Here is a 110,475-nt window from a genome sequence, read left to right on the forward strand (position 1 = left end):
GCCCAGGAACACGACGTAGAGCAGCGAGATGAACAGGTCGAGCTGGCCGATGGCGCGCAACAGCGCAAAGACGAAGCCGCCGGCCGCAGACCCCGCGATACCACCGATCAGCAGCACCGTGCCGAGCTTGAAGTCGAGCGTGCCGCGCTTGAGATGGGCGAGCGCACCGGAGAACGACGAGGCGATGACCTGGTTGGCGCCGGTGGCGACAGCGATGGCGGGCGGGATGTTGTAGAAGATCAAAAGCGGCGTGATCAGGAAGCCGCCGCCAACCCCGAACATGCCCGACAGGAAGCCGACCGCCGCACCCATCGCAAGGAGCACGAACACATTGACCGACATCTCAGCAATCGGGAGATAAATGCCCACCCGTCAGACTCTGCAAATCGAATTGTTGCCGACGCCCATCCCTGGGAGCTTGTTGGCTACCGGGTACTTGCGCCGACATTGCGGCGAAGTCAAACTTCACCGGGCACAAAACGAAAAATAACTCAATCAGTTAACCCGCCGGTAAAGGCGGGCCACCTGATATCAGCTATGGCTAATTATTTGCGTGCCAAGAGCGCCTCGACGAGGGGCTCGTCGACATTGCCGGTGGGCGCCAGCGCATTGTCCTTCTGGAACGCCATGATCGCGTCCTTGGTCTTCTGGCCCATCATGCCGTCGGGCTTGCCGGCCTCGTAGCCGTTCTTGTTAAGGATCGCCTGGATGTTCTGCACCGCCCGCTTCATGTCGATGTTGGCGGCCGGCGCATCCTGCCAGGCCGCTGGCACGTCGACCGAATTGGCGGCCGCATCGAGCGGCTTGGGCTGCCAGAGTACTGTCGTCTCCTCGGCGCGCTTGAGCTGCTCGGGCTTGAGTGCCTTGGCGATCTCGTCGCGCTTGGCGGCGGCATCCTTGTCGCCCTGCCTGGCGACGATGGCGAGCCACTTGTAGGACTCTTCGAGGTTCTGCTTCATGCCGACGCCCTTGGCGGCGAGGATGCCGAGATTGAACTGGCTGTCCTTGACGCCGAGCTCGGCAGCACTGGTGAACCAGCGGTTGGCCGAGTCGTTGTCGACGGTGCCGTCAGCGCCCATGGCAAACAGCACCGCCAGATTGTGCATGGCGCTGGCGTTGCCCTGGGCGGCGGCGAGCTGGTACCAGGTCTTGGCTTTGATGGCATCGCGTTCGACGCCGGTGCCCTTCTCATACATGTTGCCGATGCGGTACTGGGCCGGCGCAAAGCCGAGCTCGGCGGCCTTTTCGTACCACTGCGACGCTGCCTTCATGTCGGCATTGGCGCCGCGGGCCTCTGCATAACGCGAACCCATCTCGTAGAGCGCCTTGGCGTCGCCGGCGTTCGCCGCCTGGCGCAGTGCTTCGGGGCCGACGGCCTCAGGCATAAAGGCGGCAGGCGTAACGGACGGCTTGATTGTCTCGGTGGTGACAGGCTGCGCCGGGATCGACTGGGTGCTGGTCTTGTCGAGCGCTGCATCGGCGGGCAGCTGGTCCGTCGATGCTTCGGCGATCTGCTCGGGCTCGGAGACAGACGCGCTTGCCGTCTCGGGCTTGTCGACATTGCGGACCGGGGCAGCAGCCACTTCAACCGGCTTTGCCGGTGCAACGGTCGCCGTCTTGGCCGGCAGCGAGGTCGCGGGCGCCACCGTGACGCTCGCAGTCTGGATCGGGTCGCTGAGGAATGCCTTGCCGAGCTGCATGCCGGCCAGCGCCAGCATGACGGCGCCGACAGCCATCAGCACCGACTTGCGGCGCGACTTGATGAGGTCGCCGATGCGCAGCGCGCGCACCGGGCCCTTGAGGTCGGAGCTGCGCTTGGCCGCATCGGCCTCGGCGGCGGCAGCCTGGGCAGCGCGACGGGCAGCGGCAATGAAGTCGGACTTCGAGGCGTCGGGCTCGTTGGCGCGCACCGTCTCGCCACGTTCGTCGCGAACACGGCGCATGATGGCGTTGAGGTCGGGTGCGCCCGAGCCGGGTTCCAGCGGGCGGTTGGCGATCTTGGGATCGAGCGGCGTGTCGAGTGCCATGCCCGGCGCGGGCGCCTCGACGACGGGTTCGGCAACTTCCACAGCGGCCGGCTGCGGCTTGGCCTTCTTGCTGGTGAAGGCGCGGGCGAGACCACTCAGCATCGAGGTCCTGGCCGGCTTCTGCTCCTTCTTTTCAGCGCGCACGCCGTCGAGGGCAGCAACTGCCGCTGCCGCTTCAGCGGCGGCCTGGGCCGGGCTGCGCGCGGAGCGGTCATCGTCGGGCCGGTCACTGGCGCGGCGGCCGAAAGTGTGCGGAGCCTCGGGCAGCGGTGCCGGCGCTTCCGGTTCCAGCGACGGCGTTTCGCTGAGCGAAAGCTTCGGCGGCGGCGACAGCATGGTGGTCGACAGCAGCTCGGCGACGGAAGCAGGCGGCGCTTCGACAAGCGCCGGCGCTTCATGGGTTTCGATCGAGCCAAGCCGGTCGACGATCTTGAGCAGCGTGTCGTGGATCGCCTCGAAGGTCTTGCCGTTGCGCTCGTCGGAACGACGGGTCAGCGCTTCGAGCGCCTTGAGGTCCTGGGCAAGACCGGTGACCGCTGCGGTCTCGGCGGTCGAGCCGGAGAAGGAGCGCACCGCATCCTCGGCGGCCTTGCGGGCGGCCTCGACGAGGGCGTGATGATTGCCCGAAATCGAGCGCTCGATTTCTTCCAGGCGCGGGCGGATGTCCTCGAACTCGGGCAGCGGCGAGCCGGGTCGCGCCAGGTGGTTCGACAGTTCGCTTACCTGGGCTTCGAGGCCGCGGATCAGGTCGGGATCGATACTCGACACCTGTGCCGCCGAGATTTCGAGGCGGTTGGAGATGTCGTCGAGCCGGGCTTCGAGCCCGCGCATGGCGAATTCGTTCGCCGGGTCGGGGCGATTGCTTTCGAGACGCTGGGCAAAGGCGGTGAAGCGCGCGTCGATGGCTTCCATGATTCCGGAATGATCGGCGGCGGGCTGCGCCGCCTGGCGGTCGAGGCGCTCGCCCAGGTCTTCGAGGCGGCGTTCGAGATCGCGGAACAGCACATTGCCATGTTCGAAGGCGTCGCCCTGGCGGCGCTCGAACACGTCGGCCAGCGCGTCGAAGCGCTGCTCGATGCCCTGGAAGATCAGGCCGGCGTCGGGTGCGGCTGGCGTGCGTTCGATCTTGTCGGCGATCAGCGAGATCTGGCGTGTCAGGCGTTCGACGGCCTGCTCGGGGATATCGCTGCGCTGTGCGATGTCGTCGACCCGCTCGGAAAGCACATTGAGGCGGTCGATGATCTCGGCGGTCGGCTGCTCCGAGGTGATCTCTTCGATCTGGTGGGCAAGGGCAGCGATGCGCACCTCGATCCGCTCGAACGGCTCGGGGTTGAAGTGCGGCGTCTGGGCGGCAACCGTCGAGGCGACGATGGCGCGCGAGATTTCGTCGAGGCGCTCGTCGATGAGGCTGAACATCTCGTCGCCATGGCTGTCGCGCTGGCGCACGAACTGCTCGACGGCACCGGCAAGCGTGCGGACTTTGTCTTCGATCGACAGCAGCGACAGCGATTCGGGCAGGTTGTTGACGGCGTCGTTGATCTGTTCGAGGCGGCCGGCAAGCGCAGCAAGTGCCGGATCCTCGGGGCGTTGGCGGACATCGGCCGACATGCGGTCGGCGAACTCATCCCAGCGGCGATCGAAATCGTCCCAGCGGCGGTCGACCGACAGCACGGTCTCCTCGCGGGCCAGGTCGCCGAGCGAGCGGCGGACCTGTTCGAGCTCGAGGCGCAGCGTGTTGACGCTCTTGTCGTCGCTGCGTTCGGCGAGCGTGTGGATGGCGCCCGACAGGCGCTCCAGCTCGAGCCCGAGCTCGACGGCCTGGGAGCCGACGGCGCCCGACTGGCTGGCGCGGTCGATGTCCTTGCGCAGCAGGTCGAATTCGCGCTGCAGCCCGGTGCTCATCTGATGGCGCATCTCTTCGCGCAGCGCGCGAAGTTCCCCGGCGATCTTGCCGACGGCGGCGACGCCGTCCTCCTGGCCGCGGGCGCGGTCGATGTCGCGGGCGATCGCCTGGTAGGGGCGCTCATAAGGTGCGGTGCGGCCATATTCGCCGCGCGGCGTGTAGCCGGCTGGCGGCGCCTGGCGCGGTGGCGCGCGGTACGGATCGGCAGGTGCCGCGCGCTGCTCGTTGCGCTGGCGTTCAAGCCGAGCCTCAAGATTTTCGAGCGAGCGATTGAGCTCGTCGAGCGAGGCGAGCGGGCGGCGCTGCCTGCCGTCGTTGAGGGAATCGAGATAGGACCGCTTGCTGTTCATCGAAACGCCCGTTGGTCAGAGTGCTGGTGCCTGAACCAGAAGTCTCAAGCCTTGCCGGGACGGAGGCTGCGATCTGCCGTGGGATTTGGCTCCCTGGGCATTTCGCCGCCTTCCGAAACCGTGAACAATTCGGTACATGATGACCACGGGGGAAACCGACACGGCTACATTTCCCTCAACGTGGTAAACAAGCTCTTAACCAAGCTTAAGAAAGTGCGACGTTGTGTTCCCGCTTCGGCGGTCGGATCGGCCAGATTTCCCTTGCGTAGGGTAGGCCGCATCGTTATAGCATTTACGTAAACGTAAGACGTGTACAGATCGCCGTCTTTTGGTAGCATTTACATAGAAACCACGATCGGAAGCCTTGCCCCCTACGGCTTCCATCAGAGCACCGGCCGGCCCTGCCGCCATTGCTCGCAATTGGGGATAGCAGAGTAGATGATGAAACTCGTATCGGTCGCCGATGTTGCGGCCAATGAAAACAATCTCTCCGGCGAGGACTATGTCCGCATCGGCGAAATGGCCAAGAAGTATGGCGTGACGCTCAGGACGTTGCGCTTCTACGAAGACAAGGGTTTGCTCAACCCCAAGCGTGAGGGCGCGACGCGTCTTTACACCCGCCGCGACCGCGCCCGGCTGAAGCTGATCCTGCTCGGCAGGAAGGTCGGTTTCTCGCTGCGCGACGTCAAGCAGATGATCGACCTCTACGATCCGACTGGCACCAACGCCAAGCAGCTGCGCCTGACGCTCGACAAGTCGGACAAGCAGCTCGGACGCCTGCAGAAGCAGCGCCAGCTGCTCGACGAGGCGATCGGCGAACTGAACAACCACATGAACGTCGTCCGCCAGCTGCTGGCCGAGCGCACCGCCGTCCAGGCAAGCGCTGCCAGCTAAGCCAGCGACCAAGCGTTAACGAAACGACCCGGCGCGGGAGACTGCGCCGGGTCGTTTTGTGTTTATCTGTAGCGTTCTGGCCCTAGGCCGCTTCTTCGCCTTCGGCCTCGCTGCGCCAAACTCAACCCGGCCTGAGCAGCGAACCGGCAATCGGATAGACCCGGCTCGTCCCGATCATGTACGCCGTCGGCGCGCCCTCGCGGAACATGCCGCGATAGGCCCGGTCGAGCACGTTGAGCGAACCGGTGAAAGCGCCGAAGGCGGGCATGATGAGGCGCGCGCCGTCGCTGGCGAAGCAGCGCCGCCGCACCGAACGCCCGCGCTGGACGATGCGCGCGCACGGGTGCAGGTGGCCAGCGATCTCGCCCTCGGCATGGCCTTTCGACGGTTCGTGGCGGAACACCAGTCCTGCGACCGCAAGTTCCTCGACCGTTTCGCCCGGCAGGTCGTCGGGCGCGTCGGGGTCGTGGTTGCCGGCGATCCAGAACCAGCTCCGCCCCGCCATCATCGCCATCAGGCTGGCACGGAACGGCTCCGGCAGCCGTGCCGCACCCTCGCCGTCGTGAAAACTGTCGCCGAGGCTGACGATGGTGCGCGGCTGGTAATCGGCGACCACCTCGGCCAGCCGCTGAAGCGTTGCCGCCGTATCATAGGGCGGGATCAGCCGGCCGCGGCGGGCATGCGACGAGCCCTTTTCCAGATGCAGGTCGGAGACGACGAGCAGGTCGAGCTCGGGGAAATGCACGACTCCGCGCCAGTCGCAGGCAGCACGCACGCCAGCGACAGCGATGGTCTCGCAGCCAACCCTTGTCAGTTCGCGCGCGGCTATGTTCATGCGCTTCCCATCGCCTCTTCGATCAGGTCCGCCGCCTCGAGCAGCAGGGAGTCGTGCGCCTCGCCATTGACCGGCTCCTTGCCGATCTCGAGCATCACGGGCACCGCCAGCGGCGAAATCTGGTCGAGCATCTTATGAACGATTCGCCCGCGGATGCGCGAGAGCATCTCGGCCAGCCTCCTGACATCGAGCAGCCCGCTCGCGGCATCCGCCCGCGTCGCCTTGAGCAGGATGTGGTCTGGCTCATGGCTGCGCAAGACGTCGTAAATGAGGTCGGCGGAAACCGTCACCTGCCGGCCGCTCTTTTCCTGCCCCGGAAAACGCTTCTCGATCAGCCCTGCGATGACCGCGCAGTTGCGGAAGGTGCGCTTGAGCAGCCAGCTGTCGGCGAGCCAGGCCTCAAGATCGTCACCCAGCATGTCCTCGTCGAACAACTCGGCCAGCGAGGGCTTCTTCGCCTTGAACATGCGACCGAGATCTCCCAGCGCCCAGATCGCCAGCGAATAGTCGGTGGCAACGAAGCCGAGCGGCCTGGCTCCCATGCGCTCCAGCCGCCGGGTCAGCAACATGCCGAGTGTCTGGTGCGCCAGCCGGCCCTCGAAGGGATAGGCCACCATGTAGAAGCGCTCGCCGCGCGGAAAAGTCTCGACCAGAAGGTCTTCCTTGCGCGGCAGTACCGACTTCTCCTGCTGGATGCGCAGCCAGTCGGCGACCTGCTCGGGCAGCGCCTTCCAGCGCGCGGGGTCGGCAAGCATGCCGCGCACCTGGTCGGCGAGATAGGTCGACAGCGGAAACTTGCCGCCGGCATAGGACGGCACCAGCACGTTGCCGGTGCCGCCCGTCGAGACATAACACTCGTTCTCGCGGATGCCCTCGAAGCGCAGCACCTTGCCGGCGAACATGAACATCTCGCCGATCGACAGTGTTTCGACGAAATACTCCTCGATCTTGCCGAGCACCGGCCCGCCGCGCAGCGTCAGTGCCGCGGCGGTGCCCGCCCCCGCCTTGCCCTTGGCGCGGGTGTAGCGGACGTTCAGCATCGGCGCCTCGATGATGGTGCCGACATTCAGCCTGTATTGCTGGGCGATGCGCGGGTTGGACACCCGCCATTTGCCGTCCTTGGTCTTGCGGATGCGGGCGTAACGTTCGTAGCTGCGCAGGGCGTAGCCGCCGGTGGCGACGAAATCGACGACGCGGTCGAAGCTGTCGCGGTCGAGCCCGGCATAGGGGGCTGCCCCCGTCACCTCGGCATAAAGCTCGTCGGCATCAAAGGGTGCGCCGCAGGCGCAACCCAGCACATGCTGGGCCAGCACGTCGAGCGCACCGTCAATCAGCGGCGGCGTGTCCTGCGCGCCGAGATAGTTGGCCTCGAGCGCGGCCCGGCACTCCAGCACCTCGAAGCGGTTGGCGGGCACCAGGATCGCCCGGCTCGGCTCGTCCATCCGGTGGTTGGCGCGGCCGATGCGCTGCGCCAACCGGCTCGCGCCCTTGGGCGCCCCGACATGGACGACCAGGTCGACATCGCCCCAGTCGATGCCGAGGTCGAGCGTCGAGGTGGCGACGACAGCACGCAGCACGTTGTCGGCCATCGCCTTCTCGACCTTGCGGCGCTGGCCGACGTCGAGCGAACCGTGATGGAGCGCTATCGGCAGATTGTCGTCGTTGACCCGCCACAGCTCCTGGAACAGCAGCTCTGCCTGGCTGCGGGTGTTGACGAACAGCAGCGTCGTCCGGTGCCGGCGGATCGCGTCATAGACCTCGGGGATGGCATAACGCGCCGAATGCCCCGACCACGGCACGCGCTCCTCGGAATCGAGGATCGTGATCTCGGGCTTGGCCCCGCCTGACACGGTGATGAGGTCGGCCATGTTCTGTCTACCCTCCCCCCTGTGGGGGTCCGAAGGACGGGCGTGACCCGTGGCTCGCTCCGGCGCGTCGACGCGCAGCGTCGGGGTGGGGGTGTTTTCCGAGAGCGCTGATGGACCCCCACCGCGCTCCGCTTCGCGGATCGCCCCTCCCCACAAGGGGGAGGGTAAACTGTTCTGCCTCACCAGCCAGCGGCGCAACTCATCCGGCTCGGCCACCGTCGCCGACAGGCCAATTGCCTGGAGGTTCGGCACGAAGGCCCTGAGCCGCGCGAGCCCAAGCGACAGCAGGTGCCCGCGCTTGGAGGTCACCAGCGAATGCAGCTCGTCGAGCACGAGATAACGCAGCCCGTTGAAGAAGCGGTCGGCGTCGGGCGAGGCGATCAGCAGCGCCAGCTGTTCGGGCGTCGTCAGCAATATGTCGGGCGGCGACAGCTTCTGGCGCGTGCGCTTGTGCTGCGGCGTGTCGCCGGTGCGCGTCTCCATCGTGATCGGCAGGTTCATCTCGTCGACCGGCTTGCCGAGATTGCGTTCGATGTCGACGGCGAGCGCCTTGAGCGGCGAGATGTAAAGCGTGTGGACGCCGCGCTGCGGCTCGCCCGGGCGCTTCTTCGGCCGGACTGCCAGGTCGGTCAGCGCCGGCAGGAAACCGGCCAGCGTCTTGCCGGCACCGGTGGGCGCGATCAGCAGCACCGAATTGCCTTGCTGGGCGCTGGCGAGGAGATCGAGCTGGTGCGCACGCGGCGACCAGCCGCGCTCGGCGAACCATCGCACGAATGGCTCCGGCAGCATGGCAGCAGTCGAATTCGGCTCCAGTCGCGCTTGGCTCGTCACCCTCCATGCCTAGCGCGGGGCGAGGGTTCCGCCAAGTGAAATCTGGAACAAACAGGGATCAAGGATGAGTGGCAGGCTAGCCGGCCACGTTTCATTCCTTCCCACCCCTCTCTGGCCTGCCGGCCATCTCCCCCGCAAGGGGGGAGATCATTCGCGTCAGCGCCTCGCCAATTCCTGCAGTGTCGCGGGCGCGCACTGGCTGACAGCGCATTCCGTCCGGCAGGCCAGAGAGGGGTGGGAAGGATCGCGACGCAACAGGCTTGCATCGGAAGCACTGACGTATCAGATGGGATCCCAAACCTGAGAGCCCGCCCGCCCATGACCGACACCACCTCCCACGAAGCCCGCATCACTGAGTTGGAAAAACTCGTCCGCGATCTTCAGGCCCAGTTGGAAGCCTTGCAGCAACAGGTAGCCCCCGCTGCCAAGCCAGCCGAAAAGCCTCTGCGCTCGCGCGGCATGCTGGGCAGCCCGAGTAGCAGCAGGCGCTAGGCGCGCTCCGTCACCACGATCAGGCCTTCGACCGGCTCGCGGCGGTCCTGGCGGATGACGGCGCGCTCCAGCGATACCAGCCGCAATCCGGCGGCGGCGATCAGGCCATGCACATAGGCCTCCGAATGGGCGTAGCGGCGCGACTCCTGCAGCTCGAACACCCCGTCGCCCTGAAGACGCTCGACCGAAAAGGCAAAAAGCCCCCCCGGCGCCAGCATCTTCATCACGCTCGAAAACACAGAATCGAGCGCGCCGAGATACATGAACACGTCGGCGGCGGTGACGAGATCGGCCGTCTGCCCCTCAGGTTCCAGTTCTTGCAAATCGGCCTTGACCAGATTGTCGTACACGCCCTTGTCGCGCGCCTTGCGCAGCATCTCGGCCGAGATGTCATAGCCGTCGAGGCGCTTCGCCACCGGCCTGAGCTTGATGCCCATCAGGCCGGTGCCGCAGCCGAGATCGACGGCGTGCGCGAAGGCATTGCGTCCCGTCGCCGCGATCGCCGCCGTCAGCAGCTCCGGCACACGGTAATGCAGCGTTTCGACCAGCGCGTGGTCGAACTTTTCGGCATACTGGTCGAACAACATCTCGACGAAGGCGCTGGGCGGGCTGTCGGCGGCGGGTGCCGCCCCGATCAGCTGCAGCTTGAGCGCCGCACCCGGCCGGTCAGCCGGCTCGAGCTTCAGCGACATGCGCCATGCCTCGGCGGCGGCCTCCTTCTGGCCGGCGGCCTCCTGCATCTCGCCGAGCCGAAACCAGCCCATGGCCCAGTTAGGCGCAAGTTCCATCGCGCCGAGCATCAGCTCGGCCGCTGCGGCATGGTCGCCCGAGGCGAACAGCATTTCGGCATAGTCCGCCCGCCGGTCGGCGAGCAGGTCGTTGGAAGAGAGCTGCAGCGGCGTCAAGCGCGGTATCCATGACAAGGAGGGTGGCGCGCATTACTGCCAAACCGGGCTTCCACGCAAGCGGCAAATGCCTATCTTGAGAGGATGCGCGCAAGCGACCTCCTCCATTCCCGCCCCGAAGGGCTCTACTGCCCGCCCGGCGATTTCTACATCGACCCGGTGCGGTCGGTCGAACGCGCGCTGATCACGCATGGCCATTCCGACCACGCCCGCCCCGGCCACGCCAAGGTGCTGGCGACGCGCGAGACGCTCGACATCATGGCGATCCGCTGCGGCCCGGACTTCGCCGGCACAAGCCAGGCGATGCCGCTGGGCGAGAAAATCCGGCTCGGCGACGTCACCGTGTCGTTCCACCCCGCCGGCCATGTGCTCGGTTCAGCCCAGATTTCGGTCGAGCGCAACGGCATGCGCATCGTTGCCTCCGGCGACTACAAGCGCGCCAAGGACCCGACCTGTGCCGGCTTTGAGGTCGTGCCCTGCGACGTGTTCATCACGGAGGCCACCTTCGCCCTGCCCGTCTTCCGCCATCCCGACGCCTCCCAGGAGATCGGCAAGCTGCTGAAATCCAGCAGGCAGTTTCCCGAGCGTGCCCACCTCGTCGGCGCTTATGCGCTCGGCAAGGCGCAGCGCGTGATCAGGCTGTTGCGCGATCAGGGCTACGACAAGCCGATCTACATCCACGGCGCGCTCACCCGCCTCAGCGAATACTACCAGAGCCAGGGCGTCGACCTCGGCGATCTCCAGCCGGCGACAGTCGAGGACGGCGACAAGGCCGACTTTGCCGGTGCCATCATCGTCGCCCCCTCCTCCACCTTCGCCGACCGCTGGGCCCGCCGCTTCCCCGACCCGCTCGCCGCCTTCGCCTCCGGCTGGATGCGCATCCGCCAGCGCGCCAAGCAAGGCGGCGTCGAGCTGCCGCTCGTCATCTCCGACCATTCCGACTGGGACGAGCTGACCGCCACCATCACCGAAACCGGTGCTGGCGAAGTCTGGGTCACCCACGGCCGCGAGGAGGCGCTGGTACGCTGGTGCGAGCTCAACGGGATAGCAGCGCGGCCGTTGCACCTGGTGGGGTATGAGGATGAGGGGGATTGATGAGGTTTCTTGCCCTGCCCCCTCACCCGGCCTCCGCTCCGCTCGGCCACCCTCTCCCCGTCGGGGAGAGGGGTACCGCACTCGTCGCCGCGCACCTCTTCTCCCCCACGGGGAGAAGGTGGCCCGAAGGGCCGGATGAGGGGGATATGCCAAATACACCTACCCCTTCGCCACTAGCTGGGAGCCTGGCAACGTGGCCGCTTCCGCTGGTCTTACAGCGTCGCAGGACGAGCGCCGCCGGCGACGAGCCTGATCTCCCCCCTTGCGGGGGAGATGGCCGGCAGGCCAGAGGGGGGTGGGACGGAACTCGGCCTTCACGGGGAGCCCCCGCCCCATGAACCGCTTCGCCGAACTCCTCGACCGCCTTGTCCTGACCCCGTCGCGCAACGGCAAGCTGAAGCTCATCACCGACTACTTCCGCGCGGTCGAGGACCCCGACCGCGGGCTGGCCCTTGCCGCCCTTACCGGCGAACTCGACATCGCCTCGGTCAAGCCGGCAATGCTGCGCCAGCTCGTCTCGGAGCGCATGGACCCTATCCTGTTCGGCTATTCCTACGACTATGTCGGCGACCTTGCCGAGACGGTGTCGCTGGTCTGGCCGGAGGCGGCGGAAAGCCGGCCCAACCACGACATCACCCTCGCCGAGGTCGTCCAGAAACTCCAATCTGCCAGCCGCTCCGACGGGCCGGCCGTGCTCGCCCGCCTGCTCGACCAGGCCGAAACCTCCGCCCGCTTCGCCATCATCAAGCTCGTTACCGGCGGCCTGCGCATCGGCGTCTCCGCCCGCCTAGCCAAGCAGGCGCTGGCCGATCTCGGCTCCGTCGACGTCGCCGAGATCGAGGAGCTGTGGCATGGGCTCACGCCTCCCTACACCAGCCTGTTCGCATGGCTGGAAGGCAAGGTACCGAAACCCGAAAGGGCTGCCCGCGCCTTGTTCCGGCCGGTCATGCTGTCCAACCCCATCGGCGACGGCGACCTCGAAAAGCTCGCTCCGGCCGACTACGCCGCCGAGTGGAAATGGGACGGCATCCGCGTCCAGGCGGTGTCGGAGGGCGGCATCCGCCGCCTCTATTCGCGCACCGGCGACGATGTCTCCGGCGCCTTCCCCGACGTGGTGGCGGCGATGGATTTCGACGCGGCATTGGACGGCGAGCTGCTCGTCGGTGCGCCGCGCGAGGCGACGGGTACCTTCTCCGACCTGCAGCAGCGGCTCAACCGCAAGACCGTCTCAGCCAAGATGCAGGACCGCTATCCCGCCTTCGTGCGCTGCTATGATCTTTTGCAACTCAACGGCGAGGACCTGCGCGAGCTGCCCTTCACCGAGCGCCGCACGCGGCTCGAGAGTTTCATCGCCACGCTCGACCCCGACCGCTTCGACCTGTCGCCGCTGGTCGCCTTCGACAGCTGGGCACAGCTGGAAGCGATGCGGCGCGAACCGCCGCACCCGATCATCGAAGGCGTCATGCTGAAGCGGCTGGATTCGCCCTATCTCGCCGGTCGCCCGAAAGGCCCCTGGTTCAAGTGGAAGCGCGACCCGCACACGGTCGACGCCGTGCTGATGTATGCCCAGCGCGGCCATGGCAAGCGCTCGAGCTTCTACTCCGACTATACTTTTGGTGTATGGTCTGGTGCCAAGGGCGCCGAGGAGTTGGTGCCGGTGGGAAAGGCCTATTTCGGCTTCACCGACGAGGAGCTCAAGCAGATCGACAAGTTCGTGCGCGACAACACCGTCGAGCGTTTCGGGCCGGTGCGCTCGGTGCGCGCCGACAGGTCGAACGGCCTGGTGCTGGAAGTCGCCTTCGAAGGGCTGAACCGCTCGACCCGCCACAAATCAGGCGTCGCCATGCGCTTCCCCCGCATCTCACGCCTGCGCTGGGACAAGCCGCCCGCCGAAGCCGACCGCATCGAGACGCTGCAGGCCCTGCTCGACTGACAGCCGAAGCCATCGCTACTCCGTCACCGACACCCTGATCTCATAGATGTCGACGGCCTTGCCTTCCTTGGTCAGGTCCGAGTTGATGGCGATGGTGCCGGCGGCACCGGGCTGCTTGTCGGGCACGTCCATCTCGAACAGGTATTCGCCGCGCTGGTAGCCGACGAGGTAGCGCTTGCGGCCGCAGTCGCCGAGCTCGCCGAAATTGCAGTCGACGGCCATCTGCGTTTCCTTGCCGTCCTCGGCACGGGCGATGATGTCGAACACCGCATGCTTGCCGGCGATCTGCTCGAGCACGCCGCGGCCGACGTCGAAGACGATCGCCGAGCCGGTGTTGCCCGAACGGATGCGCAGGAAGCTGCCAGTGTCGTCCTTGGCGACCTCCGCCGAGGTGCCGCTCGGCGCGCTGACGTCGGTTGGGTCGGTCGGCGTGAACACGGTGATCCAGTTGCGTGACTGGTCGACCTCGCCCGGTCGCGCCGGCCCAGCGTCGGTCGGCGAAAAATCCTCGCTTTCGAGCTGCTTTGGCGGATTGTGCACCGAAGTGTCGATTTCCGCCGCCGACTTGAACTGGCCGGTCTGCACCGCCCACCAGGCGCCGATGCCGCCCATGGCAAGCAGCGTCACGGCAAAAAACATCGCCGCATAGGGCCGGCGCCGCTCGGCCCGCGCGCTGGCGCGATCGGCGGCGCGCCGCTCCGCGCGGCTGCGCTTCTCTGTGATCTCGACCGGCGGTCCGCCGGGCAACACGGCATCGGGCATGATGTCGGGCACGACGGGCGTAACACCCGCCGCCGGCGCACCGATCGAAACCGACGGCGCGCTGGTGGCACCATTGCCGTTGAGCGAGATTTCCGGCGCAGGGGCCGCACCTGCCTGCCCGAGCGAGACGGACGGGGCCGCCGGCATGAATTCCGATTCGATCTCGGTGATCTTTGCCTGCAGCGACTTGCGACGGCCGATCGCCGCCTCCACCGTCATCGCCGGATTGGCCTTGAGCGCGCGGTCGAGCGCGCCGAAGGCGGCGCGATAGACCTTTTCGCGAAACTCGCGATTCTCGGGATCGCCTTTTTCGAAAGCGTTCCGGATCGCTTTTTCGATCGAATCCAACCGATGTTCCTCGCAACGCGCCTGTGTTGCCAGATGGTTAGCGGCAGAAAAGGCATCAATCAACGGCACCGCTAGCGAAATGTCGGCCAAAAATGGGTGCAATGCCCGGCAAGGCCGGCAAAACAACCAGCGCCTCGCAGCGGATGTCCGCGACTAATGCCAGACCGGGGCCTCGGGGACTGGTGCCCGGACTCGTGCATTGTCGATCCCGCCCGATCTGCTATATGGAGTGACGTTTACGGAAACGTCAAAATCGAGAGCCGGGAGAGACGCGTGGCATTGCCTGACATCCTCAAGAAGAATTTGCGTGTTCCCGTCGTCGGCGCGCCCTTGTTCATCATCTCGCATCCGCCGCTGGTGCTGGCCCAGTGCAAGGCCGGCGTTGTCGGCTCGTTCCCGGCGCTCAACGCCCGCCCCGAGGCCCAGCTCGACGAATGGCTGGCTCAGGTGACCGAAGATCTCGCTGCCCATGACGCCGCCAATCCCGACCGCCCGGCGGCCCCCTTCGCCGTCAACCAGATCGTCCACAAGTCGAACAAGCGGCTCGAGCACGATCTGCGCCTGTGCGTGAAGTACAAGGTGCCGGTCGTCATCTCGTCGCTTGGTGCGGTCGAGGAGGTCAACCAGGCCGTCCATTCCTATGGCGGCATCGTTTTGCACGACATCATCCACGACCGCCACGCCCGCAAGGCGATCAAGATGGGCGCCGATGGCCTGATCGCTGTGGCGGCCGGCGCCGGCGGCCATGCCGGCACGCTGTCGCCCTTCGCCCTGATCCAGGAAATCCGCCAGTGGTTCGACGGCCCGCTGCTGTTGTCGGGCGCCATCGCCAATGGTGGTGCTGTGCTCGCGGCACAGGCCATGGGTGCCGACCTCGCCTATATCGGCTCGCCCTTCATCGCTACCGAGGAGGCGCGTGCCGGCGACGACTACAAGCAGATGATCGTCGAATCCAAGGCCGCCGACATCGTCTACTCCAACCTGTTCACCGGCATCCACGGCAACTACCTCAAGGGCTCGGTCCGCGCCGCCGGCATGGACCCCGACAACCTCGCCGTCTCCGATCCCAGCCAGATGGATTTCGAGGAAGCCGGCAAGTACAAGGCCTGGAAGGACATCTGGGGCTGCGGCCAGGGCATCGGCGCCGTCGACAAAGTCGTGCCAACAGCCGAACTGGTCGACCGCCTCGCCAGCGAATACGCCGCGGCCAAGGCGCGCATCGCCGGCTGAGCGGTATCGACTGCCTTCCGCAACGACAGGCGGCGACATGTTCGCCTCTTGTCAAAACCCTGCAAAGGCCGCTTGAAATCCGCGCGCAATGAAGTTATCACGCGCTCACTGCTCGCGCCCCTCGGGTCGCGAAGCCTGGAAGCCGCTTTAGCTCAGTTGGTAGAGCACATCATTCGTAATGATGGGGTCAGGTGTTCGAGTCACCTAAGCGGCACCAAGAATTCCCAATAAATTCAAGCACTTCCGGCATGTCGGCGAACGAAGCCGCCAAGAGCCGGCAACCTCACGGAACCAAGGCGGAACCAGCTTGGGCACGCCATAGGCAGGAACGACCGGCGTGCATGCCGGGTGAGCGCTCGGGTCATGCACCCAGCCGACGCTTCCCCGATTCACAACGAATGAATCATGAAAATGGCGCGAAAAGCGCAAGCAGGTGCTTTGGGAGCAAATGAAGAGGCTCCCCAATGGCGATCAACCTGTGGCCAAAGCGGTCACCCTTATGGAAGAACAGCCAGAACGACACTTCGCTAACATGGTGGAGCAAGTGCATCGGCCAATGCTCGGCCAAGGCCTCCACCTCGTCTGAATCACATGGGGTCGAAGCAATCCCACGCAACGACGTGTACCGGAGTATGGCCGCCCTCTTGAGTGCTGAGCTTGAAAGTCTATCTCAGAAGGACGTCAGCTTCCTCAGAAGGACGTCAGCTTCCTCAGAAGGACGTCCGGTTCCAGAATCAATATGATTCCAGCCTAAGCACCGGGATTGCGCGGGATTCTAGCGCTCTACGGACGCTACAAATTAACAGTTCCTTACTGGCACCCCTCTAATCGTGGCTTTTCTGCCACACGAGAAATGGATAGCGCAACGTGACGTGTACGTTTGGCACGTTGGTTGTTGAACCTCAGCGGCTCATGGGTAATGTCGGGGTCGAAGAGGGAGCGCGGTGCGCATCTTTTTCAAACGGGGATGGGGCAGGGAACGCTGTCCTTCAGCAAAAAATACCCAGACCCTCTTTTGAAACTTTTGACTGGAGGTCAGAAAATGAACATTAAGAGCCTTCTTCTCGGCTCCGCTGCGGCTCTGCTCGCAGTCTCCGGTGCTCGTGCGGCCGACGCTGTCGTCGTCGCTGAGCCGGAACCCATGGAATACGTCCGCATCTGCGACGTTTACGGCGCGGGCTTCTACTACATCCCCGGCACCGAGACCTGCCTCAAGATCGGCGGCCTCGTTCGTTACCAGATCGACTGGGCTGACGAAGATGAAGGTTGGCGCAAGACCGCCCTGTTCCGCCTGAAGTTCGATGCCCGTTCGGAAACCGAATACGGCACCTTCAAGCGCTACATCGAATTCCAGGGCTCGAACAACGGCGGCGACTATCCGTTCGTTGAGGACACCAGCACGTTCTCGGTTCGTTATGCCTACTTCGAACTCGGCGGCCTGATGATCGGCCGCAACGACACGCTGTTCGACGGCGACCTGTCGGGTGAGTTCGATGCCGGCGGCGGCGACTTCGTTCAGCAGATCCGCTACACCTTCGACGCCGGCAACGGCATCGCAGTGTCGGTCGGCCTCGAAGAAGAAGACAACAACTTCGACTACGTGCCGCTCGTGACCGGTAAGGTCTCGATCGCTCAGGGTTGGGGTTCTGTCGACCTGTTCGCTGCCTATGACGATCGCTTCTCGGAGTTCGCTCTGAAGGGTATCGCCAAGATCAAGGCAACCGACGCTCTGACCCTCGAGCTGCTCGCAGCTTACGAGTCGGGCGCCACCTGGTTCGGCCTGTCTGACTTCTACGCTGGCTACGAATGGTCGGTCGGCGGCTACCTGAAGTACCAGGTCAACGAGAAGCTGGCAGTCGGCTTCGGTGGTCAGTACTTCGCTGACAGCCACTTCGGCACGTTCAACCCGGATGGCACCGGCCTCGCTACCGTCGACGTCGGCAACGACGACTGGTCGATCGGTGCGGTCATCGACTACACGATCGTTGAGAACCTCAACGCCAAGCTGGCTGTCAACTACGACGACGGCGACAGCTTCACGGACGGCTCGTTCAACGGCTTCCTCCGTCTCGACGCTTCGTTCTAATCAGTCCTCAAGCTGATTTAGATGCGGCCCGCAGTCTTCGGATTGCGGGCCGTTTTCGTTTGATTTGATAGCTTGAGTAACTTACGGATTCGGCTAATCGTTCAGCGATCGAGCAGATCGGCGGTCCAATGGTTGAATTGCATAACTTTTCAGCGACGCGTGCCGCGCGCGGCGATTTCCCGCCAACTCGGATAATTGAGTCGAGTGAAGAGGCATCTCTATTCGCAGCAATCCGACTTCGTTCGGAACTCTACTTCGATTTGTCGGTGTTTCTGTTAGACACTGGCGCGCGGATTAGCGAAGCTGCGGCGCTACAGTGGCCTGCAATTGACAAACAGTCTGTAACTTTCGTCGAAAGCAAGTCGGCGCTTGGCCGGACGATACCGTTAACTGCAAGGGCAGCAACAATTTTGTCGCGTCGCCGCTTGAGCACTGGCGGACCTTTTTCATCCGTAAGCCTGGGCGATTATCGGACCGTCTGGAACAGCGCCAGGCAAGAAGCAGAGATAAGCGACCCCGGCTTATCGCCCATGTCACTACGCCACACATGCGCTGTCCGGTTGGTCAGAGGCGGGATAAACTTGCAAACCGTACAGACGTGGCTTGGCCTACGGTCTCTAGCGATGACCATGCGCTACGCGCAATATGCGGACACAGGCAGTCTCGAATCATGCGTGCAAGCGCTGGAGCGCACAAGATCGTCTCCGGAGGGCTAGGGGTCCAAATGTTGGTTAGCCCGTAGGCTCAAGCTGCGTGCATAATCTGTAGCAGCTTGAACGACCTCTTCCACCCGGTCCATCTTTAGAAGGTCAATCGGCAAGTAGCCGGCCAACGACTCACATGGTCGGCTGAGCCAGTACCAGGCCAACCGCGGATGGCCGATTATTTCCGTCACATGAGAAATCCCAGTTGCAGGACGCCCATCAACAAACTGAGCTAACGGGAAGACGTGCCTTCTGCCGCCGGCGAGAAGGGCTATCGCTTCGTTCCGACGCTGCCAACGATGAAGGGTCGACCGTGGTATCCCGAAATGTTCCTCCAGAAAGGTTGGACCTGCGGACGGTCCGACCCAATCGTGAAGAGTGACCGCCGCCGATAGATTGGCGGGTAGAACGGAATTAACAGCCAAGCCATTTTCCTCGGCAGCGGGCAATGCAAGAATGTCCTGCCGAGCTTCTCCTGCCAATTCCTCAATGAACTCGTTGAGTTTATCCGCAGCGACATCGAGAGAACTGCTAAGGGCAGCCTGTCGTTTCAACGACAACCCCACAAAAGAGGCAGCGGCTGCACCAGCCAGTTTAGCTGCGCTGACAAGCGCCGGGCGCTTCAAATCTGGATCGAGACGGACCAAAAGCTGCTCAACCTCTGCGGCCACCAGCCCGCTGAGGTCTTCCTTGGTGACCTGGTCGGTGCGCTTGACACTTGGGGCCAATGACGATTCTCCTATCTGAAAATACGAGACTTAGTCATCGGCTTAACTCATTTGGCGCGGAGCAACTAGGGCCTCATGGTATCAGGTGAAGGCGATCTGCGCGTACTGCTCCATACTCTAAAGGGCGATCTGTGGCCGAACAAAACTCACCAATACAACGCTACACTTGCCATCCAGGAAATAGACACCCTCGCCGGTCATAGCGGGCTTTTTGCGACGGCCATGGCTACCGATCAGATTGTGAGACTCTTGCGAGAGGGTGGCAATTCCTCGGCAACAATTAACCGCAAGATGTCCTTTTTGAGAACATTGGCGAAAGGGGCATTTGAGCGGTCTTTGGTCGATAGATTGCCGATAATAAGGCGGTTACCAGAATCAGTTGGAAACAAGAATACGTTATCCTCAAGTGAGATCGACGAGGTTCTTTCTACGCTGCAAGGAATAGACAGGCTCGCTTACCGCTTTTCTGCGTTCCTTGCCGACACTGGAGCCACGATTGGGGAGTCGATGGCATTGCGGTGGTCCGATATTACCCATCGCTATGTGACATTTTGGGCGGAGGGGCGGGCCCAACGCACCATTCCGCTCACGGCGCGTGCTTCAATAGCGCTTGCATTTGACCCGACACTGCCAAAGGGGCCTTTTTCAACTGTCAATTTGAAGCGCTACCGAAACGATTGGTATGCAGCGCAAACGCGTAGCGCGGTAGCCGTTACATTACCGCCGTCTGCTCTTCGCTATTCATGTGAAGCGCGTCTCGTTCAATCCGGCGTCGACATTAGGACGGTTCACGAGTGGCTTGGATATAGGACGCCTCGTAGCGCAGCGAGGCTCATAGGTGGCGTCCATCTACAGGATGCGAAGCGCGTACTGGAAGCTACAGCCGATCTGCCGGGGGAGCGGGACAACCAAACGAGACTACGTCAATCGCACAATTTTGCGATAGCGAAGCAATGAGCACTATTGCAGACTTAGACACCTAAGCGAATGCGTTCGCCAGTCTTGGAGTTGGAGAAATCTATGACCGAACTGTTGCCGAAGCCGACGGGTAATCTCATCGAACTCACCGCCGACATAGTGACGGCCTATGTCTCGAACAATCCGGTACCGGTTGCTGAATTGCCGGGATTGATTGCTCAGATCCACTCCAGCATCAGCAGGCTTCGGGCGCAACCCGAACCGAAGCAAGAGCTAACAGCTCGGATGCCCATCAAGAAGACAATCACCGCGGACTACATCATCAGCCTTGAAGACGGTAAGCAGTACCGGACCCTTAAGCGGCATCTCAGCAACTTCGGGCTGACACCAGACGAATATCGCGCAAAATGGTCACTGCCGGCCGACTATCCGATGGTAGCTCCCGCGTATTCTGCAAGACGATCAGATCTGGCGAAGAAACTCGGGCTTGGTCGCAGATCGGCCGCACAGCCTGCAGCGAGGCAAGTTAAGCGTGCACCTCGCACGGCAAAGGCGTAATCGACTCGAAAGCGCGCGCCCCCACTAGCCGTAGCCAGCGGAGGCAATGCGTCTGCCAAGAGTTCAGTTAGCAAAACACGGACAAGTAGCAACAGCTCCGGTAGCCGCAAACATCGTAAGGGCCTAAAGGTTCCCGGAGCACAAAAAGCCCCGCGACCTTGCGGTGGCGGGGCATTGGGTCGGCTTACAAGGACACGGTACTGAGAACTTAACCGCCAAGCCAATGTCACACGGCTTTGGTTAATCGCGAGTAAAACGTAGCGGCACCCACGACGATCAGGCGCGCATAAGGCACCAGTGCCCGATTGGGAGCTAAGGGAATCCTCTTGAGGCTTTCGCCGAAAGGCCTACCGCCTCTGGTTGGATGAGAAGCGGCAGGCCCGCTGCGGAGCGTGGTACCGAGGGGTTGCCGCACGCTCCAGGCATCACAATTCCGAAGCGGCCGAATGGTTCCAACATAGACAAAGGCCTGCCGCTTTGCCTCGGCAGGCCCTTATCCCTCAGACGTGGTTGAAAGGGTTCACCACGTTACCCGCCTCGAACCGGGTGTCCTAATAATTCGATAGATGGGTTTCGGTTCCCCGAGGCAGCAACGGGAATGTGTGCTCGCATAGCCTTGAGTAAATCTACGACGGTGACCGAGGGTGGTACCTAGCAGACGCTGCTTGTCATTGCCGACAGGACCGTGATCGAGGTCTGATACCACATAAAAAAGGCCTGCCTATGAGTCTGCCGGCAGGCCATTTAGTTACTGGGATTTGTAGCTGAAAGGGACGAAACAGCTACGGTTGTGCATATTCCAAACTCCGAGCCTCCACCGAGGTTCCATTACGGACGTCACATTGCAACAGCAGGCTCGCCCCAAGCTCATGTCGATGCTGCTGGACGCAATTTGCAGCAACTAGGGGACTGCCTTGAAATACGCTCCGGTACGGATAGGCTGGTTCATATGACCAGCCGCATAGACTTCGCCGACGAGCTCGAAGACGCAGCTAACCGGATCGCGGATATCAACCGTGCCGATCTGCAGATCATATTGCGACGGGCCGCACTCAGGTTGCGCAACACTGAGGGATTGACGCTTGATCCCGATGTTGCCGTGGCGATTACCGACCTCTCGACCTATCTGCAGATGAACAAGCAGGATTTGCTCCGCCGTGTCGTACGCGAATGGCTGGAAAAGGGCGCCTATCTGCCTGTGCCGATGCTTGAGGAAGACGGCGAAGTGGATGGGAGCGCCTGAACGCAAAAAAGGCCCCGCAGCCGAAGCTGGCGGGCGTCTGCTTCTTAACTGATAAGCAAGTGACATATCCAATCCGAACACGTGCCATCGAGCGAAAAATGTCGCCACGCATAGTTCCGTTGATCATATTGCTGATCATGCTTTCCATCCTGGTTTACAGGTTCTGGAAAGACATCACTTTCTATCGCAATAACGGTTGGGACTTCTCGAAGGAAAGCGGGATCAAGTCGTACCGCAACGACGTCGACGACGAACACAGCAACAGATCGAGACTATATTTCAGCCATCCATGCGCCATCGGCGTAACGGCCTTCATGATAGGCTTTCTGATGGTGTCCATGCTCGACCAGTAAACTGGCGGGCTGCGGTGGCGACGATCCATGACCGGATGCCGGTCGTCCTGACGCCCGCCAACGATGCCAAATTACCTGCGCCAAGAACAACGGAGTTCGCTCTTGTGGTCGACAAAAAGGCCCCGCCACCTTTCGGCAGCGGGGCGATGCGCGTCCTGGTTTGCACCCGCAATCCACAGGAACAGCCTGCGAACGCGCGGGGAACAAAATAGCACTTGCAATGTGTGATTGAATCACCCCATGCAGTAGGGGTGGCCGTAATTTCGTCCACAAAAAGCGACGGGCCAATGAGGTCTTCTACACCCCATTGACCCGATTTTTTAGTCAGCCTCAAGCAGTGGAGGCCGGATTTGCTAGCAGCCCGACGTAAGCCTTATTCGCGTTTGGCTGTCAAGTCACATCTCGCTTCTGCTGCTCATCGCTCAAAGGAGCACTTAGCATGACAGCAGACTACATCGACTGGCCCAGTCATTCGGGCACCTTTCGCTACTGGTTCCTCGAAAATCCTTCTGACGCAGTCAGCATCAAGAAGGAGCCGGGGAACTACATGTTTGCGAAACTGACGCCGAATGGTTGGCTCCCCGTCTACATCGGCATCGCAGACGATCTTTCAACACGCATCCCATGCCATGACCGATGGGACGACGCGGTTAAGGCCGGCGCAATCCGGGTTCTGGGTCACACCCAGAGCAATCCTGATCTGCGGCGGGCTGAAGAAATCGCGATGATCGCCTACTGGCAGCCAATTCTGAACACGCAGCATCGTCAAGCAGGATCATTGCTCGGCGGTTTGGGTTCATAGGATCCAGTTCAGACGTAGCGGTGGCGGGCATACGTGTGCCCGTCACCAACTTCTCTTTGGCCTGGGCATTTACGACTAGACGCAGCATGTGGCCTCCAACTGGCACTGTAGGGCGAAGGGTCTTGTGAAACGGTTACCGGAGCGACCTGTTCCCGAAATACTCAGAGCGCGCGGAAGCCGCCCGACAGCATGAAGGCCACAATGCCCGAGATGATGCCGCCGATGATCAGGCGGACGATCCATGTGAGCGTGCCGTTGAGCCCGTCGATCTTCTTGTCGAGGTCGGTAAAGCGCTGATCCATGTGCTTCCACTGCTCATCTTTGCGGGCCTCGGCGATCTCCCGCTGAGTTCGCCAGTGCTCCAGCGCCGTGACGCGCGCGCGCAGGTCGGCGTCGCTATTGTCCGTCGACGTCATGGCATCCTCCCGCATAGTTCTTCGCGCATCTTGAGTGCTGCCAGATGCCGGACTGCTTCGGCTTCGTTCATGGCGTCGTAGACCTCCTGCCGATAGCGGAGGTCAGGGCCAAGGCACATGCTGCCTCGTGCAGTGGTGCATGCGGCCGCGCCGGTCAGGACGACGATCAGCAGCATGATCTTGACGATGAGGTCGAGTAGCCGGCGCTTCATGGCCGTGTCCTCTTGGCGAGCTCGGCGCGCACCTGATCTGGGGACATGGCGCCGACGTCGGACTGCACCTCGTCGACGATGTCTCGGGCCTTCGCTTCTTCGGCCTCACGCTTCGCGCGTTCCTTCTTGGCAGTGTCCATGCCGCCTTTGATGTAGGCAACGAGGACCGCGACCACGCCGCCCATGATCGCCAGCAGCGTCGGATTGGAGATCAGGAAGCCAAGGATGGTCATGTCACTGATCTGCCGACTGATTGGGGATCTGGTACACGCCGCCGGCTACAAGCGCGCCGACGATCAGATCGCGGACGACCGCATCGAGACCAGGAATGTCGACCTCGAAGTGACGCAGGCCGATGAGCGCCCCGATGCCGAACAGTGCGACGAAGAATTTCGCGTACTTGCGCATAGTCAGTGTCCTTTGCGGGAGAACAGCGCGGCGAATGCCTTACCGATGAGTTGGAGGAAGAAGGCCAAGCCCTTGGCGGGTTCGGCGGGGGTGGTGACCACATCGGGCGTTTTCGGCTCGGAGGCCTTGGGAACGCTGGGTTTTGGGGTGGTGACTTCCGGGATCGTGGGACGAGGCTGCGGCGCTACGCCGAGATAGTTGGACGCCCGCAAGGCACCCTCGAATGTCTCTGCGTATCGGGCGATGTCGTCCGCCCGGTCAGTGCCGTTGACGATGCGCCGGGCGCCGACGTAGTCGCATTTCTCGCCGCTAATGTAGTCGGCGAGCTTCTTGCCCGTGAACATGCCCTTGGTCATGCCGTCGAAGATCGCGCGCAAGGCAATCGGCCAGGTCATCATCTGGCCCGGTGCGGTGGCGCCGAACTTGCGGTGGTTCTCTTCCCAGGTGACCTGCACCAGCCCCTCGCCCACCCAAGGGTAATAGCGCTTGGAGCGAAGGTACTTCTCGCCGCCCATTTCGCGGACAGGCTGCATGGTGTGCGCCGTCTCGTGGTAGTCAGTGGCCAGGATGTAGGCGAGATGCCGGAGCGGCGTTCCGCGGCGCTGAGCCTCGCCCAGCACCATCTCCGTGCCGCTGACCTGGCTTTGTGAAAGCGACGTTCCGAACACGCCAGACGAGCGCGAGCGCAAGGCCGCGTAGAACTTGCTACGGTCCATTTTGATATCCTCAGATGTGTGGAGTTTCAGGAAACCCGGCGAAACGGGTTGAACATGACCTTGATCATGTGCCGGCGACCGTCATTGGCGTGCCAGTGCCAACCGATCCAGATTTTCGCGAACCGATTGCCAGGCAGCATTTGGTCGCGACGGTAGGAGAAATATCGGCGCCCATTGGCAGCGAGCAGAACCACTAGCCGCGAGACTGTCTTGCCCTGGTCGAAGTCGACCACGCCGCTGTCAGAGACGATCAGAACGCCAGCCGCATCAAAGCCGAGCACATAAGCGTCGAAGCCATAGCCGGGGTTTCGCCAGAGCCACCAACACGCGGTCTTGAAGCGGCCCCAGATCGTCGACGGCTTGTCGACGAAACCGTAGATGTCGTCGTCATGGGTGTGGACGTAGGCGAAAACGCCAGGAAGCCGTTCAACGTTCGCGACTGCTGCCCATGCCGCCCAGATCGGCGCAGTCAGCATCACGAACAGATTGAAGGCGAGCGACAGCGGCGCCACCAGGAGATAGCGTGCATACATGGCCAGTTCCTTATGGGTGTGCGAAGAGGTTGTTGAAATGAGTTCGCTTGACGATGTATCCGTGAGCTATGACGCTCATGACGCTCGGCGACAGCCATTCGCTCTATAGTTTTGCCGGCGTGGCTGAGGCCAAGATCTATTGGCGCGGGCCAGTAACTATGCACCGCGCCGCCCGTGACGGCATTGCGTCCCTGCTACCGAAAAACTGCCGCCCTAAGGCTGGGGACGTGCTCATCCTCTCATTGGGAGAGATTGACAGCCGGGTTCATGTGCCACGGATTGCGCGACTGAACGCGCGCAGTTCGCTAGAAGAGGCGGAAGCGCTTCTAGGCAGGTTTGAAGTTGCCCTGAAGCACTTCAGGGCCAAATGCCCGGCCACTGTCGCCTTGGCGAGTCTCGTACCATTCAATCCAGCCTATCTGGAATACGACGGTTATGAGAACGCAGAGGCGTGCCGTGCTGACACGAAGGCCGTCAGGGACCGGATGAATGCCAGGATGGCCTCAATGGGCGTTCCCTTCGTGGATTTTCACGATGGCTATGCGAATGCCGATGGATCAATCCAGCCGCGCTTTTCGGACAATAATGTCCACATCGACCCTCGGCATTCCGAGCCGGTACTGGCCGCATTGAGGGAGACCTTCGGGCGAGAGTTCACCTCAAGGCAACCACCTTGGCCCCCGGACAGCTTGGCCGAGAAACCCTATCAATCACCCTGGAAACGGTTTCGAAGGGCGGTGCGGGCGAAGGTCAAGGCGTGGCTCGGCATCAAGCCGACGCCGGCCAGGACATCGCCGGTAACTCAGCGAGAAAATCCGCAACAGTAGGCTGCGGGCGAAGTCCTGCAGTCACCTTCTCAAGCTCGGCATAGGCATACGTCCAGACACTATCGCGCCAAGCAACAAACGCTGCCGCCTCGGCTGCCCATGCCGCATTGGTGCTTCCCACATAGGTCGTGATGGACACGGCGCTGTCGTAGCGTCGGTCCTGCGCCCGCGCATCGAGCAGCCTTTCAATAGCCGCTTTGTAATCAGCCAGGGTAGGCAAAGGCGCCGGATGGATTGTGATGACGTTCATTCGCCTTCCTCCGAGTCTTCGGCCTGAGCAGCGGGAACTATTGCCTCCTGCTCGGCAAACCAGGCTGCAGCGCCGATGCCATGTCCGTCAGGTTGGCTGAAATCAGCGGCCCAGAGTTCGCGCTGGCTGCGATCATCCGGGATGTCTGAGGCGTCGACGATCCGATACGGGACACCGGCGGGGACGTCTTTCCTGGCGATCTCCTCGATCGGTAGACCGATCTTCTCCGCCGGGGCTATTACGGCCACTCCGTCACCGGAGGGGAAAATAATTCGACGCATGAGCATTAATCCCCAAAGAAGCTGAGAAGAACCCAAGAAGAATCCGCAGCGGTTTGAATCCCACTGAAGGCGTTGGTAGTAAACCGAAAAGCAGAGGCAGTCGGATCAACGGTCGTATTTATCTCCATGGTGGCCCTGCCGTTGGTGTTTGGTCGGCACATACCACACGCGACATAGTTTACTGACGGCATTGAGGCCGCGAAATTGACGGTATAGTCGCCGGTTCCGTTGTCGGTGATCGAGGTCACGTTGTAGCTGTCTCGGATCGCGACGGTGCCTGTACCGTTGAAGTTCACCCAAGCTTTCGCAACGCCCTGATGACTGCCCATCGTTGCGACGGATGGAGCGCGAGCGGTATCAGTGCCGGTCAAGACCTCTGCGGCGGTAGCAAGCTCGACGAGGCCTGCAAAGGTGGTCGAGGCTCCGAGCGCAGCGAGGTTCGAAGGTGTCAGCGCGCGAGTGATGTCAGCCTTCGCTTGGGCCTCTGCATCTGTTGCGAGCTCGACCAATCCGGCAACTGTGGTCGAAGCTGCGGCCGGATAAGGGCGTTGCCGGACCACCGGGTGCGGCTTGGCCGAACACACCCTGAGGCGTCATGAACATGACGGACCCGTCTGCGGGATTGGTGATGGTCTTGCCCGCACCGAGCTGCTGCGCCTGTTCAGGGGTAAGGGCGCCGCTGTCCATGAGGCCATTGAGAGACTGCGCCTCGACCGAATTGCCCTCGAAGCGGAAGGGGCCACCGGTGGACTTTCCGACATGTTTGGTTTCGCCCGTGGCGGGATCGAACAGCGTGCCGTCGTCGAGCTTCTGCCACTGCTTTTGCGGCGTCCCCAGCTCCTTCTGGAGCTTCTGAAGCTGAAGCTGCCTGATCGGATCGGCCGATTGCATCTTCTGCTCGATCATCATGTTGACCATGCCGCGCTGCTGCTCGCTCAGCCACGGATCGGAAGCCGCCTGCATAAGCTGCTGCAGGGTCGGGCCGGCCTCGCCAGGTTGAAGCGGCGCATGGCCGGGCATGTCGCTATCAATGGCCGTGCCACGATAGGCCTCTGCCCCGCCAAGGGCCTGCGCAACTCGAGCCGTTGCCGGGGTCGGCTGTGCTTCTGGTGCTGCGGCCTTCTCAAGCGCACCGGTCACTTGAGGAAATGCCGAAGGCTTGGCCTCCTGCGGTGCGTAAGCCAACGGCTTAGGGGTCATCATCGCCGCCAGCACGCGCTGCGCGGCCGGCGACGTAGCCGCCGGTTTGGTTGCCGGCTGAGCCGCAGCGGCAGGCTTTGCCACCGGAGCGCTGTCAGGGGCGTTCATGCGCGCCCATGAGCCCTGCGAAAGGCCGATCTTGGCGTACTCTTCAGGCATCGGCGGCACAGTCTGAGGGGCGGTTGCCTCGGCAATGCCTGCGGTCGGATCGAGGGACGCCACCTGAACCGGTGCCGGTGATCCGGCAAACTGGGAAGCGAAAGAGTTTGCCAGCCCGATACGGCGCGCCGTCTCCCCGCCGGGCCTGTCGTAGCCAGCGAACTTCCAGGCATTGTTCATCAAGCGCTGGGCTTCTTCAGCGCTCTTGGCGCTCTGAAGCGACTGAATAAGGTTCGGGTCTTCCTGCAGCAGGAATTGCGCCTGCAATGCCGGGCTCGGCCGCGCACGGTCGCCGCCATTCGCCGCGGCGAAATCCTGCATTTTGGCCAGTCGATCAGCGCGCCAAGACATGATGCCGCCTGCAGTGCCAGCCTGCCCGCTTTCGCTCGGATCGCTCCACGTCCTGAACACATTGCCCGGCGAGAACCCGCTTTCGGCCTTGCCGGTCGCCGCAATGGCAGCAAGGGCGTAAGGGTTGTCGACGCCGCCCTTCTTCACGCTGTCCATGAACTCGGAATAGATCTGGTTTCCGTCCATATCAGGCGCTTCAGCACCGCTGACTGTCGAGCCGGCGCCCGGAGTGCCCGTCGTGTGTGGCGCGTCAGGGAACGTGCGGGCGCCAAGCAGTGGTGCCATGGCCGCCGCGGCCTGCTCGCGGCCAGCAGCCTCGCCCTTGTCCACATCCGCTATCATCATCCGATAGCCGAGGGCTTCACCAAGGGCGGTCAGGCCCTCGCCGATGTTCTGCGGTGCGCGTGAGCGGCCGGCCAACGCCTCAGCGACGGCGCGCTTCTTGGCGAGGCTCTGGGGCGTTTCCTTGGACGCATCGAAGATGAAGGACAGTGCCATGGATTATGCCCCCAGCATCAGCGCTTTGCCGTAATCGACGGCCTTGAACCCGCTCGGCGTCCTGATGACCGCTTCGGGGTGCTTCTTCTCGACGTCCTGAGCCATCAGGCCGAGTTGCATAGGGCCGCCCGCCTTGTATCGATAGGCATAGAGCGGCTGGCCGTCGCTGGTCTTGCCGATCTTCTTGATGTCGGTTTTCAGGCGCTTGTCGGAGAACTTGATCAGATTGGCGCCAAGGCCGAACAGACCGCCCAGGATGCTGTTCCGCTGAGCCATCTGCGTATTGTAGCCGTTCATGCGCTGATTGTAGTTTTCGTTGATGAGGCCGGCATTGTCAGTCGTCGGGATCGTCGCGCCGTTGAAGCCCTGTGCCTGCGGGCTCGCTATCTGCGAACCGGAGAGCAGTGCCGAAATCTCGTTGATCGGCTGGTCACGAACGGCCTTTGCCTCGGCAAACGCTTGCCCGCGGCCGGAAAGCAACAGCGAGTTGTAAGCGTCATTGGTGATCTGCCCCTGCTGCTGGATTGCGCGATCATAGGCTGCCGATCCGGGCATGATGCCCTGATTGGCCAGACGCGTTCGCAGGGCCTCGTCCTGCTGCGCAATCATCGGATCAAGGCGCTTCCGCCCGAGTTCCATCAGGCGCGCCTCGACCGCCTCATTCGAGCCGTCGAAGGGCTTGGCCATATAGTCGTTGAGGAATGACGACTGCTTGTTGGCCAAGGTGCCCAGGTTGAGCTGGGCCGCGTCGGTCTGGTCCTTGATCTTCTGCGCGGTTTCCGAAAGCGTGGTCGTGACGGTCGTTTTCGGGATCGTGTAGGTCTTGCCGGTATATGGATCGGTGATCTGCTCCTCACCTGTCTTGGTGTAGGTGATCTTCCCGTCGGGCGTGACCTGATTGGCGTTGTTCAGCCAGGAGTTGGCGATCGCGGTAGAGATGTTCGTGCCGGTCGACGCTGCCGAGGTTTCCTTCGGATCCGGAGGTGTTGGAGGCTTAGGCTTGCCCATGATGTTTCCTCGTGAACTTGCTGTTCCGCCAGGCATCGTCAGTCAGCGTGAAGACGTACCCGTCCTCGTTGCGGCCGCGCATGCGAGCGATGAAATGCGGGGTGAAGCCGAAGGCCTTGGCGATGCGGACCATGCGCTCGTTGGCGGCTGAAACCTGAAGGACGACCATCTGACAGCCGACTTCGTCGAACGGGTATGAGAACATCTTGTGTCTCACCTCGGCAGTGAGCCACCGCGGCGTCGTCGATGCGCTGGATATCTGCATCAGGCCTGGCCGGGGCTGCCAGTCATGGAAGACCATCCCCGCCACCAACTCGCCGGTTTCGTCGTCGACGACGCCTATTGCCTTGCAATTGCCGAAACCCGTTTCACATCCGGGGATCATGTCCGCGACGAACCGCGCGACCTGGTCGTCACAGCCGAACAGCATCCGCATGGTCAGACAACCACCGCGCCAACTTCATAGGTGATATCGATCGCCACTAGCTCTGCGTCCGGAGTCGGCGTCACGCCGCACGTCACCTGCACCTGCGGCGCCGCCACGAAACCAGCCCGACCGATTGAGCCCCAGCGGGTCGAAATGCGTTTTTCGGAGCTGCCATCCCACTTCATGACGTCCCACAGGCCACTGTCCCATTCGTCGAACAGGGTGTTGTCCGGGGTCGAAGCCGGAGCGGCTGGCAACGAGACCTGATAGTCGGTGGACATCGACAGCTTGGCGATGAAGGCGCGGGCCGCAAGGAAGACGGATCGGCCCATATGGATGATCTTGTTAGCCGCCGGCACCCTCAGATGCGCGCCAAGTGTTTCGTTCGGGTTGGTCGCACCGCGCATGACGTCCGACAGGCCGCTGATCTGGTAGATGTCGTCGATCAACTGCTTTCGCAGGGCGATAAGCTGGGTCAGCGTCGTGGCGACCATGTCGAGCGGGAGCCAGACGATGGTGTCTTTCGGTGACCCGTTGCCCGTCACTGCCCAATTCGAGATCGGGACCAGCACCTTGCGGTCATCGACCGACTTGATTGCCGCTTCGATGGCATCGCTCAACTCGCCGGCACCGGACGGATAGAAACCGCGCACCTTGAGCGCCAAGGTTAGCGCAGAAATGCGGTTGGTGAGCTCGTTCACCTCTTCGGCCTGATCCTTGTAGAACAGGAAGTCAGGCACCGGGACGAGGCTGTTCGGCTCAACCGTGCCATAGGCCGGCTGCGGGCATGGGAAGAAACCTTCCAGCGACAGGTGCGGCTCGCTCTCGTCGAGCACGACGTCAACTCCTGGCGTGACCCACACAACCTTGTTTTCGGTCTTGGACCAGATTTCCCAGACACCGGCCTTGAGCTTGCCGTCGCTCTTGTTCTTGTCGTCCTTCTGCTTGGCAAAGGATGCCCCGGTGTAGGCATTGCCTGATGTCTTCTGGAAGCGCAGACGCATCTCCTTGCGCGTCATCCAGGCGCGGCCGGCGACCCAACCGACCTCCTTCCATTCGCGCGCCGGATCGTGGGCGAAATCGCGGCGGTTCTTGTGCTCGATACAAGCCCGCTCAGTCAGTCCGCTGTCCTTGCTCTTGGCCTCATATCTGACCCAGATGCACCCGCGGGCATTGATCGCCAGATCATCGCGGACACGGCGCATGACGCCGTCAATGTCCTCTCGGTCGATGCCGTGTTTCTCCGCCAGGTATGCCGGGACATCTTTGCGGCGGAGACGAGGACGTAGTGCCATTTGATCAAGCTCCACGAGGAAATATCTGAGGGGGCGGAACCAACTGCTACGGGCCGAGTTTTACCCTGTTGCCTTCATCTCAACTTCCCTGAACATCGAAAGTTCCGGGGAGTTTAAGGCCGTTTTGACCTTTTGCCTTCCTCTCAACCTGGTCAGCCGGACGCACCCCTAGCGTTGATCTCGATCAGGTCGTGGAGTTCACTGGCAATTTCCGACGCCAATGTAAGCGTGAACGCGATACTGCGGCCCATGTTGGCAGCGTCGTTCTCATGGGCGCCGACGTGTTCAATGTTGCGGCTTGCGTGTTCGAGCACACAGAGAAGTTCGAGCAGGTGGTAGGATTTCGTTACGTGCGTCTGGTTGATGACAGCTTGGCTCATGCTGCGCTCCTTGCCCGGCCCAAAGCCGCAACGTCTCGGATGGCTTCGGTCGCGAGGACAGCGATCTCGGCGAGATTATCGGCCATATCAGCCTCGAAGCTGATGATGGTCCAAGCTCTGTTTTCCGCGCTTGCGGCATCCCCCGGCTTTGTGGCGACCGCGACGTTCACAGCGGCCTGTTCGTAGCTGCCGATGAAATCGAGAATGCAGTCGATGACTTTCCCGGCCTTGTTGTATTCCTCGGCTTCAAAGAACCTCGGCTGACTGCACAGGCCGCAGAGAACGTCAGCCAGCGAGTGCATGACGGATCGGAAATTTCGAAGCTCCAGCATGCTCATGCTGCGCAGGGCAGTCATGTCGATCGAGCAAGTGAGTGGCCCTCTTGGCGCCAGCGGGTCGCCTTTGCTTGCCAATGCGGATGCAGCGGTGATATGTTCAGTCATCATCTGATCAAACTCCATTAAGCCGGTAGTTGGTGGGTGACATGGCTCGGAGAGGTTGCCGCCTCTGCCGGGCCTTTTGCTTCCTGCGCATCCAGCGCGCGGTCGAGGTAGTGGACGATCTCAGCATTCATTGACCGTCGATTTGCTGCCGCGCGTTCGCGAATACGTTCACGCATGCCGTCTGGAAAACGAATGATGTACTTGTCGGCCTCCCGACTGGGTGTCATTTACGCCTCCTTAATAGATATGGCCTAAGGCCAATATGGCCTAAGGCCGACATTGTCGCAAGCGCAAAGTTGGCCTATGGCCATATCTGTGGACAAAGGAGTTCCCGCATGGCCCAAGAGTCGGAGAGTCGAAATCTGGACAAGGTGATTGTTCGCCTGCCAGACGGCATGCGCGACCGCATCAAGAACTCAGCCGAACGTCACGGTCGGTCCATGAATGCTGAGATCGTGCAGGCGCTGGAACAGGTATTTCCGCCGGAACCAGACATCATTGAAGTGATTGACCGAGTCCATCAGGCGATTAATCAGGCAGAGGCTGCTCAGAGCCTTCCCTATCGTAAAGGGCTAATTGCCGCGCTCGACAAGCTGTCGGAACGATTGACCAGTGGAATCGAGTTCAACCAGGCCAGGTCGAGCACGCTAAGCCCTTCATTTCTGCGGATGCAAGATTTCACGTCACGACATGAACGCTGGAAGCGAGCGTCCGAGAATGGCATTGAAACCTCGGATCTCGCGAGGGAAATCGACCGGGGCCTTTTTGGCAAGCTGGATCGAAACTATACTTGGACCGCAATCGACTACTTCAAGGAGGGGCGTGCGGACATGGCCTATAAGCTCCTCCGGTTGAATGAGCTTAAGTTCGCTGACCCGTCAGGTGCAGAAGCGCTGATCGTGGCGCACCTACGTAAACGCTATGAAGAGAATTGGGGGGATCCAGACGAGCCGTATGAGCCGTGGAGCGATTAAGTCATTGCCCCCTTAACAGGCATGCGATGCGCTCGGAGACCGCGTTCGCCGCCGAAACAAGAGCGCTATCGGCGACATGGGCATAGCGCGCAGTGACGCCGGGAACCGAGTGGCCGAGCAAGCCAGCAATCGTCAACTCCGAATACCCCATGCCTGCCGCGACGGACGCAAACGTGTGGCGTAGGACGTGGATCGTCACATCTTCCAGCTTTGCAGCCTTGCACAACCTGGCCATGACCCTCGGCAGTCCGACGAAGTGGCCGTCGCCCACTTCGGCCGGGAATACCCAGCCGTTGCGGCTGTCGACCTCGTCGAGCACGTCGAATGCCTTCTGGCCGATAGGACGGATCTGCGCGCCCGTCTTGGTATCGCCGAAGCGAATGCAGCCGTTGGGCATGTCGATCCATTTGACCGGCAGCGACAGCACCTCCATGCGCCGGCATCCGGAGAGCAGCAGGAACCGCACAGCTGCGACCGCGACCGCGCTCTCTACATGCGCCTCGTCGAGGGCCTTGCCCAGAGCGCCGATCTCCTCGTTGTTCAGGTAGCGCTTCTGTTTGTTCGTCTTCGGCTTACGGACGCCGAATGCGACGTTCTCTGTGATGGCGCCGTGGCTCCTGGCATACTCAAGGATCGCGCCCAACATGACGGTCGCTCGATGCGCTGCAGACGGCCCGCCTGTCGTGTTCCCGCCCCTGCCCTTCCTCATCTTGGCAGTCTTTCCTGCAATGATATCGGCCTGCATCTTGGTCACGTCCGCGCGCGTGATGCTGGCGATCGATCGATTGCCGAGCAGGGGCAGGATATGGACGTTGACGTTGCTGCTGTTGGTCAAATAGCTGTTCGGCTTGAGCCGGGCTTTCGCCTCCGCCAGATAGTTGTCGCAGACGTCGGTGAGCGTTGCCGTATTGCGAAGCTGCTTGCGCTCGGCGGAGGGATCACCGCCCTTGCTGACGTCGGTCAGACGCTCGCGCGCTAGCTGGCGCGCCTCTTCTGGGGTCAACGTGCCAACCCGCCCAACGGTCATCTTGCGTTGCCGGTTCTCGGCAGTACGATACTTGACGATGTAGGAAGCCACTCCGCTCGGCATCATACGGACGCCGAAGCCCTTAAGCTCCGTATCCCAGACCGTTCGCTCGGCAGACGGGTCAGGTTCGAGTGCGTCGACAATGCGCTTGGTGAGCTTCGGCAAAGCATGACCCCATCAGTCCCGGAAGATGTGGTCCAACGGCGGAACCACGGCGGAACCAACTGAAATCAAATTTGCGCCGCTCCCGTCAAGCCCCGGTAAATGAGATAAAGGAGCAATACATTGATTTATCTTGCTGAATCAAGAATGGGTAAACTTGAGGCGCATCGGGGGAAACACGTCGTGATAAAATTCGTAATGATGGGGTCAGGTGTTCGAGTCACCTAAGCGGCACCATTTTTCCCTTGTAAAACAGCAACTTACACAAACTTTCATGGATCTCCCAAGCGGGAAAATCCGGTCTTCTGCCCGTGGGAAAACCCCTTGAATGTGCTAGAGTGCGCTCGTCGCTCGGCCAAGCCGCCGCGAATAGAACTGGAATATGTGCGCCGCCTCAAGTGCTCGGGCGGCGCGTTTTTTGGTAGCTAGCAGACTGCGCTAGTGTGCGGTCAAAGCAACGACCGCCGTAAGGTAACCAAGGCCAATAATGAGGTACGCGATTTGCAGTGCGGTCATCTTGTGCGAGTCACCTGTTGAAAGATGACCTTCTAGATATCATCTCGATTTCGCGTTCGCGGCCCCAAATAATGAGCCGTTCCCCAAATTCCCTCTATTCACAATTGATGGCCGGTTATCCACAGCAGGGTGCATTAACATCCTCGCGTGCCTTGACACGCGTAACGGCTCCCTAAACCCCGCGATGAGTGACGTGAAATACCTTGAGCTTCTACGAGCCAAGCGTGACGACGAAGTGCTTCGTCACCGGCTCGATGATCTTCCAGGTTCCCTTGAAATCCGCCTCGACGACGAACGCGTCGCCTGGCCCGACCTCGACGGGTTCGCCGCCATCAGGCGTGATGATGATGCGGCCCGAGATCATGTGGACGAACTCATAGTCGGTGTAGCTCGCATGGTAGGTGCCGGGGGTGGCCTGCCACGTTCCCGACAGCACCTTGCCGTCCTTGGTCGTGTGCTGGACGGTGGTTTTCATCGTCGGTTTTCCGTCGACCACCACCCAACCGGGCAGGTCACTGGAGTCGCCGCCTTCCGGCTGGCCGAATTTGAGGATGGTTGTGTTCGCCATGGTATTTTCCTCCCTTTTAGACGCCTCTGCATAGCCGATGCGAATCATTCAGGCAATTTTGTTTCCTGATAATAAAGTGCATTCCGTCACTGGCATGTCTTGCAGCCGCTGTCTTGCGGAATCACCGCTGTCGGTGTTGATGGGTGGATGTTTAGCAAGGACTTATAGATGAAGGCCAAACTGCTCGCCGCCGTGACGATGCTCGCAGTCGCGGGCTGTGCATCCCAGCCCGTCGACCATGCCACGACACTCTCGCCCCAGGATCCAAAATGGCGATCCGCCGAATGTGCGCAGGCCCGGGCAGCGGCGGCGAACTACGCGGCCAGCGAGAAAGAGACCATGAGCGTATCGGCAGGGCTGCTTCTCGGCCCATACGGGCTCGGCATCGCAATGGCCGGCAAGCAGCATCAGGCCAAGATGCGCAAGCAATTCGCCCGCGACATGCATCTGAAATGCTCGAGCAAGCCCCTTCCGGCCAGCCTGGCGAGATAGCGCTGACATCGCCGACAGCACGGCCTGACCTCGTCATGACCTCCGATGGTCCCTTGACTTGCCTCCGCCCGCCTATAGCTTGCCGCTCGGTTATGGTTCTTCCGCTTTCGGGCGGAAGCTAAGAGGGAATTCGGTGCAACACCGAAGCTGCCCCGCAACTGTAAGCGGCGAGCCGCATTGCAGATATTGTCACTGGCCAACGGGCCGGGAAGACAGGCGATGAAGCCGGGACCCGCGAGCCAGGAGACCTGCCTACCGAGTGACGTTCCGTGGGCGGGGTGTACCACCGGAGCGCAGGTTCGTGCAGGCGGCCATCGCCTGTCACGACATGCGTTGCGACAATCCCCGACCGCGATCAGGCCAGGAATCGATCGTTTGCCGATAGCTGAAATTGAGACTGCCTCGTCACAGCCCAAACGCGCCGTCGTGCTCGTCGCCAAGTCCGCCTTTGCCGCTGCTCCCTACAGGCAGATGCAGCGCCTCGCCGACCTCGCCGCGGCTTTGCCTGGCGTCGACCACGCCAGCTTCGGCTTCACCGAGCAGGGCACACCGTCGTTGCGCGAGGCGCTCGTGGCACTTCGCCAGGCCGAATTCTCCGACGTCCTCCTGCTGCCGCTGATGCTGCCGATCGAGCCGAGCTTCACCGCCTGGCTGACCAGGTCGCTGCGCCGCTGGCAGGCCGAGGAGGGCGGCGCCTGGCCGAATGTGCGCATTGCGCAGGGCCTCGCCGACAGCCCGCTGTTGCCGGCACTGATGGCCGAGCTCGTCGTCGGCGCCGATGTGGCGGCACCTGTTCCGCCGCTCGAAAAACTTGCGCCCGAGGGCTCGCTGGTGCCGGCGCAGAAACGCCGCGTGCTGGTCTGCCAGGGCGGCCCGTGCAATGCCGCCGGCGCCGACCTGATCTAGGGCCACCTGCGCAACCAGCAGGACAGGCAGAAACTGCGTGTCACCGGTGACGGCACGATGACTGCCAAATCGACCTGCCTCGGCCCCTGCAACCTCGCGCCCGTGCTGCAGGTTTTTCCCGAAGGCACCTATTATGGCGGTGTCACCGAGGCCGCCGTCGACCGCATCGTCACAGAACATCTGCTCGGAGGCGCAGTGGTCGACGACTTCGCCTACCAGCCCACCGGCCGCAAACAGGTGCTGCGGCCGGCGCCAGCATCCGAAAACACCAAGGGATAGCGGCGTTCCGCCACCATCAGCTGCTTGTCACGCGCTCCTTTTGGAAGAATACGGTGCGACGCCGCCAATGGCTCATCCGGCACACCGCTGATGCACCCAGAAAAAGCCAGGATGGAGCCATCTGTCGATATCTGACAATAGCCTTCGCCAGCCTGCCGCAAACCGTTGCGACGTGAGCGTGGCACGGCGAGCTGGACTTCGACACGAAGCCCGCCACCACCATCTGTGGTCGCATCAGGCGTGTTGAATATTCCCACGGGCTGACGTAACAGACCGGCTGCAAGGCACGTAAAATCCCTACCGCGTGTAGCCTGGATCAGCGAGTTGTGTGTGACGGACTATCATCTGCCTACAGATCCTGCGTCGCCTTCGAGCATATCGGCCAACAGGCAGTGCCTTCTGGTTTTGGGCATGCATCGCTCCGGCACCAGCGCGCTTACCCGCATGCTTGGGCTGCTGGGCATCGACCTGCCCAAGACGCCGCTAGGCGGCAATGAAACCAATCTGACCGGACACTGGGAACCAGAGCCCGTCGTCTATCTCAACGACCGCATCCTTGCCGCAGCGGGCTCCAGCTGGCGCGACTTCAGGCCGGTCGATCCGCGCTGGTTTCAGTCAGCCGATGCGTGGCAGTTCCGCAGCGAGGCCTGTGCAATCCTCGCCGCCGAGTTTGGCGGAACGGCACCCTTCGTCATCAAGGAACCGCGCATCTGCCGCCTGTCGACGTTCTGGCTCGATGTCTTCGGGCAAATGAACGTCCGCCCGGTCTTCATCCTGCCGATCAGGAATCCGCTGGAGGTGGCTGCATCACTCAAGATCCGCAACGGAATCCAGCCAGACGTCAGCCACCTGCTCTGGCTGCGCCACGTCCTCGAAGCTGAGCTTGCCACGCGTGGCCGGCCACGCGTCTTCACCACCTACGACGAATTGCTCGGCGACTGGCGTCAGCTGGCTTCAAAGATGCAGGCGGCGCTGGCGCTTGCCTGGCCGCGCGCGCCCGGAGACGCCGGCGCAGACATCGACGCCCTGCTGTCGGATTCCCATCGCCATCACCGTGAACCACTGGCCCGGTTGTTCGAGGAACCGGTCCCGCGCGGCCTGCGCAAGGCATTCGAAATCGTCGACCGTTGGTCAGGCAACGGTGAAAGCAGCGATGATTTTGCCGAGCTCGACCGGATCAAGGCGGAGTTCGAGGAAGCATCGCTTCTGGTCTCGACAGCGGTTGCGTCTTCGGCAGCCGAAATGCGCCAGCTGACGTCCGACTTGGCGACTATGGAGGCGCAGGTGGCGAGAGCCCAACAAGACCTGGCGAGCACCCAGCAGGTTCTGGCGAGCACTCAACAGCAACTGTCGGCCATGCAGGAACAACTGGCAATCACCAACCAGCAACTAACCATTCAGCATCGCGAGATAGAGCTGATTGCGAAACAGGTGGATGTTCTGAGATGGCGCAAACCCAGGCTGGGTTGGCGGAAGTAGCAGCACCTCGGCGGACCTTGTCAGGAACCAGTCATGTGGCCATTTCGCCGCCGTAAGGCGCCTGCCGTCCCCCTGTCCGAGGCGCAGCTGTCGACTGATCTCAGCGTCGAGTTCGTGCTCATCGCCGAGGCAGGCATTCTCGAGCGCCAGGCGCTGTTCCTGTGCGAAAGCCTGCGCCAGTTCGCAGGCAGATATGCGCGCTGCCCGATCACCGTGGCATCGCCGAGGGCAAGCCGTCGGCCTTCGCTGGAGACATTGCAGAGCTTCGAGCGGTTGGGTTGCAGCTACCTCCCGCTCGATGTCGACAGCATCGAACCCGAATACGGAACGACGTTCCGGATGTATGTTTCGGCCGAAGTGGAGAAGATCTCCAAGGCGGATGTTCTGATCGTCATGGACAGCGACATGCTGTTTTGCCGCGAGCCGGATCTGGCGCTGAACGGTGTGGCGGCCGCCCTTCGACCGGTCGACGTCAAGGGCATGTGCACATTTGGCCGCAACGACCCCCGGGATGGCTACTGGCAGGCGTTGTGCCAGACCTTGAGCGTCGACTACGACTGCGTGCCGATGATCGAGACCACCGTCGACAAGGCCCGGGTCAAGGCAAGCTACAATGGCGGCCTCGTCGCGGTCCGGCGGCAGGACCGCATCCTCGAGCGCACGCTCGGCTATTTCGAGCGCTCGGTGGCGGCGAAGCTCGCACCCAATGTCAGCCACCGGATCGAAGCCGGCCATGGCGTCGTTTCCGGCCGGGGAAGCGAACTGTGGGGCAGCTCGCAGGCCTGCCTGTCGCTGGCGTTATGGGGCAATAGCCTGACCGTACGCACGCTGTCGGAGCCGCACAACTATCCGCTCCACCTGTTCGACCAGATGCCTGTTGAACAGCAGCGCCTGCCGCTGTCGATCGTCCACTACCACGACGTCTTCACCAAGGCGCCGGAACGCAATCCGCTCCTCAACGGAACGACGGATGTTCCCGCCGATTTCCTGACTTGGCTCGAAGGCAAGGCCGCAACCCTCGGCAACGGTAACGGCTCCGAAGGCAGACGGGCACGTATCTGAAGGGCGTCGCCAGCCCGCCACCCACCACGTCAATCCATCGATCTAATTGACCCAAGGGAAACATCAGCGACTATAGCACTGGGCTAGATCAGACAGCGGGCGGTGCAAGTCATGGCAATTCAAGTGTCCTATTCGCGGCGGGAAGTGCGGGAAGAACTGCTCCACCGGCGCGAAACTTATTTCGCGCTGCAGAAAATCCTTTCACAGGCAGCACGCGAGGAAGAAGAAGGCGGCAACATGGAATGTATCCATTGCCACCATCGCTTCAATGGTGTCACGGCGGCCGCGTGGAAGTTCGGTCTCTGCGACGAGTGCCTGCATCACGATTGATTGACCGGCTTGGCGCGGCTCCTGACGGGAGCCTGGCGCGTGGGCTGACATGTTGTCGCCCGTACGTGTCTTCCTCGGCACCACATTTTCGGGCCCCGGCAATCTGCTCCTCCCCGATGAGCTGGCCAACGCGGCATCGGCCACCCGCAGCCACCGTGCCCAACTCGCCGACTGCCCCACGGCCATATTTCGGGACAATTCCAAACGTGCCTTGACCCTGAATTAGAAACTGCGCAACCTCGCCTGAAAATGGAGGAGGCGGCTCGATCGTTACGAAACGATCCGGGCCGCAACGGGGAGCATCAATGTCCGACCAGATCGCGGCGCAGGCCGCCACGCCTGCAATTGCGCGCCAGCCGCTATTGGCCCGCATCGACTGGCTCAATGTCAGCGGCCTCGCCTTCTACCATCTGGTGGCGCTCTACGCCCTGCTGCCCTGGTTCTTCAGCTGGACCGGGGTCGTGCTCTGCATCGCTGGCATCTATGTCTTCGGCACGCTCGGCATCAATCTCTGCTACCACCGGCTGCTCACCCACCGCGGCTTCACCTGTCCGAAATGGCTGGAGCACGGGCTCGCGATCATCGCCGTCTGCGCCTTCCAGGACACGCCGGCGCGCTGGGTGGCGGTGCATCGCCGCCATCATGAGCATGCCGACGAAGAACCCGATCCGCACAGCCCGATCGTCACCTTCCTCTGGGCCCATGTCGGCTGGCTGCTGGTGAAATCGCCCGACATGGAGCGCATGCAGATCTATGGCCGCTACGCCAAGGACATCGTCCGCGACCCGTTCTACCGCAAGCTCGACAAGCCGCATGTCTATCTCGGCATCATCATCGCGTCCTGGGCCGCGTTTTTCGGCGGTGGCGTAGCGGCCAGCCTGATCGCCGGCGGCACGACCGACGAGGCCATCCAGTTCGGCCTTAGCCTGCTTGTCTGGGGCGTATTCCTCCGCACAGTGATCACCTGGCACATCACCTGGTCGGTCAATTCGGTGACCCACGTGTGGGGCTACCGCAACTACGAGACCTCCGACGACAGCACCAACAACGTCATCGTCGGCCTGCTCAGCAATGGCGAGGGCTGGCACAACAACCACCACGCCGACCCGCGCTCGGCGCGCCACGGCCACCACTGGTGGGAGTTCGACGTCACCTACCTGACGATTAGGTTGCTGGGCGTGCTGGGACTGGCGACCAAGATCGCCGAGCCACGCAAGCACGGCCACTAGCACCGCCAGAGGTTTCCGGCAGGACATGAAAAAAAGGATCGCCGGCGAAGCTGTGCTTGCCGGCGATCTCGGTAAAATCTCTGGCGACTTCGCTAGGCCTGTTTGACCAGCCGCAGCAGCACCAGCAGGATCACCGCGCCGATGGTGGCGTGGATGATGGCCGAGATGATGCCCGAGCCGATGCTGATGCCGATCGTGGGGAGCAGCCAGCCGGCGATCAGCGCGCCGACGATGCCGACGACGATGTTGCCGATCAGGCCGAAGCCGTAGCCCTTGACCAGCTGGCCGGCGAGCCAACCGGCAACGGCGCCGACGATCAAAAAGACGAGCAAGCTTTCGATACCCATGTGGTCTCTCCAGGTTCTGGCGCATCGGCCGGAGCGCGTCACGAGACACGATGCGCAGTTGAAACGACTAGCGCATGATCGAAAGCAGGCACCGGTTAACGGTCAGATCATGCTCGAACAACAGGCTGGAAACGGGCCGAGCGATCGACCCGCTGTGGAAATGCCGCCCGTCAGGCGACCGCCGTGGTCTGGTCTTCCACCGTGGCAGCGGGCGTGTTCTTCTTGATCGACTCGATCGCCTTCAGCGCCGATGCCTTGGCCGAATAGCCTTCCGAGCTGAACATCACCTCGCCATTGGAAGCCCTGAAGCGGAACCGAAACTCGCCGCCCTTGTCCTTGTAGACCTCGAATTTGTACATCGCATTTCCCCGTATCTGCAGATCCGCGACTCACGCCGCTGACGAATCGTCGCACGGCAGCAATTGAAGGAAAAGCGTGTAGCGATTTTCCGTCCCGGGACCGCGCAGTACAAAACAACTGGCGAAGTCCATGGCCGCGTCGACCTGCGGCCGAGGCACCGCCCAGGCACGATCTCAGGCGTCGCGATCGGTCAGGCAGATGTGGCAGCAGCCGGAGCCATGGCCGGGTGTCCAGGTGACGTTGTCGAAGCGCACGCCTGTCGCCTCGAACAGGCCGCGGTCGAAGGCGCCGGCGATCCGGCACAAGGTCGCCAGCCGGTCGTCGCCGACACCGGCTCCCACCCAGGCATCCTTCAGCGGGCAACGCTTGACCTTGAAAGCGATGTGGTGGTCGCTGCGCTCGACGTCGGTCGGGTACATGCGCCCGCCATCCGGGCTGACGGCCAGGAAGGCTTCGCCGATGGCGCGCGCATCGTTCGGTCCGAAGCTTGCAAACGCCAGATCGGCAACCTCGCGGCCGCGCTTCTCGATCGCCCGCACCAGTATCTCCTCCGCCTTGGCGTCACCCAGCTCGGTCGCAAGCTCGTCGAGCATCAGCCGGTAGAGGTCGGCGCGGTTGCGGAAGGCGGAGTCGAGCTCTGCTGCGAGCTTTTCCGCCCTGACGGCGTGTTCGGTCACGAAACAGTCTCCTTGAAAGCAGGCACATCAGGGAAAACAGGCAGTTCCGGCGTCGCCGCCACCAGTGCCCTGCCAGTGGCCGAAGCCGGGGCGGCGATGACAATGGCGGCATCGCCCTGCTCGACGATGCGGCCGCCATCCATGATGGCGATGCGGTGGGCTATGGCACGCACCGCGCCAAGATCATGCGAGATGAATAGATAGGCGACGCCCTCGTCCCTTTGCAGTTCGGCAAGCAGGCTGAGGATGTCGGCGCGCACCAGCACGTCGAGTGCCGACACTGCCTCGTCAAGCACGATCAGCGCCGGCCGGGTGGCAAGCGCGCGCGCAATCGCCACGCGCTGGCGCTGGCCGCCCGAGATCTCGTGCACGCGGCGGCCAGCGAGCTCGGTGGCGAGGCCGACGCGCTCGAGCAGCGCCGCGATCGCCCTGGGCCGGGCAGCTCGTTCGACGATGCCATGGATGCGCAGCGGATCGTCGATCAGGCGGGCCACCGTGGCGCGCGGGTTGAATGCCGCCAGCGGATCCTGGAACACCATCTGCAGCTTCGTCCGCGTCGCCCGCAATGCTGCACCCCGCAATCCAAGCAGCTCCTCGCCGTTGAAGCGGACGCTGCCAGCGTCGGGTTCGATCAGCCGCAGCAGGGTGCGCGCCACCGTCGACTTGCCCGAGCCGGAAGGACCGACAAGCGCCAGCGTCTCGCCCGGCGCGATCTCGAAGGAAACACCATCGAGCGCGGCAAAATCCTTGCCGCCGCGCCAGTAGCGTTTCGACAGCCCCTCGACTTGAAGCAGCGCGCTCATATGCCGGCCTCGGCATGGGCATCGCGCCCGAGATGCGCGGCCAGCAGCGCGCGGCTGTAGTCCGTCTTCGGCCGCGAAACCAACTCTGCCGTTGCGGCCATCTCGACCATCCGGCCATTGCGGAACACGGCGATGCGGTGGGCGAGGTTGGCGGCAAGTGCGATGTCGTGGCTGACAAATAGCAGCGCCATGCCGTCCTCGGCCACAAGCCTTCGGATCAGCGCTACGATCTCGGCCTGCACGATGGTGTCGAGGGCGCTCGTCGCCTCGTCGGCGATCAGCAGCCGCGGCCGCGCCACAATGGCAGCCGCAATCGCCACGCGCTGTTTCTGCCCACCCGACAACTGGTGTGGATAGGCCTGCGCCAACGCTGCCGGCTCGGGCAGCTTCACCCGATCGAGCAGTTCGACCGCCAGCCGTCGTGCTGCGCGCCAGTCCAGATCGAGATTGGCATGCGCCACCTCGGCCACCTGGTCGCCGACCGACATGACGGGATCAAGGCTCGACGCCGGGTCCTGAAAGACAAAGCCGATGTCGCGGCCGTTGCGCGCCGCATGGTCAAGCTCCGGCCAGGAGACCGTTCCAGCAATCGTCGCCGTCTGCGGCAGCAGCCCGGCAACCGCCCGCGCCAGCGTGCTCTTGCCCGAACCGCTTTCGCCGATGATCGCCAACCGTTCGCCTGTGGCGAGATGGAGGTCGACGCCTTCGAGTGCAGGCGCAGCAACGCCCTTGTAACGCACGCCCAGTCCGCGCAGTTCGAGCAGTTGCGTCATGCCTGCCCCTCCCGCGCCGCCGTGCCTTCGACCACGCCCTCGCCGGCAAGGTAGACGCCGAGCACTGAAAGCACCAAGGCTATGCCGGGGATGACGGAGAGGTAAGGCGCCGAGCGCAGCACCGCCCTGCCCTCCGCTATCATGCCGCCCCAGGTGACCCGGTTGGGGTCGCCGAGGCCAAGGAATGACAGGGCCGCCTCGGTCAGGATGGCGGCAGCGACGATCACCGACGACAGCGCCAGCACCGGCGGCAGTGCGTTGGGCAACACCTCGCGGAAGGCGATCTCGACCGGGTGCATGCCGATGACCCGCGCCGCGGCGACATAGTCGCGCTCGCGGATCGACAGCACTTCGGCGCGCGCAATGCGCGCCGGCCCGGTCCAGGCGCTCAGCGCGATCGCCATCACCACGACGCCGAGCGAAGGGCCGACGACACTGACCAGCGCCAGCGACAACAGGAAGCCCGGCACCGTCTGGAAGGCGTCGGTGATGCGCATCAGCACCTCGTCGACAAATCCACCGGCGAAACCCGCGACCGTGCCGACGACACTGCCGACGAAAATCGATGCGGCCGCCGCTGCAAGCCCGACGGCAAGCGAGGTGCGCGCACCATGGAACAAGCCCGAAAGCACGTCACGGCCGAGCCTGTCTGTGCCCAGCGGCAGCGCCCAATCCTGGAAAGGCCGCAGCAAGGGCTGGCCGGCGATCGCCAGCGGGTCACCGGGAAACAGCAAGGGGGCAGCCAGCGCCATCAGGCCAAGCAGGCCGAGGATGGCGGAGCCGGCAACGGCCCCAGGCGTGCGGAACAGGCGGGAGAGGCTCATGCGCTGCCCTCGCTCGCGCCGACGCGCGGGTCGAGCGCGGCATAGGCGATGTCGACAAGCAGGTTGATGACGATCACGAGGACGGCGCTGACGAGGATGATGCCGATCAACAGCGGCGTGTCGCGCGAGCCCACCGCCTCCTGTGCCAGCCGGCCGAGGCCGGGTACCGAAAACACACTCTCGATCACCACACTGCCGCCCAGCATCTGCGCCGACTGCAGGCCGAGCATGGTGACCAGCGGCAACAGCGCGTTGCGCGCAACATGGCTCAGCACGATGCGCCGTCGAGTAATGCCCCGGGCGCGGGCGGCGAGAGTAAAATCCATGCGCCAGACCTCGGCCATGCCGGCGCGCATCATTCTGAGGTAGAGCGCGAGATAGATCAGGCCGAGACTCGTTACCGGCAGCACCATGTGCCAGGCGATGTCGAGCGCACGGGTCAAGCCCGTCTTGCCCGACGCGATCGTCTCCATGCCCGACAGCGGCAGCCAGCGCAGCTCGACCGAAAAGACGATCGTCAGCACCAGCGCCAGCCAGAAGCCGGGCACCGCATAAAGCGCCAGCGAGCCGATCGACAGCAGCCGGTCGCGCACGCTGCCCGGCTGTGCGCCGGCCAAGATGCCGAGCGTGGTGCCAAGCGCGAAGGACAATGCGGTCGCCGCTCCCATCAAAAGCAGCGTGTTCGGCAGCCGCTCCAGCACAACGTCGAGCACCGGCCGGGAGAAGGCGACCGAGTGGCCGAGATCAACATGCAGCAGCGCCCAGAGATAGGCGGCGAGCCGCGTCATCGGCGAAGCATCGAGCCCCCAGCTCTGACGCAGCGCCTCGATCATGCCAGCGTCGCCGCCGACCGAGGCGACATAAGCGTCGACCGCATCGCCGGGTGCTGCTTCAAGCAGCAGGAACGAGCCTATGACCACGATCAGCAGCACCGGAATGCTGCCGACCAGCCGGCGTTTCAACAGGCGCCAAGCGCGATTCATTACCCTCCCTCTTGTGGGAAGGGGTAAGGGGTGGGGGTCTCAGGCACTGCAACTTCCAGGGGCATGCTCAGTAACGGATCATCGTCCCAGCTCGGGCGATGATGTCACGTTTCGACATAGGTGTCCGCCCAGTTCGAAACCGCCCAGCGCGGGTTGTTGGAGACGTTTTTCACCGTGTCCCGCGCGACCGTGATGAAGCCCCATTCGGCGGCGTTGATCAACGGAAGCTCTGCTGCAACCTTCTTCTGGAACTCCTTGTAGAGCTCGATGCGCGCCGCCGGGTCCAGCGTCTCCGCCGCTTTGGCGATGAGGCCGTCGATCTCGTCGTTCTTGTAGCCGCCCTGGTTGGAGAACGGCACGCCGTCAGGAATACCCGACTGTACCAGGATCGTCGTCGAGATTGCCGGGTCGCCGCGGAACACCGGAGGCGCAATGGCGATGTCGAAGGCGTGCTCGGTGTAGACGGCCTTCTGGTGGGCGGCAGAATCGTTGTTGACGATCTCGGCGTCGATGCCGACGGCGGCCAGCGCCTGGCGCAGATAGTCGCCGAACTGCTTGGTCTCGTTGAAATAGGGCGCCGGCAGAAGCTTCAGCGCAAAACGCTTGCCGTCGTCCTTTTTCGGATAGCCGGCCTCGTCGAGCAGCGCATTGGCCTTGGCGACGTCGAAGCCATATTGCGCCACGTCAGGCGTGTAGAACTGCTTGTCGTTCTGCGGAACGATGCCGGTGGCCGGCTTGGCGTAACCCAGAAAGATCGTCTTGACGACGAAGTCCCTGTCGATGGCATGCGCGATCGCCTGGCGCACCTTGAGGTCAGCCAGTTCCTTGCGGCGATGGTTGATCTCAACCACCAGCTGGTAGGTCAGCGCCTCATAACCTTCGGTGATGACCTTGATACCAGGGACCTTGGAAATGCGCTCGAGGTCGGCCAGCGGCACAGCGGAGAACGCCGCGAGCTGGATCTCTTCCGCTTCCAGCGCACCGGCGGCGGCCGCGCGATCGGGCAGCACGCGGTAGATGATCTCGTCAAGCGCCGGCTCGCCCTCGCCCCAATATTTTTCGTTGCGCGTCAGCCGGTAATATTCGCCCGCCTTGTGCTCGGCAAACTTGAACGGCCCGGTGCCGATGGGCGCATTGTTGGCCGGGTTCTCGGCGATGTCCTTGCCGTCATAGACGTGCTTGGGCACCACCGAGGTCAGCGCCGGCAGCGCGTTCTTGATCAGCTGCAGCGGCGTCGGCTTGGAGAACTTGAACACGGCGGTGTTTGTATCAGGCGTCTCCACCGCTTCCAGGTTCTTGAACACGACGCGGCCAAGGTTCTGCAGCGGCTTCCAGACGTTGAGCGCCGAGAACGCCACGTCGGCCGAGCTGAACGGCTGGCCGTCATGCCAGGTCACGCCCTCGCGCAGCTTGAAGGTCACCCACAGCCCATCGTCTGAGCCCTCCCAACTTGTGGCAAGACGCGGGGCCAGCCCGCCCTCGCCGTCGAAGGATGCTTCGGCCAGCGGCTCGATGACCTTGCTCGCGACGAAGAACACGCCGTTGGAAGCAACGATGGCAGGGTTCAGGTTGCGCGGCTCGGAATCAGCCGCGACCACCAACCGCCCGCCCTTCTTGGCCTGCGTCCAGCCGATCGACGGCAACGCGGTCGATGCCAGCAGGAATGCCGACCCCGCCAGAACCTTGCGTCTCGAAATCTCAAATCCCGCCATGTCCGCCTCCAAGCCCTCGGCGCGGCGACATCGCCGGCACCCATCAAGATGATCGCCGGGATTATGATCCGGGAAAGGCTTTTTGCGAGAGACGAAATTGGCGTTTTGGGCCGCTGGCCCAAAACATTGTGCTACGTGCGCGGCGATGGCCGCGCGAACGCGCCCCGGAAAAGCTTCGGCCCGGAAACCGTTTTGCGATTTCCGGGCCGAAGCAGTGATCACTCAGTCGAAGTCAGCGGCCGTTCAGGCCGCCTTCTTTTTCGCCAGACGCGCACGGATGCTTTCGACATCGGCGCGCGGCGTCGCGGCAAACAGCGTCTTGGTGTAGCTGTGCTTCGGGTCGGCGAAGACTTCGTCGCGGCTGCCATATTCGACCGCCTCGCCGAAATACATCACCATCACCTCGTCGGCGATGTAGCGCACGACCGAGAGGTCGTGGCTGATGAAGACGTAGGTCAGCTGGAACTCGTCCTGCAGGTCGGCGAGCAGGTTCAGCACCTGTGCCTGCACCGACAGATCGAGCGCCGAAACCGGCTCGTCCAGCACCAGGAGCTTCGGGTTCAGCATCAGCGCGCGCGCGATTGCGATACGCTGGCGCTGGCCGCCCGAGAACATGTGCGGATAACGGTTGTAGTGCTTCTCTTCGAGGCCGACCTTCTTCAGCAGCGCCATCGCCCGGTCGCGGCGTTCGTCGGCCGGCGTGTTGGTGTTGATGACCAGCGGCTCGGTCAGGATGTCGCCGATCTTCTGGCGCGGGTTGAGCGAGCCATAGGGGTTCTGGAACACGATCTGCACCTTGCGGCGCATCTCGGGCGTCAGGTCGCCCTTGGCGATGTCGACAGTCTTGCCTTCGATCAGAAGCTCGCCCGAGGTCGCCGGGTCGATCAGCGTCAGGATGCGGCCGAGCGTGGACTTGCCGCAGCCGCTTTCGCCGACGATCGCCAGCGTCTTGCCCTTCTCGACCTGGAAGCTCACGCCCTTGACGGCGTGAACGGTCTTGGCCTTCTTCAGGAAGCTGCCCGGCACGTGGTAGTCGCGCACGATGTTGCGCGCTTCGAGAATGACGCTCATCGTGCAGCTCCTTCCGCCTGGTCGTCGACGAAGAGTTCCGAGATGGTCGGCAGGCGGTCACCCGTCGCATTGTCCGGCAGTGCCGCCAGCAGCGCGCGCGTGTAGTTGCTCTTCGGGTTCTCGAACAGCGTCAGCACGTCGGCTTCTTCCATCTTGCGGCCCTTGTACTGCACGACCACGCGGTCGGCGGTCTCGGCCACGACGCCCATGTTGTGGGTGATCATGATCAGGCCCATTCCATGGTCGGCCTGCAGCTTCATCAAGAGGTCAAGGATCTGCTTCTGGATCGTCACGTCGAGAGCCGTTGTCGGCTCGTCGGCGATCAGCAGCTTCGGATTGCAGGCAATGGCGATGGCGATCATCACGCGCTGGCACTGGCCACCCGACATCTGGTGCGGGTAGGAGTTGAGGCGCTCGGCCGGATCGGGAATGCCGACAGCCTGGAACAGCTCGATCGCCCGCTTGCGGCGGGTCGCCTTGTCGAGACCCATGTGCACACGCAGCACTTCCTCGATCTGGAAGCCGACGGTGAAGCACGGGTTGAGGCTCGCCACCGGCTCCTGGAAGATCATGGCAATGTCCTTGCCGATGATCTTGCGCCGCTCGTTGGCGGGCATGGCCAGCAGGTCGCGGCCGTTGAAGGTCAGCTTGTCGGCGGTGACCTTGGCCGTCCAGGGCAGCAAGCCCATCGCGGCCAGCATCGACACCGACTTGCCCGAACCGGACTCGCCGACGATGGCGAGAACCTCGCCCTCGTGGACCTTCATCGACACGCCATTGACGGCGCGGAAGGGACCGGAGGCCGTCTCGAACTCGACGACCAGGTTTTCGATTTCAAGAAGCGCCATGTCAGGACCTCTTCAGCTTCGGGTCGAGCGCGTCGCGCAGGCCATCGCCCATCAGGTTGATCGCCAGCACGGTGACGAGGATCGCCACGCCCGGGAGCGTCACCACCCACCACTTGGACTGGATGAACTCGCGGGCCTCGGCCAGCATGGTGCCCCATTCAGGCGTCGGCGGCTGTGCGCCCATGCCGAGGAAGCCGAGTGCGGCAGCATCGAGAATGGCGCTCGAAAACGACAGCGTCGCCTGGACGATCAGCGGTGCCATGCAGTTCGGCAGGATGGTCTTGAACATCAGGCGGGTATGCCCCGCACCCGCCACCTTGGCTGCGACGACATAGTCGCGGGTCTTTTCGCTCATCACCGCAGCGCGTGCCAGGCGCACGAAATGCGGCTGGTAGACGAGCGAGATCGCAATCATCGCGTTGACCAGGCCTGGCCCGAGGATCGCCACCAGCACGAGTGCCAGCAGCAGCGACGGGAAGGCCAGGATGATGTCCATCACACGCATGATGGCGGTGTCGACCCAGCCGCGGTAGTAGCCGGCGATGACGCCGAAGCCGACGCCAACGACCAGCGACAGCGCGGTCACGATGACGCCGACGAACAGCGAAAACTGGGTGCCGAAGATCAGGCGCGAAAGCATGTCGCGGCCGACAGCATCGGTGCCGAGCAGGAAGCCGGCGCGGCCGCCCTCCTGCCAGAACGGCGGAACCAGAACCGCGTCGCGGTATTGCTGGGTCGGATCATGCGGTGCGATCAGCGGTGCGAAAATCGCCAGCAGCACCAGGAAGATGAAGAACACGAGGCCGATGACGGCGCCGCGGTTTTCGGAGAAATAGTACCAGAACTCGGCCAGTCGCGCCCGGCGGGACGGGTCGGTCGAGACAGCACTGGTTGCAGCAGCTTGAGACATCGTGCCCTCCTAGTGCCGGATACGCGGATTGATAAGGCCGTACATCAGGTCGACCGCAAGGTTCACCAGCATGATCACTGCGGCGATCATGAGCAGGCCACCCTGGATGACGGCGTAGTCGCGCCGCGACACGGAATCGACCATCCACTTGCCGATGCCCGGCCAGGAGAAGATCGTCTCGGTCAGGATCGCGCCGGCCAGCATCACGCCGACCTGCAGGCCGACGGTCGTGACGACCGGGATCATGGCGTTGCGCAGCGCATGGACACCGACGACGCGGAAGGTCGACAGGCCCTTGGCGCGCGCGGTCCGCACATAATCCTCGGACAGCACTTCCAGCATTGCCGAGCGCGTCTGGCGCGCAATGACGGCGAGCGGGATGGTGCCCAGAACGATCGTCGGCAGGATCAGGTGGCTGACGGCCGACTTGAACGCGCCGGCCTGGCCGGACAGCAGCGAGTCGATCAGCATGAAACCGGTCACGGGCGGGAAATAGAACATCAGCGAGATGCGGCCGGAGACGGGCGTCCAGCCGAGCATGCCAGATACCAGCATGATCAGCAGCAGGCCCCACCAGAAGATCGGCATCGAGAAGCCGACGAGTGCGGTGCCCATCATCGCCTGGTCGGCGAAGGAACCGCGCTTGATCGCAGCGATGATGCCTGCGGGAACGCCGAGGACCACCGCGAAGATGATGGCGCAGAGCGACAGCTCGACGGTTGCCGGGAACAGTTCGAAGAACTGGTCGACGACAGGCCGCTTGGTGACGATCGAAGTGCCGAAATCGCCACGCACGACACCCCAGAGATAGTCGAGGTACTGGATGACGATGGGCCGGTCGAAACCGAGCTGGGCGGAGATTTCCGCGTGGCGCTCCGGCGACATGACGCGTTCGCCGGAAAGCAGGGCGACAGGATCGCCGGGCAGAAGTCGGATGAATGAGAATGCGATGATGGAGACCCCGATGAATGTCGGGATCAGGACGGCGAGCCGTCCCAACAGGAACCGGAGCATGTCGAACCTTTAAGTGAATGTTCCGAGAAAAGGTAAGGGTAGCACAAAATGTGCATTGGGGCGCTTGTGATCCAAGCGCCCCAACCCAAGGCTGGCCTGTTTAGGCAACCTTACTCCGTGATGTCAACACCGTCGAAAGCGAAGTCGCCGAGCGGGCTCTGGACGAAGCCTTCGACGCCCTTGCGCATCGGAACGATCGACAGCGAGTGGTCGATGGTTGCCCAGGGAGCGTCCTTCTTGAACACGACCTGCGCCTGCTCATAGAGCTTGGTGCGCTCGGCAATGTCGGAGGTTTCCTTGGCCTTCGTCACCAGATCGTCGAACTCCTTGTTGCACCACTGGGCGCGGTTGTTGCCGCCGACGGCGTCGCAACCAAGCAGGGTGTCGAGGAAGTTGTCCGGATCGCCATTGTCGCCGGTCCAGCCGAGCATGACAGCACCGTCACGATCCTTGGCCTTCGACTTGTCGAGGTACTCGGCCCACTCGTAGGAGACGATCTCGACCGTCACGCCAACCTTGGCGAAATCGGACTGGATCAACTCCGCCGCGCGGCGGGCGTTGAGCATGTAGGGACGCGAAACCGGCATCGCCCAGACCTTCATCTTGAGGTCCTTGACGCCAGCGGCTTCAAGACCCTTCTTCGATGCTTCCGGATCGTACTTGTCGTCTTCGACGGCCTTGTTGTACGACCACATGGTCGGCGGGATCGGGTTGGTAGCCGGGGTTGCAGCACCCTGGAACACGGCGTCGACGATGGCCTGCTTGTTGATGGCCTGGTTGAGCGCCTTGCGGACTTCCGGCTTGTCGAACGGAGCCTGGGTGGTGTTGTAGGCGAGGTAGGCGACGTTGAGGCCAGCCTGCTCCACGACCTTCAGGTTCGTATCGGCCTTCATCGCGGCCACGTCGGCAGCGTTCGGGAACGGCATCAGGTGGCATTCGCCGGCCTTCAGCTTCTGATAGCGAACCGATGCGTCAGGGGTGATCGCGAAGACGAGGTCGTCGATCTTCTGCTTGCCGCCCCAGTAATCCGGATTGGCCTTGTAGCGGATGATGGCGTCCTGCTGGTAGGCGACGAACGAGAACGGACCGGTGCCGAGCGGCTGCTGGTTCATCTGGTTCATCTTGCCGTCGGCCTGCAGCTTGTCGGCATATTCCTTCGACACGATCGAAGCGAACGGCATCGCGATGTTGGCGAGGAACGGAGCTTCCTTGCGGGTCAGGGTGATCTTGACGGTCAGGTCGTCGACCTTCTCGACCGACTTGATCACTTCCGGGAAGCCCATGCCAGCGGAGTATTCCCACGAAGCGCCGGTCACGTACTTGTTCCAGGGATTGTCAGCCTTCAGCTGACGCTCGAACGAGAACACCACGTCGTCGGCGTTGAAGTCACGGCTCGGCGTGAAGAACTCGGTGGTCTGGTACTTGACGCCCGGACGCAGCTTGAAGGTGTACTCCAGGCCGTCGTCGGAAACCGTGTAGCTCTCGGCCAGGCCCGGCTCGGTCTCGGTGGTACCCTTCTTGAACTCAAGGAGACGGTTGTAGACAGTGTGCGCGGCGGCGTCGAAGGTCGTACCGGCGGTATAAAGGCCCGGATCGAAGCCTTCCGGCGAACCTTCCGAGCAGTACACGAACGTCTTAGCGCTCGCCGCACCGCTGAGGACGGTTGCAGCCAGCAACGCGGCCGCAAAGGTCGTTTTTTTCAACATTGAACACTCCCTATGATTTTTCCCAAGCCCTACCCGTCAGGCTCGCAGGCGCGCATATAAGCACCGTTTATCCAGCTTTGGAACTCCCCGCCTACCTGCCCTTTGGTAAGCAGAATAATTTACCCACAGATGACTTCGGAATAGTCGAAAATTCGCAATTTCCATTGGCCGGCCAGCCATTTGCACTTCGCGTTAGATTCGGCGGGGACAGGTTTTATCATCGCGGCCGATGGCAATTGCGGCGCTGTTGCTGGATCGGGCCGCTATAACTGCGAATCCTAAAATTCGTTCTGCGAGGTGACGTTGGGTGATACTTGCCGTTAACGTCAGCTCGCAATACAAACAACTACAACATGCCCCGACGCGGCACTGTTCTTGCGGCGCTGCGACGTGGACGAGGGCGAAAGCCGGCGGACCATCAACGCCGGAAAACAAGAACAACCAGGGAGGCTGCATTGGCTAAATCGACCGGCAAGGCAAGCACGGCAAAGACCGCAACCACAAAGGCGGCCGCCAAGCCAGCCGATACGAACAAGCCCGAAACCAAACCCGCAGCCAAGGCCGCCGCGTCCAAGCCGGCACCTGCCAAGGCAGCGGCTCCGAAGCCGGCAAAGGCTGCCGCCGCGCCAAAGCCCGCGGGCCCATCGAGCAAGCCAGCCGCCAAGCCGGCTCAGAAAACCGAAGCGAAGCCTGCCGCATCCAAACCAGCAGTCGCGAAGCCTGCAACCAAGAGCGAAGCCGCTCCGGCCAAGGCAAAGGCCGCAGCGCCGAAGCCAGCTGCAGCAAAACCGGCTGCACCCAAGCCAGCAGCTTCAAAGCCTGCGGCCGCGAAGCCCACAACCAAGACCGAAGCCGCCCCGGCCAAGGCAAAGGCCGCAGCACCGAAGCCGGCTGCAAAGGCCACTCCGGCCAAGGCGAAGACCGCCGCCGCAAAACCGGCTGCCGCAAAGCCCGCCGCGTCGAAGGTCGCGGCATCGGCGCCCGCAGCCGCCGCTCCGGCAAAAATTGCTGAAACGCCCAAGCCCGTTGCCAAGGCGAAGCCCGCGGCAAAGTCAGCGGCGGCAAAACCTGCCGCCAAGGCTGCAGCCGCCCCGGCCGCGAAGGCAGCACCGGCGGCAAAGGCCGCTGCGCCCGCCAAGGCAGCAGCAAGGTCCGGCGACAAGCCATGGCTGAAGAGCTATCCGGCCAACGTTCCGGCCGAAATGCCGCCGCTGGCCTACAGCTCGATCGGCGATCTCTTGACCGAAGCCTGCCGCCAGTATGCCGGCCGCCCGGCCTTTTCGTGCATGGGCAAGTCGCTGAGCTATGGCGAGCTCGAGCGCATGTCGACGGCCTTTGCCGCCTGGCTGCAGTCGAAGGGCCTCGCCAAGGGTGCCCGCGTCGCCATCATGATGCCGAACGTCCTGCAATACCCGGTCGCGATGATGGCGATCCTGCGCGCCGGCTACACGGTGGTGAACGTAAACCCGCTCTACACGCCGCGCGAACTCGAGCACCAGCTGAAGGACTCCGGCGCCCAGGCCATCATCATCCTGGAGAACTTTGCCACCACGCTGCAGGCCGTCATCGCCAAGACCGAGGTCAAGCATGTCGTCGTCGCCTCGATGGGCGAGATGCTCGGGCTCAAGGGCCTGTTGGTCAATCTCGTCGTGCGCAAGGTCAAGAAGCTGGTGCCGGCCTGGTCTCTGCCCGGCCACGTCAAGTTCATGACGGCGCTCAAAGAAGGTGCCGGCCTCAGCTTCAAGCCGGCAACAGTCGCTGCCTCCGACATCGCCTTCCTGCAATATACCGGCGGCACAACCGGCGTTTCCAAGGGCGCGATGCTGATCCACTCCAACGTGCTCGCCAATGTCGCCCAGCTGGCGCTGTGGGTGGAGGACGCCTACTCGGTGCGTCCGAAGCCGCCGCACCTGACCTTCATCTGCGCGCTGCCGCTCTACCACATCTTCGCACTCACGGTGAACGCGCTGATGGGCATGCAGCAGGGCGCGCTCAACGTGCTGATCCCCAATCCGCGCGACATCCCCGGCTTCGTCAAGGAACTGGGCAAGTTCCAATTCAACATCTTCCCCGGCCTCAACACGCTGTTCAACGCGCTGACCAACAACGAGGACTTCCGAAAGCTCGACTTCTCGGGCCTGATCCTGTCGCTAGGCGGCGGCATGGCGGTGCAGCGGCCGGTGGCCGAGCGCTGGAAGAAGGCAACCGGCAACCACATCACCGAAGGCTACGGCCTGTCGGAAACCTCGCCGGTGGCGACCGCCAACAAGTGCTCGTCGCCTGACTTCACCGGCACGATCGGCCTGCCCCTGCCCTCGACCGACATCGCCATCCGCGACGAGAACGACAACGACATGCCGCTCGGCGAGGTCGGCGAGATCTGCATCAGGGGCCCGCAGGTCATGGCCGGCTACTGGAACCGCCCCGACGAGACCGCCAAGGTGATGACCTCTGACGGCTTCTTCAAGTCGGGCGACATGGGCTTCATGGACGAGCGCGGCTTCACCAAGATCGTCGACCGCAAGAAGGACATGATCCTGGTCTCGGGCTTCAACGTCTATCCCAACGAGCTTGAGGACGTCGTCGCCCAGCACCCCGGCGTGCTCGAGGTCGCGGCCGTCGGCGTGCCGGACGAGCATTCGGGTGAAGTGCCGAAACTGTTCGTGGTGCGCAAGGACCCCGACCTGACCGTCGAGACGCTGATCGCCTACTGCCGCGAAAACCTGACCGGCTACAAGCGGCCGAAATACATCGAGTTCCGCACCGAACTGCCGAAGACCAATGTCGGCAAGATCCTCAGGCGCGAACTCCGGGGCTGAGGCTAGGCTTCATCCGAACGAAAACGGCCACCGTGGAAGCACGGTGGCCGTTTTGTTTCGCGTCCGCCGGCTCGACATCCGATCGCATGCCACACCGCACGCCGCGCAACCAGCACTTCTCGGTGCATGACGCGACCGGTAGAGACTTCAAGAACGTCGCGATCCACTCAGGCCGTCAGCTTCGCGACCAGCTCGGCATAATCGTCAAACACCAGGTCGGGCTCGTGGGCGCGCAAGGTCGCAGCCGCATTGTAGCCGAAGGTCACCGCGCCCGCGGCGATGCCGGCGCCTCGTGCGGCCTCGATGTCGCGAACCTCGTCGCCGATGGCGATGGTGCGCCCCTTGTCGGCGCCGAGGCGCTTGATGACGGCCTTGAACATCGCCCCCTTGCCCCAGAGGGAGGCGCCGCACTGGAAGTGGCTGACATGAACCGCGGCCAGCCCGAGCGTCCGGCGGATGGTTTGTTCCGCGTTGGAGCTGACGATGGCAACCCTGATGTTGCTTGCGGCAAGGCTCGCAAGCATGGCATCGGCCCCAGGGAACAGCGCCACCGCGTCGCGACTTTCGGCGCTCAATTTGCGCATGTGCATGGCGATCGCCGGCAGCTTCCATTTGGCGACGCCCAGGCGGGCAACGATCTCGCGCGTTCCAAGCGCCCGCAACTCGTCGATCTCGTCCTCCGCCACCTCGCGAAAGCCGAACTGCCGCGCGGTCTGGTTGAGCACCGAGCAGAACCACGGAAAACTGTCGGCCAGCGTTCCATCGTAGTCGAAGATCGCAAGGGAGAAGGAAGACATCGCACCGCCGCCATGAACGCAGCGTCACTGCCCCAGCGCCGTTCCGGCGTCAATGCGGGCTGGTCCTGCGTCGCCCCGGTCAGGCCGGCGTCAAATGCGGTTCCACGTCAATGCAGGCTTGCCACCCGTCTTGATCCCGTTCCCAGCACGTGCCGACCAGCAATCACGCCCGGCCTTGCAGCATCCGTGCCTCGTCGCGGCGCAGCGTCAACACCTCGACGCCGGTCGCTGTCACGGCAACCGTATGTTCGAACTGGGCCGAGAGTTTCCGGTCGCCTGTCACGACGGTCCATCCGTCGCTTTCGGTCGCGACCTTGCGAGTGCCTTGGTTGACCATCGGCTCGATGGTGAAGACCATGCCCTCGCGCAGCTCCATGCCCGTACCCGGCCGGCCGAAATTCAGCACCTGCGGTTCCTCGTGCATCTCGCGGCCGATGCCGTGGCCGCAATATTCCCGCACCACCGAATAGCCGTTCCGCTTGGCATGCCGCTCGATGGCAAAACCGATGTCGCCGAGATACGCTCCCGGCCGGACCTGCCTGATGCCTTTCCACATCGCCTCCTGCGCCACCCGCACCAGCCGCGTCGCCGCGACCGGGGCGTTGCCGACCAGGTAGGTCTTGCTCGAATCGGCGATGTAGCCGCCTTTTTCCAGCGTGATGTCGAAATTGACGATGTCGCCGTCCTGGATGATTTCCTGCCCATCGGGCACGCCGTGGCAGACGACGTGATTGATCGAGCAGTTCAGCACATGCTTGAAACCGTACTGCCCCTTGCTCGCCGGACGCGCGGCGAGATCGACAGTGATGAAGCGCTCGACAAGATCGTTGACCTGCAAAGTCGACATGCCGGCCAGCTCCTGCCCGTCCAGCATCTCGAACACCGACGCCAGCATCCTGCCCGCCACGCGCATCAGCGCCAGTTCGTCCGGTGTCTTGACCATCTCAGGCGACCGCCAGATCCCGGACATGCATCTGTGCTGCCGCAAACTGCATCTTGACGATCTCGTTGAACGACAGGGTCGGATTGGCCTCCGCGAGCATGCCGACCTTCATCCAGAACTCGGCCTGTGCGTTGATCGAGCGGCACATCACCGTGCTCGCCCGCCTGACTTCCTCATGCAGCTCCTCGTCGATTTTCACGATGCCCATGAACGTCTCCTGAAATGAATATACGGACCATATATGCTTCGTATATTCTCTTCAGTCAACTACATGCCATGGCAACGCAGCGGAGTTGTCACCTAGGCTGTGCCAACGCCTCCCTCTTGCCGCCCGCCACCACATGACGTAAAGGGAACCCGTCGCGAAAAGCGACCGCTTCCCTTGATCCGCTCAGTGGCGGAGTAGACAGGTGGACGAATAGTCGTCCAGGCGGTCAAGCATAAGCACCCAAGCCGTTTCGAGCGCGGGTCGCCAGCGTCTCCCGAAAATCATCCCGCCTGACATCGATCAGGCCCCATTGCGAGCCCCATCGGCGCGAGGCGCCGCTGCACGCTTGCATCAATTGGAGTCCGCCATGAGCAAGCCGCTCATCGTCATCTTTGTTGCCGTCGTCCTCGATGCCATCGGCATCGGCCTCATCTTCCCGATCCTGCCCGCGCTTTTGCGCGACGTCACCCACGCCGAAAATGTCGCCGCCTATATCGGCGTCATGACGACGCTCTACGCCGCGATGCAGTTCGTCTTCGCACCGGTCCTCGGTTCGCTCAGCGACCGGCTTGGCCGCCGCCCGGTGCTCTTGATTTCGCTCGCCGGTGCGGCGATCAACTACCTGTTCCTGGCTTTCGCGCCGAGCCTCTGGATGCTCTTGCTCGGCCGCGCCATTGCTGGGCTGACCAGCGCCAACGTCTCGGTCGCGACGGCCTACATCACAGACATTTCGCCCGAGCATCAGCGCGCCCGCCGCTTCGGCCTGTTCAACGCCATGTTCGGCATAGGCTTCATCATCGGGCCGGTGCTGGGTGGTGTGCTCGGCGACCACTGGCTGCGCCTGCCCTTCATCGCGGCCGCCCTGCTCAACGCCTGTAACCTCCTGCTGGCATTCTTCGTCCTGCCGGAGTCGCGAAAACCCAGCCGCGAGAAGATCGACCTCGCCGCGCTCAATCCGCTTAAGCCGCTGCGCTGGCTGTTTTCCATGAAGAACCTTTTGCCCGTCATCTCGGTCTTCTTCATCTTCAGCGCCACCGGCGAGGCCTATGGCACCTCCTGGGCGCTGTGGGGCAGCGATGCCTTCCGGTGGAACGGGCTGTGGATCGGCCTGTCGCTCGGCACGTTCGGCGTCTGCCAGGCGCTTGCCCAGGCCTTTCTCCCCGGCCCCGCGGTCAAGCTGCTCGGCGAGCGCACAGCCATCCTGGTTGGCATCGCCTGCGCCTGCACAGCACTTGCCGGCATGGCCTTCGCCACCGAGGGCTGGATGATCTTCGCCATCATGCCGCTCTTCGCCCTCGGCGGCATCGGTGTTCCCGCCTTGCAGTCGCTCGCCACCCGGCAGGTCGACGAGAGCCAGCAAGGGCAGTTCCAGGGTGTGCTCGCCTCGGCCCTCAGCCTGGCCTCGATCGTGGCACCGCTGGCCTTCTCCAGCTTCTACTTCCTCGTCCGCTCCCAATGGCCCGGCGCGATCTGGCTCTCCGTCATCGCCCTCTATGCGCTCAGCGTGCCGGTGGTGCTTGGTCTAAAGTTCAGGGAGACGGCGCCGGTTGCGGCGGCGTGAGGGGCGGTGGGTTTGGATTGCGAGGCGTGGAGAGGTTTTCCGCGCTCAGGAATTTCTGAACACCAATCGCCACGCGAAAACTCCCGCAGATCGCCTCCGCCGCGATCCTTCCCACCCCCCTCTGGCCTGCCGACCATCTCCCCCACAAGGAGGGAGATTAGTCGCGTCGCCGGCGGCGCCCATTCTGCGAGGTGGCAAGGAACACGGAGTAGCGTCGCAACGTCTGTGATTGGGAGAGGCGCCGATGAAGGCATGATCTCCCTCCTTGTGGGGGAGATGGCCGGCAGGCCAGAGGGGGGTGCGAAGGATCGCGACAGCAAAGGTTGGCTTCGTAGGGCAGCGCCAGACCGTCAGCCCCGCTGTCACCATCTGTCACCAGCCCCCGTGGATAGCCGCGCCCATTTCTCCACGCCCTCGCCACCTCCCGTATCATTCCCCCATCGCCCTTACGGGACCTGGTGCGCACCGGGTATCAGGGAGGGCGGCGGTGACCTCCCGCCACGGTATCGGTAGCCGTGGCTCCGAGGGCCCGACGACAGGTCGGCGTTTTCCGGTGCCTTGTTCCGCAAATGGACATGGCGCGGCAGGGAGATGCGGAGAAGCCGCGGCGATTGTCCATGGAATGTACATGGAGCGGCGCTGTGACCGGCCAACCTTGGGACAGACACCGAGCGGGGCGCGAGTTCGCGCCACTACTAATCAATCGGAAGGCACGGCCTCGCGCCCCGCTTCCCGAACTATCTCCCCAAGCGGGAGTGTTCTTTGACAAATGGCCAGACCGGAAACGGGGCGTGGCAGTGAATAAGCTTGGACCCTTCGCCCCGTTTACGGGGAGAAGGTGGCGCAGCCGGATGAGGGGCGGCTCGATCCAGCAGGACTTGGCGCTGCCCCTCACCCGGCCCTCCGGGCCACCCTCTCCCCGTAAACGGGGCGAGGGAAATTCTGCTACGCTCCCCCCACCTTCTCGCCAAAAGTCGAGAAAAACTGCCCGGCTAGTTTCTTCGAAGTCGAGGTGATCAGGCGGCTGCCGAGCTGGGCGATCTTGCCGCCGACATCGGCCTTGGCCTCGTATTTGAGGATCGTGGCGCCAGGCCCGTCCTCGGTCAGCGTGACGTCGGCGCCGCCCTTGGCGAAGCCGGCGATGCCGCCCTTGCCTTCGCCAACGATGGTGTAGGAGTGCGGCGGCTTGAGGTTCTTCAGCGTCACCTCGCCGGTGAAGGTCGCCTTGATCGGGCCGATCTTGAGCACCACCTTGGCGGCCATCTCGGTCGGGGAGGACATCTCGAGGCTCTCGCAGCCGGGGATGCTCTCCTTGAGCACGGCGGGATCGTTGAGCGCCTTCCACACCACGTCGATGGGGGCTGCGATCTTTTCTTCGCCTTCGATCACCAGAGCCATGCGAAATCCTCCCGAATGCCGATCCTTGAGGGGTAACGCAGCCTCCGGCGCTTGTCCATTGCGGCGCCCGAGGTCAGCCCCTGCGGCCGATCGGGATGATCTCGCCCATGTCGGACGCATAAAGCGCGCCCTGCCAGCTGCCGAGCCAGCGGTCGACGACGAGCCCCGCTGCGGCGATCATTTCGGCGAGCGCCTCCTGCGCCGGAAAGGCGATGCGCGACTGAGCATGGAACAGCCGCCCGTCAGCCGGCACGCGGTAGAAGGTGTCGTAGGTGACGATACCAGTCGCCTCGTCCCGGACGGCATCGTTCCAGGCCTCGACGGCACCGAAAGTTGGATGCGCGACAGTGCGCCTGGAATCGTCGGGTCCCCATTCCAGCCACTCCCTCGTCCGAGGGTTGCGGCTGTCGAAGATGAAGCGGCCGTTAGGCGCGAGATGGGCGGCGATGGTGTCGAGTGCTGCGCGCTGCTCCTCGGCGGTCAGGAACACCTGGAAGGCGTGACCGGTCAGGATCACCAGGTCGAAGCTCTTGCGGAGACGCAGCGAGCGGGCATCGCCCCCGACCCACTCGACGCGGTCGCCGCCAGGGCGCTTGCGGGCGACGTCGAGCATAGCGGGTGCGGGATCGGCACCGGTGACGGCACGGCCCGGCGCCAGCATCGCCGTCAGCGCGCCGGTGCCGCAGCCGAGATCGAGCACGCTTTTGGCATCGCCGACGAAGCGCATGATGAAGTCGACGTCATCGCCGCCTTCGTTCTCGAGGTCGTAGAACTGGACAAGCTCGGGGTCGATATAGAGGCGGTCGTCGATCAAGGCACTGCTCGCTCTAACTTGTGGAATGCACTGCACGCTGGCGGCGCATTCTTATCATCGGCGCGCTGCGAGAACAGCCTCGCATGCCGGGCCAGTTGCCCCTGGAAAGTTGCACCACTGCACCGCCCGACGGCATCCCGCGTGCTGCACCCTTCGTCGCTCTTGCAGCGGTTTGGTCCTTGCCATAACGATGCAAGTCCGGATTTCGGGAGGAATTGATGGCCGGCACAAAGACGACGAAGAAGCTCCGTTCGCAGGAGTGGTTCGACAATCCCGACAATCCCGGCATGACCGCGCTCTATCTCGAGCGCTACCTGAATTTCGGCCTGACGCGCGAGGAGCTGCAGTCGGGCAAGCCGCTGATCGGCATCGCCCAGACCGGCTCGGACCTGTCGCCGTGCAACCGCCACCACATCGAGCTGGCCAAGCGCGTGCGCGACGGCATTGTTGCGGCGGGCGGCGTGCCGTTCGAGTTCCCCTGCCACCCGATCCAGGAAACCGGCAAGCGCCCGACCGCCTCGCTCGACCGCAACCTTGCCTATCTCAGCCTCGTCGAGGTGCTCTATGGCTATCCGCTCGACGGCGTGGTGCTGACCATCGGCTGCGACAAGACCGCGCCCGCGCTTCTGATGGCAGCCGCCACCGTCAACATCCCGGCGATCGCGCTCTCCGTCGGGCCGATGCTGAATGGCTGGCACAAGGGCGAACGCACCGGCTCGGGCACCATCGTATGGAAGTCGCGCGAGCGGCTGTCGTCAGGCGAGATCGACTACGACCAGTTCATGGACATCGTCGCCTCTTCGGCGCCGTCGGTCGGCTACTGCAACACCATGGGCACGGCAACGACGATGAACAGCCTTGCCGAGGCGCTCGGCATGCAGCTGCCCGGCGCGGCGGCGATCCCCGCGCCCTATCGCGAGCGTGGCCAGATTTCCTACGAGACCGGCAAGCGCATCGTCGACATGGTGCACGAGGACTTGAAGCCGTCCGACATCATGACGCGCGAAGCCTTCGAGAATGCCATCGTCATCAATTCGGCGATCGGCGGCTCGACCAACGCGCCGATCCATCTCAACGCCATTGCCCGCCATCTCGACGTGCCGCTCGACAATGACGACTGGCAGAAGGTCGGCCACCACGTGCCGCTGCTGGTCAATCTGCAGCCGGCCGGCGAATATCTCGGCGAGGACTACCACCATGCCGGCGGCGTACCGGCTGTTGTCGCCGAGCTGATGAAAGCCGGCCTCTTGCCTCACCCCAACGTGATCACCGCCAATGGCCGCACCATGGGCGAGAATTGTGCTGCCACCGAGAACATGGACCCCAAGGTCATCCGATCGGTTGCCGACCCGCTGAAGAAGGACGCCGGCTTCATCAACCTCAGGGGTAATCTGTTCGACAGCGCTATCATGAAGACGAGCGTGATCTCGCCCGAGTTCCGCGCCCGCTATCTGTCGAACCCAAGGGATCCCGAAGCCTTCGAAGGCACGGCAAAAGTGTTCGACGGACCGGAGGATTATCACGCCCGCATCGACGACCCGGCCGAAAACATCGACGAGAACACGGTATTGTTCATGCGCGGCGCCGGGCCCGTTGGCTATCCCGGCGGCGCCGAGGTGGTCAACATGCAGCCGCCGGCCTACCTGCTCAAGCGCGGCATTCACTCGCTGCCCTGCATCGGCGATGGCCGCCAGTCAGGCACGTCGGGTTCGCCGTCGATCCTCAATGCCTCGCCGGAAGCCGCCGTCGGCGGCGGACTGGCGCTGCTGAAATCGGGCGACCGGGTGCGCATCGATTTGCGCAAGGGCACCGCCGACATTCTGGTCAGCGACGACGAGATCACTCGCCGCCGCGCCGAGCTGCAGAACAATGGCGGCTATCACTTCCCGGCGCACCAGACGCCGTGGCAGGAAATCCAGCGCGGCATGGTCGACCAGCTGGCGCAAGGAATGGTGCTGAAGCCGGCGGTCAAGTACCAGCGCGTCGCGCAAACCAAGGGCCTGCCACGCGACAATCACTAGGCGCTTGGCATTGGGGGCGGAGGCCTCGGTAACTGAGCTTCGCCGCCTCACCTGTGCAGCGGGGCGTCAGGCGCTCGGGCACACCCGGGCTTTTGCGCCTCGACACCGGCGCGGGGAATGACCGCTCGAGACGCGGTCAGTCTAGGCTGATTGCGAGCTGCTCGCCTGCACTTGCGGCGTTGCCGGAGCAGATCGGCTGCGCCAGCATCTCGGCGAGGATGCTGCGCTGGTTGGTCTCGGCACGCGTGGCGTAGTGACCGAGATGCTGCGCGGCGGCAGCTGTCCCGACACCGACGGCCAGCGCCGCGGCAAATGCCCCAAACCAGCGCAGCCCGCGATGACAACCGGACGCCGCCTTCAGCAAGCGTCGCCAGGTTGCCATCACGGCGAAGACCAGCGCTGTCAGTGCGCAGCACATCGCCGGCTCAGCCGTGCTTGCCGCAGCCGCAGTCGGCCGGGTGGTAGCGTCCCGTCATCTCGACCATGCCGCCCTTGCCATACATGTCATGCGGCCTGACCCAGTCGGCGAGCAGGTGGAACGGACCATTCTCGGCGCGGCCCTTCGGCATCACATCGAGAAAACCATAGATGCCGAGAAACTGCTCGGCGCCGCGGCCAAAGGTCGAATAGGTCAGGTAAATCTGGCCGTCGTCGTCCTTGTAGAAGACGCTGTCGCCGGACAGATCCTCGATAGGGAAATCGAGTGGCGCGAAGTTGTAGACGGCCTTCTTGGCCGCCAGTTGCTCGGGCGTGAAGGAGACGTTGAAGTCGTAGTTGAAGTCGCTGCGGAAGGACGAGACGAAGCGCGCCTTCCAGCCCATGCGCACCTTCAGCGCCTCGGCTTCGGCAAGCGGTGCACGGGTGACCGCGACGTAGCTGACGTCGTGGTTCTCGAGGTGGACAAGCACGCTGTCGACATTGTCCATCTCGAACGAACAGCCGACGCAGTGGTGCTGCTGGCCCGGCGCCATCATGAAATGCTTGATGAACAGCTGGCTGCGGCCGTCGAACAGGTCGGACAGCGACAGCTGGCCCTCGGGACCGTCGAAATGATACTGCTTGTCGATCTTGACCCACGGCAGGTCGCGCCGCTCGGCGCTCAACGCGTCGCGCGCCTTGGTCATTGCCTTTTCCTTGGCCAGCAGCGCCCGGCGCGCCGCAACCCATTCGTCTCGCGATACGATTTCATGCTGCATGTCACTCTCCATCGTTTGGACACAGGTTTCCCATCGGCCGCCGGTTGGCGGCCGTCATGCACGGATCGAAGGTTGGATCTTGCTGCTAGAGGTAGGCGGTCACCGCTGGCGGGCGGTCCCAGGCGTCGTTCTTGCCATCCTCATAGGTAATCGGCACGGCTGCCAGCTCGTCGGCCGAGATGTCGTCGAGGCAGGCGATGTTCACCGCAAAGAAGTCACCGCCCATGATGTCGAAGCTGGCCGAGGCGAAGGGATGGACGCCGCAGCGGCTGCAGAAGGTGTGGCGAATGGCCGACGAGCCGAAGCGGTACTCGGTCAGCATGTCCGCGCCCGAGGTGACACGGAATCCGGAGGGCCGCGCAAAGTTCTTCCAGAAGCGGGTCTTGGCGCACCATGAACAATTGCAGCGGAAGCTCGACGTCCACCAGACGCCGCCCAGTTCGGGCTTCGAGCGCTGGCCCTCGGGTGCGAGATCGAGCTGGCATTCGAAATGCACGACCCCGCAATGGCAACTGCCGCGATAGGATTTCAGCATCTTCGTTTCTCCTCGCATGGCGCGTCGGTCCGATGATCGACAACGACAATCGGTGACAGCGGTTTCAATCGGGCAGTCGGCGCGCTGGCAGCTTTAGCCGGCGCGCAAGAGCTCAGACCACGGGTCGGCCGGCGAGCGCGTCGGCCAGGCGATCGAGGCATTCGCCCCAGCCACCCAGATGCGAGTCGCGGGTTTCGACGTCGAGGAACGGCTCCTGGCGGAAGGTCAGCCGCGTGCCGTCGCCTTCAGGCTTCAGCGTCACCGTCACCAGCGTCTGCCAGTCGGGATCATGATCCCAGGCGAAGGTGAAGACGATCCTCTGGTTCTCGACGATCTCGCGGAAGGTGCCGGACATGCCGTTGTCGCTGTCGCCGTGGATCAGCAGGTGATAGTCGCCACCGTTGCGGAACTCGTGCGTTTCGCAGCTCGACGTGAAGCCCTTCGGCCCCCACCAGCGGCAGAGATGCTCTGGGCTCGACCACATGCGGAAGACGAGCGCCGGCGGCGCATCGAAGACGCGTGAGAATTCGAGGACAAGCGACTGTGCGGCGACGGTGTCAGTTCTTGCGGTCATCCTGGTCTCCCTTGGGCGTCTGCAGTTCCTTGAGATAGTCGGCCATGCGATCGAAGCTCTGATCCCAGAAGCGGCGGTAGCGCTCGACCCAGTTGGCGATGTCCTTGAGCGGCCCCGCCTCCAGCCGGCACGGGCGCCACTGCGCCTCGCGGCCGCGGCTGATGAGACCGGCACGCTCCAGCACCTTGAGATGACGCGAGATCGCCGGCAGGCTCATCTCGAACGGCTCGGCCAGTTCGTTGACCGTCGCCTCGCCCTGAGCGAGCCGGGCAAGGATGGCCCGCCGGGTGGGGTCGGCGAGGCTGGCGAATGTGGCGTCGAGGTGGTCTTCGGTCATCTATTTAGCAGACTTGTTAATTAACATATTTGTTAACTACCGCCAGAATGGATCGGAGTCAAGTCACGCGGAACCGACGCCGCAAAATGGCGGCGCAGACGGCCTGGACGATGGAATAGACGCCCTGCCCGCCCGTTCTCCCTGCCACCATCAAGGAGAGACACAAAATGTTCCTGACGCCCAAGCCGCGCTCGATACGCTTTCTCTGCCGCCCCGAAGACGACGGCGTGATCCCGCCGCCGGTGCCGGCCAAGACCTTCATGCCCGACTGGTTCCGCAAGCTGCCGGCGGTCGATCCCGAGAAGTTGTCGACCGGCGACAACGGCCTGACGGTCAAGCGCTGCATGCCGTTTCTCGACGCCATGACGGCCGGCTGGATCATCCGGCTGCCGGCAACTGTCCGCATGGAGATCTCGGACGGCGGCAAGAAGGTCGATACCGCCTGGGACTTCGACCGCACGCTGGTCAGCAACCACGGCGCCCACCAGGTGGCCGGCAATCCGCGCGCGCCGCTGCCGCCCTGCAAGTTCCACAATTACTGGAGCATCCGCACCCCGCCGGGCTGGAGCTGCCTGTTCGTGCAGCCGCTGAACCGGCCCAACGGCATCTTCGAGATCGTCTCGGGCGTGGTCGACACCGACAGCTACACGGCCGAGATCCACTTCCCGTTCTTCGCCACGGGCACTGACGGCCTGCACATCATCGAAAAGGGCGCGCCGATTGCGCAAGTCATCTCCTTCGAGCGCAAGGCGCTGGAGCTTTCGGCCGACATCCGCGCCGAGCGGGAAGACGAAAAGCCGGACCGTACCCGCGTCTTCCGTAACACCATCTCCACTGACGGCTGGTATCGCCGCTCCGCCCGCGCCCAGCGCTGAGGCGCATCTTTTCAAGGCACAAGAAAAAGGGCCGGTGGGGAACCACCGGCCCTTTTACTGCGATCCGCTAGGGATCAATCGTCGTCGGACGAGGAGTTCGACGAGCTGTTGGAGCTCGAGTTCGAGCTGGAATTGGACGAGGAGTTCGAGCTCGAATTGCTGGACGAATTGGACGAGCTGTTGGAGCTGGAATTGTTCGACGAGTTCGACGAACGGTTGGAACTCGAGTTGTTCGACGAATTCGACGAGCTGTTCGACCAGCCTTTGCCGTCGGACTTCTTGCCGCCTGTAAGAACCGTCTTGAAGAAGCGGCTGACATCGTCGTCGGCATGCGCAGGGGTCTGCGCCAGCGGTGCGGCAAAGATCAGAGCACCGAGAATGGCGAGGGTCTTTTTCATCTGTCATCTCCTGTTCGACAATCTTGCTGATTGCCGGGGAGGAACGGGAGACATCGGCGGCTATTCCATCGCTGTCAGGAAATTCTGCCAACGAATGTCCGACGATGTTTGAATTCCACCCTCGCCTCGCCTAACTGGAATCCGACGCAACGGACGCAAGCCATGGCCAGACGACGCTCATCCCTCGGTTTTCTTGGCCTGTTCGGCCGCTCCAGCGACCTGCGCGAACTGGATGGCGCCCTGCGCGCGGTCGATCTGCATCCGGCGCTGGTGCCGGAGGGCGTGAAGCTCACCATCGTCAACCTGATGAAGGACCATTGGCCGGACGAGCCGCCAGCCTCGGCCTATGCGCCCATCGCCCAGCTGTTCGGCTATTGCGTCGCCGGGGCGAACGGCTTTGCGGGTGCCAATGGCGGCGACATGGCCGTGCGGGTGGAACAGCGCATCGAAGCGGCGCTCGACGCCGAGGACAGCTTCGATGCCCAGATTGTGCTTCTGGCGCTGCATGCCAAGCTTATCAACCCTGATGTCGTCGAGCGCTTCGGGCTCAGCGCCGACTAGTCGGCGAGCCGTCGTCTACCCGCCCATGCCGGAGCGCGGCAGCTTGATCAGCTCGCCGAAATGGGCGCGCAGCTTGTCGTCGAGGGTGCGCGGGATGTGCCGCGGAAAACGTTCGGCGAGGATGCGCCTCTTCTCTACAATCGCCTTGCCAAGCAGGTCGGGCTTGCCCTTCTCGTTCCACTCCTTGGGCGAGAAGCGGTCGGCCACGGCGGGATAGAAATACTCGGTCTGCATCAGCCTGAGCGTCTGTTCGTTTCCGAGATAATGGCCGGGGCCGTTGAGGCAGACTTCCGAGATGGTGGCGATGGACAGCGCCTCATCGGAGACCTCGATGCCACGCACGCAGCGCAGGCATTGGCCCAGCATGTCGTTGTCGATGATCAGGCTTTCCAGGCAGAAGCCGAGCAGCGAGGCATGCATGCCGGCGGACTCATAGACCAGATTGAGCCCTGACAGGCCGGCCATGACATTGGTGATGCCCTTTTCGTAGCCGGACTGAATGTCGGGCAGCTTGGAGTCGGCCATGCCGGCGGCGGAGCCACCAGGCAGGTCGTAGAACTGGGCCATCTGGGCGCAAGCGGCCGTCAGCAGCGCCTGCTCGGCCGATCCGCCGGACATGGCACCGGTGCGCAGGTCGGAGACGAAGGGCCATGTGCCGAAGATGGCGGGATGGCCGGGCTTCAGCGCGTTGACGTAGACGAGACCGGCGAGCACCTCGGCGACGGCCTGGACAACCGCGCCGGCGATCGCCGCCGGTGCCGTGGCGCCTGCCTGGCCAGCGGAGAGCAAAAGAATCGGGATACCGCCCTCGACGCAGGCTTCGAGCACGCCGCAGGCATCCTCGGCGAACTTCATCGGCGGAACGACGAAGCAGTTGGAATTGGAGACGAACGGCCGGGCGCGGAAATTCTCCTCGCCGCCGGCGATTTCGTAGAGCATCTGCAAGGCGGGCGCGACGTTCTCGCGGACGGTGAAGCTGGTGCCGACATGCTTGGAGGTGCCTGAGACGCAGGCATAGAGCGTGTTGAAGTCCATCTCTAGCGGGTCGGGAATGTCGCGCGGCACCATCGGGCGCTGGAAGAAGTGGATGTTGTCGAGGCCGTCGACGATGCGGGCGGCGTCATAGATGTCCTGCAGCAGGCTCTCGCGGTATTCGCGCTTTTCGACGTCGACGAGGTGAACGGCGGCACCGGCCGTGCCGTAATGCACCCGCCTGCCCTGGATCACCATGTCGTGCTTGGGATCCTGGCCGCAGAGGGTGAAGTTGCGGGCGGCATTCTCGATCGTCGACATCACCAGCGCACGGGGGAAGCGGATACGGCCGTCGTCGCTGTAGCTGGCGCCGACACGTTTCAGCGCCTCGATGCAGCTCGGGATGGCGTTGGCGAAGCCGACGGTTTCGAGCAGCGTGAGCACCGCCTCGTGGATGCGTTCGAGATCGTTCTGGCCCAATGCCTTGAAAGTGCCGCCCTCCAGGCCGGCCCGCACCGGGCGGATGTCGTCGGCCAGCGGAGCGGCGCGCATCGCCCGTCGCGCCTCCCTGCCACCGGACCTTCGCGAGCGTTGTTCCGCAGACAGATCATGGCTTTCGATGGCAACTGACATGCAGGTCCTCCGAATTCGTGTGAGGCTGGCCCGCAGTGATTATGCCACCGTCGTGTCGCCTCGTTCCCTTTGCGCGACTATGCAACGTCCATTGGCCCAGACTATGGGCCAGCAGATTGCGCCGGATATGCCAGAGCGCTCATATATGCGCGGCGGCACGGAGCGGCGGCCGGCATGGACGATAGGCCTGAAATCGGAGCTGAAATCAGGCAGGGATTGGAGGCTGGATAAAGTGGTGCAACGCCGCGCGCCAAGAGGCGGGCAGCGTTGCAGCGGGCTCAAGCAGCGGCGGGCCGACGTCCGGCAGCGGTAGCCAATTCGCGGATTCCGGGCTCGATGTGCTGCAGGGCAATCGAGGAAATGCCCAGCCGCATGAAGCGCGTCGGCTTGTCGGAATGCTCGAAGAAGCGCTCGCCCGGCTCGATGATGACCGAACGTGCCGCGGCCGCTGCCGCGAGCCCGCGCGAGTCGGTGCCACGCGGTCCTTCGAGCCACAGCGAGGTGCCACCGGCCGAGTCGGTAGACTGCCATTCTGGCAGAAAAGCCGAGATCGCCTGGACCAATCGCTTGCGCCTCTCGGTGAAGGCGGTGGAGAGGCGGCGCACCAGCGCCTCGTGGTGGCCGAGCGACAGGAACAATGCGACGGCGCGCTGGTTGTTGGCCGGCGGGTGGCGCAACATGAAGCGACGCAGCGCACGCAACTCCGCGATGAGGTCGGCCGAGGCGACGATGTAGCCAAGGCGCAGACCGGGCGCGAGCGTCTTCGACATCGAGCCGACATAGACGACGCGGCCCGAGCGATCGAGGCTCTTCAAGGCCTGCTGCGGCGCCTCGTCGAGCAACTGGCTGTCGTAGCCGTCCTCGATGATGATCTGGTTGTTGCGCGTGGCACGCGCCAGAAGGTCCTGCCGGCGCTCGGCGCTCAGCGGCACCATAGTCGGGCACTGATGGCTCGGCGTGACGAAGACAAAACCGGCATCGGACGGGATCGCCGAGGTGACAATGCCTGAATGGTCGACGGGAACCGGCTCGATGTCCGCGCCTGAGAGCCGGAAGATCGAGCGCGCATCGGGATAGCCCGGGTCTTCCATCGCCACCTTGGAGCCCTTGGTCATGAGCAGCGTGGCGAGCATGTAGAGCGCGTTCTGGGCGCCAAGCGTGACAATGATCTCGTCGGGATTGGCGAAGATGCCGCGACGCGGCAGCAGACGCGCCTGGATCTGCTCGATCAGCAGCGGGTCGTCGCGGTCGACCATGTCGGCCGCCCAGTTGCGGATTTCGAGCACCGCCAGCGCCATGCGGTTGCACTCGCGCCATTCGGCGGTCGGAAACAGCGTCGGGTCGAACTGGCCGTAGACGAAGGGATAGGACGACTTGATCCAGTTATCGAGCTTGGCCGGCGGCTGCATGTCGGAGGCCGCGATCTGGCGGCGCGCCTTCCAATCGATTTCATTGGCCTGATCGGGACTCTTCTGCTGCGGCTTGGCCGGCGTTGCCAGCACTTCGGGATTGACGAAGTGGCCACGGCGCTCGCGCGCAACGAGGAAGCCCTGGTCGACAAGCTGCTGGAACGCCAGCACCACCGTGCCGCGCGCAACGCCCAGTTTTTCGGCGAGGATACGGCACGACGGCAGCGGCATCGAAGCCGCGATCTGACGGTCGAGAATGGCGGCGACGATCGCCTGCCGGATCTGAGCCTGGAGCGTCTGACCTGATTCCGCCGAAATTCTGAACAAGCCTGACCAGATGGCCGTATCGTTTCGCTGTGGCATGGGGACGTTTCCTGCATGTCCAGTCTTTTGACTTCGCTGGACCATAGAAAGCTATCCTTGGCACAAGCAGTTGCACCAATCAATTTTTCTAATCCTATAGATTTATGCCAGTGAACCTTTCCAGCGGCGGTTGCAGATGACACCAGTTGAATCGATTGAAATTTGCCGCGATAGTCCGCCGCGACGCCTCTCAATGAGTCCCAAGGTCTGCTAGAATGATGCCAGCAGCTGACATTTTCGGAGTTCCCAGGTGATCGACCAACCTTTCAAGGCGGCACTGGCCGCGCTTCGCAGCCACCATCAGGACGCACCGAAGAACCTCAGGGCGGCATTCGCTTCCGACCCGAAGCGGTTCCAGCATTTTTCCGCCTCCGACGATGACCTTCTGCTCGACTGGTCGAAATGCGCCGTCGACGCCGAGACCATGGCGCTGCTGGAAAAGCTGGCGCATTCGGTCGATCTCGAAGGCAGGCGTGCCGCGATGTTTGCCGGCGAGCGCATCAACATAACCGAGGACCGCGCCGTGCTGCACACGGCGCTGCGCAACCCGCGCGGCGAACCGGTGATGCTCGACGGCCACGACGTGACCACGGACGTGCACGCCGTGCTCGATGCCATGTCGGCATTCGCCGAAGATGTCCGGTCAGGCAAGGCGGCGGGTGCCACCGGCAAGAAGATTACCGACATCGTCAATATCGGCATCGGCGGCTCCGATCTTGGCCCGGCCATGGCGACGCTGGCGCTTGCGCCCTATCATGACGGACCGCGCGCGCATTTTGTCTCCAACATCGACGGCGCCCATATCCACGACACGCTGAAGGGCCTCGACGCAGGGACGACGCTGTTCATCATCGCATCGAAGACCTTCACCACTGTCGAGACCATGACCAACGCCGCCACCGCGCGCCGCTGGGTCGAGGAGAAGCTGGGCGCCAAGGCGGTGGGCAGCCATTTCGCCGCCGTGTCGACCGCCCTCGACAAGGTGGCCGCCTTCGGCATCGAGCCTTCGCGCGTGTTCGGCTTCTGGGACTGGGTCGGCGGCCGCTACTCGCTGTGGTCGGCGATCGGCCTGCCGATCATGATCGCCATCGGGCCGAAGAGTTTCCGCGAATTCCTGGCCGGCGCGCACGCGATGGACAAGCATTTCGCAACCGCACCGCTGCTCAGGAACATTCCGGTGCTGATGGGGCTGATCGGCTTCTGGCACCGGGTGGTGTGCAACTATCCGGCCCGCGCCGTCATCCCCTACGACCAGCGCCTGTCGCGGCTGCCGGCCTATCTGCAGCAGCTAGACATGGAATCGAACGGCAAGAGCGTGACGATTTCAGGCGGCGGCGTGGTGACGCCGACGGGTCCACTGGTCTGGGGCGAGCCGGGCACCAACGGCCAGCACGCCTTCTTCCAGTTGCTGCACCAGGGCACCGATTTCATCCCTGTCGAATTTCTGGCGGCAGCCGAAGGCCACGAACCCGATCTGCAGGAACACCATGACCTGCTCCTCGCCAACTGCCTGGCGCAGTCGGAAGCGCTGATGAAGGGCCGCACGCTGGAAGAAGCGCGGCGGCAGATGCTAACCAAGGGCATCAAACCCGAGGAGGTCGACAAGATCGCACCGCACCGCGTTTTCTCGGGCAACCGCCCGTCGGTGACGATCCTCTACCGCAAGCTTACCCCCTACATGCTCGGCCGGCTGATCGCGCTTTACGAGCACCGCGTCTTCGTCGAGGCGCAGCTGTTCGGCATCAACGCCTTCGACCAATGGGGCGTCGAACTCGGCAAGGAACTGGCCACCGGGCTGTTGCCTGTCGTGGATGGGCGAGAAAATGCCGCGCGTCATGACTCCTCGACAGCCGGCCTCGTGGAGCATATCCACCGCCTCAGAGCGCCGCGCGAGCAATAGCCGCGAACGGCGCCCCTGGCATTGCACCTGCGCATCCGGCCTTCCGCCGGTGCGCACGGTCGGAGGAGTGAGTGATTTGAGGGGCATCAAGGGCATACTTTTCGACAAGGACGGCACCCTTGTCGATTTCCAGGCAACGTGGTTCGCCATCGGCGAAATGATGGCGCTGAAGGCGGCGGACGGCGACCAGGCGCGGGCGACCGCGCTGATGGAAGCAGCCGGCTACGATTTCACCGCCCATTGCTTCAAGGCCGATTCGGTCTTTGCCGCCGGCACCAACGCCGACATCGTGGCGCTCTGGTACCCTGACGCGACCGACGACGAGCGCTCAGAGCTGATCAGGATGTTCGACCAGGTGTCGGCCGAACAGGGCTCGGCCAAGGCCGTGCCGCTGCCCGGCAGCAAGGATGCACTGGCGAGCCTGCACAGCGCCGGCTTCCGGCTTGGCGTCGCCACCAACGATTCGACCGGCGGCGCGGAAAAGACGCTGCTTTCGCTCGGCATCGCCCAGATGTTCGACGCCGCCTATGGCTATGACGCCGTCGCCAACCCCAAGCCGGCGCCCGATGCGATCCACGCCTTTTCCGACCTCACCGGCCTGAAGCCATCAGAGATCGCCATGGTCGGCGACAACCGCCACGACCTCGAAATGGCCAAGGCCGGCGGCGCACTGGCGATCGCCGTGCTGTCGGGCACCGGCACGCGGGAGTCACTGACGCCCATGGCCGACGTGGTGCTCGATTCGATCGCCGATTTGCCGGCCTATCTGGCGCGCGAGAGCTGAACGGGGCCACCGGTCCCGCCCCTGCTCCCAAAGGAAGTTCCATGTCCGCTGAGCTCACCATCCGCCGGGCACGCCGCGAAGACTTGCCCGAACTGGTGCAGCTCTATCGCCATCTGGTGCCTGACGAGCCGGTCAGCACCGGACATGCGGAGGAGATCTGGGAGCGCTTCTCGCATTACGGGCCGAGCGGCATCTTCCTCGGCCTGGTCGACGGCCGGCAGGTGGCGACCTGTACGTTGGTGGTGGTGCCCAACTTCGTCCGCGGCGGAGCCAACTATGCGCTGATCGAGAATGTGGTGACCCATGCCGACTTCCGCGGCCAGGGCCACGGCAAGGCGGTGTTGCTGGCAGCTGTCGATGAGGCCTGGGCGCTCGGTTGCTACAAGGTGATGCTGCTCACGAGCTCCAAGGAGCCGGCGACGCTGGGGTTCTACCACAACGCCGGCTTCCAGACGACCAAGACGGGGTTTGAAATGCGAAGGCTGCCGGTGCGGGAGGGGTGAGGCGGGACCGATTTAACCGTTCGCCGGACGGGTCCACGCTGCCCTAATTGCCGCCCCACAAACAGAAACCCCGGCCGGAGCCGGGGTTCTTTGCCTGGCCGACGTGGTCAGAACTTATAGGCGACGCCCAAGCGAACATCGTGAGTCTTGAGGTCGATCGTGGAATCCCCACCCCAGTCCTGGTCGAACTCCGCCGAGCCGAAATCGGTGTAACGGTATTCCGCACGCACCAAAATGTTGTTGGTGACAGCATATTCAGCACCAACGCCGATGTTCCAACCGGTCAGGCGGCGCTCTTCCTCAAAGTCCATGTTGCCAGTGCCGTCATGGTCAAGGTCGAACTGGTACTTGGCAGACGAAAGACCGCCAGCAACGTATGGCATGAAGCGATCCATCGCGTAGCCTACTCGGGCGCGGACAGAAGCAGTCGTCTTCACCTTGGAATAGCCGACGTGTTCCTCATCCGGCTCCGCGTCACCGAACCATGTCATGCTGGCCTTGCCGTCGATGCCGGAGAAATTCAGATCTGCGTCGATGCCTAGAACGATGTTGTTTTGCAGTTGATGGTTGTAACCAACATACAGTCCTCCGAAGAACCCATCGGGGTCATAATCTATGGCGGCATACTCAAATGCATCGTAGTTGGCATTGCCCCAAGCATAGCCTGCTTGCAGTCCAACATATCCACCGGTCCAAACAAAACCAGCCGGCGCGGCTGTTACAGAGTCCGCCGCCGCGGCGACGCCAATAGACATAGCGAGTGCTGCACCCGCCAAAAGAATCGATTTCATGAATATTCCCCTTGCCCTGAGGCGGCAAAATAATTCCTAGGGCGCGAATATCAAGCACCCAATGCCCCGATAGGTTGCAGTAAGTAGAGGCCGTGGCTTGAATGCCACACTGTTGGGGCACCTATCGCAGGTCATTCAGGTTGCGCTGCAAGGAGCTGTGAGCTCGGGCGCACTGCAGAGCTGCACGACAGTTCGTTGAAGTAGCGATCCTTCGCACCCTCTCTGTCCTGTCGGACATCGCCCCCGCAAGGGGGAGATTGGCAGTTTGAGCGGTCTCGCACTGTCTGCAACGTTGGCGGTTGGCGAAGGTCGACGTGACGGCTGATCTCCCCCCTTGCGGGGGAGATGTCCGGCAGGACAGAGAGGGGTGCGAAGGATCGCGACCTCTATGTCCGCCGGCCAATTTCCCGACAGAGATGCTTGTCCCGCCAGCTCTAGTCTCGCCTACTCGAACACGATCGTCGGCGTCGCTGCTGCGGCCACGCCCTGCTCTTCCTGCAGGCGCTCCCAGACCTTGGTAGCGATGGCGCGGTAGGTTTGTGCCTGGGCGCTGTCTGGCTTGGCGACCGTGACCGGCGTGCCGGCGTCGGAGCTTTCGCGGATGCCCATTTCCAGCGGCACTTCGCCGAGGAAGGTGACACCGAGGCGCTCGGCTTCCCGCTTTGCGCCGCCATGGCCGAAGATGTCGTAGCGCGCGCCCGTATCAGGTGCGATGAAGTAGCTCATGTTCTCGACGATGCCGAGCAGCGGCACGTCGACCTTCTTGAACATGTTCAGGCCCTTGCGCGCGTCGATCAGGGCGAGGTCCTGCGGCGTCGAGACGATGACCGCACCCGCCAGCGGCACCTGCTGGGCCATGGTCAGTTGGGCGTCGCCAGTGCCGGGCGGCATGTCGACGACGAGCACGTCGAGCGGACCCCACTCGACCTCGCGCAGCATTTGCGTCAGCGCCGACATCACCATCGGGCCGCGCCAGATCATCGGCGTCTCCTCGTCGACGAGGAAGCCCATCGACATGACCTTGAGGCCATAATTCTGCATCGGCTTGAGTATCTTGCCGTCGACAGTTTCCGGACGGCCATGGATGCCGAGAAGCTTGGGCATTGACGGGCCATAGATGTCGGCGTCGAGCACGCCGACCTTGAGGCCGTTGGCAGCGAGGCCAAGTGCGATGTTGACCGCTGTCGTCGACTTGCCGACGCCGCCCTTGCCGGAGGCGACCGCGATGATCGAGGCGATGCCCGGCACGCCGCGCTTGCCCTGCGACTGTGAGGCGGGAGCGTGCGGTGCCGGACGTGCCGCTGGTGCGGGACGGGGGGCTGCCGGCTTCGGCGGCACCGGCGCTTCCATGCCGCCGCCCTTTTTCTCGGCGGTCAGCGCTACGACGGCGCCGTTCACGCCGGGGATCGCCTTGACGACGCGTTCGGCTGCGGCGCGCAGCGGCTCCATCTCCTGGGCGCGCGCAGCCGGAACGGTGATCGAGAAGAACACCTTGCCGTCGGCGATGAAGATGTCGGAAACCAATCCGAGATCGACGATGTTGCCTGAGAAATCCGGGCCGTTGACCGTCTTGAGACGCTCCACAACGATTTCTTTGGTGACTGTCATGTGTCGAACCTGCTGCTCTGTGTCGAGCCTGAGATAATGCAGTTTGGCGGAAGAACCAAGCTACCCGAAATGGCAGTCGGGTCCTGGCCGCCGGCAAGTGCCTGGCCGGCCTCCATATTACACCGGCAAAGAAACTTCAGCGGGCATGTAGGATCGGCGCTGCCTGCTTCGTCCTTGGGGCATACGGAGAGCAATCACCCGGAGAAACCGTGATGAAACTCGTCAATTACCTCTTCTTCAACGGCAATTGCCGCGAAGCTTTCGAGTTCTATGCCAAGGTTTTCGACGGCGAGATCGTCGGCCTGGTGACCTACCGCGACGAACCCGGCGAGAGCAGCATGCCTGCTGACTGGCAGGACAAGGTGATGAACGTGCAGCTGTCGATCGGCGACCAGTCGCTGATGGCATCGGACTCGCCACCGCAATATGCGAGCGAAATGGGCGGGTTCTCGATTTCGGTCGACCTCGGCGATCTCGGCCGGGCCGAGCGCATCTTCGCGGCCCTTGCCGACGGCGGCACGGTGACCATGCCTTTTGCCCCAACCTTCTGGGCCAAGGGCTTCGGCATGCTGAAGGACAAGTTCGGCACCCCCTGGATGATCAGCAGCGGCAACGCTGGCGAATAATTTCAAACAAGCGGCATTACGAGGAAACCTGATTATGAATTCTGCAGTCGCAACTCCCGCAACATCCAATGGCGCCCTGTGGACCGGGCGCGTTCTGAGCGGCCTGGTCATCGCCTTCCTTTTGTTCGACGGCGCAATCAAGCTGGTGCCGCTGCAGGTGGTGCATGACACCATGGCGACGCTCGGCCTGCCTTCGGAGCTCGCCCGCACGCTCGGCGTGCTGACGCTTCTCTGCACCGTGCTCTATGCCTGGCCGCGGACGGCGATCCTCGGCGCGATCCTTTTGACCGGCTATCTCGGCGGCGCCATCGCCAGCCACCTGCGCATCGGCAACCCTTTGTTTTCGCACACTTTGTTCGGCGTCTATCTCGGGCTGATGGCCTGGGGCGGGCTATACCTGCGCGATCCGCGCCTGCAGGCGCTGATCCCGTTCCGTCGCTGATCCAGCCTTTCTCAGGAGACGACAATGCCAATTCTTGCCATCATCCTCGGGCTGCTGGTGCTCGCGATCCTCATCATCCTGGCGATCGCCGCGACCAAGCCCGCCACCTTCAGCATCCAGCGAACGACCGATATCGATGCAGCCCCTGATACCATCTTCCCGCTGATCAACGACTTCCACAACTGGCGCGACTGGTCGCCATGGGAAGCGCTCGATCCTGATCTCAAGCGCAAGATGGGCGGTGCTGAATCCGGCCGCGGCGCGGTCTATGAATGGGACGGCAACAAGAAGGTCGGCAATGGGCGGATGGAGATCACCGAAGCCGTGGCGCCGAACAAGGTGGTCATCAAGCTCGACTTCCTGAAGCCGTTCGAAGCGCACAATGTCGCCCGCTTCACCATGGAACCGCGAGGCGGAAAGACGCGCCTGAACTGGGAAATGACCGGCCCGTCGCCCTTCATGTCCAAGGTGATGCAGGTGTTCATGAACTTCGACACAATGGTCGGCAAGGACTTCGAAAAGGGCCTCGCCAGCATCAAGGCGATCGCCGAGCGGAAACGCCTCGCCGGCTCGTGAGCTTACCAACCTCTGCGCAGCAAGACCTGTCGCCCCGCCGGGGCGGCACTATTTTCGAAAGCGTGGCTCGTGGGGGCAAACAGAGAGGAGACTGACATGCTTGGTCAAATCAATGCGGTTGCCAATGTGGCCGTCAAGGATCTCGGACGCGCCAGGGCCTTCTACGAAAAGACGCTCGGCCTCAGCGAGGTCGAGCACATGGGCGAGGAGGTGTCGGTGCTGAAAAGCGGCAACACCGTGATCAACGTCTACCGCTCGGATTATGCCGGGACCAACAAAGCGACGTCGGTCACCTGGGCCGTCGGCGACAAGATCGACAAGATGGTCGAGGAATTAAAGTCGAAAGGCGTGACATTCGAGCATTACGACATGCCGGATACCCGCCTCGAAGGCGACGTCCATGTCTTCGGCGACTTGAGGGTTGCGTGGTTCAAGGATCCCGACGGCAACATCCTCAACCTCATCAACCAATGATTTTGATGCGGTAGTCCCTTGTGAAGACTGGCTAATTTGGCCGGCGCCGGATAGCCTTCCGGCATGATAGACAAGCTTGAGTTCTTCATCGCACTCGCAAGGGAGCAACATTTCGGGCGCGCCGCCGAGGAATGCGGCGTTACCCAGCCGACGCTGTCCGCCGGCATCAAGCAGCTCGAGGACATCCTTGGCGTGATGCTGGTGCAGCGCGGTTCGCGTTTCCAGGGCCTGACGCCGGAAGGCCGGCAGGTTCTTGACTGGGCCCGGCGCATCGTTGGCGACACCCGCGCCATGCGCGAGGAAATGCGCGCCGCCCGCCACGGCCTTTCCGGTCGCATCCGTATCGCCGCCATCCCGACGGCACTCGCCATGGTGCCGAGGCTGACGACGCCATTTCGCGACAAGCATCCCGGCGTCACCTTCTCTATCCTGTCGCGCACCTCGATCGAGGTCTTGTCGCTGCTTGGCAATTTCGAGATCGACGCGGGAATCACCTATCTCGACAACGAACCGCTCGGCCGGGTGACCAGCGTGCCGCTCTATGCCGAGCGCTACCAGCTGATCACGGCGGTGGGGAACGAATATTCCGATCGACAGAAGGTGACATGGGAAGAGGTCAGCACGCTGCCTTTGTGCCTGCTCACCCCCGACATGCAGAACCGCCGCATCATCGACCAGCATCTGGCAGACGCCGGCGTGCAGGTGCGACCCACGCTCGAATCGAACTCAATGATCGTGCTGTTCTCGCACATCAGAACCGGCAAATGGTCGTCGATCATGCCGCTCAACCTCGCGGAAACCTTCGGTTTTGCCGAACCGATCCGCGCAATTCCGATCGTCGAACCCGATGCCAGCCACACCGTCGGGCTGGTGGTGGCCAAGCGCGATCCGAACACCACGCTGGTGCAGGCGCTGCTTGACGAAGCCATGGCGCTGGCAGGCGATTTCCGTCGCAACGCGTGAGCTATACTCCCAGTGAATTCGTCCACTCGATAGAAAATTTTTATCATGTGACGAAACAGCTTTATTGATTCCGGCCCCCAGGATCGGCTTCAATAGGGATATAGCGCCCAAGTCAGGCGCCAGTGTCAGGGAGGGCGCTGCGTGGTCATGCAGCCAGCAAGTACCGAACTCGCCGAGCGAACTGCTGCGGTGATCAGCGAATTGAAGAGCCTCGAGGGTCCGCTGATCCCGATTCTTCACGGTGTCCAGGAAGAGTTTGGCTATGTGCCGCAGGAAACCCTGCCGATCATCGCCGAGGCGCTGAACCTGTCGCGTGCCGAAGTGCACGGCGTCTTCACCTTCTACCACGATTTCCGCCACCACCCGGCCGGCCGGCATGTGCTCAAGGTCTGCCAGGCCGAAGCCTGCCAGTCGATGGGCAGCGACGCCATTGCCGCCCAGATCAAGCAGAAGTTCGGCATCGGCTTCCACGAGACGAGCAAGGACGGCGCTGTCACGCTGGAGCCGATCTATTGCCTCGGCCTGTGCGCCTGTGCCCCTGCGGCGATGCTCGACGGCGAAGTGATCGGCCGTCTCGACGCCGACAAGATCGATGAAATCGCCGAGGAGATCCGCTCATGAGCGTGACGATCTACATTCCCGGCGATTCGGGCTCGCTGTCGCTCGGCGCCGAAAAGGTCGCCAAGGCGATCGAGACCGAGGTTGCAGCACGCGGCATCGACGCCAAGATCGTGCGCAACGGGTCGCGCGGCCTCTACTGGCTCGAGCCAATGGTCGAAGTTGCGACCGAAACCGGGCGCGTTGCCTACGGTCCGGTCTCTGCCAAGGACGTCGCATCGCTGTTCGACGCCGGCCTCGCCCATGGCGGCCAGCACAAACTTTCGCTCGGCGATCCGGAAAAGCTGCCCTTCATCGCCAAGCAGACGCGCCTGACCTTTGCCCGCTGCGGCATCACCGATCCGATTTCGCTGGAAGACTATGAAGCCCATGGCGGCCTCGCCGGCCTGCGCAAGGCTGTATCAATGGCGCCCGCCGACATCGTCAAGCAGGTGACCGAATCCGGCCTGCGCGGCCGTGGCGGCGCCGGCTTCCCGACCGGCATCAAGTGGAAGACGGTCCTCGATACGCCCGGCGAGCAGAAATACATCGTCTGCAACGCCGACGAAGGCGACTCGGCGACCTTCGCCGACCGCATGATCATGGAAGGCGACCCCTTCGTGCTGATCGAAGGCATGGCGATCGCCGGCCTCGCGACCCACGCCACCAAGGGCTACGTCTACATCCGTTCCGAATATCCGCATGCGATCGCCGTGATGGAAAAGGCCGTCAAGGTCGCCCGTCGCGCTGGCGTTCTCGGCAAGAGCGTTCTCGGATCCTCCCAAGGCTTCGACATCGAGATCCGCTCCGGCGCAGGCGCCTATGTCTGCGGTGAGGAAACCTCGCTGCTCAACAGCCTGGAAGGCAAGCGCGGTGTGGTTCGCGCCAAGCCGCCGCTGCCGGCGATCCAAGGCCTGTTCGGCAAGCCGACAGTGATCAACAACGTCATCTCGCTCGCCTCCGTGCCGATCGTCATGGACAAGGGCGCCCAGTACTACAAGGACTTCGGCATGGGCCGCTCGCGCGGCACCATCCCGATCCAGATCGCCGGCAACGTCAAGCATGGCGGCCTGTTCGAAGTGGCCTTCGGCCTGACGCTGGGCGAGATTATCGACGAGATCGGCGGCGGCACCGCAACCGGCCGCCCGGTCAAGGCGGTGCAGGTCGGCGGCCCGCTCGGCGCCTATTTCCCGCGCGCTTTGTTCGACACGCCGTTCGACTACGAAGAGTTTGCCAAGCGCGACGGCCTGATCGGCCATGCCGGCATCACCGTGTTCGACGACAGCGCCGACATGCTGAAGCAGGCACGCTTCGCCATGGAATTCTGCGCCATCGAAAGCTGCGGCAAGTGCACGCCCTGCCGCATCGGCTCGACGCGCGGCGTCGAGACGCTCGACAAGCTCAAGCAGAACATCGAGCCGGAAAAGCAGCTCGCGCTGGTGACCGACCTCTGCAACACGATGAAGTTTGGTTCGCTCTGCGCGCTCGGCGGCTTCACGCCCTACCCTGTCATGAGCGCCATCAACCATTTCCCCGAAGATTTCCGGCCGGCAACGGTCGCACAGGCAGCGGAATAGGAGACAACATCATGGGTCTCATTCACGAAATCGACTTCGGCACCCCTGCCTCCAAGTCCGAAAAGCAAGTCACGCTGACCGTCGACGGCTTCGAGGTCACCGTGCCTGAGGGCACCTCGATCATGCGCGCTTCGATGGAAGCGGGCATCGCCATTCCAAAACTCTGCGCCACCGACATGGTCGACGCCTTCGGCTCCTGCCGCCTCTGCCTGGTGGAGATCGAAGGCCGCAACGGCACGCCGTCGTCCTGCACGACGCCTGTCATGCCCGGCATGGTGGTGCACACCCAGACCGGCCGTCTCAAGGACATCCGCAAGGGCGTGATGGAGCTCTACATCTCCGATCACCCGCTCGACTGCCTGACCTGTGCGGCCAATGGCGACTGCGAATTGCAGGACATGGCCGGTGCCGTTGGCCTACGCGACGTGCGCTACGGCTACGAAGGCGACAACCACGTTCGCGCCAAGAATGACGGCGTTGCGAACTTCAAATGGATGGCCAAGGACGAGTCCAACCCCTACTTCACCTACGACCCGTCCAAGTGCATCGTCTGCTCGCGCTGCGTCCGGGCTTGCGAAGAGGTGCAGGGCACCTTTGCGCTGACCATCGAAGGCCGTGGCTTCGGCAGCCGCGTTTCGCCCGGCGCGCATGAACTGTTCCTCGACAGCGAGTGCGTGTCCTGCGGCGCCTGCGTACAAGCCTGCCCGACGGCAACGCTGACGGAAAAGTCGGTGATCGAGATCGGCCAGCCCGAGCACTCGGTCGTCACCACCTGCGCCTATTGCGGCGTCGGCTGCTCGTTCAAGGCAGAGATGCGCGGCGACGAGCTGGTGCGCATGGTGCCGTGGAAGGACGGCAAGGCCAATCGTGGCCACTCCTGCGTCAAGGGCCGCTTCGCCTATGGCTATGCCACCCACAAAGAGCGCATCCTCAACCCGATGATCCGCGAGAAGATCACCGATCCGTGGCGCGAAGTGTCGTGGGAAGAGGCGCTGACGCATACGGCCAAGGAATTCCGGCGCATCCAGTACCAGTATGGTCGTGGCGCCATCGGCGGCATCACCTCCTCGCGCTGCACCAATGAGGAAACCTTCCTCGTGCAGAAGCTGATCCGCCAGGGCTTCGGCAACAACAACGTCGACACCTGCGCCCGTGTCTGCCACTCGCCGACCGGCTACGGCCTCGGCCAGACCTATGGCACGTCGGCCGGCACCCAGGACTTCGACTCGGTCGAAGACACCGATGTCGCGCTGATCATCGGCGCCAACCCTGCCTCGGCCCACCCGGTGTTCGCTTCGCGCCTGAAGAAGCGCCTGCGCGCCGGCGCCAAGCTGATCGTCATCGATCCGCGCCGCACCGAGATGGTGAAGTCGGCCCATATCGAGGCCGCGCATCACCTGGCACTGAAGCCGGGCACGAACGTCGCCGTGGTCACCGCGATCGCGCATGTGATCGTCACCGAAGGCCTGTTCGACGAGAAGTTCATCCGCGAGCGCTGCGACTGGTCGGAATTCCAGGATTATGCCGAGTTCGTCTCGGATGAGCGCCACAGCCCCGAGGAAGTCGAGAAGCTGTCGGGCGTTCCGGCCGAGACCATCCGCGGTGCTGCCCGCCTCTATGCTACCGGCGGCAACGGCGCGATCTACTACGGCCTCGGCGTCACCGAGCACAGCCAGGGCTCGACGACCGTCATCGGTATCGCCAACCTCGCCATGCTGACCGGCAATATCGGCCGCAAGGGCGTCGGCGTGAACCCGCTGCGCGGCCAGAACAACGTTCAGGGCGCCTGCGACATGGGCTCGTTCCCGCACGAACTGCCGGGCTACCGCCACATTTCCGGCGACGCCGTGCGCGACATCTATGACAGCCTGTGGGGCGTCAAGCTCGACAACGAGCCGGGCCTGCGCATCCCCAACATGCTGGATGCCGCCGTCGACGGCACCTTCAAGGGCATCTACATCCAGGGTGAAGACATCCTGCAGTCGGATCCCGACACCAAGCACGTGTCGGCCGGCCTGGAAGCCATGGAATGCGTCGTCGTGCAGGACCTGTTCCTCAACGAGACCGCCAACTACGCCCACGTGTTCCTGCCCGGATCGACCTTCCTCGAGAAGGACGGCACCTTCACCAACGCCGAGCGCCGCATCAACCGCGTGCGCAAGGTGATGGCACCGAAGAACGGCCTCGCCGACTGGGAAGTGACGCAGCGCCTCGCCCAAGCGATGGGCCTGAACTGGAACTACCAGCACCCGTCCGAGATCATGGACGAGGTGGCCAAGACGACGCCGAGCTTCGCCAACGTCTCCTATGAGTTCCTGGAGAAGATGGGCTCGGTGCAGTGGCCGTGCAACGAAAAGGCGCCGGAAGGCACCCCGATCATGCACATCGACGGCTTCGTCCGCGGCAAGGGCAAGTTCATCCGCACCGAGTATGTCGCGACCGACGAAAAGACTGGCCCGCGCTTCCCGCTGCTTCTGACCACCGGCCGCATCCTCAGCCAGTACAATGTCGGCGCGCAGACAAGGCGTACCGAAAACGTGGCCTGGCACGCCGAGGACCTGCTGGAGATCCACCCGCACGACGCCGAACAGCGCGGCCTTCGCGACGGCGACTGGGTGCGGCTGCAGAGCCGCGCCGGCGAAACGACGCTAAGGGCGCAGATCACCGACAGGGTGTCGCCGGGTGTGGTCTACACGACCTTCCACCACCCCGACACGCAGGCCAACGTCATCACCACCGACTTCTCGGACTGGGCAACCAACTGTCCGGAGTACAAGGTGACGGCGGTTCAGGTCGGCGCCTCCAACGGTCCATCGGATTGGCAGAAGGACTACAACGAGCAGGCCCAGCAGAGCCGTCGCATTGCCGGCCACCTGGAAGCGGCGGAGTAGCCTCGCGGTGACCGACCGCCCCGCCATCACCCAGACCAGCCGCCTCGCCCGCCGGGCGAGCGGCACCACGGTCGCCAACCGCATGGTGCCGGAGGAGACGCCGGTGGCGCTGTCCTATGGCGGCACCACGCATGCTGTGATGATGGCAAGCCCGGCCGACTTCGAGGATTTCGCGCTCGGCTTCTCGCTGACCGAAGGCATCATCGGCTCGGTCGAGGAGATCGAGTCGATCGAGGTACTTGACGTCGAGGCCGGCATCGACATCCAGATCAGGCTCAAGGACAAGGCCAACAAGCGCTTCGAGCAGCGCCGACGCAGGCTTGCCGGTCCTGTAGGCTGCGGCCTCTGCGGCATCGAGTCGATCGAGGAAGCGATGCGCTCGGTCGACCACGTCAACAAGTCGTCGTCAGGGCTTTCCGCCAACGACATCGTGCAGGCGGTGAAGCTGCTCTCCAAGGCTCAGCCGCTGCATGCCGAAACGGGTGCCGTGCACGCCGCCGGCTTTTACATTCCCGGCAAGGGCATCGTTGCGGCGCGCGAGGACGTCGGCCGCCACAATGCGCTCGACAAGCTTGCCGGTGCGCTCGACAAGGCCAAGATCGACGGCGCTTCCGGTGCCGTGGTGGTGACCAGCCGCGTGTCGGTGGAAATGGTGCAGAAGACGGCGGCCATCGGCGCGCCCTTCATCATTGCCGTTTCGGCGCCCACCGCATTGGCTATCCGCACCGCCGAACAGGCCGGCATGACGCTGATCGCGCTCGTGCGCGGCGACGATTTCGACATCTTCACCCATCCAGACCGCGTGACTACCGGAGCCGCCAAAAATGTCGCATGAAGAGCACAAGATGGGGACGAAGGAAAAGCTCGTCTACATGGCGAACCAGATCGCGACCTTCTTCGAATCCAAGCCGCATGACGAAGGCGTCGTCGGCGTCGCCAAGCACATCAACGACTTCTGGGACCCGCGCATGCGGCGCCAGTTCTTCGAGATGTTCGACGAAGGCGGCAAGGGCATGAAGCCGCTGGTGATCGCCGCCGCTGCCACGATCCGTCGCCCCAAGCAGGACGCGGCCTGAAAGTAGGCGCGGGGCCGGCCAAGGCCCCCTCACCTTCCCGCCGGAAACCTGCTAGTCTTAGCCAGACCTAATGCAATTCGCAGGCGGAATGGCTGTGGCAAGGCCGATCGCTACTCGATATGCGCGCAGCGGTGACGTCCGGATCGCCTATCAGGTGGTTGGCCAGGGTCCGCTCGACCTCGTCTTCGTTCCCGGCTTCATCTCCAATCTCGACCTGCACTGGGAAGATGAAGGCTACAGCCGGCTGCTTTCGCGCCTGTCCGCCTTCTCCCGCCTGATCCTGTTCGACAAGCGCGGTACCGGGCTTTCCGACCGTGTCGACGCAAACGCGCTTCCGAGCCTCGAAACGCGCATGGACGACGTGCGCGCGGTAATGGATGCCGCGGGCTCGAGCCGTGCTGCGATCCTCGGTGCCTCCGAAGGCGCGCCGATGGCGATCCTGTTTGCCGCGACCTATCCCGAACGAACACGCTCGTTGGTGCTCTATGCCGGCTACGCCCAGTTCCACAAATGGGTGATGGACCCGGCACGGCTGCAGACCTTCATCGACGCCACAGAGACATCCTGGGGCACCGGCGCCACGCTTCAGAATTTTGCGCCAGGACGTCTCGACGATCCCCGGTTCGCCGCCTGGTGGGCGCGCTTCGAGCGTTTGTCTGCCAGCCCGACGGCGGCGGCGGCACTGGCCCGGATGAACGCCGAAATCGACGTACGCGGCGTGCTGGCCAGCATCCGCGCGCCGACCTTGCTTATCCATCGCCGCAACGACGCGCGGGTCGATCCCGATGCCAGCCGCTATCTGGCGCAGAAAATTCCCGGCGCCCGGCTCGCCGAGATCCCGGGTCGCGACCATCCGATCTGGACCGGCGACGTCAACCGCGTCGCCGACCTGATTGAAGAATTTCTGACCGGCACGCATGCACCGCCCGACACCGAGCGGGTGCTGGCGGCACTTCTGGTAACGCGCGTTTCGGACACGGCGCGGCTCGGCGACAGGATGTGGAGCGAACGCAGCCTGCGCTTCCAGGAAACGCTGCGCCTGCTCGTCGGCCGACACGGCGGCCGCATCGTCGACCAGTATGGTGACGTGGCGATCTCACGTTTCGACGGACCGGCGCGCGCCATACGATGCGCGGCCGCACTGCGCGACGCGGCCCAGGGCATCGGCATCGCCAGCGCTCAGGGCGTGCATGTCGGCGAGATCGAGACGCGTGGCCCGCCCTCGGGGCTAACGGTGCGCGTCGCCGTCAAGATTGCCGAGCATGCCGGGCGCGGCGGCATCCTAGCATCGCGGCTTGTCTCGGAAATCGCGACCGGTTCGGGCGTGCATTTCATCGACGCCGGTCGCCTGGCGCTCGACGATCTGGATGGACCATTGGCCCTGGTCGAGGCGACGTCGGAACAGCACCTCGAACCGGCGTGCAGCCGCCGGGCGCCTGCAGCAGCAGAGCCGTCAGCACTGACGGCACGCGAGAACGAGGTCGTCGCACTCATCGCCGACGGCAAGAGCAACGCGGCCATCGCCATCGAACTCAGCCTCAGCGAGCACACGGTGAAGCGCCATGTCGCCAACATACTGACCAAGCTCGATCTACCCTCGCGTGCCGCGGCGGCGGCATTCGCGGTGCGGCAGACTGGCCCGGACGGGCCATAGGACCAGTGGCCTTTTCGGGCGAAGCGGCGATGCGGCGCCCGGGACTACAGTTTTCCGATGCAGGCAGGCGGAGACAGCGCCTCGAAACTGCGAAGGAGGAAGACATGACAAAGGCAAGTGGAGTTCTTACCACGCTGGCGATGGCAGCCGGTTTCGCCGTTTTGGCCGCATCGAGCGCCGGTGCCGAAGATGCCTCGGCCGAGGCGACCTACAAGGACATCGAAGCCACGCTCGGCTCGGTACCCAGCTTCTTCAAGGCATTTCCCGAGTCGGGCATCTCAGGCGCCTGGGCCGAGTTCAAGGGCATCCAGCTCAATCCCAAGACCGAGCTGAACGGCAAGACCAAGGAGCTGCTCGGCCTCGCCGTCGCCGCCCAGATACCGTGCCAGTACTGCGTCTACTTCCATACCGCCGCGGCGAAGGCCAATGGCGCCACCGACGAGGAGATCCGCGAGGCGGTGGCGATGGCAGCCGTCGTCCGCCACTGGTCGACGGTGCTGAACGGCATGCAGGTCGACTACCCACAGTTCAAGCAGGAAGTCGACACGGCGATGGCCGCCGCCAAGGCGAAGTCGCAATAGGTTTTCGGTTCCGACCGGGACCGTCGCAACACAGGGCCGCCCGGAAGGCCGGCCAAAAGGAGGATAAGATGCTTGCCACCAAGGAAGCCGTCACCGGTGCCTCGATCAAGAAGGCGATCGAAAGCCGCGATGGGCCGATGCTTTCCAGCTTCTACGCCGACGACGCGCTGGTGCGCGTCATCGACCGCAACAACCCGCCCAGCAAGCCGCGCGAAATCCGCGGCCGCGCGGCGATCACCACCTTCTGGGACGACATCTGCAGCCGCGCGATGAGCCATCGCGTCGACCTGACAATTGCGCAAGGCGACAACCTCGCCTTCTCGCAGGACTGCGCCTACCCCGACGGCACGAAGGTCTTCTGCGCTGCGATGCTGGAACTTAAGGACGGCAAGATCGCGCGGCAGACAGTCGTGCAGGCCTGGGACGAGTAATCGGATGCGGGCGAATGGTCGCCCGCCAGATGGGAGGAAGCCATGTTCGTTGCACGCTGGAAGATCGATGCCCGCTTCGGGCACAAGCAAAGCGCCATCGATCTGTTGCGCCAATGGGAACGGGAAATCGGTCCGCAGGCCGGAACCGACAAGATGGCCATGCAGATCCTGACCGGATCGATCGGCGCCAAGGAAGCCACCATCGAAGTCAACCACAACGTCGAAAGCCTGGCGCAGATCGAAGACATGTTCGCCAAGCTGTCCCAGATCGATGCCCATGCCCAATGGGGAAAGAAGCTCGAGCCCTTCGTGGTCTCGGGTTCTTCCTATTGGAACTTCTATCGCGTGATCCAGGGTTAGGCTGACTCCTGCCTGCGGCGGCAAGAGCCGCCGCAGTGCCAGGGACGGCAGCTTGGCTAGTGATGCGTCTCGCCCGGGGGATGATCGTTCGTCCCCCGGGTGCTGTGGCGCAGCGCAAGCAGGAAGACGATCTCGGCTATGACGACGATGGCGACGATGCGGAAGCCGATGGTCACCGGGTCGTGGTCGCTGTCGCGCATCAGATAGCCGCCGATCAGGAAGGCGGCGTTCCAGATGAAGGCGCCGGTCACGGTGGCAAGCGCGAAAGGCACGAACGTCAGCCGCAGCACCCCCGCCTCGAGCGCGAGATAGGTGCGCGCCACCGGCACCAGTTGGGCGATCAGCGAGGCGCGGAAGTTGTTGCGGCGATAGGCGACCGTCAGCCGTTGATAGGTCGCATGCTTGAGGAATATGTACTTGCCGAACCGCCTCACAGCGGCATCGGCGCGGTCAGCTCCCAGCCAGTTGCCGCCGGCGTACCAGATCATCGATCCCAGCGTCGAACCCAACGTGGTCGCAAACATCAGTGCGATCAGCATCGGAACGTCGGGCGCCGCCGTCATGCCGAGAAACAACAGCAGCACATGCGACGGCGGGACGGGCGAAACCTTCTCGGTGAAGGCAAGACATGCCGCGCCGAGCAGACCGAAGCCCAGGAAAGATGGAATCATGAAAAGCGCCAGTCGTAACTCTTTGCCGGCTTCATCCTTGTGATCCGATAGACAGCCGCCGGCGGCAGGTTGCGGAAGGTATGGCCAATGCGCGTCACTTCGAGATCGAGCCTGTCGAGAAGCGGCTGATCAATAGGGCACCGGAAGCCGTATGTGAATAGGTACAGCGCCCCTTCGGGCCTGAGGTTGGCGAAAATGCCTTCGAGAATGGCGAGCGTCTGACGTGGCGGAATCGCCAGGAACGGCAGGCCGCTGACGGCCGCGCCGGCGACCGGGCCGTCATAGATCGGCCGGTAGCGCAGGTCGGCCGCATCCATTTCCAGCACCCGCGACTTGGGGAAGCGGCACCTGAGCAAATGGGCGAAGTCGCTGTTGAACTCGATAAGCGTCATGTCGCTTTCCCGGACGCCGCGCGCCAGCATGGCGCGGGTGAAAGGTCCGGTGCCGGCACCGAGCTCGAGTACCGGTCCGGTCTCCGGGCCAAGCTCCTGGGTCATCAGCGTTGCCAGGCTGGAGCTGGACGGCGCAATGGAAGCGACCTTGAGTGGCGCCGTGGCCCATGCCATGAGAAAGGATAAAGTGTCGTTTGCGGCCATTGCGAACCTCTTTCGAAATCGTCTGCCGGCGAATCGGTCGCCTGCCCTTAGCGAAAGCTGTTTGAGGCCGCTGGATTACACATGCATTGCGACAAAGGCCGAGAAACAGGCATTTTGGCGGCTGCCCCCGGTCGCCGTGCTTATTGCGCAATGCTTCTGCAATGTTGAAGGAATAGCCGGGCGGCACCGAGGGGCCCTTCGAGGACTGAAATGCGCATACTGCTTGTGGAAGACGAGCCAGAACTGGCGTCGGCTTTGAAAACGGCGTTGCGGCGATACGACATGGTGGTGGATCACGCCGCATCGCTGCTGGAGGCCGGCGACTTTGCCGCCAGCGAGAATTACGACGCGATCCTGCTCGACCGGCAGTTGCCCGACGGCGACGGGCTGACGCTGGTGCCGAAGATCCGTGCCCGCGGCAACGCGACGCCGGTGTTGGTGCTGACGGCGCGCAGCGACACCTCCGACAAGGTCGACGGGCTCGACATGGGCGCCGACGACTACCTGGCCAAGCCCTTCGCCTTCGAGGAGCTGCTGGCGCGGCTGCGCGCGCTGTTGCGCCGGCCGGCCAATGTGCAGACGCAGATCATCCGCGCCGGCGACCTTTCCTTCGATCTTGGCCATCGCGAGGTCCTCGTTCGCGGCGAGCCGCTGACCCTGCCGCGCCGCGAGCTCCTGGTGCTTGAGGCGCTGTTGCGGCGTACCGGCCGCATGGTGCAACGTTCGTCGCTGATGGAAGCGGTGTTCGGCCTCGACGACGAGATCCAGTCCAATGCGCTCGACACGCATGTGTCGCGGCTCCGGCGCAAGCTGGCCGAAGCCGACGCCAAGGTCGAGATCAATGGCGTGCGCGGCGTCGGCTATCTCCTGCGCGAGATTTCATGACCATTCAGAAAATCCTTCGCCTGTTGGCACGTTTCTTCCGCCCGATCTCGCTGAAATGGCGGCTGGTGTGGCGCCTGGTGATCCTGCAGGTGATCCTGCTGACGCTGCTGATCGGCATGATCCTCGGCGCCCTGATCGTCACCGGCGTCATTCCGGAGAATTACGAAGGCCGGGCCGTCGACGTGCTGCGCAAGGTGGTGCGCCGGGATGATGCCGGCGAGCTTGTGCTCAAGAACACATCGCGTTTGCAGGATCTGCGCGAGGAGGTGCCCGATCTCTGGTTCGTGTTGCGCGACGAACAGGGGCACATGCTGAAGGAAGGCACGATCCCGCCCGAATTCACCCGAATGGCCGCAGCACTCGACCATATCGACAATGCCAAGCTGGTCTGGAAGAAGGGCTCGACCCTGCCCGCAGCGACGGTGATGTGGTACGATACCAGCGCCGGAAAAGTGCAGATTTTCACCGGCGCACAAGGCCGCTTCAGGGTTTCGGCGCTGCTCGACGTGACGCCGGAACTGTTCCTCGAGATCATCTTTCCGATCGGCGGCGTGATGGCGGTGGCGACGCTGCTGGTGATCCCGCTCGTGGTGCGCAGTGCCTTCCGCGGCCTGCGCCAGGCGGCAGTGTTGGCCGAGCGGATCGACATCGACGAACGCGGGGTGCGACTGCCGGTGGAGCGCATCCCATCGGAGATCGCGCCGCTGGTCAGGGCGGTCAACGGCGCGCTCGACCGTCTCGACAAGGGTTATGAACGGCACAAACGCTTCCTGATCGATGCCGCGCATGAGCTGCGCACGCCGGTCGCCATCCTCAACACCCGCATCACCTCGCTGCCGGCGACGCCCGAACGGGCGCGGCTGCTGCAGGACACAGCACGACTGTCGACGCTGACGGACCAGCTTCTCGACATCCAGCGCCTTGGCCGCCAGACGCAGCAATTCACCCGTTTCGACCTGGTGGCGGTGGCGCGCGGCGTCGTCGTCGACCTGGCGCCGATGGCCTTTGCCGCGGGCTACGAGATGTCGTTCGAACCGGCGCGCGGCGAGTTGTTCGCCAATGGCGACCGCACCGCCGTCGAGCGCGCCATCACCAATCTGGTGCAGAATGCCATCGAGCACGGCGGCAACGCCGGCAGGATCACCATCGGCGTCAACAGCCCGGCCACGATCGAGGTTTCGGACGAAGGCGACGGCGTGCCGGCGGCGGAGCGGGAGAAGATCTTCGAGCCGTTCTACCGCCTGCGACCGCGCGGCCACGGCGCCGGCCTCGGGCTCAACCTGGTACATGAGATCATGCAGATCCACGGCGGCCGCATCGAGCTCGCCGGTAGCGACAGGAAGGGCGCCTGCTTCAGGCTGGTCTTCGCCCAGGCCTGAAGCCCCGGCTCAACGGCCGGCGATGGTGAGTTCAGCCCCGGCATCGGCGAGCGCCTGGGCAAGATCCTCGGACGGCTGTTTGTCGGTAACGAGTTCGGTGAAGCCCTGGAAGCCGCAGACCTGGACCAGGCCTTTGCGGCCGAACTTGCTGTGGTCGGTGACGACGACCGAGCGCTGGCCGCGCGCCAGCACGACGCGGGCGAACTCGGCTTCCTCGAGATTGTAGTCCATGACACCGTTTTCGGCATCGACGGCGCCGGCCGAGATCACTGCATGGGTGACAGCGAAGCGGCTGACGAACTCGATGGCCGAGACGCCGAAGGCCGCACCGCTGTCGCTGCGCAGCTCGCCGCCGGCCATGTAGACCTTGTTGCCGTTCACGGTGGCCAGCGTACGGGCGATGTCGGACGAATTGGTCACCACCGTCAGGCGGCGATGGCCGAGCAGTTCCCGCGCCAGGTAGCTGGTGGTGGTGCCGGTATCGAGCATGACCGACTCGCCGTCATGGATGGTGGCGGCGACGGTCTTGGCGATGGCGCGCTTGGCGTCGGCATTGTCTCGCATGCGCCGTTCGAAAGGCGCCTCGCCTACCACCGACGGCAGGCCAATGGCGCCATGCATCTTGAGGATCGAGCCGCTGTCAGCAAGCGGCTTGACGTCGCGCCGCACGGTTTCCAGCGACACGCCGAGCTTTTCGGCGAGGTCGGCGATGGTGATCGTGCCGTCGTCCTCGAGCAGGCGCAGGATTTCGCTGTGGCGCTTGGAGTGATTCATCAGGCTGTCCCGTTCGACCGGCCAGATTGGCCGTTTCTGAGATATCTTCTGACTGACTCTACCGTATTTGCGACCATCTTCAACATATTCGGTCAAAATAGCAAATAAAGCCACAGATTCGGATTGACACCGCTGCTTCCGCTGCGTGAGACTGCCCACCAACAACGTCAAGGCGCAAGGGGAACGCGCCGGACACGGCACGGAGGGGCTGGATGTCGAGCAGCGAGGACCGCATTCGCGCCCTGCCCTTGTGGAACGGGCCGCTTACGATTTCGCCGCTCAAGGGCGGCATCAGCAATGAGAGCTGGCTGGTCGAGGATCGCAACGGCCGCCATGTCGTGCGCTTCGGCAAGGACTACCCGTTCCACCACGTCTTCCGCGACCGCGAGGTGATGGTGGCGCGCGCCGCCCATGAAGCAGGCTTTGCGCCGGAGCTGCGCTATTCAGCGCCGGGCGTGATGGTGAGCGAGTTCCTCGGCGCCAAGACCTATGGTGCAGACGACGTGCGGGCCAATGCCTCCCGCATCGCCCAGTTGGTCAGGCGCTTTCACGACGAGATGCCGCGGCACGTCTCCGGCGCGGGCTTCATGTTCTGGGCCTTCCACGTCATCCGCGACTATGCCCGCACGCTGGCCGCCGGCAATAGCCGCATGACGCCGGAGCTACCGTGCTATCTCGACCTGGCCGACAGGCTGGAAAAGGCGCAAGCGCCGCTGCCGATCATCTTCAGCCACAACGATTTGCTGCCGGCCAATTTCCTCGACGACGGTTCACGGCTCTGGCTCATCGACTTCGAATATGCCGGTTTCTCGACCGCGATGTTCGATCTCGCCGGCACCGCCTCGAATGCCGGCATGACGGGGGAAGAGTCGGACGAGCTTTTGGCTACCTATTTCGGTGGCAAGCCGGATCAGGCGATCCGCCGCTCGCATGCGGCCATGCAGTGCGCCTCTCTGCTGCGCGAGGCGATGTGGAGCATGGTCTCGGAACTGCACCTGACCGCCCCGGGCAGCGACTACGTCACTTACACCGCCGAGAATCTCGCCAAGCTCGAGACAGCACTCGAAACCTACCAGAACCAGTACGGGAAACTGTAGCCATGGCCCTTCCCTCGCACGCGCAGATCGTCGTCATCGGCGGTGGCATCATCGGCTGCTCGACGGCCTATCACCTCGCACGCGACCATAAGGCCGACGTGATCCTGCTCGAACAGGGTAAGCTGACCTCGGGTTCGACCTGGCATGCGGCGGGGCTGGTGGGGCAGTTGCGCTCGTCGGCATCAATCACCCGCGTGCTGAAATACTCGGTCGAGCTCTACAAGGGGCTGGAGGCCGAGACCGGGCTTGCCACCGGCTGGAAGATGACCGGCTGCCTGCGGCTTGCCACCAACCAGGACCGCTGGACCGAATACAAGCGGCTGGCGACCACCGCCAAGAGCTTCGGCATGGACATGCAGCTGGTGTCGCCGGAGGAGGTCAAGCGCATGTGGCCGCTGATGGACACCTCTGACCTCGTTGGCGCTTCTTGGCTGCCGACCGACGGCCAGGCGAGCCCCTCCGACATCACCCAGTCGCTGGCCAAAGGCGCGCGCATGCACGGCGCCAAGCTGTTCGAGAATGTGCGGGTGACCGGCTTCGAGATGAAGGACGGTCGCATCCTGAAAGTGAAGACCGACCAGGGCGACGTTTCCTGCGACAAGGTTGTGAACTGCGCCGGCCAATGGGCGCGGCAGGTGGGCGCGATGGCGGGCATCAACGTGCCGCTGCAGCCGGTCAAGCATCAGTACATCATCACCGAGAAGTTGCCGGGGCTTGCAACCGACGCGCCGACGCTGCGCGACCCCGACCGCCGCACCTATTTCAAGGAAGAGGTCGGTGGGCTCGTCATGGGCGGCTATGAGCCGAACCCGCAGGGCTGGACGACGGGCGACGTGCCCAACGACTGGGAGTTCCGCCTGTTCGACGACGATTTCGACCATTTCGAGCAGCACATGATGCAGGCCATCGAGCGCGTGCCGGGACTTGCCGACGTCGGCGTCAAGCAGATGATCAACGGCCCCGAGAGCTTTACGCCCGACGGCAACTTCATCCTCGGCGCAGCGCCTGAATGTTCGAACATGTTCGTCGGCGCCGGCTTCAACGCCTTCGGCATCGCCTCGGGCGGCGGTGCCGGCTGGGTGCTGGCGCAGTGGGTTGTCGACGGCGAGGCGCCGCTGGACCTCTGGGTCGTCGACATCAGGCGCTTTTCGGGCCTCCACCGCGACCGGCAGTGGGTGTCGGACCGCACGCTCGAAGCCTATGGCAAACACTACACGATCGGCTATCCGCACGAGGAATATGCCAGCGGCCGGCCCTACATCGTTTCGCCGCTCTACGAACGACTGAAGGCGCACCGCGCCGTGTTCGGCTCCAAGCTCGGCTGGGAGCGGCCCAACTGGTTCGCGCCGGAGGGCATGGAGCCAAAGGACGTCTACACCATGGGCCGGCAGAACTGGTTCGAGCCGGTCGGCGACGAGCACCGGCATGTGCGCGAGGCGGTGGGCGTGTTCGACCAGTCGTCCTTCGCCAAATACGAGATGACCGGTAAAGACGCGCAGAGAGCGCTCGACTTCATCTGCGCCAACGACGTGTCGAAGCCGGCGGGACGCCTGACCTATACACAGTTGCTCAACACACGCGGCGGCATCGAGGCCGATCTCACCGTTGCCCGCCTGGCCGACGACAAGTTCTACATCGTCACCGGCACCGGCTTCCGCACCCACGACCTCGCCTGGATCAGTGACCACATCCCGACAGGCTGGGACGCGAAGCTCGTCGACGTCACCGAGCAGTTCGGCACGCTGTCGCTGATGGGGCCGAATGCGCGGAAAGTGCTCGAAGCGGTTACCTCTGCCGACGTGTCCAACGCCGCCTTCCCCTTCGGCCATGTGCGCGAGATCACGATCGCCGGCGCCACCGTGCGAACGCTGCGCGTGACCTATGTCGGCGAGCTTGGCTGGGAGCTACATGTGCCGATCGAGGCAACCGGCGAGGTGTTCGACGCGCTGATGGCGGCGGGCGCCGCACATGACATCCGCCCCATCGGCTACCGCGCGCTGGAATCACTGCGGCTGGAGAAAGGTTACCGCGCGTGGGGCTCCGACATCACGCCCAATGACACACCGTTCGAGGCCGGCCTTGGCTGGGCGGTGAAGCTCAAAAAGGAAACCGACTTCCTCGGCCGCAAAGCGCTGGAAAAGCTCGGCAACGCGCCGCTGACCAAGCGGCTCGCCTGCTTCACCGTCGACGACAAGGAGGTCGTGCTCGTCGGCCGCGAGACGATCCTGCGCGACGGCCAGCCGGTCGGCTATCTCACCAGCGGCGGCTATGGCTACACGGTCGGCAAGAACATCGGATTCGGCTATGTCAGAAACGCCGGCGGCGTCGACGATGCGTTCCTCACCGGCGGCAGCTACGAACTGGTGGTGGCCACGGAGCGGGTGCCGGCAAAAATCCATCTCGAGCCGCTGTTCGATCCAGCTGCGACGAGGGTGAAGGCATAACGCGTTCCAACTGCGACCTTAGCGCGCCCCGGCCGGGCGCGCAGCACTCGCCAAAAAGCCATGATCTGCCTTATCAAGGCTCGCAAGGACGGGCTCGAGACAAGGATAAGATCATGGCGCGACTGACAGGCATGGTTATGCGGGCGACCGCCCTTGGGTCCCTGCTGTTCTTGGTCGCCTGCCAGACCGGCTCCAACATCGCCGGCGATGGCGCCGGCGCGTCGGCCACCGGCGTCACTTATCTGCAGACGATCCGCTCCGAGCACGGCCTGCCGCCGCTGAGCCCCGACTCGACGTTGGAGCGCGCGGCACTGACGCAGGCCGCCTACATGGCGCGCAGCGGCAAGATGGAACACACCACCGGCTGGGGCAAGGATTTCGCCGCGCGCATGAAGGATGGTGGGGTCGCGGGCGCGGCGGCCGAAAACATCGCCCATGGCGGCATGGAGCCGGCCAAGCTGTTTTCGATGTGGATGAACTCCGCCGGCCACCGCCGCAACATGCTCGACCCGCGCTTCGGTAAGTTCGGCCTCGCCTATGTGCGCGAGAGCAAGGGCAGCGACAAGCGCTACTGGGCTCTGGTGCTGGGGCGGTAGGCAGCGCCTGCTTCAGCCGCTCGCACCGGCTGGTCGCGACCGTCCAGAATACCTCAAGCGGACCAGACCGATTGCGGCAAGGCTGGCGCCGTCCGGCGCCCCTTATCCGCGTGACAACTCCGGCGCGGCCCACTCAAAGAGATCACCGGGCCGGCGAACACCGCGCAGCCCCCAACACCCCGTCAGTGCACGCTGGTCGGCACCGTCTCGGGCTCGGCCTTGTCCACCACCTTCTGGCGATGGAAGATGAACAGGCCGGCGACGACGATGATCGCCGAGCCGATCAGGATCTGGGCATCCGGGTAGTCGCCGAAAAAGGCGATGCCCATGACCACGGCCCAGATCAGGAGCGTGTATTGCAGTGGCGCGAGCACCGAGGCGGGCGCGAGCTTGAGCGCGCGGGTGATCAGCAGATGCGCCGCACAGGCGACGACGCCGAGCAGCAGCATGGCCGACCAGTCGACAGCACTTGCCGGTTGCCAGTCAGAGGCCGCGAGGATACCGCCCATGATCAGCGCGCCGACCGTCTGCCAGGTGACCAGCGTCGTGTCGTTGGTGGCGCGCAGCTTGCGGCTGAGGATCAGGCTGATGGCAAAGGACATGCTGCCGACGACGGCGAACAGCGACGGCCAGGACAGCGAAGCCGTCGACGGGCGCAGCGCGATGACCACCCCGCAGAAGCCGAGCACGATGGCCAACCAGCGGCGCCAGCCGACCTTTTCGCCGAGGAAGAAATGCGACAGGGCGGCGATGTAGATCGGGCCTGCCATGTAGAAGGTCATGACGTCGGCCAGCGGCAGATAGGCGACGGCGGCATAAAAGAAGGCGGTGTCGGCAGTGGCGAGCACGACGCGCAGCACCTGCAGGCCAGGGCGCTCGACGTTGGTCAACGGGCCGAGACCCTGCCTGACGATCATCGGGCCGAGGATGATGAAGGCGCCGATCGAGCGGATGAACAGCACCTGGCCAACCGAGAAGCTGGTGACCAGCCATTTGCCCATGGCGTCGTTGAGCGCGAACATGAAGTCGCCCAGCAACATAAGCAGGATGCCCGCAAGAACCATGTTGTTCTTCGGGAGGGCTAGGGCTTGTCGAAAAGTCATGATGCCATCCGCCAGGCAACGAGCCCGGATCACGGCTATCTATGCGCTCGAAACGTCGATGGCGAGAGCAATCTGGCCTGGACCATGCGTTGCTCCGTCGCAGTACCAGCGGTTACGGCTTGGGGGCCACGACGACGGGGCGATAGACCACGACAGGGCGGTTCCAGTCGTCGAACGCCGACTTGCTCTGGCGAAACTCGGCGCGGCGGTCGAGCTCGATGCGCTGCAGGCACTCGGCGAAGGCGTCATTGCGCTTGGTGAAGCCGTAGGAGCGGCATTTGTCTTCATCGCGGGCGCGCTGTTCTTCCGACGACACGCAGCCGGCAAGCAAAGCCGCCACGAAAACCAGGAAAACCGACCTCGACAACATGACCTGCTCCTTCCGCAACGGTGCGAATCTTGAGTCCTGTTGTAGACTTTTTTGTGACTACCAGCCACGCCCCAGAATAGGTCAATTCGCCTGCGGCGGCACCACGTGACGGCGGCTGATGCTTGCCGGACGGCCCTTGATCGACAGCTTCGTGTCGCGCTTCGGGCGCTCGGCCACGACCTTGCCCTTGGCGATCACGTATAGCCGCTCGGCGCGCAGGCGTACCGCCTCGATCGGGTTGCCGGCGTCGAGCACGACGAGGCTGGCGGTCTTGCCGACCGCGAGGCCGAGATGGTCGAGCCCTAGGATCTCGGCATTGACCTTGGTGACCATGTCGAAGCAGCGGCGCATATCGGCCGGCGACGACATCTGGGCGACATGCAGGCCCATGAAGGCGACGTCGAGCATGTCGGCGGTGCCGAGCGAATACCAGGGATCGAGCACGCAATCCTGGCCCCAGCCGACACGGATGCCGGCCTTCAGCATCTCGGGCACGCGGGTCATGCCGCGGCGCTTGGGATAGGTGTCGTGACGGCCCTGCAGCATGATGTTGATGAGCGGGTTGGGGATCGCCGAGACGCCGGCTTCGGCGATCAGCGGCAGCAACTTCGAGACGTAGTAGTTGTCCATCGAGTGCATCGACGTCAGATGCGAACCGGCCACCCTGCCCTGCAGGCCGAGACGCTGGGCCTCGTAGGCCAGTTGCTCGATGTGGCGCGACAGCGGATCGTCGGTTTCATCGCAATGCAGGTCGACCATCAGGCCTCGTTCGGCCGCGATCTCGCACAGCTCGGTCACCGAGCGCTTGCCGTCGGCCATGGTGCGCTCGAAATGCGGAATGCCGCCGACGACATCGACGCCCATGTCGAGGGCGCGGATGGTGTTCTCCCGGGCCGTCGGCGAGCGATAGAGGCCATCCTGCGGGAAGGCGACGAGTTGGAGGTCGATGTAGGGCGCGATCTCCTTCTTGACCTCGAGCAGGGCTTCGACGGCGAGCAGGCGGTCGTCGCAGGTGTCGACATGGGTACGGATGGCGAGCAGGCCCATGGAAACCGCCCAGTCGCAATAAGCGAGCGCGCGTTCCTTCACCGCGTCATGCGTCAATAGCGGCTTGAGCTCGCCCCACAGCGATATGCCTTCGAGCAGCGTGCCCGAGGCGTTGATGCGCGGCAGACCGTAGGACAGGGTCGCATCCATGTGGAAATGCGGATCGACGAAAGGCTGCGAGACAAGGTTGCCCGAGGCGTCGACGACCTGACCGGCCGACGCATCGATCTTCGGCTCGATCGCGGCAATCCTGTCGCCCTTGATGCCGATGTCGGCAACGGTTCCATCGGGCAGCGTGCCACCCTTGACGATCAGGTCAAAGCTCATCTTTCGCCTTTCTGATACGGAATCATCAGCGCTTTCGGATAGGTAGCGCGGCGCGCCACCAGGATCAGGGCCAGGATCGACAGCGCGTAAGGCATCATCAGGAACACCTGGTAGGGCACGATGCCGCCCGACATCTGCTGCAGGCGGACCTGGTAGGCGTCGAAGGCGGCGAACAGGATGGCGCCGATCAGCGCCTTGCCTGGCCGCCACGAGCCGAAGACGACAAGTGCGATGCAGATCCAGCCGCGGCCATTGATCATCTCGAAGAAGAACGAGTTGAACGCCGACATGGTGAGGAAGGCACCGCCGACGGCCATCAGCGCGCTGCCAACCATCACCGCGCCCATGCGGATGGCGGTGACCGAGATGCCTTGTGCCTCGACGGCCGACGGGTTTTCGCCGGCGGCGCGGATGGCGAGGCCGACCGGCGTGCGGTAGAGCACCCAAGCAACGACCGCGACAGTGAGGAAGGCGAGATAGGTCAGCGGCGTCTGCGAAAACAGCGCCTCGCCGAGGACGGGGATCTTGGACAGGCCGGGGATCGGCAGCGGCTGGAACGGCTCGATCTTGGGCGGCGACGTCACTTCCGGTAGCGCCAAGCGATAGGTGAAATAAGTGAGGCTGGTGGCAAGCAGCGTGACACCGATGCCCACGACATGCTGCGACAGGCCGAGCGGCACGGTCAGCGTCGCATGCAGCAGGCCGAACATGGCGCCGGCAAGGGCTGCTATGGCCACGCCTGTCCACAAGTCGCCGCCGGCATAGACGGTGAACCAGCCGGCAAAGGCGCCGGCGGTCATGATGCCCTCGATGCCGAGATTGAGCACACCGGCGCGCTCGCAGATCAGTTCGCCCATGGTGGCGAAGATCAGCGGCGAAGCGATGCGGATGGCAGCGACCCAGAACGAGGCGGTGAAGAGGATTTCGAGCGCGTCCATGGTCACCTCCACCTCACCCTGAACCGCGTCAACAATATCGCCACCACCATCGTCAAGAGCGATGTGGCGACCATGACGTCGGCGATGTAGCTCGGCACCTTGGCGACACGGCTCATGGCGTCGGCGCCGACGAAGATGCCGGCGACAAAGATCGCTGAGGCAATCACTCCGAGCGGGTTGAGCATGGCCAGCATGGCGACGACGATGCCCGAGTAGCCATAGCCCGGCGACAGGTCGAGCGTCAGGTTGCCCTTGAGGCCCGACACTTCGGAGAAGCCGGCGAGTGCCGCGAGCCCGCCCGACAGCAGCGCGGTCTTCATCAGCACGCGGTTGACAGGAATGCCGACGAAGCGCGCGCCTTCCGGATTGTGGCCGACGGCGCGCATCTCGTAGCCGAGCACGGTCTTCTTCATGATGACCCAGACGACGATTGCCGAGACGATGGCGATGACGAAGCCGTAGTGCAGCCGCTTACCCTGGATGATGCGTGGCAGCTGTGCCTCGGCGATGACCTTCTGCGACTGAGGCCAACCTAGCCCCATCGGGTCCTTGAGCACGCCTTCGAGCAGCATCGACACGAACAGCAGCACGATGAAGTTGAGCAGCAGCGTGGTCACCACCTCATCGACACCGAAGCGGATCTTCAGCACGGCCGGGCCAAGCAGCAGCAACGCGCCGGCTGCCATGACGGCAACCATGATGACGGGGATGAGGATGGGCGCGGGCAAAGGCAGCGCGCCGGTGCCGAGTACGACGGTAACGATGCCTCCGACATAAAGCTGGGCCTCGGCGCCGATGTTCCAGAGCTTGGCCCGGAAGGCGACGGCAACGGCAAGGCCGGTGAAGATCAGCGGCGTCGCGCGCGTCAGCGTCTCCAGCAAGGCGAACTGCGAGCCCGCCGCGCCCTTGGCGACGAGATAGAAGACAGAGAGCGGCGAAGCGCCTGCCGCGAGCACCAGCAGCGAGGTGATGATCAGCGTGGCGACGATCGCCGCGATTGGGAACAGCAAGGTGACTGCAAGCGTCGGGGCAGGTTTCGGCTCAAGCCGCATGATGTTGCCTTCCAACGGCTTGAGATGGCTGCGAAACAGCAGATGTTTGCGGGACAGCGCCCCCCTCTGACCTGCCGGCCATCTCCCCCACAAGGGGGGAGATCAGCAGCTTCAGCGCCCACCCTTGTCCTGTGACTTTGGAAGCCCGCTGCTTGAGCGCCAGCATTAGTCCTGCAACGCCGGAGATTGGCGCGAACCACGATGACGGCCAATCTCCCCCCTTGTGGGGGAGATGTCCGGCAGGACAGAGGAGGGCAACGTCGAGCACTGCCCCAGCAGAAGCGGACATGCCCCTCACGCCGCCTGCTCCCCGCCATGGCCCGCCATCAGTTCCCCCAGTTCCCGAATGGTCCGCTCACCCCGCGCCGACGGCTCAGACAGGCTTCCCTTGGACATCACGACGATGCGGTCGGACAGCGCCAGGATTTCCTCCAGATCCTCCGAAATCAACAGCACCGCCGCGCCCCGCTCGCGCGCGGCGAGCAGCATGCGGTGGACATAGGCGACAGCGCCGACGTCGAGGCCGCGCGTCGGCTGGCTGGCGAGGATGACCGCGGGCTCGGGATCGAGTGCGCGGCCGAGGATGAGCTTCTGCATGTTACCGCCCGAAAGCAGCCGGATGCGCGCCTCGGGCGACGGGCATTTGACATCGTAGTCGGCGATGATCTCCTCGGCGAAGCGGCGCGCCGCCTTCCAGTCGAGGAAACCCATGCGGCTGAAGCGCGAGCTGCCGTAGCGCTCGGCGATGACATTCTCGGTGACGCTCATGTCGCCGATCGTGCCGACGGCGTGGCGATCCTCCGGAATGCGGGCGACACCGTGGCCAAGGGCTGCGCGCGGCGACCAATCGCCAACGGCTTGGCCGCCGATCGAGATGCGGCCGCCCGTCGGGCGCTGGGTACCTGATATGAGTGCGGCAAGTGCCGCCTGGCCGTTGCCGGAAACGCCGGCAAGACCGGTGATCTCGCCGGCACAAAGTGTCAGCGACACCTCGTCGAGGCCGGCGCCGTTGTGGCGCGCGGTCGACACACGGTCGAGCACGAGTAGCGGCCTGCCCACATTGGGCGGGTTGACCTCCGCCGGCTTGACCTCCTGCCCAACCATGAGGGCCGCCAGTTCCTTGCGGTCGGTCGACTTCGTCTCGCGTTCGCCCGCAAGGCGGCCGCCACGCAACACCAGCACGCGGTCGCTGACGGCAATCACCTCATGGAGCTTATGGGAGATGAAGATGATCGACAGGCCCTTGGCGACGAGCAGTTTCAGCGTTCGGAACAACGCGTCGGTCTCTGCCGGCGTCAGCACCGCCGTCGGCTCGTCCAGGATCAGCACATGGGCGTCGCGGTAGAGCGCCTTGAGGATTTCGACGCGCTGGCGCTCGCCGACGGAAAGCGTGGAGACAGTGGCGGCCGGGTCGACCGTCAGGCCGAAATCGGCCGACAGTTGCTCGATGCGCCGGCGCGCCGCTGTTCGGTCGAGCCGAGCCCGCCACAGGCTCTGCGTGCCGAGCGCGATGTTTTCCAGCACCGTCATGTTGTCGGCAAGGGTGAAATGCTGGTGCACCATGCCAATGCCGGCATCGAGGGCCGCGCGTGGATCGCCCGGCGGCAACGGCTTGCCGAAGGCCTCGACCGTGCCTTCGTCGGCGACGTAGTGGCCGAACAGGATGTTCATCAGCGTGGTCTTGCCGGCACCGTTTTCGCCGAGCAGCGCAATCACCTCGCCGCGCTTGAGCTCGAAAGAAATGGCGTCGTTGGCCACGAGCGGGCCGAAACGTTTGGTGATGCCGGAGAGGCGAAGGACTGGGGTGTTGGTCACGTTGATGATCGGGAGCGGTGTTGCGGACAAGGCTCCTCTCCCCGTTCACGGGGAGAGGATGGCGGCAGCCAGGTGAGGGGCAGCGCAAACCACCAAAGGTCGGCTCTGCCCCTCATCCGGCCCTTCGGGCCACCTTCTCCCCGTGAAAGGGGAGAAGGAAACAGCGCTAGCTCGACTTCGGCTCGGCGTCGTTGATCTCGACGGTGAACGAGCCGTCCTTGATCGCCTTTTCCTTCTCCGCGACCTTGGCCTTGATCTCGTCGGGCACCTTGCCCTCGAATGTGCCGAGCGGCGCCAGCGACGAGCCACCGTTCTTCATGAAGGAATAGACGCCGTAGTCGTCGGCCTTGAAGGTACCGGCCTTCACTTCCGCGATCGCCTTGTCGAGCGTCGGCTCGAAATGCCAGAGCGCCGAGGCAACCACGGTTTCAGGATAGTCTGCCTGGGTGTCGATGACGTTGCCGATGGCCAGCACCTTCTTTTCCTTGGCCGCATCCGAGACGCCGAATCGTTCGGCGTAGAGCAGGTCGGCTCCGCCATCGATCTGGGCGAAGGCGGTTTCCTTGGCCTTGGGCGGATCGAACCACGAGCCGATGAAGGCGACCTGGAACTTGGTGTCTGGGGCCACTTCCTTCACGCCCGCCATGAAGGCGTTCATCAGGCGGTTGACCTCGGGGATCGGATAGCCGCCGACCATGCCGATGTTCTTCGACTTGGTCATGGCGCCGGCAACGAGGCCGGAGAGGTAGGACGCGTCCTGGATGTAATTGTCGAAGACCGAGAAGTTCGGCACGGCGGCATCGGGCTTGAAGCTCGAGCCCATCAGGAAGGCGACGTCGGGGTAGTCCTTGGCGACCGCACGGGCGGCGTCCTCGACGCCGAAGACCTCGCCGAGGATCAGCTTATGGCCGGCCTCGCAATATTCGCGCATGACGCGCTCATAGTCGTTGTTGGCGGTGTTTTCCGAATAGACATATTCGATGTCGCCACGGTCCTTGGCGGCGTTTGCCGCCTTATGGATGCGGCTGACCCACTGCTGTTCGACCGGAACGGTGTAGACGGCCGCGACCTTGATCGGGTCGGCGGCGAAAAGACGGCCGGGCACGCCCACTGCGGCGACCGCGGCAGACGCGCCGGCGACCTTGATCAGGGTGCGTCTGGAAATGCCCGAATTGCTGGAATTGCTGTGCATACGATCCACCTCTGGCTGGTATTGGTCTTCTTTGGCGAAGGCGACTTTTTATCGTTTGGTCAACGGTATGCGAAATCGCCGACAGCGGCAATCTGGGGCACCCGACTGTCCACCGTGCCGTGGCGGCTGCGACAGTACGCCCAAAGCCAAAGATCAACGGCAGTTTCCCTTCGCTGGCAGGTGCTCTATACAGGCCGGCGCGGGAGAGTATTGCCCAAGGGACTTATTGATTTGCCTCGATTTTTTCGTCCGACGCAGAATCATCTTCTGATCTGGAGGCTGGTCAGGGAGTCATTCCGCCAGCACGCACTTGGTTATGGCATCGCCATCATTGCCATGCTGGTGACGGCCGGCATGACGGCGTCCAGCGCGCTGATCATGAAGCACATTACCGATGAGTTTGTGATCGGCAAGGACATCTATCAGGTCTACCTGATAGCTGGAGGGGTGGCGGCGATCTTCATCACCAAGGGCATCGCGACCTTCGTGCAGTCGTTTTATCTTAGCCGCGTCGGCAACGCGATCATCGCGGAGCGCCAGCGGATCATCTACGATCGCATCCTAGCGCAAGGCATTTCCTTTTATCATTCGATCCCGTCGTCGGACCTGATCACCCGCGTCACCCACAATGCCCAAGCGGCACGCGCCGTGCTCGACCTCGTCGTCACGTCTTTCGTGCGTGACCTGTTCACACTGCTCGGCCTGATCGCCGTGATGGTGTTCCAGCAACCGGTGCTGTCGCTCGTCGCCTTCGTCGTCGGACCAATCGCCATTTTGGGCATCAACATCATCCTGCGCAAAGTTCGCAAGATCATGGAGGCCGAGTTCCTGTCACTGGCCCAGATCGTGCAGGTGATGCAGGAGACGACTGTCGGGGTACGCATCGTCAAGTCCTTCAACCTTGAGCAACTGATGCGTGGCCGTATGCACAAGGCCGTGTCGGACGTCGAAAAGCGCGCCAATTCGATCGCAGCGCTCGAGGCTGGCACCAGCCCGATCATGGAAACGCTGGCTGGTCTTGCCATCGCCGGCGTCGTGCTGGCCAGCGGCTATCTGGTCATCCAGGGCGGCCAGACGCCCGGCGCTATCATGGCATTCATCACGGCTCTGCTGCTCGCCTACGAACCGGCCAAGCGTCTCGCACGCGTTCGCGTTTCTCTTGAAGCCGGCCTCATCGGCGTGCGCATGATGTACGAACTTTCCGACCGGCCGCTGACGCTTGCCGAAAGGCCCGGCGCGGAAGCATTGATCCCTGGCACCGGCAAGATCGAGCTCAAGGATGTCAGCTTCTCCTATGCCGATGGCGAGCCGGTGCTGCGCGACCTTGATCTCGTCTTCCCGCACGGCAAGATGACAGCACTTGTCGGGCCGTCCGGCAGCGGCAAGTCGACGATCATGAACCTGATCATGCGCATGTATGACCCCGACAGCGGCCAGGTGCTGTTCGACGGCCAGGACATTGCGCACGGAACGCTGCACTCGGTGCGCGACCGTATCGCCTATGTCAGCCAGGATACGTTCCTGTTCTCCGGCACGATCATGCACAACATCCGTCTTGGCCGCGAAGGCGCCAGCGACGACGAGGTGATCGAGGCCGCCAAGGCCGCCAATGCGCACGACTTCATCACGGCGCTCAAGGGTGGCTACGAAACGCAGGTCGGCGAAAACGGTGCGTTGCTGTCGGGTGGCCAGAAGCAGCGCCTGTCGATCGCCCGCGCCATCCTTCGCGACGCCAATGTTCTGCTGCTCGACGAAGCCACCAGCGCCCTCGACGCCGAGTCGGAAGCGCTGTTCCGCGAGGCGCTGGAGAAGCTCTCGCACGGGCGTACTACCATTGCCATCGCCCACCGCCTGTCGACTGTCCACCAGGCCGACAACATCGTGGTGATGCAGGACGGCAAGGCCGTCGAGCAGGGTCGCCACGCCGACCTGATCGAGGCCGACGGCCTCTATCGCAGGCTCTATGAATTCCAGTTGATGGACTGAGCAGAACAGTCGGCACTGTCTAAAACGAAGCCGCGACCCTCAGCCGGGCGCGGCTTTTCGTTTGGGCACGCTTTCAGTCGATGCGGATGAACACGCCCTTGGTGTTGAGGTATTCGTCGAGATGCTCGGAGCCGCCTTCGCGACCGTAACCGCTCATCTTGTAGCCGCCGAACGGCACCGCCGGGTCGATGGCGTGATAGGTGTTGACCCACACCGAGCCGGCCTGCAACCGCCGCGACAGCTGGTGCGCGGTGGCAAGATCGCGGGTGAAGACGCCCGCCGCCAAGCCGTAAGGCGTGTCGTTGGCGCGCCGCACCACCTCGTCGAGCGTGTCGAAGGGCAGAGCCGAAATGACCGGGCCGAAAATCTCCTCGCGCGCAATGCGCATGGTGTCGGAGACGCCGGCGAAGACAGTGGGTGCTATGAAATTTCCGGCCGCCAGCGCGCCCTGCGATAGCCTGGTGCCGCCGGCAACGAGCCGCGCGCCTTCCTCCGAGCCGGCGCGCAGATAGCCCTCGACGCGCTGCAGCTGGCGTGGCGAAATCAGCGGGCCGATTTCGGTCTCGGGATCGATGCCGTTGCCAATACGCAAACCTGCGGCATATGCCGCCAGCCGCGCCACGAACTCGTCGTGGATCGATCGCGCGACGAACAGCCTGGAGCCGGCGATGCAGACCTGGCCGGAATTGGCGAAGACCGACATGGCGGCAACCGGCACCGCGCGTTCGAGATCGGCATCGGCGCAGACGATGACCGGCGACTTGCCGCCGAGTTCGAGCGACACGCGCTTGAGGTTGCCGGCCGAGGCGCGGACGATGCTCTGGCCGGTGGCTGTTGAGCCGGTGAAGACGATCTTGTCGACGCCCGTGTGCTCGGCGAGCGGCGCGCCCGCCTCAGCACCCGTGCCGGTGACGACGTTGACGACGCCGTCAGGCACGCCTGCCTCGGCCATCAGTTCGGCGATCAAAAGCGGCGTCAGCGGCGCCTCCTCCGACGGCTTCAGCACAACGGTGCAGCCCGTGGCCAAGGCGGGACCGATCTTCCAGACGGAGGCCGCGGTCGGCGCGTTCCACGGGATGATGGCGCCGACGACCCCTATCGCCTCCTTGCGGGTGTAGGAGACGATGTCGCCTGCCAGCGAATTGTCGATGGTCTGGCCGTGCAGCGCCGTTGCCATGCCTGCGTAGTAGCGCAGCATGCCAAGGACGCGGTTGGCGTTGCCCCGCGCCCGGGCGATCGGCAGGCCCATGTCGGTGGTGTCGGAGACGCAGATCTCTTCCCAATGGCGCTCGAACAGATCGGCGATCTTCAGCAGCAGCTTCTGCCGCTCATGCGGCTTGAAACGGCTCCACGGCCCATCGAACGCATTGCGCGCGGCAGCAACGGCGCGTTCGATGTCTTTCTTGCTGGCGCGCGGCACCGTGGCGATGACCTCGCCAGTGGCGGGATTGCGCGTCTCGAACGTCTCGCCGGACGCGGCATCGACCCATGCGCCACCGATGAACATGCGGCGATGGCTGCCGTCGAGCAAATGGCGGGGCTTGGCAATCGTCATGGCTTGGCTCCTCGCCGGCGAAACCATGGGCACGGGCGCCCAAGGCTCTTGCGCAAAGCTAGGCCGGAGACGTCAGGCCATTCAAGTCTCTGGGATGGGGCCAGCCGCCAGAGGTCAGGCGATGGAGGTACGCTCGAAATCGCCGGTTTCGCGGTCCATGACCCACAGCTCGCCGGCCGAAATGTCGAACCAGGCGCCGAACAGTTCCAGCCTGCCCTTCTGCTCGAGGATCTTCACGCAAGGGAAGGTGCGCAGATTGGCGATCGAGTAGCGGATCGAGATGCGCTCGAGTGCCGTCTGGCGCTCGGTCTGCGTCATCATCGTGTTGCTGGTCACAGTTTCGGCGGCCGGCGCCACCAGACTCATCCACTTGCCGATGAAGTCGCCGGGAGAGAGCGGCGTCGAATTGGGGTCGAGTGCCGAGCGGATACCACCGCAACGGCCGTGGCCCATGACGACGATGTTCTTGACCTTCAGCGCCTGCACGGCGAATTCGAGCGCCGCCGAGGTCGAATGGAACTCGCCATCCGGCGAATAAGGCGGCACGAGGTTGGCGACATTGCGGACAACGAAGAGCTCGCCGGGGCCTGAATCGAAGATGGTTTCGGGTGCGGCGCGGGAATCGCAGCAGGCAATGACCAGGGTCTCGGGCGATTGGCCTTCACGCGCCAGGGACTTGTAACGGTCCGTCTCGGCCGCGTAGCGACCGGTCATGAAGTTGCGATAACCGGCGAGCAGAGTCTCGGGCAAGTGCGACATGAGGATCGCCTTAAACAAAAATGGCCGTCGCGGCAAATGCAAATGCGGCGGCCGTACGACGCCGCCCTGCGGCATTCTTTCCCCACCGTCAGCCGACCGGCGAGATGTGTTGTCGCTACGTCACTTGCGCTATGCTGCCGCAAGGGCAGTATGGTTGCCGCGCGCCGCCGATCATGCCGCGCCGACCGCTAACTTGCCGGCATCTGGTCGCCCCAGCCATAAGGAGAGATGTAATGCGCCTGCTCCTTTTCGCCTTCTCGATCGCCATTCTCCTTGTCGCCGGCGCCAGCGGGCCGGCGGCAATCACTCACGCCCAGGCC

The 110,475-nt window shown here is 63.5% G+C and carries 115 protein-coding genes, 1 tRNA gene and 1 riboswitch (1 of these 117 only partly in view); of the genes, 51 read left to right on the forward strand and 65 right to left on the reverse strand.

The window, feature by feature from the left end; all coding sequences use genetic code 11:
• Both ACSQ3E_RS23670 and ACSQ3E_RS23675 read right to left on the reverse strand, forming a co-directional pair.
• Positions 1–369: TSUP family transporter (locus ACSQ3E_RS23670; protein ID WP_436123354.1), on the reverse strand; the 369-nt coding region annotated here is incomplete at its 3' end.
• A 176-nt stretch (positions 370–545) separates the two neighbouring features.
• Positions 546–4,280, reverse strand: coding sequence for a peptidoglycan-binding protein (locus ACSQ3E_RS23675; protein ID WP_436124530.1), 3,735 nt, complete (start codon positions 4,278–4,280; stop codon positions 546–548).
• Positions 4,281–4,721: 441 nt separating this feature from the next.
• On the opposite strand from ACSQ3E_RS23675, the gene ACSQ3E_RS23680 reads away from it, so the two are divergent.
• On the forward strand, positions 4,722–5,174 hold the full coding sequence (locus tag ACSQ3E_RS23680; protein ID WP_184772072.1) for a MerR family transcriptional regulator: 453 nt from the start codon (positions 4,722–4,724) through the stop codon (positions 5,172–5,174).
• 121 nt (positions 5,175–5,295) lie between these two features.
• Here the strand turns inward: ACSQ3E_RS23680 and pdeM are convergent, their stop codons facing one another.
• Both pdeM and ACSQ3E_RS23690 read right to left on the reverse strand, forming a co-directional pair.
• Entirely contained in the window at positions 5,296–6,009 is a 714-nt protein-coding gene (pdeM, locus tag ACSQ3E_RS23685) for a ligase-associated DNA damage response endonuclease PdeM (RefSeq protein WP_436124531.1), read from the reverse strand.
• A complete protein-coding gene (locus ACSQ3E_RS23690) occupies positions 6,006–8,666 on the reverse strand; it encodes a ligase-associated DNA damage response DEXH box helicase (protein ID WP_436124532.1) in 2,661 nt (886 codons plus the stop codon). The genes pdeM and ACSQ3E_RS23690 overlap by 4 nt, the downstream gene beginning before the upstream one ends.
• Before the next feature lie 360 nt (positions 8,667–9,026).
• On the opposite strand from ACSQ3E_RS23690, the gene ACSQ3E_RS23695 reads away from it, so the two are divergent.
• On the forward strand, positions 9,027–9,200 hold the full coding sequence (locus tag ACSQ3E_RS23695; RefSeq protein WP_310329682.1) for a hypothetical protein: 174 nt from the start codon (positions 9,027–9,029) through the stop codon (positions 9,198–9,200).
• Here the strand turns inward: ACSQ3E_RS23695 and ACSQ3E_RS23700 are convergent.
• A complete protein-coding gene (locus tag ACSQ3E_RS23700; RefSeq protein WP_436124533.1) occupies positions 9,197–10,105 on the reverse strand; it encodes a methyltransferase domain-containing protein in 909 nt (302 codons plus the stop codon). The two genes, ACSQ3E_RS23695 and ACSQ3E_RS23700, sit on opposite strands and share 4 nt — an antisense overlap.
• A gap of 84 nt (positions 10,106–10,189) precedes the next feature.
• Here ACSQ3E_RS23700 and ACSQ3E_RS23705 point away from each other — a divergent pair, with 84 nt between their 5' ends.
• Together ACSQ3E_RS23705 and ACSQ3E_RS23710 are read left to right on the forward strand one after the other, a co-directional pair.
• The gene (locus ACSQ3E_RS23705) at positions 10,190–11,200 is read left to right on the forward strand and encodes a ligase-associated DNA damage response exonuclease (RefSeq protein ID WP_436124534.1); all 1,011 of its coding nucleotides are present in this window, start codon (positions 10,190–10,192) and stop codon (positions 11,198–11,200) included.
• Between the two features lie 334 nt (positions 11,201–11,534).
• Complete coding sequence (locus ACSQ3E_RS23710; RefSeq protein ID WP_436124535.1) at positions 11,535–13,133, forward strand: cisplatin damage response ATP-dependent DNA ligase; 1,599 nt, start codon at positions 11,535–11,537, stop codon at positions 13,131–13,133.
• 15 nt (positions 13,134–13,148) lie between these two features.
• On the opposite strand, the gene ACSQ3E_RS23715 is transcribed toward ACSQ3E_RS23710, so the two are convergent.
• Entirely contained in the window at positions 13,149–14,243 is a 1,095-nt protein-coding gene (locus ACSQ3E_RS23715; protein ID WP_436124536.1) for a hypothetical protein, read from the reverse strand.
• A gap of 273 nt (positions 14,244–14,516) precedes the next feature.
• Between ACSQ3E_RS23715 and ACSQ3E_RS23720 the strand changes: the two genes are divergently transcribed.
• From ACSQ3E_RS23720 to ACSQ3E_RS23735, 4 genes are all read left to right on the forward strand, one after another.
• A complete protein-coding gene (locus ACSQ3E_RS23720; protein WP_310329692.1) occupies positions 14,517–15,473 on the forward strand; it encodes an NAD(P)H-dependent flavin oxidoreductase in 957 nt (318 codons plus the stop codon).
• Positions 15,474–15,614: 141 nt separating this feature from the next.
• Positions 15,615–15,690 (forward strand) — tRNA-Thr (locus tag ACSQ3E_RS23725).
• An 825-nt stretch (positions 15,691–16,515) separates the two neighbouring features.
• A complete protein-coding gene (locus tag ACSQ3E_RS23730) occupies positions 16,516–17,559 on the forward strand; it encodes a porin (RefSeq protein WP_436124537.1) in 1,044 nt (347 codons plus the stop codon).
• 128 nt (positions 17,560–17,687) lie between these two features.
• Positions 17,688–18,275, forward strand: coding sequence for a site-specific integrase (locus ACSQ3E_RS23735; protein ID WP_436124538.1), 588 nt, complete (start codon positions 17,688–17,690; stop codon positions 18,273–18,275).
• Here ACSQ3E_RS23735 and ACSQ3E_RS23740 read toward each other — a convergent pair.
• Positions 18,272–18,991: an antitoxin Xre/MbcA/ParS-like domain-containing protein gene (locus ACSQ3E_RS23740; protein ID WP_436124539.1), complete on the reverse strand. Its 720-nt coding sequence runs from the start codon at positions 18,989–18,991 to the stop codon at positions 18,272–18,274. The two genes, ACSQ3E_RS23735 and ACSQ3E_RS23740, sit on opposite strands and share 4 nt — an antisense overlap.
• 75 nt (positions 18,992–19,066) lie before the next feature.
• Between ACSQ3E_RS23740 and ACSQ3E_RS23745 the strand changes: the two genes are divergently transcribed.
• The 5 genes from ACSQ3E_RS23745 (at position 19,067) to ACSQ3E_RS23765 (ending at position 22,865) form a co-directional block, all read left to right on the forward strand.
• Positions 19,067–19,948, forward strand: a complete 882-nt coding sequence (locus ACSQ3E_RS23745; protein WP_436124540.1) for a hypothetical protein — start codon at positions 19,067–19,069, stop codon at positions 19,946–19,948.
• Between the two features lie 63 nt (positions 19,949–20,011).
• On the forward strand, positions 20,012–20,467 hold the full coding sequence (locus ACSQ3E_RS23750) for a MucR family transcriptional regulator (protein WP_436124541.1): 456 nt from the start codon (positions 20,012–20,014) through the stop codon (positions 20,465–20,467).
• 949 nt (positions 20,468–21,416) lie between these two features.
• The gene (locus ACSQ3E_RS23755) at positions 21,417–21,710 is read left to right on the forward strand and encodes a CopG family transcriptional regulator (RefSeq protein ID WP_436124542.1); all 294 of its coding nucleotides are present in this window, start codon (positions 21,417–21,419) and stop codon (positions 21,708–21,710) included.
• Positions 21,711–21,808: 98 nt separating this feature from the next.
• Positions 21,809–22,063 (forward strand): hypothetical protein, encoded by a 255-nt coding sequence (locus ACSQ3E_RS23760; protein ID WP_436124543.1) that lies wholly within the window; start codon positions 21,809–21,811, stop codon positions 22,061–22,063.
• A 439-nt stretch (positions 22,064–22,502) separates the two neighbouring features.
• Positions 22,503–22,865: a hypothetical protein gene (locus ACSQ3E_RS23765; RefSeq protein WP_436124544.1), complete on the forward strand. Its 363-nt coding sequence runs from the start codon at positions 22,503–22,505 to the stop codon at positions 22,863–22,865.
• A 161-nt stretch (positions 22,866–23,026) separates the two neighbouring features.
• On the opposite strand, the gene ACSQ3E_RS23770 is transcribed toward ACSQ3E_RS23765, so the two are convergent.
• From ACSQ3E_RS23770 to ACSQ3E_RS23795, 6 genes are read right to left on the reverse strand one after another with little or no spacing between them, the layout of a single operon-like run.
• On the reverse strand, positions 23,027–23,281 hold the full coding sequence (locus ACSQ3E_RS23770; RefSeq protein WP_263007209.1) for a hypothetical protein: 255 nt from the start codon (positions 23,279–23,281) through the stop codon (positions 23,027–23,029).
• Positions 23,278–23,493, reverse strand: coding sequence for a hypothetical protein (locus ACSQ3E_RS23775; RefSeq protein WP_436124545.1), 216 nt, complete (start codon positions 23,491–23,493; stop codon positions 23,278–23,280). Before ACSQ3E_RS23775 ends, ACSQ3E_RS23770 begins: the two co-directional genes overlap by 4 nt.
• Complete coding sequence (locus tag ACSQ3E_RS23780) at positions 23,490–23,726, reverse strand: hypothetical protein (protein ID WP_436124546.1); 237 nt, start codon at positions 23,724–23,726, stop codon at positions 23,490–23,492. Before ACSQ3E_RS23780 ends, ACSQ3E_RS23775 begins: the two co-directional genes overlap by 4 nt.
• A 1-nt stretch (position 23,727) precedes the next feature.
• A complete protein-coding gene (locus tag ACSQ3E_RS23785) occupies positions 23,728–23,901 on the reverse strand; it encodes a hypothetical protein (RefSeq protein WP_436124547.1) in 174 nt (57 codons plus the stop codon).
• A 2-nt stretch (positions 23,902–23,903) separates the two neighbouring features.
• Positions 23,904–24,617 carry a hypothetical protein gene (locus ACSQ3E_RS23790; protein WP_436124548.1) on the reverse strand — a complete coding sequence of 238 codons (714 nt, stop codon included), beginning with the start codon at positions 24,615–24,617 and terminating at the stop codon, positions 23,904–23,906.
• A gap of 26 nt (positions 24,618–24,643) precedes the next feature.
• Positions 24,644–25,150 carry a DUF7338 family protein gene (locus ACSQ3E_RS23795; protein WP_436124549.1) on the reverse strand — a complete coding sequence of 169 codons (507 nt, stop codon included), beginning with the start codon at positions 25,148–25,150 and terminating at the stop codon, positions 24,644–24,646.
• A gap of 77 nt (positions 25,151–25,227) precedes the next feature.
• Here ACSQ3E_RS23795 and ACSQ3E_RS23800 point away from each other — a divergent pair, with 77 nt between their 5' ends.
• Entirely contained in the window at positions 25,228–25,977 is a 750-nt protein-coding gene (locus tag ACSQ3E_RS23800; RefSeq protein WP_436124550.1) for an SGNH/GDSL hydrolase family protein, read from the forward strand.
• Here ACSQ3E_RS23800 and ACSQ3E_RS23805 read toward each other — a convergent pair.
• From ACSQ3E_RS23805 to ACSQ3E_RS23850, 10 genes are all read right to left on the reverse strand, one after another.
• Positions 25,919–26,227: a hypothetical protein gene (locus ACSQ3E_RS23805; RefSeq protein ID WP_436124551.1), complete on the reverse strand. Its 309-nt coding sequence runs from the start codon at positions 26,225–26,227 to the stop codon at positions 25,919–25,921. The two genes, ACSQ3E_RS23800 and ACSQ3E_RS23805, sit on opposite strands and share 59 nt — an antisense overlap.
• Entirely contained in the window at positions 26,224–26,508 is a 285-nt protein-coding gene (locus ACSQ3E_RS23810; protein WP_436124552.1) for a hypothetical protein, read from the reverse strand. Before ACSQ3E_RS23810 ends, ACSQ3E_RS23805 begins: the two co-directional genes overlap by 4 nt.
• Positions 26,509–26,513: 5 nt before the next feature.
• Entirely contained in the window at positions 26,514–27,017 is a 504-nt protein-coding gene (locus ACSQ3E_RS23815; protein ID WP_436124553.1) for a hypothetical protein, read from the reverse strand.
• Entirely contained in the window at positions 26,974–28,716 is a 1,743-nt protein-coding gene (locus ACSQ3E_RS23820; protein ID WP_436124554.1) for a phage tail tip lysozyme, read from the reverse strand. The genes ACSQ3E_RS23815 and ACSQ3E_RS23820 overlap by 44 nt, the downstream gene beginning before the upstream one ends.
• 3 nt (positions 28,717–28,719) lie before the next feature.
• Positions 28,720–29,724 carry a tail fiber domain-containing protein gene (locus tag ACSQ3E_RS23825; protein WP_436124555.1) on the reverse strand — a complete coding sequence of 335 codons (1,005 nt, stop codon included), beginning with the start codon at positions 29,722–29,724 and terminating at the stop codon, positions 28,720–28,722.
• The gene (locus ACSQ3E_RS23830; protein ID WP_436124556.1) at positions 29,711–30,160 is read right to left on the reverse strand and encodes a GNAT family N-acetyltransferase; all 450 of its coding nucleotides are present in this window, start codon (positions 30,158–30,160) and stop codon (positions 29,711–29,713) included. The genes ACSQ3E_RS23825 and ACSQ3E_RS23830 overlap by 14 nt, the downstream gene beginning before the upstream one ends.
• A gap of 2 nt (positions 30,161–30,162) precedes the next feature.
• Positions 30,163–31,446 carry a hypothetical protein gene (locus ACSQ3E_RS23835; RefSeq protein WP_436124557.1) on the reverse strand — a complete coding sequence of 428 codons (1,284 nt, stop codon included), beginning with the start codon at positions 31,444–31,446 and terminating at the stop codon, positions 30,163–30,165.
• 152 nt (positions 31,447–31,598) lie between these two features.
• Positions 31,599–31,826 (reverse strand): hypothetical protein, encoded by a 228-nt coding sequence (locus ACSQ3E_RS23840; protein WP_436124558.1) that lies wholly within the window; start codon positions 31,824–31,826, stop codon positions 31,599–31,601.
• A complete protein-coding gene (locus ACSQ3E_RS23845) occupies positions 31,823–32,269 on the reverse strand; it encodes a hypothetical protein (protein ID WP_436124559.1) in 447 nt (148 codons plus the stop codon). Before ACSQ3E_RS23845 ends, ACSQ3E_RS23840 begins: the two co-directional genes overlap by 4 nt.
• A gap of 17 nt (positions 32,270–32,286) precedes the next feature.
• Positions 32,287–32,496, reverse strand: coding sequence for an Arc family DNA-binding protein (locus tag ACSQ3E_RS23850; protein WP_436124560.1), 210 nt, complete (start codon positions 32,494–32,496; stop codon positions 32,287–32,289).
• 108 nt (positions 32,497–32,604) lie between these two features.
• Here ACSQ3E_RS23850 and ACSQ3E_RS23855 point away from each other — a divergent pair, with 108 nt between their 5' ends.
• Entirely contained in the window at positions 32,605–33,243 is a 639-nt protein-coding gene (locus tag ACSQ3E_RS23855) for an Arc family DNA-binding protein (protein WP_436124561.1), read from the forward strand.
• A gap of 1 nt (position 33,244) precedes the next feature.
• Here ACSQ3E_RS23855 and ACSQ3E_RS23860 read toward each other — a convergent pair whose 3' ends face one another.
• Together ACSQ3E_RS23860 and ACSQ3E_RS23865 are read right to left on the reverse strand one after the other, a co-directional pair.
• Positions 33,245–34,435, reverse strand: coding sequence for a tyrosine-type recombinase/integrase (locus tag ACSQ3E_RS23860; RefSeq protein WP_436124562.1), 1,191 nt, complete (start codon positions 34,433–34,435; stop codon positions 33,245–33,247).
• 724 nt (positions 34,436–35,159) lie between these two features.
• Complete coding sequence (locus ACSQ3E_RS23865) at positions 35,160–35,516, reverse strand: cupin domain-containing protein (RefSeq protein WP_436124563.1); 357 nt, start codon at positions 35,514–35,516, stop codon at positions 35,160–35,162.
• 168 nt (positions 35,517–35,684) lie between these two features.
• Here ACSQ3E_RS23865 and ACSQ3E_RS23870 point away from each other — a divergent pair, with 168 nt between their 5' ends.
• The 7 genes from ACSQ3E_RS23870 (at position 35,685) to ACSQ3E_RS23900 (ending at position 41,293) form a co-directional block, all read left to right on the forward strand.
• Positions 35,685–36,008, forward strand: coding sequence for a hypothetical protein (locus tag ACSQ3E_RS23870; protein ID WP_436124564.1), 324 nt, complete (start codon positions 35,685–35,687; stop codon positions 36,006–36,008).
• A gap of 76 nt (positions 36,009–36,084) precedes the next feature.
• A riboswitch (cobalamin riboswitch) is annotated at positions 36,085–36,276 on the forward strand.
• A 107-nt stretch (positions 36,277–36,383) separates the two neighbouring features.
• Positions 36,384–36,914, forward strand: a complete 531-nt coding sequence (locus tag ACSQ3E_RS23875; protein ID WP_436124565.1) for a CbiX/SirB N-terminal domain-containing protein — start codon at positions 36,384–36,386, stop codon at positions 36,912–36,914.
• A 6-nt stretch (positions 36,915–36,920) separates the two neighbouring features.
• Positions 36,921–37,193 carry a (2Fe-2S) ferredoxin domain-containing protein gene (locus ACSQ3E_RS23880; protein ID WP_436124692.1) on the forward strand — a complete coding sequence of 91 codons (273 nt, stop codon included), beginning with the start codon at positions 36,921–36,923 and terminating at the stop codon, positions 37,191–37,193.
• A gap of 411 nt (positions 37,194–37,604) precedes the next feature.
• Positions 37,605–38,672: a hypothetical protein gene (locus tag ACSQ3E_RS23885; protein WP_436124566.1), complete on the forward strand. Its 1,068-nt coding sequence runs from the start codon at positions 37,605–37,607 to the stop codon at positions 38,670–38,672.
• A gap of 33 nt (positions 38,673–38,705) precedes the next feature.
• On the forward strand, positions 38,706–39,734 hold the full coding sequence (locus ACSQ3E_RS23890; RefSeq protein WP_436124567.1) for a hypothetical protein: 1,029 nt from the start codon (positions 38,706–38,708) through the stop codon (positions 39,732–39,734).
• 111 nt (positions 39,735–39,845) lie between these two features.
• On the forward strand, positions 39,846–40,064 hold the full coding sequence (locus tag ACSQ3E_RS23895) for a hypothetical protein (RefSeq protein WP_310329703.1): 219 nt from the start codon (positions 39,846–39,848) through the stop codon (positions 40,062–40,064).
• A gap of 305 nt (positions 40,065–40,369) precedes the next feature.
• A complete protein-coding gene (locus tag ACSQ3E_RS23900; RefSeq protein WP_436124568.1) occupies positions 40,370–41,293 on the forward strand; it encodes an acyl-CoA desaturase in 924 nt (307 codons plus the stop codon).
• A gap of 92 nt (positions 41,294–41,385) precedes the next feature.
• Here ACSQ3E_RS23900 and ACSQ3E_RS23905 read toward each other — a convergent pair whose 3' ends face one another.
• The 13 genes from ACSQ3E_RS23905 to ACSQ3E_RS23965 all read right to left on the reverse strand — a co-directional run bounded on the left by ACSQ3E_RS23905 (position 41,386) and on the right by ACSQ3E_RS23965 (position 53,321).
• Entirely contained in the window at positions 41,386–41,640 is a 255-nt protein-coding gene (locus ACSQ3E_RS23905) for a GlsB/YeaQ/YmgE family stress response membrane protein (RefSeq protein ID WP_310329708.1), read from the reverse strand.
• 170 nt (positions 41,641–41,810) lie between these two features.
• On the reverse strand, positions 41,811–41,999 hold the full coding sequence (locus ACSQ3E_RS23910) for a YegP family protein (protein ID WP_018426419.1): 189 nt from the start codon (positions 41,997–41,999) through the stop codon (positions 41,811–41,813).
• Positions 42,000–42,173: 174 nt separating this feature from the next.
• The gene (locus ACSQ3E_RS23915) at positions 42,174–42,677 is read right to left on the reverse strand and encodes an L-2-amino-thiazoline-4-carboxylic acid hydrolase (protein WP_436124569.1); all 504 of its coding nucleotides are present in this window, start codon (positions 42,675–42,677) and stop codon (positions 42,174–42,176) included.
• Positions 42,674–43,480 (reverse strand): ATP-binding cassette domain-containing protein, encoded by an 807-nt coding sequence (locus tag ACSQ3E_RS23920; protein ID WP_436124570.1) that lies wholly within the window; start codon positions 43,478–43,480, stop codon positions 42,674–42,676. Before ACSQ3E_RS23920 ends, ACSQ3E_RS23915 begins: the two co-directional genes overlap by 4 nt.
• A complete protein-coding gene (locus ACSQ3E_RS23925) occupies positions 43,477–44,253 on the reverse strand; it encodes an ABC transporter ATP-binding protein (RefSeq protein ID WP_436124571.1) in 777 nt (258 codons plus the stop codon). The genes ACSQ3E_RS23920 and ACSQ3E_RS23925 overlap by 4 nt, the downstream gene beginning before the upstream one ends.
• Positions 44,250–45,077 carry an ABC transporter permease gene (locus tag ACSQ3E_RS23930; protein ID WP_436124572.1) on the reverse strand — a complete coding sequence of 276 codons (828 nt, stop codon included), beginning with the start codon at positions 45,075–45,077 and terminating at the stop codon, positions 44,250–44,252. The genes ACSQ3E_RS23925 and ACSQ3E_RS23930 overlap by 4 nt, the downstream gene beginning before the upstream one ends.
• Positions 45,074–46,060, reverse strand: coding sequence for an ABC transporter permease (locus ACSQ3E_RS23935; RefSeq protein WP_436124573.1), 987 nt, complete (start codon positions 46,058–46,060; stop codon positions 45,074–45,076). The genes ACSQ3E_RS23930 and ACSQ3E_RS23935 overlap by 4 nt, the downstream gene beginning before the upstream one ends.
• 104 nt (positions 46,061–46,164) lie before the next feature.
• Positions 46,165–47,772: an ABC transporter substrate-binding protein gene (locus tag ACSQ3E_RS23940; RefSeq protein ID WP_436124574.1), complete on the reverse strand. Its 1,608-nt coding sequence runs from the start codon at positions 47,770–47,772 to the stop codon at positions 46,165–46,167.
• Positions 47,773–48,015: 243 nt separating this feature from the next.
• The gene (locus tag ACSQ3E_RS23945; RefSeq protein WP_310329723.1) at positions 48,016–48,843 is read right to left on the reverse strand and encodes an ABC transporter ATP-binding protein; all 828 of its coding nucleotides are present in this window, start codon (positions 48,841–48,843) and stop codon (positions 48,016–48,018) included.
• Positions 48,840–49,691 (reverse strand): ABC transporter ATP-binding protein, encoded by an 852-nt coding sequence (locus ACSQ3E_RS23950; RefSeq protein WP_310329725.1) that lies wholly within the window; start codon positions 49,689–49,691, stop codon positions 48,840–48,842. Before ACSQ3E_RS23950 ends, ACSQ3E_RS23945 begins: the two co-directional genes overlap by 4 nt.
• Position 49,692: 1 nt before the next feature.
• On the reverse strand, positions 49,693–50,601 hold the full coding sequence (locus ACSQ3E_RS23955) for an ABC transporter permease subunit (protein WP_310329727.1): 909 nt from the start codon (positions 50,599–50,601) through the stop codon (positions 49,693–49,695).
• Positions 50,602–50,610: 9 nt separating this feature from the next.
• Positions 50,611–51,615, reverse strand: a complete 1,005-nt coding sequence (locus ACSQ3E_RS23960) for an ABC transporter permease subunit (RefSeq protein WP_192318497.1) — start codon at positions 51,613–51,615, stop codon at positions 50,611–50,613.
• A gap of 110 nt (positions 51,616–51,725) precedes the next feature.
• On the reverse strand, positions 51,726–53,321 hold the full coding sequence (locus ACSQ3E_RS23965; protein ID WP_436124575.1) for an ABC transporter substrate-binding protein: 1,596 nt from the start codon (positions 53,319–53,321) through the stop codon (positions 51,726–51,728).
• A gap of 455 nt (positions 53,322–53,776) precedes the next feature.
• Between ACSQ3E_RS23965 and ACSQ3E_RS23970 the strand changes: the two genes are divergently transcribed.
• Positions 53,777–56,140 (forward strand): long-chain fatty acid--CoA ligase, encoded by a 2,364-nt coding sequence (locus tag ACSQ3E_RS23970; protein WP_436124576.1) that lies wholly within the window; start codon positions 53,777–53,779, stop codon positions 56,138–56,140.
• A gap of 167 nt (positions 56,141–56,307) precedes the next feature.
• On the opposite strand, the gene ACSQ3E_RS23975 is transcribed toward ACSQ3E_RS23970, so the two are convergent.
• The 3 genes from ACSQ3E_RS23975 to ACSQ3E_RS23985 form a co-directional block, all read right to left on the reverse strand.
• Positions 56,308–56,937, reverse strand: coding sequence for an HAD-IA family hydrolase (locus ACSQ3E_RS23975; protein WP_436124577.1), 630 nt, complete (start codon positions 56,935–56,937; stop codon positions 56,308–56,310).
• 163 nt (positions 56,938–57,100) lie between these two features.
• The gene (gene map / locus ACSQ3E_RS23980; RefSeq protein ID WP_436124693.1) at positions 57,101–57,880 is read right to left on the reverse strand and encodes a type I methionyl aminopeptidase; all 780 of its coding nucleotides are present in this window, start codon (positions 57,878–57,880) and stop codon (positions 57,101–57,103) included.
• Between the two features lies 1 nt (position 57,881).
• Complete coding sequence (locus tag ACSQ3E_RS23985) at positions 57,882–58,088, reverse strand: ParD-like family protein (RefSeq protein WP_436124578.1); 207 nt, start codon at positions 58,086–58,088, stop codon at positions 57,882–57,884.
• A gap of 367 nt (positions 58,089–58,455) precedes the next feature.
• Here ACSQ3E_RS23985 and ACSQ3E_RS23990 point away from each other — a divergent pair, with 367 nt between their 5' ends.
• Positions 58,456–59,649 carry a TCR/Tet family MFS transporter gene (locus ACSQ3E_RS23990; RefSeq protein ID WP_436124579.1) on the forward strand — a complete coding sequence of 398 codons (1,194 nt, stop codon included), beginning with the start codon at positions 58,456–58,458 and terminating at the stop codon, positions 59,647–59,649.
• Between the two features lie 945 nt (positions 59,650–60,594).
• Here the strand turns inward: ACSQ3E_RS23990 and ACSQ3E_RS23995 are convergent.
• Positions 60,595–61,047 carry an SRPBCC family protein gene (locus ACSQ3E_RS23995; protein WP_436124580.1) on the reverse strand — a complete coding sequence of 151 codons (453 nt, stop codon included), beginning with the start codon at positions 61,045–61,047 and terminating at the stop codon, positions 60,595–60,597.
• 73 nt (positions 61,048–61,120) lie between these two features.
• Complete coding sequence (locus ACSQ3E_RS24000) at positions 61,121–61,861, reverse strand: class I SAM-dependent methyltransferase (RefSeq protein WP_436124581.1); 741 nt, start codon at positions 61,859–61,861, stop codon at positions 61,121–61,123.
• A gap of 218 nt (positions 61,862–62,079) precedes the next feature.
• Between ACSQ3E_RS24000 and ACSQ3E_RS24005 the strand changes: the two genes are divergently transcribed.
• The gene (locus ACSQ3E_RS24005; protein WP_436124582.1) at positions 62,080–63,882 is read left to right on the forward strand and encodes an IlvD/Edd family dehydratase; all 1,803 of its coding nucleotides are present in this window, start codon (positions 62,080–62,082) and stop codon (positions 63,880–63,882) included.
• A 136-nt stretch (positions 63,883–64,018) separates the two neighbouring features.
• Here ACSQ3E_RS24005 and ACSQ3E_RS24010 read toward each other — a convergent pair whose 3' ends face one another.
• From ACSQ3E_RS24010 to ACSQ3E_RS24030, 5 genes are all read right to left on the reverse strand, one after another.
• Positions 64,019–64,300, reverse strand: a complete 282-nt coding sequence (locus ACSQ3E_RS24010) for a hypothetical protein (RefSeq protein WP_436124583.1) — start codon at positions 64,298–64,300, stop codon at positions 64,019–64,021.
• Positions 64,301–64,307: 7 nt separating this feature from the next.
• Positions 64,308–65,078 carry a DUF899 domain-containing protein gene (locus ACSQ3E_RS24015; protein WP_436124584.1) on the reverse strand — a complete coding sequence of 257 codons (771 nt, stop codon included), beginning with the start codon at positions 65,076–65,078 and terminating at the stop codon, positions 64,308–64,310.
• An 85-nt stretch (positions 65,079–65,163) separates the two neighbouring features.
• Complete coding sequence (locus ACSQ3E_RS24020; RefSeq protein ID WP_436124585.1) at positions 65,164–65,613, reverse strand: GFA family protein; 450 nt, start codon at positions 65,611–65,613, stop codon at positions 65,164–65,166.
• 112 nt (positions 65,614–65,725) lie between these two features.
• Positions 65,726–66,187, reverse strand: a complete 462-nt coding sequence (locus ACSQ3E_RS24025) for an SRPBCC family protein (protein ID WP_436124586.1) — start codon at positions 66,185–66,187, stop codon at positions 65,726–65,728.
• Positions 66,171–66,524 carry an ArsR/SmtB family transcription factor gene (locus tag ACSQ3E_RS24030; RefSeq protein ID WP_436124587.1) on the reverse strand — a complete coding sequence of 118 codons (354 nt, stop codon included), beginning with the start codon at positions 66,522–66,524 and terminating at the stop codon, positions 66,171–66,173. The genes ACSQ3E_RS24025 and ACSQ3E_RS24030 overlap by 17 nt, the downstream gene beginning before the upstream one ends.
• 167 nt (positions 66,525–66,691) lie before the next feature.
• Between ACSQ3E_RS24030 and ACSQ3E_RS24035 the strand changes: the two genes are divergently transcribed.
• Positions 66,692–67,399 (forward strand): DUF6065 family protein, encoded by a 708-nt coding sequence (locus tag ACSQ3E_RS24035; RefSeq protein WP_436124588.1) that lies wholly within the window; start codon positions 66,692–66,694, stop codon positions 67,397–67,399.
• 74 nt (positions 67,400–67,473) lie between these two features.
• Here the strand turns inward: ACSQ3E_RS24035 and ACSQ3E_RS24040 are convergent, their stop codons facing one another.
• A complete protein-coding gene (locus ACSQ3E_RS24040) occupies positions 67,474–67,797 on the reverse strand; it encodes a hypothetical protein (RefSeq protein ID WP_436124589.1) in 324 nt (107 codons plus the stop codon).
• Positions 67,798–67,959: 162 nt separating this feature from the next.
• Between ACSQ3E_RS24040 and ACSQ3E_RS24045 the strand changes: the two genes are divergently transcribed.
• Positions 67,960–68,358, forward strand: a complete 399-nt coding sequence (locus ACSQ3E_RS24045; RefSeq protein WP_436124590.1) for a hypothetical protein — start codon at positions 67,960–67,962, stop codon at positions 68,356–68,358.
• A 15-nt stretch (positions 68,359–68,373) separates the two neighbouring features.
• On the opposite strand, the gene ACSQ3E_RS24050 is transcribed toward ACSQ3E_RS24045, so the two are convergent.
• A complete protein-coding gene (locus ACSQ3E_RS24050; RefSeq protein ID WP_436124591.1) occupies positions 68,374–69,963 on the reverse strand; it encodes a trimethylamine methyltransferase family protein in 1,590 nt (529 codons plus the stop codon).
• A 278-nt stretch (positions 69,964–70,241) separates the two neighbouring features.
• Entirely contained in the window at positions 70,242–71,735 is a 1,494-nt protein-coding gene (locus tag ACSQ3E_RS24055) for a PLP-dependent aminotransferase family protein (RefSeq protein WP_436124592.1), read from the reverse strand.
• Positions 71,736–71,985: 250 nt separating this feature from the next.
• Between ACSQ3E_RS24055 and pgi the strand changes: the two genes are divergently transcribed.
• The 3 genes from pgi to ACSQ3E_RS24070 all read left to right on the forward strand — a co-directional run bounded on the left by pgi (position 71,986) and on the right by ACSQ3E_RS24070 (position 74,922).
• Complete coding sequence (gene pgi / locus ACSQ3E_RS24060) at positions 71,986–73,635, forward strand: glucose-6-phosphate isomerase (RefSeq protein WP_436124593.1); 1,650 nt, start codon at positions 71,986–71,988, stop codon at positions 73,633–73,635.
• A gap of 76 nt (positions 73,636–73,711) precedes the next feature.
• Entirely contained in the window at positions 73,712–74,419 is a 708-nt protein-coding gene (locus ACSQ3E_RS24065) for an HAD family hydrolase (protein ID WP_436124694.1), read from the forward strand.
• Between the two features lie 41 nt (positions 74,420–74,460).
• Entirely contained in the window at positions 74,461–74,922 is a 462-nt protein-coding gene (locus tag ACSQ3E_RS24070; protein WP_436124594.1) for a GNAT family N-acetyltransferase, read from the forward strand.
• A 107-nt stretch (positions 74,923–75,029) separates the two neighbouring features.
• Here the strand turns inward: ACSQ3E_RS24070 and ACSQ3E_RS24075 are convergent, their stop codons facing one another.
• Together ACSQ3E_RS24075 and ACSQ3E_RS24080 are read right to left on the reverse strand one after the other, a co-directional pair.
• Positions 75,030–75,713 (reverse strand): outer membrane protein, encoded by a 684-nt coding sequence (locus ACSQ3E_RS24075; RefSeq protein ID WP_436124595.1) that lies wholly within the window; start codon positions 75,711–75,713, stop codon positions 75,030–75,032.
• Positions 75,714–76,157: 444 nt separating this feature from the next.
• On the reverse strand, positions 76,158–77,321 hold the full coding sequence (locus ACSQ3E_RS24080) for an Mrp/NBP35 family ATP-binding protein (RefSeq protein ID WP_436124596.1): 1,164 nt from the start codon (positions 77,319–77,321) through the stop codon (positions 76,158–76,160).
• Between the two features lie 212 nt (positions 77,322–77,533).
• Here ACSQ3E_RS24080 and ACSQ3E_RS24085 point away from each other — a divergent pair, with 212 nt between their 5' ends.
• The 14 genes from ACSQ3E_RS24085 (at position 77,534) to ACSQ3E_RS24150 (ending at position 89,569) form a co-directional block, all read left to right on the forward strand.
• A complete protein-coding gene (locus ACSQ3E_RS24085; protein ID WP_436124597.1) occupies positions 77,534–77,947 on the forward strand; it encodes a VOC family protein in 414 nt (137 codons plus the stop codon).
• A gap of 34 nt (positions 77,948–77,981) precedes the next feature.
• Positions 77,982–78,389: a DoxX family protein gene (locus ACSQ3E_RS24090; RefSeq protein WP_436124598.1), complete on the forward strand. Its 408-nt coding sequence runs from the start codon at positions 77,982–77,984 to the stop codon at positions 78,387–78,389.
• A 24-nt stretch (positions 78,390–78,413) separates the two neighbouring features.
• Positions 78,414–78,965 carry an SRPBCC family protein gene (locus ACSQ3E_RS24095; protein WP_310319223.1) on the forward strand — a complete coding sequence of 184 codons (552 nt, stop codon included), beginning with the start codon at positions 78,414–78,416 and terminating at the stop codon, positions 78,963–78,965.
• Between the two features lie 96 nt (positions 78,966–79,061).
• Positions 79,062–79,439 carry a VOC family protein gene (locus ACSQ3E_RS24100; RefSeq protein WP_436124599.1) on the forward strand — a complete coding sequence of 126 codons (378 nt, stop codon included), beginning with the start codon at positions 79,062–79,064 and terminating at the stop codon, positions 79,437–79,439.
• A gap of 63 nt (positions 79,440–79,502) precedes the next feature.
• The gene (locus tag ACSQ3E_RS24105) at positions 79,503–80,402 is read left to right on the forward strand and encodes a LysR family transcriptional regulator (protein WP_310319229.1); all 900 of its coding nucleotides are present in this window, start codon (positions 79,503–79,505) and stop codon (positions 80,400–80,402) included.
• Between the two features lie 141 nt (positions 80,403–80,543).
• Complete coding sequence (locus ACSQ3E_RS24110; protein ID WP_310319232.1) at positions 80,544–81,023, forward strand: formate dehydrogenase subunit gamma; 480 nt, start codon at positions 80,544–80,546, stop codon at positions 81,021–81,023.
• On the forward strand, positions 81,020–82,576 hold the full coding sequence (locus tag ACSQ3E_RS24115; protein ID WP_436124600.1) for a formate dehydrogenase beta subunit: 1,557 nt from the start codon (positions 81,020–81,022) through the stop codon (positions 82,574–82,576). The genes ACSQ3E_RS24110 and ACSQ3E_RS24115 overlap by 4 nt, the downstream gene beginning before the upstream one ends.
• An 11-nt stretch (positions 82,577–82,587) precedes the next feature.
• Positions 82,588–85,467, forward strand: coding sequence for a formate dehydrogenase subunit alpha (gene fdhF / locus ACSQ3E_RS24120; RefSeq protein WP_310319239.1), 2,880 nt, complete (start codon positions 82,588–82,590; stop codon positions 85,465–85,467).
• A gap of 7 nt (positions 85,468–85,474) precedes the next feature.
• Positions 85,475–86,302: a formate dehydrogenase accessory sulfurtransferase FdhD gene (fdhD, locus tag ACSQ3E_RS24125; protein ID WP_436124601.1), complete on the forward strand. Its 828-nt coding sequence runs from the start codon at positions 85,475–85,477 to the stop codon at positions 86,300–86,302.
• Complete coding sequence (locus tag ACSQ3E_RS24130; protein ID WP_436124602.1) at positions 86,292–86,543, forward strand: formate dehydrogenase subunit delta; 252 nt, start codon at positions 86,292–86,294, stop codon at positions 86,541–86,543. The genes fdhD and ACSQ3E_RS24130 overlap by 11 nt, the downstream gene beginning before the upstream one ends.
• Positions 86,544–86,631: 88 nt before the next feature.
• Positions 86,632–88,197 carry an alpha/beta fold hydrolase gene (locus ACSQ3E_RS24135; protein ID WP_436124603.1) on the forward strand — a complete coding sequence of 522 codons (1,566 nt, stop codon included), beginning with the start codon at positions 86,632–86,634 and terminating at the stop codon, positions 88,195–88,197.
• A gap of 104 nt (positions 88,198–88,301) precedes the next feature.
• Positions 88,302–88,778, forward strand: coding sequence for a carboxymuconolactone decarboxylase family protein (locus ACSQ3E_RS24140; RefSeq protein WP_310319251.1), 477 nt, complete (start codon positions 88,302–88,304; stop codon positions 88,776–88,778).
• Positions 88,779–88,846: 68 nt separating this feature from the next.
• Positions 88,847–89,209 (forward strand): nuclear transport factor 2 family protein, encoded by a 363-nt coding sequence (locus tag ACSQ3E_RS24145; RefSeq protein ID WP_067965564.1) that lies wholly within the window; start codon positions 88,847–88,849, stop codon positions 89,207–89,209.
• Between the two features lie 42 nt (positions 89,210–89,251).
• A complete protein-coding gene (locus ACSQ3E_RS24150; protein ID WP_436124604.1) occupies positions 89,252–89,569 on the forward strand; it encodes a hypothetical protein in 318 nt (105 codons plus the stop codon).
• Between the two features lie 56 nt (positions 89,570–89,625).
• Here the strand turns inward: ACSQ3E_RS24150 and ACSQ3E_RS24155 are convergent, their stop codons facing one another.
• Together ACSQ3E_RS24155 and ACSQ3E_RS24160 are read right to left on the reverse strand one after the other, a co-directional pair.
• Positions 89,626–90,240 carry a DedA family protein gene (locus ACSQ3E_RS24155; RefSeq protein WP_310319260.1) on the reverse strand — a complete coding sequence of 205 codons (615 nt, stop codon included), beginning with the start codon at positions 90,238–90,240 and terminating at the stop codon, positions 89,626–89,628.
• On the reverse strand, positions 90,237–90,806 hold the full coding sequence (locus ACSQ3E_RS24160; protein ID WP_436124605.1) for a class I SAM-dependent methyltransferase: 570 nt from the start codon (positions 90,804–90,806) through the stop codon (positions 90,237–90,239). Before ACSQ3E_RS24160 ends, ACSQ3E_RS24155 begins: the two co-directional genes overlap by 4 nt.
• 240 nt (positions 90,807–91,046) lie before the next feature.
• Between ACSQ3E_RS24160 and ACSQ3E_RS24165 the strand changes: the two genes are divergently transcribed.
• On the forward strand, positions 91,047–91,721 hold the full coding sequence (locus ACSQ3E_RS24165; protein ID WP_310319266.1) for a response regulator transcription factor: 675 nt from the start codon (positions 91,047–91,049) through the stop codon (positions 91,719–91,721).
• Positions 91,718–93,100: a sensor histidine kinase gene (locus tag ACSQ3E_RS24170; RefSeq protein WP_436124606.1), complete on the forward strand. Its 1,383-nt coding sequence runs from the start codon at positions 91,718–91,720 to the stop codon at positions 93,098–93,100. Before ACSQ3E_RS24165 ends, ACSQ3E_RS24170 begins: the two co-directional genes overlap by 4 nt.
• A 9-nt stretch (positions 93,101–93,109) precedes the next feature.
• Here ACSQ3E_RS24170 and ACSQ3E_RS24175 read toward each other — a convergent pair whose 3' ends face one another.
• Positions 93,110–93,874 (reverse strand): DeoR/GlpR family DNA-binding transcription regulator, encoded by a 765-nt coding sequence (locus ACSQ3E_RS24175; RefSeq protein WP_436124607.1) that lies wholly within the window; start codon positions 93,872–93,874, stop codon positions 93,110–93,112.
• 212 nt (positions 93,875–94,086) lie between these two features.
• On the opposite strand from ACSQ3E_RS24175, the gene ACSQ3E_RS24180 reads away from it, so the two are divergent.
• From ACSQ3E_RS24180 to ACSQ3E_RS24190, 3 genes are all read left to right on the forward strand, one after another.
• Positions 94,087–94,971: a phosphotransferase gene (locus ACSQ3E_RS24180; protein ID WP_436124608.1), complete on the forward strand. Its 885-nt coding sequence runs from the start codon at positions 94,087–94,089 to the stop codon at positions 94,969–94,971.
• A 2-nt stretch (positions 94,972–94,973) separates the two neighbouring features.
• Positions 94,974–97,415, forward strand: coding sequence for a GcvT family protein (locus ACSQ3E_RS24185; protein ID WP_436124609.1), 2,442 nt, complete (start codon positions 94,974–94,976; stop codon positions 97,413–97,415).
• A 113-nt stretch (positions 97,416–97,528) separates the two neighbouring features.
• On the forward strand, positions 97,529–98,011 hold the full coding sequence (locus ACSQ3E_RS24190; RefSeq protein ID WP_436124610.1) for a CAP domain-containing protein: 483 nt from the start codon (positions 97,529–97,531) through the stop codon (positions 98,009–98,011).
• 182 nt (positions 98,012–98,193) lie between these two features.
• Here ACSQ3E_RS24190 and ACSQ3E_RS24195 read toward each other — a convergent pair whose 3' ends face one another.
• From ACSQ3E_RS24195 to ACSQ3E_RS24225, 7 genes are all read right to left on the reverse strand, one after another.
• Positions 98,194–99,114, reverse strand: coding sequence for a DMT family transporter (locus tag ACSQ3E_RS24195; protein WP_436124611.1), 921 nt, complete (start codon positions 99,112–99,114; stop codon positions 98,194–98,196).
• Positions 99,115–99,226: 112 nt separating this feature from the next.
• The gene (locus tag ACSQ3E_RS24200; protein ID WP_310319289.1) at positions 99,227–99,484 is read right to left on the reverse strand and encodes a hypothetical protein; all 258 of its coding nucleotides are present in this window, start codon (positions 99,482–99,484) and stop codon (positions 99,227–99,229) included.
• A gap of 81 nt (positions 99,485–99,565) precedes the next feature.
• Positions 99,566–100,858, reverse strand: coding sequence for an amidohydrolase family protein (locus tag ACSQ3E_RS24205; RefSeq protein WP_436124612.1), 1,293 nt, complete (start codon positions 100,856–100,858; stop codon positions 99,566–99,568).
• Positions 100,855–101,796, reverse strand: a complete 942-nt coding sequence (locus ACSQ3E_RS24210) for an ABC transporter permease (RefSeq protein WP_436124613.1) — start codon at positions 101,794–101,796, stop codon at positions 100,855–100,857. The genes ACSQ3E_RS24205 and ACSQ3E_RS24210 overlap by 4 nt, the downstream gene beginning before the upstream one ends.
• Positions 101,797–101,798: 2 nt before the next feature.
• Entirely contained in the window at positions 101,799–102,848 is a 1,050-nt protein-coding gene (locus ACSQ3E_RS24215) for an ABC transporter permease (protein ID WP_436124614.1), read from the reverse strand.
• 294 nt (positions 102,849–103,142) lie between these two features.
• On the reverse strand, positions 103,143–104,693 hold the full coding sequence (locus tag ACSQ3E_RS24220; RefSeq protein WP_436124615.1) for an ABC transporter ATP-binding protein: 1,551 nt from the start codon (positions 104,691–104,693) through the stop codon (positions 103,143–103,145).
• A gap of 136 nt (positions 104,694–104,829) precedes the next feature.
• The gene (locus tag ACSQ3E_RS24225) at positions 104,830–105,855 is read right to left on the reverse strand and encodes a BMP family protein (protein ID WP_436124616.1); all 1,026 of its coding nucleotides are present in this window, start codon (positions 105,853–105,855) and stop codon (positions 104,830–104,832) included.
• 231 nt (positions 105,856–106,086) lie between these two features.
• Between ACSQ3E_RS24225 and ACSQ3E_RS24230 the strand changes: the two genes are divergently transcribed.
• The gene (locus tag ACSQ3E_RS24230) at positions 106,087–107,841 is read left to right on the forward strand and encodes an ABC transporter ATP-binding protein (protein ID WP_436124617.1); all 1,755 of its coding nucleotides are present in this window, start codon (positions 106,087–106,089) and stop codon (positions 107,839–107,841) included.
• A gap of 73 nt (positions 107,842–107,914) precedes the next feature.
• Here ACSQ3E_RS24230 and ACSQ3E_RS24235 read toward each other — a convergent pair whose 3' ends face one another.
• Together ACSQ3E_RS24235 and ACSQ3E_RS24240 are read right to left on the reverse strand one after the other, a co-directional pair.
• Positions 107,915–109,396: an aldehyde dehydrogenase family protein gene (locus tag ACSQ3E_RS24235; RefSeq protein WP_436124618.1), complete on the reverse strand. Its 1,482-nt coding sequence runs from the start codon at positions 109,394–109,396 to the stop codon at positions 107,915–107,917.
• Positions 109,397–109,510: 114 nt separating this feature from the next.
• On the reverse strand, positions 109,511–110,155 hold the full coding sequence (locus ACSQ3E_RS24240; protein ID WP_310319314.1) for a carbonic anhydrase: 645 nt from the start codon (positions 110,153–110,155) through the stop codon (positions 109,511–109,513).
• Positions 110,156–110,388: 233 nt separating this feature from the next.
• Here ACSQ3E_RS24240 and ACSQ3E_RS24245 point away from each other — a divergent pair, with 233 nt between their 5' ends.
• Positions 110,389–110,475, forward strand: partial view of a hypothetical protein gene (locus ACSQ3E_RS24245; RefSeq protein WP_310319317.1) — the start only. Its footprint extends 90 nt past the window's final position; 87 of the gene's 177 nt are visible here — the first part of the coding sequence; it begins with the start codon at positions 110,389–110,391; its stop codon lies off the right edge, out of view.

This window comes from Aminobacter sp. LjRoot7 (genome assembly GCF_964252895.1).
Classification (GTDB): Bacteria; Pseudomonadota; Alphaproteobacteria; order Rhizobiales; family Rhizobiaceae; genus Aminobacter; species Aminobacter aminovorans_B.

Coding starts and splice junctions, on each gene's coding strand:
- ACSQ3E_RS23675 (WP_436124530.1), bottom strand. CDS start 4,280: ATGAACAGCAAGCGGTCCTATCTCGATTCCCTCAACGACGGCAGGCAG.
- ACSQ3E_RS23680 (WP_184772072.1), top strand. CDS start 4,722: ATGAAACTCGTATCGGTCGCCGATGTTGCGGCCAATGAAAACAATCTC.
- pdeM (WP_436124531.1), bottom strand. CDS start 6,009: ATGAACATAGCCGCGCGCGAACTGACAAGGGTTGGCTGCGAGACCATC.
- ACSQ3E_RS23690 (WP_436124532.1), bottom strand. CDS start 8,666: ATGCTGCCGGAGCCATTCGTGCGATGGTTCGCCGAGCGCGGCTGGTCG.
- ACSQ3E_RS23695 (WP_310329682.1), top strand. CDS start 9,027: ATGACCGACACCACCTCCCACGAAGCCCGCATCACTGAGTTGGAAAAA.
- ACSQ3E_RS23705 (WP_436124534.1), top strand. CDS start 10,190: ATGCGCGCAAGCGACCTCCTCCATTCCCGCCCCGAAGGGCTCTACTGC.
- ACSQ3E_RS23710 (WP_436124535.1), top strand. CDS start 11,535: ATGAACCGCTTCGCCGAACTCCTCGACCGCCTTGTCCTGACCCCGTCG.
- ACSQ3E_RS23730 (WP_436124537.1), top strand. CDS start 16,516: ATGAACATTAAGAGCCTTCTTCTCGGCTCCGCTGCGGCTCTGCTCGCA.
- ACSQ3E_RS23735 (WP_436124538.1), top strand. CDS start 17,688: ATGGTTGAATTGCATAACTTTTCAGCGACGCGTGCCGCGCGCGGCGAT.
- ACSQ3E_RS23745 (WP_436124540.1), top strand. CDS start 19,067: ATGGTATCAGGTGAAGGCGATCTGCGCGTACTGCTCCATACTCTAAAG.
- ACSQ3E_RS23750 (WP_436124541.1), top strand. CDS start 20,012: ATGACCGAACTGTTGCCGAAGCCGACGGGTAATCTCATCGAACTCACC.
- ACSQ3E_RS23755 (WP_436124542.1), top strand. CDS start 21,417: ATGACCAGCCGCATAGACTTCGCCGACGAGCTCGAAGACGCAGCTAAC.
- ACSQ3E_RS23760 (WP_436124543.1), top strand. CDS start 21,809: ATGTCGCCACGCATAGTTCCGTTGATCATATTGCTGATCATGCTTTCC.
- ACSQ3E_RS23765 (WP_436124544.1), top strand. CDS start 22,503: ATGACAGCAGACTACATCGACTGGCCCAGTCATTCGGGCACCTTTCGC.
- ACSQ3E_RS23770 (WP_263007209.1), bottom strand. CDS start 23,281: ATGACGTCGACGGACAATAGCGACGCCGACCTGCGCGCGCGCGTCACG.
- ACSQ3E_RS23775 (WP_436124545.1), bottom strand. CDS start 23,493: ATGAAGCGCCGGCTACTCGACCTCATCGTCAAGATCATGCTGCTGATC.
- ACSQ3E_RS23780 (WP_436124546.1), bottom strand. CDS start 23,726: ATGACCATCCTTGGCTTCCTGATCTCCAATCCGACGCTGCTGGCGATC.
- ACSQ3E_RS23785 (WP_436124547.1), bottom strand. CDS start 23,901: ATGCGCAAGTACGCGAAATTCTTCGTCGCACTGTTCGGCATCGGGGCG.
- ACSQ3E_RS23790 (WP_436124548.1), bottom strand. CDS start 24,617: ATGGACCGTAGCAAGTTCTACGCGGCCTTGCGCTCGCGCTCGTCTGGC.
- ACSQ3E_RS23795 (WP_436124549.1), bottom strand. CDS start 25,150: ATGTATGCACGCTATCTCCTGGTGGCGCCGCTGTCGCTCGCCTTCAAT.
- ACSQ3E_RS23800 (WP_436124550.1), top strand. CDS start 25,228: ATGACGCTCGGCGACAGCCATTCGCTCTATAGTTTTGCCGGCGTGGCT.
- ACSQ3E_RS23805 (WP_436124551.1), bottom strand. CDS start 26,227: ATGAACGTCATCACAATCCATCCGGCGCCTTTGCCTACCCTGGCTGAT.
- ACSQ3E_RS23810 (WP_436124552.1), bottom strand. CDS start 26,508: ATGCGTCGAATTATTTTCCCCTCCGGTGACGGAGTGGCCGTAATAGCC.
- ACSQ3E_RS23820 (WP_436124554.1), bottom strand. CDS start 28,716: ATGGCACTGTCCTTCATCTTCGATGCGTCCAAGGAAACGCCCCAGAGC.
- ACSQ3E_RS23825 (WP_436124555.1), bottom strand. CDS start 29,724: ATGGGCAAGCCTAAGCCTCCAACACCTCCGGATCCGAAGGAAACCTCG.
- ACSQ3E_RS23830 (WP_436124556.1), bottom strand. CDS start 30,160: ATGCGGATGCTGTTCGGCTGTGACGACCAGGTCGCGCGGTTCGTCGCG.
- ACSQ3E_RS23835 (WP_436124557.1), bottom strand. CDS start 31,446: ATGGCACTACGTCCTCGTCTCCGCCGCAAAGATGTCCCGGCATACCTG.
- ACSQ3E_RS23840 (WP_436124558.1), bottom strand. CDS start 31,826: ATGAGCCAAGCTGTCATCAACCAGACGCACGTAACGAAATCCTACCAC.
- ACSQ3E_RS23845 (WP_436124559.1), bottom strand. CDS start 32,269: ATGACTGAACATATCACCGCTGCATCCGCATTGGCAAGCAAAGGCGAC.
- ACSQ3E_RS23850 (WP_436124560.1), bottom strand. CDS start 32,496: ATGACACCCAGTCGGGAGGCCGACAAGTACATCATTCGTTTTCCAGAC.
- ACSQ3E_RS23855 (WP_436124561.1), top strand. CDS start 32,605: ATGGCCCAAGAGTCGGAGAGTCGAAATCTGGACAAGGTGATTGTTCGC.
- ACSQ3E_RS23865 (WP_436124563.1), bottom strand. CDS start 35,516: ATGGCGAACACAACCATCCTCAAATTCGGCCAGCCGGAAGGCGGCGAC.
- ACSQ3E_RS23870 (WP_436124564.1), top strand. CDS start 35,685: ATGAAGGCCAAACTGCTCGCCGCCGTGACGATGCTCGCAGTCGCGGGC.
- ACSQ3E_RS23885 (WP_436124566.1), top strand. CDS start 37,605: ATGCATCGCTCCGGCACCAGCGCGCTTACCCGCATGCTTGGGCTGCTG.
- ACSQ3E_RS23890 (WP_436124567.1), top strand. CDS start 38,706: ATGTGGCCATTTCGCCGCCGTAAGGCGCCTGCCGTCCCCCTGTCCGAG.
- ACSQ3E_RS23895 (WP_310329703.1), top strand. CDS start 39,846: ATGGCAATTCAAGTGTCCTATTCGCGGCGGGAAGTGCGGGAAGAACTG.
- ACSQ3E_RS23900 (WP_436124568.1), top strand. CDS start 40,370: ATGTCCGACCAGATCGCGGCGCAGGCCGCCACGCCTGCAATTGCGCGC.
- ACSQ3E_RS23905 (WP_310329708.1), bottom strand. CDS start 41,640: ATGGGTATCGAAAGCTTGCTCGTCTTTTTGATCGTCGGCGCCGTTGCC.
- ACSQ3E_RS23910 (WP_018426419.1), bottom strand. CDS start 41,999: ATGTACAAATTCGAGGTCTACAAGGACAAGGGCGGCGAGTTTCGGTTC.
- ACSQ3E_RS23920 (WP_436124570.1), bottom strand. CDS start 43,480: ATGAGCGCGCTGCTTCAAGTCGAGGGGCTGTCGAAACGCTACTGGCGC.
- ACSQ3E_RS23925 (WP_436124571.1), bottom strand. CDS start 44,253: ATGACGCAACTGCTCGAACTGCGCGGACTGGGCGTGCGTTACAAGGGC.
- ACSQ3E_RS23930 (WP_436124572.1), bottom strand. CDS start 45,077: ATGAGCCTCTCCCGCCTGTTCCGCACGCCTGGGGCCGTTGCCGGCTCC.
- ACSQ3E_RS23935 (WP_436124573.1), bottom strand. CDS start 46,060: ATGAATCGCGCTTGGCGCCTGTTGAAACGCCGGCTGGTCGGCAGCATT.
- ACSQ3E_RS23940 (WP_436124574.1), bottom strand. CDS start 47,772: ATGGCGGGATTTGAGATTTCGAGACGCAAGGTTCTGGCGGGGTCGGCA.
- ACSQ3E_RS23945 (WP_310329723.1), bottom strand. CDS start 48,843: ATGAGCGTCATTCTCGAAGCGCGCAACATCGTGCGCGACTACCACGTG.
- ACSQ3E_RS23950 (WP_310329725.1), bottom strand. CDS start 49,691: ATGGCGCTTCTTGAAATCGAAAACCTGGTCGTCGAGTTCGAGACGGCC.
- ACSQ3E_RS23955 (WP_310329727.1), bottom strand. CDS start 50,601: ATGTCTCAAGCTGCTGCAACCAGTGCTGTCTCGACCGACCCGTCCCGC.
- ACSQ3E_RS23960 (WP_192318497.1), bottom strand. CDS start 51,615: ATGCTCCGGTTCCTGTTGGGACGGCTCGCCGTCCTGATCCCGACATTC.
- ACSQ3E_RS23965 (WP_436124575.1), bottom strand. CDS start 53,321: ATGTTGAAAAAAACGACCTTTGCGGCCGCGTTGCTGGCTGCAACCGTC.
- ACSQ3E_RS23975 (WP_436124577.1), bottom strand. CDS start 56,937: ATGTCTTCCTTCTCCCTTGCGATCTTCGACTACGATGGAACGCTGGCC.
- map (WP_436124693.1), bottom strand. CDS start 57,880: ATGGTCAAGACACCGGACGAACTGGCGCTGATGCGCGTGGCGGGCAGG.
- ACSQ3E_RS23985 (WP_436124578.1), bottom strand. CDS start 58,088: ATGGGCATCGTGAAAATCGACGAGGAGCTGCATGAGGAAGTCAGGCGG.
- ACSQ3E_RS23990 (WP_436124579.1), top strand. CDS start 58,456: ATGAGCAAGCCGCTCATCGTCATCTTTGTTGCCGTCGTCCTCGATGCC.
- ACSQ3E_RS23995 (WP_436124580.1), bottom strand. CDS start 61,047: ATGGCTCTGGTGATCGAAGGCGAAGAAAAGATCGCAGCCCCCATCGAC.
- ACSQ3E_RS24005 (WP_436124582.1), top strand. CDS start 62,080: ATGGCCGGCACAAAGACGACGAAGAAGCTCCGTTCGCAGGAGTGGTTC.
- ACSQ3E_RS24010 (WP_436124583.1), bottom strand. CDS start 64,300: ATGTGCTGCGCACTGACAGCGCTGGTCTTCGCCGTGATGGCAACCTGG.
- ACSQ3E_RS24015 (WP_436124584.1), bottom strand. CDS start 65,078: ATGCAGCATGAAATCGTATCGCGAGACGAATGGGTTGCGGCGCGCCGG.
- ACSQ3E_RS24020 (WP_436124585.1), bottom strand. CDS start 65,613: ATGCTGAAATCCTATCGCGGCAGTTGCCATTGCGGGGTCGTGCATTTC.
- ACSQ3E_RS24025 (WP_436124586.1), bottom strand. CDS start 66,187: ATGACCGCAAGAACTGACACCGTCGCCGCACAGTCGCTTGTCCTCGAA.
- ACSQ3E_RS24030 (WP_436124587.1), bottom strand. CDS start 66,524: ATGACCGAAGACCACCTCGACGCCACATTCGCCAGCCTCGCCGACCCC.
- ACSQ3E_RS24035 (WP_436124588.1), top strand. CDS start 66,692: ATGTTCCTGACGCCCAAGCCGCGCTCGATACGCTTTCTCTGCCGCCCC.
- ACSQ3E_RS24040 (WP_436124589.1), bottom strand. CDS start 67,797: ATGAAAAAGACCCTCGCCATTCTCGGTGCTCTGATCTTTGCCGCACCG.
- ACSQ3E_RS24045 (WP_436124590.1), top strand. CDS start 67,960: ATGGCCAGACGACGCTCATCCCTCGGTTTTCTTGGCCTGTTCGGCCGC.
- ACSQ3E_RS24050 (WP_436124591.1), bottom strand. CDS start 69,963: ATGTCAGTTGCCATCGAAAGCCATGATCTGTCTGCGGAACAACGCTCG.
- ACSQ3E_RS24055 (WP_436124592.1), bottom strand. CDS start 71,735: ATGCCACAGCGAAACGATACGGCCATCTGGTCAGGCTTGTTCAGAATT.
- ACSQ3E_RS24070 (WP_436124594.1), top strand. CDS start 74,461: ATGTCCGCTGAGCTCACCATCCGCCGGGCACGCCGCGAAGACTTGCCC.
- ACSQ3E_RS24075 (WP_436124595.1), bottom strand. CDS start 75,713: ATGAAATCGATTCTTTTGGCGGGTGCAGCACTCGCTATGTCTATTGGC.
- ACSQ3E_RS24080 (WP_436124596.1), bottom strand. CDS start 77,321: ATGACAGTCACCAAAGAAATCGTTGTGGAGCGTCTCAAGACGGTCAAC.
- ACSQ3E_RS24085 (WP_436124597.1), top strand. CDS start 77,534: ATGAAACTCGTCAATTACCTCTTCTTCAACGGCAATTGCCGCGAAGCT.
- ACSQ3E_RS24090 (WP_436124598.1), top strand. CDS start 77,982: ATGAATTCTGCAGTCGCAACTCCCGCAACATCCAATGGCGCCCTGTGG.
- ACSQ3E_RS24095 (WP_310319223.1), top strand. CDS start 78,414: ATGCCAATTCTTGCCATCATCCTCGGGCTGCTGGTGCTCGCGATCCTC.
- ACSQ3E_RS24100 (WP_436124599.1), top strand. CDS start 79,062: ATGCTTGGTCAAATCAATGCGGTTGCCAATGTGGCCGTCAAGGATCTC.
- ACSQ3E_RS24105 (WP_310319229.1), top strand. CDS start 79,503: ATGATAGACAAGCTTGAGTTCTTCATCGCACTCGCAAGGGAGCAACAT.
- ACSQ3E_RS24115 (WP_436124600.1), top strand. CDS start 81,020: ATGAGCGTGACGATCTACATTCCCGGCGATTCGGGCTCGCTGTCGCTC.
- fdhF (WP_310319239.1), top strand. CDS start 82,588: ATGGGTCTCATTCACGAAATCGACTTCGGCACCCCTGCCTCCAAGTCC.
- ACSQ3E_RS24130 (WP_436124602.1), top strand. CDS start 86,292: ATGTCGCATGAAGAGCACAAGATGGGGACGAAGGAAAAGCTCGTCTAC.
- ACSQ3E_RS24135 (WP_436124603.1), top strand. CDS start 86,632: ATGGCTGTGGCAAGGCCGATCGCTACTCGATATGCGCGCAGCGGTGAC.
- ACSQ3E_RS24140 (WP_310319251.1), top strand. CDS start 88,302: ATGACAAAGGCAAGTGGAGTTCTTACCACGCTGGCGATGGCAGCCGGT.
- ACSQ3E_RS24145 (WP_067965564.1), top strand. CDS start 88,847: ATGCTTGCCACCAAGGAAGCCGTCACCGGTGCCTCGATCAAGAAGGCG.
- ACSQ3E_RS24150 (WP_436124604.1), top strand. CDS start 89,252: ATGTTCGTTGCACGCTGGAAGATCGATGCCCGCTTCGGGCACAAGCAA.
- ACSQ3E_RS24155 (WP_310319260.1), bottom strand. CDS start 90,240: ATGATTCCATCTTTCCTGGGCTTCGGTCTGCTCGGCGCGGCATGTCTT.
- ACSQ3E_RS24160 (WP_436124605.1), bottom strand. CDS start 90,806: ATGGCATGGGCCACGGCGCCACTCAAGGTCGCTTCCATTGCGCCGTCC.
- ACSQ3E_RS24165 (WP_310319266.1), top strand. CDS start 91,047: ATGCGCATACTGCTTGTGGAAGACGAGCCAGAACTGGCGTCGGCTTTG.
- ACSQ3E_RS24170 (WP_436124606.1), top strand. CDS start 91,718: ATGACCATTCAGAAAATCCTTCGCCTGTTGGCACGTTTCTTCCGCCCG.
- ACSQ3E_RS24175 (WP_436124607.1), bottom strand. CDS start 93,874: ATGAATCACTCCAAGCGCCACAGCGAAATCCTGCGCCTGCTCGAGGAC.
- ACSQ3E_RS24180 (WP_436124608.1), top strand. CDS start 94,087: ATGTCGAGCAGCGAGGACCGCATTCGCGCCCTGCCCTTGTGGAACGGG.
- ACSQ3E_RS24185 (WP_436124609.1), top strand. CDS start 94,974: ATGGCCCTTCCCTCGCACGCGCAGATCGTCGTCATCGGCGGTGGCATC.
- ACSQ3E_RS24190 (WP_436124610.1), top strand. CDS start 97,529: ATGGCGCGACTGACAGGCATGGTTATGCGGGCGACCGCCCTTGGGTCC.
- ACSQ3E_RS24195 (WP_436124611.1), bottom strand. CDS start 99,114: ATGACTTTTCGACAAGCCCTAGCCCTCCCGAAGAACAACATGGTTCTT.
- ACSQ3E_RS24200 (WP_310319289.1), bottom strand. CDS start 99,484: ATGTTGTCGAGGTCGGTTTTCCTGGTTTTCGTGGCGGCTTTGCTTGCC.
- ACSQ3E_RS24205 (WP_436124612.1), bottom strand. CDS start 100,858: ATGAGCTTTGACCTGATCGTCAAGGGTGGCACGCTGCCCGATGGAACC.
- ACSQ3E_RS24210 (WP_436124613.1), bottom strand. CDS start 101,796: ATGGACGCGCTCGAAATCCTCTTCACCGCCTCGTTCTGGGTCGCTGCC.
- ACSQ3E_RS24215 (WP_436124614.1), bottom strand. CDS start 102,848: ATGCGGCTTGAGCCGAAACCTGCCCCGACGCTTGCAGTCACCTTGCTG.
- ACSQ3E_RS24225 (WP_436124616.1), bottom strand. CDS start 105,855: ATGCACAGCAATTCCAGCAATTCGGGCATTTCCAGACGCACCCTGATC.
- ACSQ3E_RS24235 (WP_436124618.1), bottom strand. CDS start 109,396: ATGACGATTGCCAAGCCCCGCCATTTGCTCGACGGCAGCCATCGCCGC.
- ACSQ3E_RS24240 (WP_310319314.1), bottom strand. CDS start 110,155: ATGTCGCACTTGCCCGAGACTCTGCTCGCCGGTTATCGCAACTTCATG.